Here is a 97560-nt window from a genome sequence, read left to right on the forward strand (position 1 = left end):
GCAAGCGCAGGGTCAGGGCACGTATGCGCAGCATGTCCTGGCTCATGGTGCCGACACTGATCACGCTGGGCAGCCAATTGCTTTCCACCTGCTCGGACTGCTCGCGCATGCTCGACATCTGCACCAGCGAGAACAGCCCAAGGGTCACCACCAACAGCGCCAGCAGGCCGAAGCCCAGTCCGGCCCGGGGCGCTATGTTCAGGCTTCTCAAACTCATCGCACGGTTCCTTCCGAAGATGCTGCATCCGTCATGCAGCGGACACTTCTTTAGAAGGTATCGGACCGTCGACTTTTTGCGTAAGAAGAAATGGTGATATTAAATTGCCCAATCATCGCGACCACCGCATCGCCGGAATGATCAGCGAACGGTGAAACGTTTCTCCGCCAGCAGGCGATCACCCTGGAACACCATGAAGTGCCACTCGCCCGGAATCGCCTCGTGATGCTCGGTGAATTCGTAGGCCATCACGTCCTGCGGCGCAGCCGGGACCAGCTTCTGCACCACCTCGAATTTGTCGTGGCGCTTGCCGTCCGGGGTGACGATGCCCGGGGTGAGGTACAGCAGGGTCAGCGGGGTATCGTCGGCGGTCTTGCCTTCGAGGCGGTAGCGGATGCCGAATTTGCTGCCCAGCCTGGCCGGGACGACATCGGTGGCCTGGATCGCCTGGCTGTTCATGGTAATGACCCGTTCACCGGGCTGCGGGTTCTTGATGTTGGTCTCGAACACGCCGTATTCCACCGGTCCCTGCACCCGCACCTCGGCCTGGGCCAGGCCGGCCATGCACATCAGCCCGACCAGGGCGCTAAAACGGCTAGTCAACATGTTGCGCTTCCTCTGTAGTGGATCGCGGCAGACTATGACCCGGCCATGACAGGCTGATGACAATCGCGCTCAACGCGGCTTGGGCAGCACCGCGAGGAAGTTGTCCCTGGCCACCTTGTGCGCGATGCCCTCCGGCAAGGCGTCCAGGAACGGGGCGAAGCCCTGGAACTGCTCGCCCAGGCTGGAAAAACGCCCGACCACGTCGGAGCCGAGCATGAAGCGCTCGGGAAAGCGCTCGACCAGTGCCAGCCACGCCTTGCGCGGCGTGCCCTTGTCGTCCAGCAGATAAGGTTGCAGCACGCTCCAGGACAGATCGACATACAGGTTGGGGTAATCCTCCAGCAGGCGGGTCAGGGTCGGCAGGAGAAAGTCCATTTTTTCCTGGTGCCGATGAATCTCCATGCTGCTGCCGGCATGGGCCCAGATGAAGCGGGTATGCGGGTGATTGCGCAGCGGCTCCTCGATTTCCGCCAGGTACAGCGGATTGCGCTCGCGCTTGGAGGTGATGTTGGAGTGCAACAGCACCGGCAGGTCGCGCTCGGCAGCCAGATGATAGATGCGGGTCATGGCCTCGTTGTTGGCCCGGGGCGTATCGCCGCTGGTGAGGGCCGTCAGGTCGTCATGGCGGGTGAAGACCTCGCCTATGCCCTGCCAGAGCCCTGGATGCAGCTCCAGCATGCGCTCGATATGGGCCACGGCATTCTTGTCCACCGGATTGATCCCGGACAGGAACGGATGGAACCGCTTGCGCTGCTCGGGCGGCAGCTTCTCGACGGCTGCTGCGACGTAGCTGTCGGTGGCGCTGTACCAGTAGGCATCGGCATCGTCGCCGGCGTAGTAGCGCGGACGCTTGGGCTCGTCCTCATGCCACTTCTTGGCGACCGGGATGCCGCTGATCATCGACTGCTCGATACCGGCCTTGTCCATGGCTTCGAGCAGCGCGGGCATGCCCTCGGTTTCCTGGAAGAAATCCACGTAGTGCAGGTGGGCGTCGCTGTAGCGGTAATCCCGTGCCTGCGCGGCGCCGACCAGCAGCCCGGCGCATAGCAATGCGCCCAGGGTTCTTGCGAGCATTGCTGCCCTCCTTGCTCGTGCTTGGGACAGGGTAGACCGCGCGCCGGCGGCAGCGGTTCGCTATGCTAGGCCGACTTCAACCTGGCTGGAGCCTGCCATGACCTCGCCCTTGGTAATCCGCCCCCGCGCCGAATCGGTCGAGGGCCAGCCCATCCTGCGCCCGCTGCCCTCGGCCAGGTGCCGCAGTGTCGGCCCCTTCGTGTTCTTCGACCATATGCTGCAGACCGACTACCCGCCGGGGCATGGCATGGACATCCGCCAGCACCCGCATATCGGACTGTCGACCCTCACCTACCTGTTCGAGGGGGAACTGCTGCACAAGGACAGCCTGGGCTCGTCGCAGCGGGTCAGGCCCGGCGAGGTGAGCTGGATGACAGCGGGCGCGGCCATCGCCCACGTCGAGCGCACGCCGCAGGATCTGCTGGAAAAAGGCTCGCGACTGCATGGCCTGCAGATCTGGCTGGCGTCGCCGAAAGAGGCAGAACAAGGCGCCGGGCACTATAGCCATCACCCGGCAGGCAGCCTGCCAGTCAGCGAAGCGCTGGGGGTGAAGATACGCATGATCGCGGGCAACGGCTTCTGCCTGGCGTCGCCGGTGCCGGTGCTCTCGCCCACGCTGTACGCCGAAGTATTCATGGAAGCCGCCACGACCTTGTGCGTGCCGGATGAGCACCAGGAACGGGCGGTGTATGTACTGGCCGGCGAAGTGCGGCTGGATGACGAGCTGCTGGAACCGCAGACGCTGGTGGTGCTGAACGAAGGCGAGGAAGCCAGTCTGTATGCCGAGGGCGAGAGCCATCTGGTGATCATCGGCGGCGCCCCGCTGGATGGGCCACGGCGGATGAACTGGAATTTCGTGGCGAGCGATCCGGGGTTGATCGATCGGGCCCGGGAACGATGGGCGGCCGGGGATTGGCCGGTGGTTGCGGGTGAGTCAGGGAGGATCGAGTTGCGCTGAAGTCAGCAATCGCCGGCAACGCCGGCTCCCACACTGTGGGAGCTGGCTTGCCAGCGATGAGGCCCTCAAGCCTTGAACACTTCTTCCAGCAGATTGTGCATCGCCGTGAACGCCCGCTTCGAGGTCCGTGCGTCATACATCATCTTGCCCGGCACATTCGCCCCCGGATCGGTGAACGAGTGCACCGCACCGCCGTAGCTGAGCAACTGCCAGTCCACACCGGCCGCGTCCATCTCGGCCTCGAAGGCTGGCAATTGCTCCTTGGGCACCAGCGGATCGGCCGCGCCATGCAGTACCAGCACCGCGCCCTTGATGTTCTTCGCATCCGCCGGGTCCGGGGTATCCAGGGTGCCATGGAAGGATATCGCCGCCTGCAACGGCGCACCGTCGCGAGCCAGTTCCAGGGCACAGCAGCCACCGAAGCAGAAACCGAACGCCGCCAGCTTGCCCGGGCTCAGCAGCGCCTTCGATTGCCCGAGCAACTGCGCCACGGCCGCCTGCATGCGCTTGCGCAGCTCGGCGCGGTCATTCTTCAGCGGCATCATCGCCGCACCCGCCTGCTCGGCATTCTGCGGCCGCACCGATTGCCCATAGAGGTCGGCGATCAGCACCACATAACCTTTCTGCGCTACCGCCCGGGCAATCCGCTCGGCACCTTCGCCGATGCCCATCCAGTTCGGCGCCATCACCAGCGCCGGCTGTGGCTGCGCGCCATGGGTGTAGACCAGGCGGCTTTCATAGGCTTCACCGCCGACGTGGTAGACCAGCGATTCGATCGTCACATTGCTCATCGATTTCTCCTTGCAAGAATGAAAAAAGCCCGCCGAAGCGGGCTTTCCTGCATCACATCAGACCGACAACTCGACCAGCAGCTTGTTCAGCCGGCGCACGTAGGCGGCCGGGTCCTTCAGGCTGTCGCCGGCGGCCAGCGCCGCCTGGTCGAAGAGGATATGCGAGAAGTCGGCGAAACGGTCTTCGCTCTGCTCGTTGTCCAGCTTCTCGATCAGCGGGTGGGTCGGGTTGAATTCGAAGATCGGCTTGGAATCCGGGACCTTCTGCCCACTGGCTTCGAGGATCTGGCGCATCTGCAGGCCAAGGTCCTGTTCGCCGATGGCGAGGATCGCCGGGGAATCGGTCAGGCGGTGCGACACGCGCACTTCGCTGACACTGTCACCTAGCGCGGCCTTGAGGCGCTCGACCAGGCCTTCCTTCTCCTTGGCGATCTCTTCCTGGGCCTTCTTGTCTTCTTCCGAATCCAGCTTGCCCAGATCGAGGTCGCCACGAGCGACATCGACGAAGCTCTTGCCATCGAACTCGTTGAGATAGCTCATCAGCCACTCGTCGATGCGGTCGGTCAGCAGCAGCACTTCGATGCCTTTCTTGCGGAAGACTTCCAGGTGAGGGCTGTTCTTGACCTGCGCATAGGACTCGCCGGTGAGGTAGTAGATCTTGTCCTGGCCTTCCTTGGCGCGAGCCAGGTAGTCGGCCAGGGAGACGCTCTGCTCGCCGCCTTCCTCGTGGGTGGAGGCGAAGCGCAGCAGGCCGGCGATCTTTTCCTTGTTGGCGAAGTCTTCCGCCGGCCCTTCCTTGAGGACCTGGCCGAAGTTCTTCCAGAACGCCTTGTACTGTTCGGGTTCGTTCTTCGCCAGCTTCTCCAGCATGTCCAGCACGCGCTTGGTCAGCGCCGACTTCATCGAGTCGATGATCGGATCCTTCTGCAGGATCTCGCGCGAGACGTTCAGCGACAGGTCGTTGGAATCGACCACGCCCTTGATGAAGCGCAGGTACAGCGGCAGGAACGACTCCGCCTGGTCCATGATGAACACGCGCTGCACGTACAGCTTCAGGCCGCGAGGCGCTTCACGCTGGTACAGGTCGAACGGCGCACGGGCCGGAACGTAGAGCAGCGAGTTGTATTCCAGCTTGCCTTCGACCTTGTTGTGGCTCCAGGCCAGCGGGTTTTCGAAATCGTGGCCGATGTGCTTGTAGAACTCCTGGTATTCCTCGTCCTTGATCTCGGTACGCGGACGGGTCCACAGGGCGCTGGCGCGGTTGACCGTTTCCCATTCCTGGGTAGGCTTCTCCTCGCCTTCGGCGGCCGGTGCTTCTTTCGGCAGCTCGATCGGCAGGGCGATATGGTCGGAGTACTTCTTGACGATGTTGCGCAGGCGCCAGCCGTCGGCGAACTCTTCCTCGCCCTTTTTCAGGTGCAGGACGATGCGGGTGCCGCGCTCGGCCTTGTCGAGGGTGGCAACTTCGAATTCACCCTCGCCTTTCGACGACCAGTGCACGCCTTCGGCGGCCGGCAGCCCGGCGCGGCGGCTGAACACGTCGACCTTGTCGGCGACGATGAATGCGGAGTAGAAGCCCACGCCGAACTGACCGATCAGGTGCGAGTCCTTCTTCTGGTCGCCGGTGAGGTTCTTCATGAAGTCGGCAGTGCCGGACTTGGCGATGGTGCCGAGGTGGGCGATGACTTCATCGCGGCTCATGCCGATGCCATTGTCTTCGAGGGTGACGGTGTTGGCGTCCTTGTCGAAGCTGACACGGATCTTCAGGTCGGCGCCGCCTTCGAGCAGCTCGGGCTTGGCCAGCGCTTCGAAGCGCAGCTTGTCCACGGCATCGGAGGCGTTGGAGATCAGCTCGCGGAGGAAGATTTCCTTGTTCGAATACAGCGAATGGATCATGAGGTGCAGCAGTTGCTTCACCTCGGTCTGGAAGCCCAGGGTTTCTTTTTGAGTCTCCACACTCATGGTCTTCAAAACTCCGATCTGATGGCATTGATAGCGCTGGCGGGCGGCCTTGCGGACACGCATCCCGCCAGTCGCAACGGGATGAACAGCAGATGGGGCCATGGAGGACTATTTCAAGGGCGCGACCAGTTCTTTGATCTTGAAATGCGCCCGGGCCGTGGCAATGGGCTCGGCGGGGTCCGCCTGCCAGGCAGTGATCGCCACGTTGGTCACCCGGCGGCCCTGGCGCCACAACTGGCAACGGGCGAAGGTATCGCGCAAATGGCCGGCCCGCAGGTAGTCGATGGAGAAGTCGATGATCTTCGGAATGCTCGCACTTTCGCTGAAGACCAGCAGGTACAGCGCCGCCGACAGCTCCATGAAACCGGCGATCACGCCGCCATGGATCGCCGGAAGCAACGGGTTGCCGACGTTGTCCGGGTTGGCCGGCAGACGGAACAGCAGGTCGTCGCCGTCACGGCTGCACTGGATGCCGATCAGCCCGGCATAGGGAATCAGCCCGAGCAGGGCCGAGTAATCGCCGCGGGCATGCGCCTCGCGCAGTTGCCGATGAACCTGGGCCGGGATCATTGCGCTTCTCCCTTGAGCGTGCGGGCGAAGTTGAGGCCACCCTTGATGTCCTTGCCCAGGCGCATGTAGGTACCGACCACCTGGGCGATGGGCTGCCCGGGGTCGGCCTGGTAGCAGGCGCCGCGAATGAAGATCACCTCGCGGCTGACCCGGTAGCAATGGGCATGGCCGAACAGGTCCTGGTGGGCGACTCCGGGGCCCATGTAGTCGACCCGCAGGTCGAGGGTCGGGCAAACCTCGAATTCCGGCAGGGCGCAGAGCGTGGCCATGCCCAGCGCCGTATCCATCAGGGTGGTGATCGCACCGCCATGAACCGCTCCAGTCTGCGGGTTGCCGACGATCGAGGGGGACCAGGGCATGCGCAGGGTGATGCCCTCCCCGTTCGCGCACTCAACCTGCATGTTCAATACCTGGCAATGACGTAACGCAGAAAGGAAACGTTCGGCCCGCCGCAGCAACGACGACTCGCTCTTATCCACAGCTATCTCCAAAAGTGTGCGGACCTGCACAGAGCAGACAAAAAGTCTATATGGATCCGTTACTTATATATGTGTATCGTGCGCGGAACTTAAATCCGAAGGGACAACTCAAAGGATTCAAGTAATGCTATTCCACAAGGAGAAACACCCCATGCGTAAACCTTTTGCTTATGCCGTCATGATCGCCGCCGCCCTGGGCCTCGCCGCTTGCGACAAAGCCAGCGAAAACAAAGCTCAGGATGCTCAACAACATGCCGAGCAAGCCCAGCAGAAGATGGACGAAGCTCAGGATAAAGTGAACGAGGCCGCTAAAGAAAACGCCGAAGCCGCCAAAGACTCCGCTGAAGCTGAACAAAAAGCCGCTGAAGAAGCTGCGAAAGAATCCGCTCCAGCTACTCCGGCGCCGACCGCTCCGGCAGAACCTGCCAAGCAGTAAGGCTTGCTGGAATAAAAAAACCCGACTTCGGTCGGGTTTTTTATTGGTCGGCGAACACTCAGAGCGAACTTTCGCTCTTCGCCATCTCCACGCTGGCTTCGGTCGGCGTATACACCATGACGTCCAATACATCCGAATGGAACTCACGGCGATACAACACCAGCACTACGCCCGCACTCATCGCCATGAATGCCCATGGGCTGATGAACCAGCTGAGCATGGCCATGCCGAAGTAATAGGAACGCAGGCCAAAGTTGAACTGGTTGGCCGCCATGGAAATCACCCTCGCCGCCCGCGCTGCAAAGGCCTTGCGCTCCTGCTCGCTGACCTGGCGCTCGCCGATCATCGGCGCCGACCCCACCAGCACCGCCGCGAAGTTGTATTGGCGCATGCACCAACTGAAGGTAAAGAAGGCGTAGACGAAGACGACCGCCAGGCACAGCAGCTTGATCTCCGACATGCTTTGCGAGGCCTGCTGCACCAGTGGCAGGTCGGCCAGCAATGACAAGGCGCGATCGGAAGCGCCGAGTACGGTAAGGATGCCGGCGAGAATGATCAGGGTGCTGGAGGCAAAGAACGACGCATTGCGTTCCAGGTTGCCGATTACGCTGGCATCGGCGATGCGGTTGTCGCGCAGCAGCATGCGGCGCATCCAGTCTTCGCGGTACAGGTGCATGACGCTGGCCAGGCAGGCGGTGTCGCGTCCCTTCCAGGTGGCATAGCGGGTATAGCCGCCCCAGCAGGTAATGAACCATAGGGCGGCAGCCAGGTTGGTCAGGTTGCTCAGAATGAAGCTCATGAAGGGTTCCGTTGGGCGGTGACGGCAGTTCGACGTCCACACACTCAAAAAGGACACTGCGCGGACCCTGTGGGAGCGGGTTCACCCGCGATTGCGACGGTGAATCCACTACCGTAATCGCGGGTGAACCCGCTCCCACAGGGTCCGTGTACGCTTTGAGAAGGCATGAAAAAGCCCCGCCTCCGGGGTAGGAGGCGGGGCTTCGGGTATCACCGTCGGCAGGCGTTGATGGCTTGTGGCCTCGCCTGCCCTGCGGCGCTACTTAGGCCGTCACTTCGCGCGGCTTGCCGAGCATGCGATCGCACACCACGGCAACCACCAGGGTCGCCACGCACGGCACCAGCCAGGCCAGGCCCTGCTCGCTCAGCGGCAGGTGTTCGGCCCAGGCCGGCAGCCAGTGCTCCAGGCCGGCGCCCTTCAGCGCGTCGATCACGCCGAACACCAGCGATACCGCCATGACCGGGGCCATGATGCGGGTCTGCGAGTGCCACATGCCTTTGCAGAAGCTCAGGCCGACCAGCACGATGCACGGCGGGTAGATGGCGGTCAGTACCGGGACCGAGAACATGATCAGCTTGGTCAGGCCAAGGTTGGAGACCAGCAGCGAGAAGCCAGCCAGCAGCACCACCAGCGCACGGTAGGACAGCGGCAGCAGGCGGCTGAAGTATTCGGCGCAGGCGCAGGTCAGGCCAACCGCGGTAACCAGGCAGGCCAGGGCGATCAGCACCGCCAGGAAACCGCTGCCCAGCGAGCCGAAGGTGTGCTGCACATAGGCATGCAGCACCACCGCACCATTGGTCGCGGTCGCAGCGATATCGTGGCTGCCGGCACCGAGGCGGAACAGGCTGATATACACCAGGGTCAGGCCGACACCGGCGATCAGGCCGGCGATCACCGCATAGCGGGTGATCAGGCGCGGCGAATCGACGCCACGGGAGCGGATCGCATTGACGATGACGATGCCGAACACCAGCGCGCCCAGGGTATCCATGGTCAGGTAACCCTGGATGAAGCCTTGCGAGAACGGCGCCGCCACATAGGCTGGCTGCGCTTCACCAAGGGTGCCCGCTGGCAGGGCGAACGCGGCGATGCCGAGCACGGCCAGGGCGATGATCTTCAATGGCGCAAGGAAGCGGCCGACGGTGTCGAGCAGCTTGCCCGGGTACATGGACACCGCCAGCACCACCAGGAAGTACACCAGGCTGTAGATGAACAGCGCGGTCGGGCTTTCGCCGGTCAACGGCGCCACGCCCACCTCGAAGGACACAGTCGCGGTACGCGGGGTGGCGAACAGCGGGCCCACCGCCAGGTAGGCAGCCGCCGCCAGCAGGCCACCGGCGACCTTGCCGATCGGGCTGCTCAGTTCGTCCATGCCGCCGCCGACCTTGGCCAGGGCGATCACGGTGACCACCGGCAGGCCGACTGCGGTGACCAAAAAGCCCAGCGCCGCCATCCACACGTAAGGACCGGACTGCAAACCCACGATAGGCGGGAAAATGATATTGCCGGCCCCGACGAACAACGCGAACGTCATAAAGCCAAGCGCCAGGATGTCCTGGCCTTTCAAAACTTTCATTTAAGGAAATACCACACTGCGTAAATCGGAATTTAGAGAGGGATTTCCCCTTGGGTTAGGGAAATGTTTTTTCCACCCTGATTGAGGCGGACTTTTATAGCGTGGCGCTTCCTTTTGGGCGGCGGACACGAAATGAACGCGCATGGTACTCAAATTGACGCTCTGGCGCACGGCCTCGGGGCGGATTGTCCGATGAGTGAACCAGAATGTCGCAAACGGTTGCGTCAAATCAAGCGACGCGTACCCTGTGGGAGCGGGTTTACCCGCGATGGCATCGGTGGGATCACTACCGCAATCGCGGGTGAACCCGCTCCCACAGGGTACGCGTCCAACTCACGCAAACGAAAAAGGCCACCCGAAGGTGGCCTTTTTCTGCCTGGTCAGCGAAGAAGTCTTACTTCTTCACTTCCCAACCGGTCAGCTCGGCCAGGGCCTTGCCGATGTCGGCCAGCGAACGCACGGTCTTGACACCTGCGTCCTGCAGAGCAGCGAATTTCTCGTCCGCAGTGCCCTTGCCGCCAGAGATGATGGCGCCAGCATGGCCCATGCGCTTGCCCGCTGGGGCAGTCACACCGGCAATGTAGGAAACCACTGGCTTGGTCACGTTGGCCTTGATGTAGGCAGCCGCTTCTTCTTCAGCCGAACCACCGATCTCGCCGATCATGACGATGGCTTCGGTTTTCGGGTCTTCCTGGAACAGCTTCAGGATGTCGATGAAGTTGGAGCCCGGGATCGGGTCGCCACCGATACCGACGCAGGTGGACTGACCGAAACCGGCATCAGTGGTCTGCTTGACGGCTTCATAGGTCAGGGTGCCGGAACGGGAAACGATACCGACCTTGCCTGGCAGGTGGATGTGACCTGGCATGATGCCGATCTTGCACTCGCCCGGAGTGATGACGCCCGGGCAGTTAGGGCCGATCAGGGTAACGCCCAGCTCGTCGCACTTGACCTTGGCGTCCAGCATGTCGAGGGTAGGAATACCCTCGGTGATGCAGACGATCAGCTTGATGCCGCCGAAGGCCGCTTCCAGGATCGAGTCCTTGCAGAAAGGAGCCGGAACGTAGATGACCGAAGCGTCAGCGCCGGTAGCTTCCACGGCTTCCTTCACGGTGTTGAACACCGGCAGGCCCAGGTGGGTGGTGCCACCCTTGCCTGGGGTTACGCCGCCGACCATCTTGGTGCCGTAGGCGATGGCCTGTTCGGAGTGGAAAGTACCTTGCGAGCCGGTGAAGCCCTGGCAGATGACTTTGGTGTCTTTATTGATCAGGACGCTCATTACTTGCCCTCCGCAGCTTTGACAACTTGTTGAGCAGCGTCGGTCAGGCTGGTGGCCGCAATGATGTTCAAACCGCTTTCTGCCAGTACTTTAGCGCCCAGTTCGGCGTTGTTGCCTTCGAGGCGAACGACGACCGGTACTTTAACGCCGACTTCCTTCACCGCGCCGATGATGCCTTCGGCAATCATGTCGCAGCGAACGATGCCGCCGAAGATGTTGACCAGGACGGCCGCGACATTGCTGTCGGACAGAATGATCTTGAAGGCTTCGGTAACGCGCTCTTTGGTAGCACCACCACCTACGTCGAGGAAGTTGGCTGGCTTGCCGCCGTGCAGGTTGACGATGTCCATGGTACCCATGGCCAGGCCGGCACCGTTGACCATGCAGCCGATGTTACCTTCGAGGGCAACGTAGTTCAGTTCGAACTTGGCAGCGTGGGCCTCACGGGCGTCGTCCTGGGACGGGTCGTGGAAGGTCTTCAGCTTCGGCTGACGGTACATGGCGTTGGCATCGATGTTGATCTTGGCATCGAGGCAGTGCAGGTCGCCGTCGGCCTTGATGACCAGCGGGTTCACTTCCAGCAGGGCCAGGTCGTGGTCCTTGAACAGCTTGGCCAGGCCAACGAAGATCTTGGCGAACTGTTGCACCTGCTTGCCTTCCAGGCCCAGCTGGAATGCCAGCTCACGGCCCTGGAACGGCTGGGCACCGACCAGCGGGTCGATGGTTGCCTTGAGGATCTTCTCGGGAGTGTCGTGAGCGACTTTCTCGATGTCCACGCCACCTTCGGTGGAAGCCATGAACACGATACGGCGGCTCGAACGATCGACCACAGCGCCCAGGTACAGCTCTTTGGCGATGTCGGTGCAGGACTCGACCAGGATCTTGGAGACTGGTTGACCGTTGGCGTCAGTCTGGTAGGTCACCAGATTCTTGCCCAACCATTGTGCAGCGAACGCCTTGGCGTCTTCCTTGCTGCGAACCAGCTTGACGCCGCCCGCTTTGCCGCGACCACCGGCGTGGACCTGGGCTTTTACAACCCACTCGGTGCCGCCGATCTTGTCGCAGGCTTCTGCTGCTGCTTCAGGGGTATCGACTGCGAAACCCTTGGAAACTGGCAGGCCGTATTCAGCGAACAGCTGCTTACCCTGATACTCGTGAAGATTCATGCTTTTTACCGTCTTCGTTAGGTACTGCGCTTCGGCGCTGCGCCCGCGAGGGGTGCCGCGCCACCTGTGACCGCTTGCCCCCGGTATGCTCCGGGAGTTCGAGTCCGGCGGACTTTCCGCGGTGAGTCATGCACGCAAGACTCACGACGGGCCGTCCGCCGTGGTTTTCTTATGATTAACGCTTCTTACGGTTGGCTACGTGGATGGCACCGCCATTCACGGCCAGCGCGGCTTCATGCAGCGCTTCGGACAGGGTCGGATGGGAGAAGACCATCATGCCCAGGTCTTCGGCACTGGTGCCGAATTCCATTGCGATTGCACCCTGCTGCACCAGTTCGGCGGCGCTTGGGCCAATCACGTGTACACCCAGGACGCGGTCGGTCTTGGCATCGGCGATGACCTTGACGAAACCGCCGGTATCGTTGGCTGCCATCGCACGGCCGCTGGCCGCGAACGGGAAGGTGCCCACGTTAACCTCAACACCTTCTGCCTTCAAGGCTTGTTCGGTCTTGCCGACCCACGCGATTTCCGGGTGGGTGTAGATGACCGACGGGATCAGGTCGTAGTTCATCTGGGCCTTGTGGCCCTTGATGCGCTCGACGACCATGATGCCCTCTTCCGAGGCCTTGTGCGCCAGCATCATGCCACGCACCACGTCACCGATGGCGTAAACGCCTGGCACGCTGGTAGCGCAGTGGTCGTCAACGAACACGAAGCCGCGCTCGTCGATGGTCACGCCGCTGTCGGCAGCCAGCAGGTCGGTGGTCACCGGACGACGGCCGACCGCGACGATCAGCTTGTCGAAGGTGATCTTCTGTTCGCCGTTGGCGTCGGTGTAGGTGACTTCGACTTCGTCGCCGTTGACCTTCGAACCGGTCACGCGAGCGCCCAGCTTGATGTCCAGGCCCTGCTTGGTCAGGGTTTTCAGCGCTTCCTTGGAAACCGCGGTGTCGGCGGCCATCAGGAAGGTGTCCAGGGCTTCCAGGACGGTGACTTCGGCACCCAGGCGAGCCCAGACCGAACCCAGCTCCAGGCCGATCACGCCGGCACCGATGACGCCCAGGCGCTTCGGAACCGATTGGAATTCCAGGGCGCCGGTGGAGTCGACGATGACGTTCTGGTCGACCGGAGCCGGCGGAATGTCGATCGGACGGGAACCGGAAGCCAGGATCACGTTCTCGGCTTCGATGATCTCGGTGCTGCCGTCAGGCTTGGTGACTTCGACCTTCTTGCCGGCCAGCAGCTTGCCGTGGCCCTGGATCGAAGTGACGCCGTTGGCCTTGAACAGGGTGGCAACGCCGCCAGTCAGGTTCTTGACGATACCGGCCTTGCGGCCAACCATCGCGGCGACGTCCATCTTGACTTCACCGGTGGAGATACCGTGGACGTTGAAGCTCTCCTTGGCTTCCTTGTACTTCCAGGAGCTGTCCAGCAGCGCCTTGGAGGGAATGCAGCCAACGTTCAGGCAGGTACCGCCCAGGGCCAGTTTGCCTTCGGCATCGGTGTACTTCTCGATGCACGCGGTCGTGAAGCCCAGTTGGGCGGCCTTGATGGCAGCCACGTAGCCGCCAGGACCTGCACCAATTACTACTACGTCGAACTTCTGGCTCATAAAAAGATTCCTTTATAGCTTCAAGCAGCAAGCCACAGGCTGCACGGCGACCGGCTCCAGACCAGGAGCGCGGCGCCTGCAGCCTGCGGCTGCGTATTAGATATCCAGCAGCAAGCGAGCCGGGTCTTCCAGCAGGTTCTTGATGGTTACCAGGAAGGTCACGGCTTCCTTACCGTCGATCAGGCGGTGATCGTAGGACAGCGCCAGGTACATCATCGGACGGATCACGACCTGGCCATTGATGGCCATCGGACGCTGGATGATGTTGTGCATGCCGAGGATCGCAGCCTGCGGCGGGTTGACGATCGGGGTCGACATCATCGAACCGAAGGTGCCGCCGTTGGTGATGGTGAAGGTGCCGCCGGTCATCTCTTCGATGGACAGCTTGCCGTCACGGGCCTTCTTGCCGAAGGTGGCGATGCCGTTCTCGATCTCGGCCAGGCTCATCAGCTCGGCGTTGCGCAGCACAGGAACCACCAGGCCACGGTCGCTGGAAACGGCGACGCCGATGTCCGAGTAGCCGTGGTAGACGATGTCGGAACCGTCGATCGAGGCGTTGACCGCAGGGAAGCGCTTCAGGGCTTCGGTAGCGGCCTTGACGAAGAACGACATGAAGCCCAGGCGCACGCCGTTGTGGGTCTTCTCGAACAGGTCCTTGTACTTCGAACGCAGGGCCATGACTTCGGTCATGTCGACTTCGTTGAAGGTGGTCAGCATGGCCATGTTCGACTGTGCTTCGACCAGGCGCTCGGCAACCTTGGCCCGCAGGCGGGTCATCGGTACGCGCTTCTCGGTGCGGTCGCCAGTGGCGGTGACCACCGGAGCGGCGGCAGCGGCGGCCGGCTTGGCAGCCGGGGCAGCGGCAGGCGCGGACTTCTTGGCGGCAACGGCGGCCACGACGTCTTCCTTGGTAACGCGACCACCCTTGCCGGTGCCGGCAACGGAAGCCAGGTCGATGCCGTTTTCTTCAGCCAGCTTGCGTGCGGCCGGGGCAGCGATCGGGTCGTCTTCGCCAGCGTCGGCGGCAGCAGCTGCCTGGGCAGGCGCGGCAGCCGGGGCAGCAGCAGGAGCGGCGGCGACGCCACCGGCCTCGATCGAACCCAGGACCTCGTCGGACAGGACGGTGTCGCCCTCGCCCTTGACGATCGCGCCCAGTACGCCATCAGCGGTGGCCAGGACTTCCAGAACGACCTTGTCGGTCTCGATGTCGACGATCAGCTCGTCACGCTTGACGGCTTCGCCCGGTTTCTTGTGCCAGGTGGCAACGGTGCCGTCGGCAACCGATTCCGGGAAGGTAGGGGCTTTGATCTCGATAGCCATTATCAGTGGTTCCTTAATTCGGTTTCAGGTGCGCGAGGCATTAAACGGTGAAGGCATCTTGCAGCAGTTTTTCCTGCTGCTCGGCGTGCATCGAAGCGTAACCACAGGCCGGGGCCGCAGACGCATCACGACCGGCGTACTCAAGGACCAGTGCCTTGTTGTGACGACCGAGGATACGGCGCATGTGGTGCTGGCTGCTGTACCAGGCGCCCTGGTTCATCGGTTCTTCCTGACACCACACCACGTCCTTCAGTTCGGTGTATGGCGCGAGGATTTCAACCAGATCGTCTTCAGGGAACGGATACAGTTGCTCGATACGCACGATGGCGATGTCTTCACGACCTTCGGCACGGCGTTTTTCCAGCAGATCGTAGTAGACCTTGCCGCTGCACAGGACCAGACGGGTGACTTTCTTCGGATCGAGGGTGTCGATCTCCGGGATCACGGTCTGGAACGAGCCTTCGGCCAGATCTTCCAGGGTCGAGATGGCCAGCTTGTGGCGCAGCAGCGACTTCGGCGTCAGTACGATCAGCGGTTTGCGCAGCGGACGGATCACCTGGCGGCGCAGCAGATGGTAGATCTGGGCCGGGGTGGTCGGTACGCAGACCTGGACGTTGTGCTCGGCACACAGTTGCAGGTAACGCTCCAGGCGCGCCGAGGAGTGCTCGGGACCCTGGCCTTCGTAACCGTGTGGCAGCAGCATGGTCAGACCGCACAGGCGGCCCCACTTGTGCTCGCCGCTGGTGATGAACTGGTCGACCACCACTTGCGCGCCGTTGGCGAAGTCACCGAACTGGGCTTCCCAGATCACCAGCGCGTTCGGCGTGGTGGTCGAGTAGCCGTATTCGAAGGCCAGTACCGCTTCTTCCGACAGGAAGGAGTCGTACAGGTCGAACTTCGGCTGGCCGTTGAACAGGTTCTGCAGCGGCAGGTAGGTGCTGGCGTCCTTCTGGTTGTGCAGTACCGCGTGACGGTGCGAGAAGGTGCCGCGACCGACGTCCTGGCCGGTGATGCGAACCGGGTGGCCTTCGAACAGCAGGGTCGCGTAGGCCATGGTTTCGGCGTAGCCCCAGTTGATCGGCAAGCCACCGGCCTGCATCTTCTGGCGGTCTTCGTAGATCTTCGAAACCTGGCGCTGGACCAGGAAGCCTTCCGGCAGTTCCAGCAGCTTGGCGGACAGTTCCTGCAGGGTCTTCAGATCGAAGCGGGTGTCGTGACGCGCGGTCCAGGCATGGCCCAGGTACGGACGCCAGTCGACGAACAGCTCCTTGTTCGGCTCCTTGACCAGGCTTTTCACCACGTGCAGGCCGTTGTCCAGCGCATTGCGGTACTCGTCGACCTTGGCCTGGACGCGCTCGGCATCCAGACGACCCGCCTGCACCAGGCTGTCGGCGTAGAGTTCACGGGTAGTGCGCTGCTTGGCGATCTGCTGGTACATCAGCGGCTGGGTGCCGTTCGGCTCGTCGGCCTCGTTGTGGCCGCGGCGACGGTAGCAGACCAGGTCGATGACCACGTCACGCTTGAACTGCATGCGGTAGTCGACGGCCAGCTGGGTCACGAACAGCACCGCTTCCGGATCGTCGCCGTTCACGTGCAGGATCGGCGCCTGGATCATCTTGGCGACGTCGGTGCAGTACTCGGTGGAACGGGAGTCCAGCGGGTTGCTGATGGTGAAACCAACCTGGTTGTTGATCACGATGTGCACGGTACCGCCGGTCTTGAAACCGCGGGTCTGCGACATCTGGAAGGTTTCCATGACCACGCCCTGACCCGCGAAGGCGGCGTCACCGTGGATGGAGATCGGCAGGACCTTGTCGCCAACGGTATCGTTGCGGCGGTCCTGGCGGGCGCGAACCGAACCTTCCACCACTGGCGAGACGATTTCCAGGTGGGAGGGGTTGAAGGCCATGGCCAGGTGCACTTCGCCACCGGCGGTCATCACGTTGGACGAGAAGCCCTGGTGGTACTTCACGTCACCGGAGCCCAGCTCGACCTTCTTCTTGCCTTCGAACTCGTCGAACAGCTCGCGCGGGTTCTTGCCGAAGGTGTTGACCAGCACGTTGAGACGGCCGCGGTGGGCCATGCCGATAACCACTTCCTTGGTGCCGTAGGAGCCGGAGCGCTGGATCATTTCGTCCAGCATCGGGATCAGGCTCTCGCCACCTTCCAGGCCGAAACGCTTGGTGCCCGGGTACTTGGTGCCCAGGTACTTCTCCAGGCCCTCGGCCGCGGTAACGCGCTCGAGCAGGTGGCTCTGGATGTCGGCGGAGAAGGACGGACGGCCACGCACGCTTTCCAGGCGCTGCTGGAACCAGCTGCGCTGCTCGGAATCGACGATGTGGGTGAACTCGGCGCCGATGGTGCGACAATATGTCTGCTGCAACGCCTCGAGGATTTCGCGTAGGCTCGCTTCCTCTTTGCCGATGAACAGGTCGCCGGCACGGAAGGTCGTATCAAGATCGGCATTGGTCAAGCCGTAATGATTGATCGACAGGTCTACTGGCGCAGGGCGCTGCCACAACCCCAGGGGGTCGAGCTTCGCAGCCTGGTGGCCGCGCATACGGTAGGCCTGGATCAGTCGCAGTACTTCAACCTGCTTCTTCTCATGCTCACTGCTCACGCTACCGGCGGACACCGGTTGGGCGCGGCGCTGGTTCTTTGCCAGCAGCACGAAATGGTCGCGGATCGTCGAGTGCGATACATCGGTAGCAGTGCTGCCTTCTGCGGGCAACTTCTGGAAGTAGGTGCGCCACTCTTCTGGCACGGCGTTAGGGTCGTGCAGGTAGAGCTCGTAGAGCTCTTCCACATATGCAGCGTTACCACCTGACAGGTGGGCGCTGTTCCACATGCGCTGCATCACGCTTTCTTGCATGCTTGGTCACCCTCGGTTAGGGGCCTCGATCGGCAGAACCACGTAAGCCTGGAGTCATCTCACCAAAACCAGGCCTGCAAGATCCCGCAGATTTACCGGGTACCAGCCCGGATGCCCCTGCTGGTCTCATATCTTCATAGGTAAAGCTCGGGCTTTTGACCCTCGCTCGGGTTGCACCTCGGTGCGGGCTGGGCGCCCGCACCTTGGCGTACTGCGGTTACAACATCTACATCACACTTGCAGAATCAGGTACCGCTTTGCAGCAGCATGTTGCGTACGTGACCGATCGCCTTGGTCGGGTTCAGACCCTTCGGGCAGACGTTCACGCAGTTCATGATCCCGCGGCAGCGGAATACGCTGAACGGGTCATCCAGGGACGCCAGGCGCTCCTGGGTCTTGGTGTCGCGGCTGTCGGCCAGGAAACGGTAGGCCTGCAGCAAGGCGGCCGGGCCGAGGAACTTGTCGGGGTTCCACCAGAACGACGGGCAGGAGGTCGAGCAACAGGCGCACAGGATGCACTCGTACAGACCGTCCAGCTTGTCACGTTCTTCCGGCGACTGCAGACGCTCGATGGCCGGGGCCGGAGTATCGTTCTGCAGGAACGGCTTCACCTTCTCGTACTGCTTGTAGAAGATGCTCATGTCGACGACCAGGTCACGGATAACCGGCAGACCAGGCAGCGGACGCACCACCAACTTGTTACCTTTTACGACAGAGGACAGCGGCGTGATGCACGCCAGGCCGTTCTTGCCGTTGATGTTCATGCCGTCGGAACCGCAAACGCCTTCACGGCAGGAGCGACGGTAGGAGAAACCCTCGTCCTGTTCCTTGATCAGCGCCAGCACGTCCAGCACCATCAGGTCCTTGCCACCGGTATCGACCTGGAACACCTGGGTTTTAGGCGCCGAATCGGTATCCGGGTTGTAACGATAAACTTCAACTTGCAACATGGCGGCCACCCTTAATAAGTCCGGACTTTTGGTTCGAACGCCGGTACGGTCTTCGGCGCGAAGTTGACTGCACGCTTGGCAACCCGCTTCTCACCCGGGAAGTACAGGGTGTGGCACAGCCAGTTTTCGTCATCACGGTCTTCGTAGTCTTCACGGGCGTGAGCGCCGCGGGACTCTTTACGGACTTCGGCCGCGATGGCGGTAGCTTCGGCGACTTCCAGCAGGTTCTGCAGCTCCAGCGCTTCGATACGCGCAGTGTTGAACGCCTGGGACTTGTCGTTGATCTTGACGTTGGCGATACGCTCGCGCAGGTCGGCCAGTTGGGCGATGCCCTTCTGCATGTATTCGCCGGTACGGAACACACCGAAGTAGTTCTGCATGCAGCTCTGCAGCTCGCGCTTCAGGGTTGCCACGTCTTCACCGGTGGTACGCTCGTTGAGCTTGTTCAGACGGCTCAGGGCGACTTCGACGTCGGTGTCGCTGGCGTCGCGGTATTCGATACCGTCGGTCAGCGCTTTCTCCAGGTGCAGGCCGGCAGCACGGCCGAAGACCACCAGGTCGAGCAGCGAGTTGCCGCCCAGGCGGTTGGCACCGTGGACCGATACGCACGCCACTTCACCTACGGCGAACAGACCCGGGATGATCTGGTCCTGGCCGTTGGCGTCCTGGGTGATGGCCTGGCCATGGATGTTGGTGGCAACGCCGCCCATCATGTAGTGGCAGGTTGGAACGACCGGCACCGGCGCGACCACAGGGTCGACGTGGGCGAAGGTCTTGGACAGTTCGCAGATGCCTGGCAGGCGGCTGTGCAGGACTTCCTCGCCAAGGTGGTCGAGCTTCAGCATCACGTGGTCGCCGTTAGGGCCACAGCCGTTGCCGGCGATGATTTCCTTGACCATGGAACGGGCAACCACGTCGCGACCCGCGAGGTCTTTCGCGTTCGGAGCGTAACGCTCCATGAAACGCTCGCCGTGCTTGTTGATCAGGTAACCGCCTTCACCACGGCAGCCTTCGGTGACCAGTACACCTGCGCCGGCGATGCCGGTCGGGTGGAACTGCCACATCTCGATGTCCTGCACCGGAACGCCGGCACGCAGGGCCATGCCGACGCCGTCACCGGTGTTGATCAGGGCGTTGGTGGTCGAAGCGTAGATGCGACCGGCACCGCCGGTAGCCAGTACGGTGGCCTTCGAACGGATGTACTGGGTTTCGCCGGTTTCGATGCAGATCGCGATCACACCGACGAACGCGCCGTCCTGGTTCTTCACCAGGTCAACCGCGTAGTACTCGTTGAGGAAGGTGGTGCCTGCCTTCAGGTTGCCCTGGTACAGGGTGTGCAGCAGCGCGTGACCGGTACGGTCGGAAGCGGCGCAGGTACGGGCAGCCTGGCCACCCTTGCCGAAGTCCTTGGACTGGCCGCCGAACGGACGCTGGTAGATACGACCGGTTTCGGTACGGGAGAACGGCAGGCCCATGTGGTCCAGTTCGAAGACCGCGGCCGGACCTTCCTGACACATGTATTCGATAGCGTCCTGGTCACCGATGTAGTCGGAACCCTTGACGGTATCGTACATGTGCCAGCGCCAGTCATCGTTCGGGTCGGCCGAAGCGATGGCGCAGGTGATGCCGCCCTGTGCCGACACGGTGTGCGAACGGGTCGGGAAGACCTTGGTGATCACCGCGGTCTTGTGGCCGCCCTGTGCCAGCTGCAGCGCAGCGCGCATACCGGCACCGCCGCCGCCGACAATGATGGCGTCGAAAGAAATCGTTGGAATGATAGCCATGAATCAGATACCCCAGAGAATCTGCACACCCCAGACGAAGTACGCGAACATCGCGACACCACATACCGCCTGGAACAGGAAACGAATCGCAGTCGCCGACTTGCCGAACGCCATAGGGGTCAGGTAGTCGGTCGCAATGGTCCACATGCCGACCCAGGCGTGAGCGCCCAGGGCAACCAGTGCCAGCAGACTGAAGATCCGCATCGCGTTATTGGAGAACAGAGCGTGCCACTGGGCATATTCGATGCCAGGGTGCGCTACCAGGTAGCCGATCAGGAAAATGAAATAAGCCGCGAGAACGACCGCAGAAACGCGCTGCGCCATCCAGTCATAGAGGCCCGAACGCGAGAGGTTCGTGACGTTGGTTACCATATCCAAACTCCTGCCAGCACGATCACCACCACGGAGATGACGATGACGATTTTCGAGCCCAGCTTACCGCCTTCCAGCGTCTCGCCGATGCCCATGTCCATGATCAGATGGCGCACACCGGCCACCAGGTGATACAGCAAGGCGGACAGCAGAGCCCAGAACACGAACTTGGCCAGCGGACTGGTCAGACACGCCTTCACCTCGCCAAAGCCTTCCTCGGAACCCAGGGATTTGCCCAATGCATAAAGCATGATGGCCAGGCCCAGGAACAGGATGACGCCGGAGATGCGGTGAAGAATGGACGTGTAAGCAGTGATCGGGAGTTTGATGGTCCTTAGGTCTAGGTTTACAGGTCGTTGGCTTTTCACGGCTTTTTTCACACTGAAGAGCCCCTAGCAAGCAGGGCAAAGTTGTTGGTAAGTGTACTGGTCAGGTACCCACCACCCAGGGAGCGGCGACCCCCAGTCAGACGGGCGCGGATGCCCCTGGCGGTCGGGTGCCGAGTATAGACAGTTAGGCTACTAATGACAACGTGAAGGGGTAGCCCAAATAGCGCATTGCCTTTATCGAACAAAAGGCGTAAACGGGCGACATTTTCGAGGAAAAACAGGGCCTAAACCCCATTACAACCGTGCTTTAGGCAAATTGACATTCGAATTTATCTCACTATAGTGGTGCGGGCCCTGCGTGGGGGGTCTGTCAGATGATTTCAAGCATTAATAGGAGGCCACATGGCTGACAAAAAAGCGCAGTTGGTCATCGAGGGCGCAGCCCCCGTCGAGCTGCCCATTTTAACCGGCACCGTTGGTCCAGATGTTATCGACGTCAGAGGGTTGGGGGCCACGGGTCACTTCACTTTCGACCCTGGTTTCATGGCGACCGCATCCTGCGAGTCGAAGATCACCTACATTGACGGCGACAAGGGCATCCTGCTGCATCGTGGCTACCCGATCGAACAGCTCGCCGAGCAATCCGACTACCTCGAAACCTGCTACCTGCTGCTCAACGGCGAACTGCCGAACGCCGAGCAGAAGGCCCAGTTCGTCAGCACCGTGAAGAACCACACCATGGTGCACGAGCAGTTGAAGTCCTTCTTCAACGGCTTCCGCCGCGACGCCCACCCGATGGCCGTAATGTGCGGCGTGGTCGGCGCCCTGTCGGCGTTCTACCACGACTCGCTGGACATCAATAACCCGCAGCACCGGGAAATCTCCGCCGTTCGCCTGGTCGCCAAGATGCCGACCCTGGCCGCGATGGTCTACAAGTACTCCATGGGCCAGCCCATGATGTACCCGCGCAACGACCTGTCGTATGCGGAAAACTTCCTGCACATGATGTTCAACACCCCGTGCGAGATCAAACCGATCAGCCCGGTGCTGGCCAAGGCGATGGACCGGATCTTCATCCTCCATGCCGACCACGAACAGAACGCCTCCACCTCCACCGTGCGCCTGGCCGGCTCCTCGGGCGCCAACCCGTTCGCCTGCATCGCCGCCGGTATCGCTGCACTGTGGGGCCCTGCCCACGGCGGTGCGAACGAGGCCGTGCTGACCATGCTGGACGAGATCGGCGATGTGTCCAACATCGACAAGTTCATCGCCAAGGCGAAGGACAAGAACGATCCGTTCAAGCTGATGGGCTTCGGTCACCGCGTCTACAAGAACCGTGACCCGCGCGCCACCGTGATGAAGCAGACCTGCGATGAAGTCCTGCGCGAGCTGGGCATCACCAACGATCCGCAACTGGAACTGGCGATGCGCCTGGAAGAGATCGCCCTGACCGATCCGTACTTCATCGAGCGCTCGCTGTACCCGAACGTCGACTTCTACTCGGGCATCATCCTCAAGGCGATCGGCATTCCGACCAGCATGTTCACCGTGATCTTCGCCCTGGCGCGGACCGTCGGCTGGATCTCGCACTGGAAGGAAATGCTCTCCAGCCCTTACAAGATCGGCCGCCCTCGCCAGCTGTACACCGGCTACGAGTCCCGCGACCTGGTCAAGCTGGAAGACCGCAAGTAAGCCTCGGCCGAACGCAAAAAGGCTGCCATCCGGCAGCCTTTTTTATTGCCCTGTGGGAGCGGGTTCACCCGCGATTGCTATGGGGAACTCACTACCGCAATCGCGGGTAAACCCGCTCCCACAGGGTCGCGGCACTTTCTAGCACCAGACAGTTGCCGGTCAGCGAAGAAAACCCAACAACTGTTACGCCTCACTTCGCCGCTTCGGCTTTCTCCTTCAACGCCTTCAAGGTGTTGAACGGCGCCTCGACGACGAATTTGTTCGACAACCAGGACGGCACGCTACCACCCGGATCGGTGTGCAGCTGGTAGGTCACTTCGGTGGCATCGCCCTTAGGCACCAGCTTCCAGAAACCGTTGGCCGCCGCTACCCGCACAAAGTCCTTGTCCTGCGGCTGGTAGGTCGGCGCCGCCTCGATCGTGCGCGTTAGGCTGCCATCGGCGCCCTGCTCGGTAGTGATATGCAGCACCGAGTCCCGGGGGGTCACTGGCCACGGTGTATTGAACTGCGCATAGGTCCAGCTCTGGTTGCCTTCATGCTTGAGCAGCTTCTGCATCTTGCACTCGTGGATCCAGGCACAGGACCCCGCCACATCCTCCTGCAGCCTGGCAATGGTCGCCACCGGCGCCTTGATCAGGGCGACACCGCGATAAGCCTTGTACTTGGAGCCCGCCACATCACTGAGGGAAACCTGGATGCCCTGCTCGTTCTTCACCTCTTGCCATTGCTCGGCAAAGGCCACGTTCGACAAGGCAGTCAAACCTACGATTACAGCTACATGCTTGAACGATCTCATCCGCTTGTTTTCCTTATTGTCGAAGATCCGGCTTTCAGGCCGCAGTCATTTGCTCCCACCAGCCGATGATCCTGATTGCCTCGTCGCGATCGCTGCCACACACCTCGATATCCGCCTTGAAACCGGAACAGACCGCCGGACGCTCCGGCTGTCCGAACAGATTGCACAGGTTGACCACGGAGAGATGAATGCAGCGCACGCCAGCCGGCTTGCCATCAGGCATGCCGGGAATGAACGAGCTGATCGATGGCGCTATGCAGCACGCGCCGCAGCCTTCTCGGCATTTCATGAATCAGAACCTCGGGGACGCAAATGGTGCGGATGAAAGGATAGTAACGACTAAAACAGGCGTTTGAAATTCCCGACAGAATGAAATATCGCTGACCGGTCGGTTCTCGTTTTCAGAGCCTTACTGCTTGAATTCAAAGTCAATGGCGGCGCCTTCGATTTCCTGCTGGCGCATATCGTTGCGCAGCTGCAACTGCATTTCGTTGCTGAGAAGCCGCCCGTTGAGCTGGAACGGGCTGTCGGCCTGCGATTTCTCCCCGAACATCGCTGGCAGCAGTGGCTTGCGCACCTCCGCCTCGATCTCCTCCACCGGCTTCATGCCCTTCATCAGATCAGGCGGGAGGCTCAGGTCCAGCCTGGCCTTGGGCAAGGGCGCAGCAATGGCGTCGGCTTTCTTGCGTGCGGGAGTCTTGCTGACCTTCACCGGCTTTTTGGTCGCTGTAGCAGGCTTGGCCGGCGATGCTTTCCTGGCAGTGTCATCAGCGGTTTTCTGGACCTGCGGCCTGGCCTCGGAAGCTGCCATTACCGGGTCCACCGAAGACACCGCGAGCAACCCCGCCAACACCAGGCCGACACAACGCAAGAGAGTCATAGGCAACGACAGACTACCAGGGGAAAGTGCCTATGCTCCCCGTTCCAGACCTGCCTGACAAGGTGCAGATTACAGATAGCCAGCACTGGCCGTTTCCTGGCACAGCTGGCTGGCCAGCATGCCCAGGGTCATCAGCGCCCTCTCCGCCTCGCGATTCCAAGGGATCCCGCAGTTGAGGCGAATGCAGTGGTTGAACTGCTCGGTATTGCTGAAGATCAGCCCCGGCGCAATGCTGATGCCCTGCTGCAAGGCCCGCACGTGCAGTTCCTGGGTATTGACCCTGCCCGGCAAACTGACCCAAAGAATGAAGCCACCCGTTGGTCGGGTCATTTGCGTGCCTTCGGGGAAGTACTGCTGCACGGCCAACTGATAAGCGCTGAGATTTTTCCGATATTCCTGGCGGATGAAGCGCAGATGACGGTCGTAACCTCCATTTTCCAGGTAGGCGGCCACCCCCATCTGGGTCACGCTGCATGCCGAGTGGGTGCTGAAGGTCTGCAGCCGCTGGATTTCCTGCTGGTAGTTGCCGGCGATCATCCAGCCGATGCGCACCCCCGGCGACAGGGTCTTGGAGAAACTCGAACAGTAGATGACCCGCCCCAGGCGATCGAAGGCCTTGAGTGACTTGGTCTTGCCTTGCTCGAACATCAGCTCGCCGTAGATATCGTCCTCGATGATCTGGATATTGAAATCCGACGACAGGCGCAACAGTTGTTTCTGCCGCTCTTCCGGAATCGTCCCGCCCAGAGGGTTGCTCAGGCGCGCCGTCAGCACCAGCGCCTTTATCGACCATTGGTTTGCCGCCAGTTGCAGTGCCTCGAGGCTGATCCCGGTGGAGGGGTCGCTGGGAATCTCGATAACCTTCAGGCCCAGCAGATCCGCCAGTTGCAGCAACCCGTAGTAGGTTGGCGATTCAGCGGCGATCAGGTCACCCGGCCGGGTCAGCACCCGCAGCGACATCTGCAAGGCATCGACGCACCCATGGGTAACCACCACCTCGGACGGATCGACCACCACCCCGGCGTCGCGCATGCGAATGGCAATCTGCCGGCGCAGCGGCTCGAAGCCAGGGCTGAACATATAGCTGAACGCCCGCGGGCTCTGGAAACGGGTGACCTTGGCCAGTTGCTGGTGCAACGCCCTCACCGGCAGATAGTCCACATGAGGCACGGCCGCCCCGAGCGGGAATACGCCATCGCGGCGGGCTTCGGTCAATACCTGCTGGATGATGCTGGCCCGAGTGACCAGGCCAGGCCGCTCGACCCGCGCGATATCGGGGGTGGAAGCGGTCAGCGCAGGGGTCTGGTGGACGTAATAACCGGACTGCGGTCGGGCCCGGATCAGACCCTGGTCTTCGAGATTGGCATAGGCCTGGAGCACCGTGGCATGGCTCACATTCAGTTGCGAGCTCATCTTGCGCACGGACGGCACACGCTCGCCCGGCTGGTAAACACCGCGACGAATGTCTTCGGCGAGCTGCTGGGCGATACGCTGGTAAAGCAACAGGTTGGTCATGGATCCTTCTCTCGACACGCAGGCAGTCCGGTTGTTCTTGTGTGATCTGCTGCTGAGAATACCGTAACAGTTGGCAAGTGTACTGGGACAGATTGCAATTCAGCAGACAATACAGCTGTGTCGCGGGGAAGCAAAGCGGCGCTTGGGTATAAAGGAACCCGACAAACATAACCAATGGTCTTGCGCGGACAGTGTGGGAGCGGGTTCACCCGCGATTGCTGTAGTGAATTCACTGACGCAATCGCGGGTGAACCCGCTCCCACAGGGTTCCGTGGTGCTCTTTAACAGGTATTAAAAAACCCGGGACCTGTCGATCACCGGGTTTTCTTTAACAGTGGAAGCCACTCACCGCTCGGCGCCGAGCCTACCCTTCTCGTCGGAGAACACGATCTCCACCCGACGGTTCTGCGCCCTGCCCCGCTCCGAGGCATTGGCCTCGACAGGATACTGATCGCCATAGCCGATCACCTTGATGCGCTTCTCGTCGACGCCCAGGTCCACCAGCATGTCGGCCACCGACTGCGCGCGATCCCGCGACAGCTTGAGGTTGTCATCGGGGTTGCCGGTGCTGTCGGTATAACCCTCGATACGCACCACGCGCCTGGGGTTCAACTGAAGAAACTGCACCAGCTTCAGCACGGTACGGCTGGCCGAACTCTTCAGCTCCGCCTCACCGGTATCGAACAGCACATCCCCCAGGGTCATCACCAGGCCACGATCGGTGTCGTTGGTGGCCAGGCTGACGATCTGCTCCTCCAGCCACTTGCCCTGCTGTTGCACACTGGCCAGCTTGGCTTCGCGCAAGGCCAGTTGCAGGCGCTGGCGCTCCAGCTCCAGCTTGGCCTGGCGCTCCTGGTTGAGCACCAGGTTGCTATGCTCGCGGGCGATCTGGCTGTAGCGCTGGCTCAGGTAGGCGTAGTGGCGCACATCGCTGCCCGTTCCCCAGTAGGTGGCCAGTCGCTCGGCCTTGGCCAGCGACTCGCCTGCCCGGATCACATCCCGTGGCGCGCTGCGCAACACGTTGGAATCGTCCTTCACCGACTGGAAGGCCGTGCTCGCCTGATCCAGTGCCTCTTCGCTGCGCTGGCTGGCGCAACCCTGCAAACCGAGAACGCCGGCAATCGCCAGCACCGCCAAAGGCTTGATCGAACTCACCGCTGCTCCCCCAATTGCTTGCGAAGACGGTCCACCCGGGATTGCAGCAGGGTCAGTTGCTCCTGGCTCTTCAGGGTCAGCACCTTGGCTTCGGCCAGGCGCGCATCCAGCTCGGACTGTTCGGCGCGCATCCGCGCATCGCGGAATGATTCGCTCAGCATGTTGGAACGGGCACGCTCCAGCTTTTCTTCGGCCAGCTTGAGCTCGGCGACGTCGTCGGTGGCACCGACGGCCTTGGCCTGCTCCAGCGCCTGCTCGGACAGGCGCATCTGCTCGTGGGGGGCCGGGTCACTGGCACAACCGACCAGGGCCAGCAGCGCCAGGGCGGCGAATAGCGATTGGATTCTCACAGGGTATTCCTACTGTTTTTGGGCATCGAGCGGCGCCTGCAACTGCGCCTGCCAGCGCTCGACATTACGTTGCACCGCCGCCTGGACTACGCCAGAAGCCGGCAATTCTGTCAGCTTTTTCGCCAACTGTCCGCGTAACCAGGCGTCGTTGCAGGCGGAATTGTGCGACAGCGCCAGGAACAACCCCGGATGATCGAGGGCCTGGCCACGAGCCACGAGGTCATCGGCCATGCCCAGGCTACGCGCCATGGCCATGCCCGAGTAGCGCCCGGCAAGCACGTAGTCCACCTGGCCAAGCAGGAGCTTCTGCATGGCCTGGGTCAGGTTGGGCACCTGCACCAGCTTCAGTTCGGCCTTGCTGAACGCCGCGAATTCCGGGGTCAGCCGGGACTTTTCGGAAATGGCGCCCTGGTGCTTGTGCAGGTCGGCCAGATTGTCATAGACCAGCGTGGAATCATGCCGGGTCCAGACCACGTACTCGTTCTGCAGCACCGGCGGATGAATGTAATCGACCGATGTCAGCTCGCTCACTGCCAGCGGCGCGTCGACCAACAGGTCCATGCGCCCGCTGCGCACCTCGTCCTGGGCCTCGCTGCGCTTGCCGGAATAGAGCACTTCGACCTTGAGGCCCAACTCGCCGGCGACCTGCTTGAGCAGATCGACGCTGGCACCCATCAAATGGCGTGGGTCCTGCGGATCGCGCCACGAATACGGCGGCGCATCCGGGCTGCCCGTCGCTACCAGCCGCTCGCATTTGCCGGCTGCCATCGCCAGCGACGGCAGGCACGCCAATCCGAGCATTGCCAGCATTCCCGTTCGAGCAAACCGCACCATCACACGCCCCTTCTTCGACCGCAAAAAAACAAAAGCCCGGCTGCCCGGAGCGTAGCACCGTGGAAAAACCACCGTGCACGCCCCGCACAACCGGGCCCTTTATAAGTGAAGCGACTGGATTAAACCAGCTTCTCCAGCTCAGGAACGGCTTCGAACAGATCCGCCACCAGGCCGTAGTCGGCCACCTGGAAGATCGGCGCTTCTTCGTCCTTGTTGATCGCGACGATGACTTTCGAGTCCTTCATACCGGCCAGGTGCTGGATCGCGCCGGAGATACCTACGGCGATGTACAGCTGTGGCGCAACGATCTTGCCGGTCTGGCCGACCTGCATGTCGTTCGGTACGAAACCTGCGTCGACTGCAGCGCGGGAAGCGCCGACTGCCGCGCCCAGCTTGTCGGCCAGGGCGTACAGGTGCTTGAAGTTGTCGCCGTTCTGCATGCCGCGGCCGCCGGAAACGACGATCTTGGCAGCGGTCAGCTCAGGACGGTCGGACTTGGCCAGCTCTTCGCCAACGAAGGACGACTTGCCCGCGTCGTGGGCAGTAGCAACGGCTTCCACGGCAGCCGAACCACCCTCGGCGGCAACGGCGTCGAAGCCGGTGGCGCGAACGGTGATGACCTTGACCGCAGCGGTCGATTGCACGGTGGCAATGGCGTTGCCGGCGTAGATCGGACGCTTGAAGGTGTCGGCGGACTCAACCGAGATGATCTCGGAGATCTGGTCGACGTCCAGCAGTGCGGCAACGCGTGGCAGTACGTTCTTGCCGTTGGAGGTGGCAGGTGCCAGCACGTGACTGTAGCCCTTGCCCAGCTCGGCAACCAGCGGAGCGACGTTTTCCGGCAGGAAGTTGGCGTAGGCAGCGTTGTCGGCAACCAGCACCTTGGCCACGCCAGCGATTTTGGCAGCAGCTTCGGCTACGCCACCGACGTTCTGGCCAGCGACCAGGACGTGGATGTCGCCACCGATCTTGGCGGCAGCGGCAACGGTGTTCAGGGTAGCGGGTGCAATGGCACCGTTCTCGTGTTCAGCGATAACCAGGATAGTCATTTAGATTACCTTCGCCTCGTTCTTCAGTTTCTCGACCAGTTCAGCAACCGACTTGACCTTGATGCCCGCGCTGCGTGCAGCAGGCGCTTCGACTTTCAGGGTCTTGTTGGTCGAGGCGGTGGAAACGCCCAGCGCGTCCGGAGTGACGGTCTCCAGCGGCTTCTTCTTGGCCTTCATGATGTTCGGCAGCGACGCGTAGCGCGGCTCGTTCAAACGCAGGTCGGTGGTGACGATCGCCGGCAGGTTCAGGGCGACGGTCTGCAGGCCGCCGTCGATTTCACGGGTGACGTTGACCTTGTCGCCAGCGACTTCGACCTTGGAGGCGAAGGTGCCCTGGGCGAAGCCGGTCAGCGCAGCCAGCATCTGGCCGGTCTGGTTGTTGTCGCTGTCGATGGCCTGCTTGCCGAGGATGACCAGCTGAGGCTGTTCCTTATCGACAACGGCCTTGAGCAGCTTGGCAACGGCCAGGGAAGTCAGTTCTTCGGCGGATTCGACCAGCACGGCGCGGTCGGCACCCAGCGCCAGGGCGGTACGCAGTTGTTCCTGGGCAGTGGCAGGACCGACGGTAACGACGACGATCTCGCTGGCCACGCCTTTTTCTTTCAGGCGTACGGCTTCTTCGACGGCGATCTCGCAGAAGGGGTTCATGGACATTTTGACGTTGGCGAGGTCGACGCCGGAGTTGTCCGCCTTGACGCGAACCTTGACGTTGTAGTCGACCACTCGTTTGACAGCTACAAGAACCTTCATGGATTCCTCGTTACTCTCCGGTGAAAAGAATATCGCCTGGGCCGGACCCGGCGATTGCACGGTACAAGGGCACCTCTAAAAACGCATCCGGAGGGACGAAGCCGGACTGACCGGGCAGTCCCGTTTCGACCCTTCATCGCAAAACCCGTGGGTCATTTCTTGTGGTGACGTGTAGACTTCACTACAAAACCCCGGTTTGGCGTAACTGCCCTGCGTTTAGCCAGGTCTTTAGGGGTGCTCCTGCATCCGACGGTAAGCCTACGGCGAGCGTAAAACCGCCCGTATCTTGACCGTAACGCCCAATCCGGTCAATACGGCAAAACCGCCAGCTTCAAGCCGCGCCACTTTGATTTTACTGGGCTTCGGCAAATTCAAACAAACGTTTGTATTGGACCGCGCAAGTGGTGTAGATATAATGCGCGGCCAAGAGAAAGTGGTGTAGTACGTCATCCCCCGAAGCTACAGAATCGCCCCTTCGATGTGACCGCCTTGCACCCCATTAGAAAAAACCGAGAGCCTTGAGTAGGAGAGAACCTGTGGAACGCGAATACATGGAATTCGACGTGGTCGTCGTCGGCGCAGGCCCGGCGGGCCTGTCCGCCGCCTGCCGACTGAAGCAGAAGGCCGCCGAAGCCGGTAGCGAAATCAGCGTCTGCGTGGTCGAGAAAGGCTCCGAGGTCGGTGCGCATATCCTCTCCGGCGCGGTATTCGAACCGCGCGCATTGAACGAATTGTTCCCGGACTGGAAAGAACTCGGCGCGCCGCTGAACACCGAGGTCAAGCGCGACGATATCTACGTGCTCAAGGACGGCAGCAGCTCGATCAAGGTCCCTGACCTGTTCGTGCCGAAAACCATGCACAACCAGGGCAACTACATCATTTCCCTGGGCAACCTGTGCCGCTGGCTGGCCCAGCAGGCCGAAAACCTGGGCGTCGAAATCTACCCGGGCTTCGCCGCCCAGGAAGTGCTGTTCGACGAGAACGGCGTAGTCCGCGGGATCATCACCGGCGACATGGGCGTCGATCGCGAAGGCAATCCCAAGGACGGCATGTACACCCCGGGCATGGAATTGCGCGGCAAGTACACCCTGTTCGCCGAAGGCTGCCGTGGCCACCTGGGCAAGCAACTGATCAAGCGCTTCAACCTCGACAGCGACGCTGATACCCAGCACTACGGCATCGGCCTCAAGGAAATCTGGGAAATCGATCCGGCCAAGCACGAGCAAGGCCTGGTGGTACACACCGCCGGCTGGCCGCTGGACGTGATGAAAAAGGAAAACACCGGCGGCTCCTTCCTCTATCACCTGGAAAACAACCAGGTGGTGGTCGGCCTGATCGTCGACCTGTCCTACAGCAACCCGTTCCTTTCGCCGTTCGACGAATTCCAGCGTCTCAAGCACCATCCGGTGATCAGCCAGTACCTCGAAGGCGGCAAGCGCATCAGCTACGGCGCCCGCGCCCTGGCCAAGGGCGGCATCAACTCGCTGCCGAAGATGGTGTTCAACGGCGGCGCCCTGATCGGTTGCGACCTGGGCACCATGAACGTGGCCAAGATCAAGGGCAGCCATACGGCGATGAAGTCCGGCATGCTCGCCGCCGAAGCGGTGGCCGACGCCCTGCTCGCCGGCAGCGAAGGCGGCGACCAGCTGAACAGCTATGTCGATGCCTTCAAGGCCAGCTGGCTGCATGAAGAACTGTTCGCCAGCCGCAACTTCGGCCCGGCCATGCACAAGTTCGGCCCGATGCTCGGTGCAGCGTTCAACTACATCGACCAGAACTGGTTCGGCGGCAAGCTGCCGTTCACCCTGCGCGACACCAAGCCGGACTACGCCTGCCTCAAGCTGGCCGCCGACTCGACCCGCATCGATTACCCGAAACCCGACGGCAAGCTGAGCTTCGACAAGCTCAGTTCGGTGTTCCTCTCCAGCACCAACCATGAAGAAGAACAGCCTTGCCACCTGAAGCTGGCTGACGCCGGCATCCCGATCGGCACCAACCTGCCGCTGTACGACGAACCGGCGCAGCGCTACTGCCCGGCCGGCGTGTACGAAGTGATCACCCAGGAAGACGGCAGCAAGCGCTTCCAGATCAACGCGCAGAACTGCGTACACTGCAAGACCTGCGATATCAAGGATCCCTCGCAGAACATCACCTGGGTTACCCCGGAAGGTGCTGGCGGGCCGACCTACCCGAACATGTAAGTCACCGGCCAGTAAAAAGCCCCTCTGCCGCAAGGCACGAGGGGCTTTTTACTAGCGACGCGTACCCTGTGGGAGCGGGTTCACCCGCGATTGCGTCGGTGAATTCACTACCGTAATCGCGGGTAAACCCGCTCCCACAGGGGCCGAGTCGCGTCAGCTATTGGCCAGGGCCAGGTCTTCCTCGGTACTCAGCTGTTCCCGCGCCCCGAAGTACATCGCCGTCAGCACCCCGACCAGGCCCATCGCCGCGCAGAACGCCACGCACACCCACGGGCTCCAGGGCATCAGCGCGATCAGCATCAGCGGCGTGGTACTCGCCCATAGCGCATAGGCGACGTTGTAGGTGAAGGAAATGCCCGACACGCGGATCCGCGCCGGGAACAACCCGACCATCACCGAGGGCACCACGCCGACCACACCACAGGCCAGGCCGGCCAGGGCATAAGCGATGCCGACGCTGTCCCAGCCCGCCACCAGGCTGCCATACAAGGCACCGATCCCCAACGGCAGCAACAGCGAATAGAGGATCAGCGCGCGCCAGGCACCGATGCGATCCACCAGCATCCCGGCCAGCACGCAGCCGATATTGAGGAAGACGATGCCGATGCTGCTCAGGGCGAAGGTATGCCCCGCGCTCATGCCGAAACGTTGCTGCATCACGGTCGGGGTGATCACCACCAGCACCACCACCGCCGAGGTCAGCACGCAGGTCAGCAAGGCGGCGGGCACCAGCGCCCGGCGATGCTCGCGCAGCACCGCGCGCAGGGGAAACTCCACCGGCCTGTCGCTGCGCTGGCGTTCCAGGGCCAGGAAGATCGGCGTCTCGCTCAACCAGCGGCGCAACCACACGCCGATCACGCCGAACACCCCGCCGAGCAGGAACGGATAGCGCCAGGCGAAATCGAGGATCTCCTGCGGGGTGAAGACTTTTGCCAACAGGGTCGCGGTCAGCGCGCCGAGCAGGTAGCCGAAGGTCAGCCCGGCCTGGAGGAAGCCCAGGGCGTAGCCGCGCCGGCCGACCGGCGCATGTTCGGCAACGAAGGTCCAGGCACTCGGCACCTCGCCGCCGACCGCCGCCCCCTGCAGGATGCGCAGCGCCAGCAGGATCAGCGGCGCGGCATAGCCGATGTCCGCATAGGTCGGCATTACCCCGATCAGCAGGCAAGGCAGTGCCATCATCAGGATGCTCAAGCTGAACACCTTCTTGCGTCCCAGGTGGTCGGCAAAATGCGCCATGAGGATGCCGCCCAGCGGACGCGCCAGGTAACCCGTAACGAAGATCCCGAAGCTTTGCAGCAGGCGCAGCCACTCGGGCATTTCCGGCGGGAAGAACAGCTGGCTCAGGGTCAGGGCGAAGAATACGAAAATGATGAAATCGTAGATTTCCAGCGCACCACCCAGGGCCGCCAGGCCGAGGGTCTTGTGATCGCCACGGGATAGCCGCGTGGAGTCGTTGGCAGTCATAGGGATTTCCGCAGCAATGGACAGGGTCGCGCGAACGAGCGGCAGAGCATATCAAAAATGCGCAGGCGTGCTGGCGTCTCAGGAGGATCGGGAAAACACCGTCTGCCCAAGGTTCTGCAAGCGCTTGGCCGGCCCGCGCAGGCCTGGCTTGCCCGGCGGTCGCAACTGGCCGATCACCCGCGGTGTGTCCACCAGCGCCATGAAGGCCTGCAGGGTCTCGTCATCGGGCACCCTGGGCAGGCTGATGTTCAGGGCCTGGCGCTGGCCCGGCGGCACTGCCGGTATCTTCAGGTGCTGGGACTCGTAGAGCAGCGCATGCTGGATCTGCACATTGACCCGGCAGAAGCGTTCCAGGTCCACCCCGGCATGGCTGGCAAGATCGATGTTGCCGATCAGCAGGTTGAAGGGCAGCAGCGCGTTGTGCACCAGATGCTGCAGGTCGTCGAAGGACTGCACCGGGGCGATGCGGAAATAGCCCATGCCATTGAGCATCTTCTCCAGTTGCAGAAGTTGCATCGGATGCGCGTCGGCGAGGAGGATTCGCAAGGACTTGTCGGGCATCGTCGGTGACCAAGGGCAGTGGTTGAGGGTGAACGATCCTTGGTCGATTCGCCGCAGGAAGCGGCTTTCCCTGGCAGCTTTCCTTGATAGTTGACGGGAAACCGTCGGAAATCAAGGAAGCGTCAATATATTGTTTAAACGGGGTCCGCGTTTCGACCGGCGTACTCGCCTGCACGGGGTAAATAAGCGCACAAGTGCTTCGTCTACCTGGGAGCCCCTCCCCGCGCTGTCGCCCCTGTGCGCGGGCCGAACCCTTCGGCTGGAACCCGCCATGAGACGTCCCGCATTCAAATACCGCCTGCTGCTCTGCGCCCTTGGCCTGGCCAGCCTCGGCGCTCTGGCCGCCTGGAAGACCCTGCCCGGCCAGGACACGCTGAACACCGTCACGGTCACCCGCAACACAATCGAAAGCAGCGTTACCGCCCTTGGTACCCTGCAACCGCGCCGCTACGTGGATGTCGGCGCCCAGGCCTCGGGACAAATCCGCAAGCTGCACGTCGAACCCGGGGACCAGGTCGAGGAAGGCCAACTGCTGGTGGAAATCGATCCCTCTACCCAGCAGGCCAAGCTCGACGCCGGGCGTTACTCCATCGACAACCTCAAAGCCCAACTGGCCGAGCAGCAGGCCGAGTACCGGCTCGCCGAACAGCAGCTCAAGCGCCAGCAAAGCCTCGCCACAGGCGGCGCTACCCGCGAGGAAGACGTGCAGACCGCGCAAGCGCGGCTCAAGGTGACCCAGGCACGCATCGACATGTACCGCGCGCAGATCCTCCAGGCCCAGGCCAGCCTGCGCAGCGATGAGGCGGAGCTGGGCTACACGCGGATCTATGCGCCGATGTCCGGCACCGTGGTCGCGGTGGACGCGCGCGAAGGCCAGACCCTCAACGCCCAGCAGCAGACGCCGCTGATCCTGCGTATCGCCAGGTTGTCGCCGATGACCGTCTGGGCCCAGGTATCGGAAGCCGATATAGGCCATGTCAAACCGGGCATGCAGGCCTGGTTCACCACCCTCGCCGGCGGCAAGCGACGCTGGGTCAGCACGGTACGGCAGATCCTGCCAATCCCGCCCAAGCCCCTCGATCCGTCGATGCAGAGCAGCGGCGGCAGCGTTACAGGCAGCAGCGGCAGCAGTGGTGGCAAGGTGGTGCTCTATACCGTGCTGCTCGACGTGGACAACCCGGACAACAGCCTGATGGCGGAAATGACCGCCCAGGTGTTCTTCGTGGCCGGCCAGGCCAGCAATGTTCTGACCGCGCCCCTGGCGGCACTTGAAGAAGACGGCGACCAGCCCGACCAGCGCCTGGCCCAGGTGCTGGGGCGCGACGGCCAGGTGCAGCAGCGCCATGTGCGTACCGGCATCAGCGACCGCCTGCGGGTGCAGATCCTCGACGGCCTGGCCGAAGGCGAGCGCCTGCTGATCGGCGCGCCTGTTGCCAGTGGGGGTTGAATGAGCATCCCGCTGATCGAACTGCGCGACATCCGCAAATCCTACGGCGGCGTCGACACCCCCAAGGTCGAGGTGGTGCGCGGCATCGACCTGGCCATCCACCCGGGTGAATTCGTCGCTATCGTCGGCGCCTCCGGTTCCGGTAAATCGACGCTGATGAACATCCTCGGCTGCCTCGACCGTCCCACCAGCGGCCAGTACCTGTTCGCCGGCCGGGATGTCGCCGGGCTGGACAGCGACGAACTGGCCTGGCTGCGCCGCGAGGCCTTCGGTTTTGTGTTCCAGGGCTACCACCTGATTGCCTCCGGCTCGGCCCGGGAGAACGTCGAAATGCCGGCAATCTATGCCGGCCTTCCGGCCGAGGAGCGCCATGCCCGTGCCACCGCCCTGCTGGAGCGCCTGGGCCTCGGCGAGCGCACCGGCAACCGCCCGCACCAGCTCTCGGGCGGCCAGCAGCAACGGGTGTCCATCGCCCGCGCGCTGATGAACGGCGGCCATATCATCCTCGCCGACGAACCCACCGGCGCCCTCGACAGCCAGAGCGGTGCCGAGGTCATGGCCTTGCTCGACGAACTGGCCAGCCAGGGCCACGTGATCATCCTCATCACCCACGACCGCCAGGTGGCTGCCCGCGCCCAGCGCGTGATCGAGATCCGCGACGGCCTGGTGATCAGCGACTCGATCAACCCGCAAGGCGAGCGCGAACCCGCTAGGGCCGGCGCCCAGGCCGAGGAGCTGCGCCAGCACCTGGACCGCGGCGCGACCCAGACCGGCGCCTGGAAGGGCGAGCTGCTGGAAGCCCTGCAGGCGGCCTGGCGAGTCATGTGGATCAACCGCTTCCGCACCGCCCTGACCCTGCTCGGCATCGTCATCGGCGTTGCCTCGGTGGTGGTCATGCTCGCCGTCGGCGAGGGCAGCAAGCGCCAGGTGGTGGCACAGATGGCCGCCTTCGGCTCGAACATCCTTTACCTCAGCGCCAAGTCCGCCAGCCTTCACGAACCGGCAGGCATCGTCACCCTCGACGATGTCGAGGCGCTGTCCGGGCTGCCGCAGGTAAAGAAGATCATGCCGGTGATCGGCAGCGAGCTGACCGTGCGCTATGGCAATGCCAGCCACAGCTTCTATGTCGGCGGCAACAACACCTATTTCCCGGGGATCTTCAACTGGCCGGTGGTGGAAGGCAGCTTCTTCACCGACGCCGACGAACGCAGCGCTGCCGCCGTGGCGGTGATCGGGCAGAAGGTCCGGGAAAAGCTGTTCGCCGAGCGCAACCCCATCGGCCAGTACATCCTGATCGGCAAGGTGCCGTTCCAGGTGCTCGGCATCCTTGCCGCCAAGGGTGCCAGCTCCGGCGACACCGACAGCGACGGGCGCATCGTGGTGCCCTACTCCGCCGCGTCGATCCGCCTGTTCGGCAGCCGCGATCCGGAATACGTGACCATCGCCGCAGTCGATTCGGCCCGGGTCAAGGAAACCGAAGCGGCCATCGACCACCTGATGCGCAAGCTGCACCACGGCAAGCAGGACTACGAACTGACCAACTTCGCCGCGCTGATCCAGGCCGAAGCGCGTACGCAGAACACCCTGTCGCTGATGCTCGGGGCGATCGCCGCGATCTCCCTGTTGGTCGGTGGCATCGGGGTGATGAACATCATGCTCATGACCGTGCGCGAACGCACCCGTGAAATCGGCATACGCATGGCCACCGGCGCACGGCAACGCGACATCCTGCGCCAGTTCCTCACCGAGGCGGTGCTGCTGTCGATGGTCGGCGGGGTCACCGGCATCGTGCTTGCCGCACTGATCGGCGGTGGCCTGATGCTGGCGGACATCGCCGTGGCCTTCTCCCTCGGCGCCGTGCTCGGCGCCTTTACCTGCGCCGTGATGACCGGCGTGGTGTTCGGCTTCATGCCGGCCCGCAAGGCGGCCCGGCTCGATCCGGTCAAAGCCCTGACAAGCGAATAAACGATGAACGCCAGCCGTCTCAGTCTTCTCACCCTCGGTTTGCTCCTCGCCGCGTGCTCCAGCCCCCGGCCGGACAACGCACTGCCTGTGGTGCCGGCCCACTGGCAAGGCGCGGTGCAGGCCGGCCCGACGATCGCCGACGGCCCTTGGTGGCAGGCCTTCGCCAGCCCGCAGCTGGATGCCCTGATCGAACAGGCACGGGTCAACAGCTTCGATCTTGCCGCCGCCATGGCCCGGGTCCGCCAGGCCCAGGCCAGCGCGGTGATCGCCGGTGCTCCGCTGCTGCCGCAGGTGAAGTACGGTCTCGATGCCAGCCGCCAGCGCCTGCTGCACGGCAAGGGCTACAACGGCATCGACGCCAACGACGGCGATCGCACCTACAGCTCGTATGGCACGGCATTGAGCGCCAGCTATGAAGTGGACTTCTGGGGCGGCAAGGCAGCGGCCCGGGACAGTGCCCGCTACAGTCTCGATGCCAGCCGCTTCGACCGGCAGACCGTGGAGCTGACCCTGTTCAGCGGGGTCGCCGGCAGTTACCTGCAAAGCCTGGCCCTGGTCGAACAACTGCAGATCGCCCGGCTCAACCTGGCCAACGCCAAGGACGTGCTCAAGGTGGTGCAGACCCGTCATGCCGCAGGTTCGGCCACGGCCCTGGAACTGGCCCAGCAGCGCAGCCTGGTGGCGGCCCAGGAACGGCAGGTGCCGTTGCTGGAGCAGCAATTGCAGGAAACCCGCATCACCCTGGCGACCCTGCTTGGCGAGCCGGTGCAACGATTGCCGGCCACTGGCGAACGCTTCGAAGCCATTCGCTGGCCGGACATCGGCGCCGGCGTGCCCAGCGACCTGCTCGGCCGACGGCCCGACATCGCAGCAGCCGAGGCCAGGCTGGCAGCGGCGCAGGCCAACGTGCAGGTGGCCCGGGCGGCGATGCTGCCGAGCCTGACCCTGGGCGCCAATCTCGGCTCGGGGGCGCAGCTGTTCGATCAACTGCTGCGCAGCCCCTATTACAGCCTCACCGCCGGGCTGGCGGCGCCAATCTTCGACAATGGACGACTAGGTGCCGAGCGCGACAGGGCCGTGGCCCAGCGCGAAGAACTGCTGGCGACCTATCGCGGCAGCATCGTTTCGGCCTTCGCCGATGTGGAAAAGGCCCTGAACGGAATTGACGGGGTGGATCGCCAGCGCGAATGGCAGGATGAAGAGGTGCGTCAGGCACGCACGGCGTTCGAGCTGGCGCAGAGTCGCTACCGGGCCGGAGCAGAGACGCTGCTGACCGTGCTGGAGACCCAGCGGACCTTGTACCAGGCGCAGGATCAGCAGGTGCAGTTGCGGTTGGCGCGGGTGCAGGGGAGCGTGGCGCTGTACAAGGCTCTGGGGGGTGGCTGGCAGGTAGCTACCAGATAAAACGCGGACTCTGTGGGAGCGGGTTCACCCGCGATTGCGTCGGTGGATTCACTATCGTCATCGCGGGTGAACCCGCTCCCACAGGGTCCGTGCAAACTTCATAAACTTCAGGCAATCCCTTTCATCGACAGGTGCCGCGCATACCAAGGCCGCTGCGGTACCCGCTTGAACAGCGGCTCCAGCCCATCATCCTTGGCAAACACGATGCGCAGCGCCAGTTTCATGGTCTCGACATCCATCTCCACCGACTTGCCCGGGAACAGGCCAGGGGTGGTGCTGCAGCCGTGGGTGTCCGGCCCCAGCCAAGGGTCTTCCACTTCGTTCCAGCGGCCCTTGGCGAACCACTCCACGCCGTTGACCTGCAAGCGCCGCACCTGCCCGGGATTGTGCCGCTCATGGGCGCGGTACCAGTCTTCGATACGGTCGTCGATCCAGCCGTGGAAGCCCCAGAACACCGGGTTCACATGGGAGGAAAACGGGTCGCCGAGGAAATCGTTTTCCGGCCCGTACCAGCGCGCGGCGAAGTCCGCAGGATCGCGGGCGAACGGCACCGGCGCGCCATTGGAGGGATCACGCGGCACCGATGCCCAGCACATGTGCAGCCAGTCATGCAGGTTCATCTCAAGTTCCGAACCCAGCTCGCCCAGGGTCATTTTCGACAGGTACAGCGGGTCCTGGTATTGCGACTCCCAGACCTGGAAGTTGGAGCAGAAGGTTTCCTGCGCCTTGATCGCCGCGACCCATTGGGTGTAGTCGTTGTCCCCCGGCGCGCGCCAGGTCGGCGGGACGCTGTAGCCGTCATGGTTGTCGAAGTAGCGGGCGAAGCCGTGGCGGTCGTATTCCACGTTCGGCTGCGGCAAGGGGAAATGCGGCCAGGACGGCAATGGCTGGATGGCCCGGGCGGCATCGAGCATGTGCCGGTGCATGAACAGGAAGTCCACGCCCGAGCCGTTGCGGTGCTTTTTCGGCCCCCGGGCATCGCGCTCCTGGCCACGCGGGCCAGGTTGCCAGCCAAGGCCGCGCAGCGCGCCGTGGCGCTCTTCGGAAAGGCGATGCCATTTGTCCCGGGTCGCATGCCAGAGCTGGTGGAACAGCCGGTGTTCGGGGCTGATCAGCCAGGCGCGCAGCTCGGGGGTATAGACGATACGCTCGCGGGCTTCAGGGAACATCCGCTTGACCGCGACGAAATGGCTGTCCTGGACGGGCAGCGCCATGGAGCGGTCGAGGGGCTGCATGCGCCCGGAGAGGGTGCCGCTGCCGGCATTGCCGTACTCGCCCCAGACCTCGTCCAGGGTGGCGATGCACTCGAAGCCGGGACCGCCCTGGTTGCTCAACAGGCGCCAGCGCACCTGGGCGCTGGAGGCACCGACCAGATCGCCAAGCACGCGATACATGGCGGGGCCGGGCTGCTCGAGGTTTTCCCGAGTACCCAGCACACCACGCAGGCCTCGGCCCTTGGCGGCGATGTCGAGGTAGAGCTGGATGCCCTCGCGGGGCAAGCCTGGCAAACCGCCGTCGGCACCGGTGAAACGAATATCCCAGACGCCGCGCAGTTGGTTGGCCAGTTGCTGGCCGGCACTGTCGGCCAGCTCGACGCTAGCTTCGCCGGGGGTGACGATATCGTCCTCGGGGTCGTGGGTCAGCTTCTTGTGGGCGTAATACACCGCCGGCACCGCCGCGCCCGTCACCGCCAGACCTGCCAGGAACCCCCTGCGCGATATCGTCATTCCCCACCCGTGTCAGCCATGGAAACTGCTTATGTCCAAGCTAGAACGTTGGGTCAGGGAGAAAATTTAGGGCATGGGATGGATGTTGTTACGGAGGGCCTCATCGCCGGCAACGCCGGCTCCCACAAGTTGTGCGGCGCACACAATTACCTGTGGGAGCCGGCGTTGCCGGCGATTAGGGCCTTGCGTGCAACTCAAGCAGAGGCCTTCAATGGCATCCTCAGCAACACCCGCAGCCCGTCGCTGCGGCTGTCGAAGTCGAGCGAACAGGCGCAGCGCTGCACGATGGCCTGGACGATCGCCAGCCCCAGCCCGCTGCCCTCGCTGTGCCCGTTGCGCCAGAAACGCTGGGTCAGATGTTGCAGGTCCTGCTCGGGAATGCCCGGCCCGTGATCGCGGACGAGGAAGCCGACGCCCGCTTCTTCCACCCGCACTTCAAGCTCCACCGGCGCTTCGCCGCTGCTATGGCGCAGGGCGTTGTCCAGCAGGTTGCGCAACGCCGCCACCGCCAGTGCACCGGGCATGTCCAGCTGCGCCTTGGCCGCCTGCAACGGAGCATTGAGCACGATCCGACGATCATCACCGGTGTCCTGGATCGCCTGGCGCGCCACCTGGTCGGCACTGCACTGCACGCCATCGTCGAACGACAGGCTACCCTCGACCCGCGCCAGCAGCAGCAATTGCTCCAGGGTCCGGTGCAGGCGGTCGGCGCCTTCCTCGGCGTGGGCCAGGGCTTGCTCGCGCACCAGGCCATCGGTCATCCGCGCCACCTGCAGATGGGTCTTGATCGCCGTCAGCGGGCTGCGCAGTTCGTGGGCGGCGTCGCCGGTCAGGCGGCGCTCGCGCTCGATGGTCTGGCCGATGCGCTGCAACAGCTGGTTCTGGGTATCCAGCAAGGGCTGCAGCTCGCTGGGCACCGCCTTGATCTGCAGCGGCTCGACCGAGTCCGGGCTGCGCCTGCGCAAGGCTTCGCGCATCCAGTTCAGCGGCGCCAGGCCCTTGCCGATACCGATCCACAGCAGCCCGAGACTGCCGAGCAGCGCCACCAGCACCGGCGCCGAGGCCGCCAGCAGGATCGAGCGGTTGAGCGCCTCGCGTTCCAGGTGGCGGTCCGCGGTGGTGATGCGAATATCGCCATGGGCGAAGGTGAAGCTGCGCCAGCGCGCACCGTCGATCATCTGGTCGTGGAAGCCGCCACGACCGTCGTCCAGGTGCTGTTCGGCATTCTGATGGCTGCGCGCAAGGATCTCGCCACGCAGGGAAGTGACCTGGCAGGCCATGCCGTCCGGTACGCTGAGCTGGTCGGCGCTGAGGTGGGTGCCCTCGCCCTTGCTGGTCAGGGGTTGCGGCAACTGGTCGATCAGGCCGGCGACCATGCGGGCCGAAGCCACCAGGCGCTGGTCCAGGGAGAACATCATCTGCTGGCGCAGGTCGCGCAGCATCCAGGCGGCGGCCAGCGCCCAGATCAGGACGAAGGCGGTGCCCAGGATCAGGCTCAGGCGCAGGCGCAGGCTCATTGCCCGGCCTCCTCGGGCAGGCGCGCCGGGCCAAGACGGTAGCCCAGGCCGCGCACGGTCTCGACGATGCCGTTGCCCAGCTTGCGCCGCAGGTGATGGATATGCACGTTGAGCGCGTTGCTCTCCACCTCGTCGCTGAAACCGTAGACGCTGTCCTTGAGCTGTTCGCTGGACAGCACCCGCCCCGGATTGTTGAGCAGTGCCTGCAGCAGCGCCTGTTCGCGACGGGAAAGATCGACCGGCTGCCCGCCAAGGCTGACCTCGCAGTTGCTCGGATCGAAACTCAGCGGCCCGTGCTCGATGATGTTCACGCAACGCCCGGCAGTGCGCCGCACCAGGGTGTGCAGACGTGCGGCCAGTTCCCGCAGGTCGAAGGGCTTGAGCAGGTAATCGTCGGCCCCCGCCTGCAGGCCATCGACCCGGTCGGTCACCGCATCGCGGGCGGTCAGGATCAGCACCGGCAGGCTGTGGCCCTGCTGGCGCAGGCGCTGAAGGAGCTTGAGGCCGTCTTCGTCGGGCAGGCCGAGGTCGAGCACCATCACGTCGAAATGCGCGGCCTGGAGCATGGCCCGCGCCGCGCTGGCGTTGGCCACCCGGTCCACGTTCAGGCCCTGGGCGCTGAGCCCGGCAATGATGCCGCTGGCAATCAGGTCGTCGTCTTCACAGAGCAGTACATGCATGGGTGCGATTCGATCATGGGCGGGGAAAGCCCGCATTGGGCCACGGCAGGATTAACCGGGGATTATGCCCTGCCCCACGGGCCCCGTCGCCTGCCGGCCGACGGCTTAACCTTGCTTTAATCCGCCCGGGTCAGCCTTGGCCGCTCATGACATCCAAGGCTTCGACATGCGTGCATTGATCCTGGCGTTTCTCTGCCTGTTCGGTTCCCTGAGCCAGGCGCAGGACTTCGCCAATCCCTTCGCCCAGGGCGACTTCCTCCCGGTGGAAAAGGCTTTCGTCTTTACCAGCGAGCGCCTGCCTTCGGGAGAAACCCGCCTGCACTGGGCAATCACCGAGGGTTACTACCTTTATCAGAAGCGCCTGAAATTCGATGGCCTGACGCCGGAACAGACGCCGCCGCTGCCTCCTGCTGTCGATCATCACGACGAATTCTTCGGCAACCAGCCGGTCTATCGCGGCGCCCTGGAGCTGATCCTGCCTGCCTCGGCCAGGGGGACGCTGCGCATGGGCTGGCAAGGCTGCGCCGATGCCGGGCTGTGCTACCCGCCGCAAACCTCCGTGGTCGACCTGGGCGGCGCGGCCGCGAGCGCGGCCCAGGCCGACGACCAGGTCCTGGCCGGCACCCTGCAACAGGGCCGACTGGCCTGGGGGCTGCTGGTGTTCTTCGGCCTCGGCCTGCTGCTGGCGTTCACCCCTTGTTCGCTTCCGATGTTGCCGATCCTCGCCGGGCTGGTGATGGGCAGTAACGTCAGCAGTCGCCGTGGCTGGGTTCTGGCCGGCACCTATGTGCTGAGCATGGCGCTGGTGTATGCCGCCCTCGGGGTGATCGCCGCACTGCTCGGTGCCAATCTCCAGGCCTGGCTGCAACAGCCATGGCTGCTCGGCAGCCTGGCGGCGCTGTTCATCTTGCTGGCGCTGCCGATGTTCGGCGCTTTCGAACTGCAATTGCCGATGGCCCTGCGTGATCGCCTGGAACGTGCCGGCAGCAAGACACGCGGCGGCAACCTGGCCGGTGCCGCCGTGCTCGGCGCGCTGTCCGGCCTGTTGATGGGCCCGTGCATGACCGCACCGCTGGCCGGCGCCCTGCTGTACATCGCCCAGAGCGGCAACGCCGTGCATGGCGGCCTGGTGCTGTTCAGCCTCGGCCTGGGCATGGGCCTGCCGCTGCTGTTGCTGGTCACCGTGGGCAATCGCTACCTGCCGCGCCCCGGCGCCTGGATGAACCTGGTCAAGGGCCTGTTCGGCTTCGTCTTCCTCGGCATGGCCCTGTACACCCTGCGCGTGGTCCTGGCGCCGAGCCTGTGGCTGGCGCTGGCCGGCGCCTGGCTGCTGGCCCTGGCGTGGAGCGCCTGGCCAGCCCTGAAGGGCTTGCGTGCGCTGCAGCCGGTGATGCTGGTCGCCGGTTTGTGGGGCGTGCTGGCACTGGTCGGTGCAGCGGGTGGCGGTAGCGATCCGTGGCGCCCGCTCGCGCCGTTCAGCGGCGCCGGCGCCAAGGTCGTGGCCGACGAAGAGGCCTTCACCACGGTGAGCACGCCGCAAGCCTTGCAGGCCGAACTGGACGCCGCGCGCAACCAGGGCCAGTGGGTATTCCTCGACTACTATGCGGATTGGTGCGTGTCCTGCAAGGTCATGGAAAAGCAGGTGTTCGCCCGTCCTGACGTCCTTGCGGCACTGGCCGGGGTCCGCCTGGTGCGCCTGGATGTCACCGCCGACGCCGCCCCCGCCCGCGAGCTGCTCAAGCGCTACCAGGTCCCGGGCCCGCCGAGCATGCTGTGGATCGGCCCCGATGGCGAGGAACGCCGTGCCCGGCGTATCGTCGGTGAAGTGGACGCCACCACCTTCCTGCAACACTGGAACAGCACCCGGAGCGACGGCTGATGTTGACGGTGAATATCGGCCCGGTCGCCCTGGCCCTCGACCACCTGCTGCTGCTTCTGGCCCTGGGCCTGGCGACCCTGGTCGGCTGGCGCGTGGCCAGGCGCGGCGGCGACAACCCCGAGTCGTCGCTGTTCAACCTGTTCATCGCCGGGCTGCTCTGCGCGCGGATCGGTTTCGTCGCTGCCTACTGGCCGCTGTACCGTGACGACCTGCTGCAGATCGTCGATATCCGCGACGGCGGCTTCCGGCCCTGGACCGGCGCCCTCGCTGTGCTGATCGGTGCACTGTGGATCGCCTGGCGCAAGCCGGGCCGGCGCCGTCCGCTGGGCTGGGGCCTTGCCAGCGGAGCGCTGTTCTGGCTGCTGGCCAGCTGGGCCAGCCATCTTTACGAACAAGGCACGCAACTGCCGCACCTGAGCCTGAAGAACGCCCAGGGCCAGGAAGTGGCGCTGGACAGCCTGCGCGGCAAGCCGCTGGTGATCAATATCTGGGCGACCTGGTGCCCGCCGTGCCGGCGTGAAATGCCGGTGCTGCAACAGGCCCAGCACGAGTACCCGCAGGTCACCTTCCTGTTCGTCAACCAGGGCGAGACGCCGCAGATCGTCACCAACTTCCTCGCCACCACCGGGCTCAACCTGTCCCACGTGCTATTCGACGCCGGCGGCCACCTGGCCACCGCCGTCGGCTCGATGGCCCTGCCCACCACCCTGTTCTACGACGCCGACGGGCGCCTGGTGGGCAGCCACCTGGGCGAACTGTCCCGCGCCAGCCTGCATCACGCGCTGCAATCCCTCGATGAAGACTTGCGCCGCGCTCCCGCTCCCGCAACAAGGAATGCACCATGAGAATCCCGCTTTACCTGAGCCTGGCCGCGAGCCTGACGGTCAGCCCCCTGCTGGTGGCCGAAGAGCTGCCGCCGGCCGTGCGCCAGATCGAAGCCAAGGGTGCCGAGGTGGTCGGCCGCTTCGATGCACCCGATGGCCTCAAGGGCTATGCCGCACGCTTCCAGAATAGAGGTGTGGCCCTGTACCTGACCCCGGATGGCAAGCACGTACTGGTGGGCAGCCTGTTCGATGCCCAGGGCCGGGACCTCAGCGAGCCGCAACTGGAAAAGCTGGTGTATGCGCCAATGGCCAAGGAGGTCTGGGCGAAGATGGAGAAAGCCGCCTGGATCGCCGACGGCAAGGCCGATGCTCCGCGCATCGTCTACCTGTTCAGCGACCCGAATTGCCCGTACTGCAACATGTTCTGGGAGCAGGCGCGGCCGTGGGTCGAATCCGGCAAGGTGCAGTTGCGGCATATCATGGTCGGCATCATCCGCGCCGACAGCCCAGGCAAATCGGCGGCCCTGCTCGCCGCCAAGGACCCGCAGAAAGCCCTGCTGGAACATGAACGGGCCGGCAAGGCGAGCACGCTCAAGGCCCTGGAGCAGATTCCCGCAGAGGTCCAGGCCAGGCTCGACGCCAACCAGGCCCTGATGGACGAGCTCGGCCTGTCCGCCACCCCGGCGATCTTCTACCTCGACGAACAGCAGCGCCTGCAACAGCAGCAAGGGGCGCCACGCCCGGAATTGCTGGGAAAGATCCTCGGCAAGCGCTGAGCCCTCCTCCCGTCCGGAGCGAGCCCAGCCCGCGCTCCGGTTCGTTTGACCGCCCCATGCAGGCGGTCTTTTTTTGCCCGTGACGCACTCGAACGCCGGCTAGCCAGGCTCTGCGTCGGGCTTAGATCTAAATCGCAGGATCTATTACCAACTTTCGCATTTGACAATAATTATCATTAATACTAGTTTGTCGCACGTCGCAGTGAACGGCCCCGTAAGGCCGTTCGCTATCCACTTAGAGAAAAGGTGATTTCCATGGCGGAACAACTATCCACAGGTAAGTGCGATTCACCGTTACTCCAAGCGTTCGTCGACAATCGCAACATCCTCGTCAAGATCGCGGCCCGCATCACCGGCTGCCGCTCTCGGGCCGAGGATGTCGTCCAGGACGCTTTCTTCCGTCTCAATTCCGCGCCGCAGATCACCTCGTCGTTCAAGGCGCAACTGAGCTATCTGTTCCAGATCGTGCGCAACCTGGCCATCGACCATTACCGCAAGCAGGCAATGGAAATGAAGTACTCGGGAAGCGAAGAGGAAGGCTTGAACGTGGTGGTCCAGGGCGCCTCGCCCGAGGCCGCGCATATCAACTTCGCCACCCTCGAACATATTGCCGATGCGTTGACCGAACTGCCGCCGCGCACCCGCTACGCCTTCGAGATGTACCGCTTGCACGGCGTTGCGCAAAAGGACATTGCCAAGGAACTCGGCGTGTCCCCGACCCTGGTCAACTTCATGATCCGCGACGCCCTGGTGCACTGCCGCAAGGTGTCCAGCGCGCGCAGTGCCGGCTCGACCCACTGAATCACCGGGCGGGCGTAGCGGTCACCTGGATCTGGTAGGGCTGGAAGATCCTCGTCAGCTCGCCGCTGGCCCGTAACTGCTCGAGCAGCGCGGCGAATTCCTCGCCGCTGATCTTCGCCTGCGGACGCAGCAACGCGTAGTGGTGATAGACCTGGTCGATGCGCTGCGAGGCGAGCAACTCATCGGCGCTGCCCGGGTTGCGCACCATGTAGTCGCTCAGGTACGAGCGGGTGACCAGGGCGATGTCGGCACGGCCGCGCTGCACCATCAGCAGGTTGCTGTCGTGGGAATAGGTGAGCGTGGCGTTGTAGGTGGTGGCCAGGTAGCGCGGATCGGGATTGAAATTGGCGAAAGCGTAGTGATAACCGCTGAACAGGGCCAGGCGCTTGCCCTTGAGGTCGTCGAAGTAACGCTGATCGCGTCCTTCGGTACGGTGGGTGACGAAGACCTCGGCATCCTCCAGGCCCATGTCCACGCTGACGTGGGCGATGTTCTGCCAGCCCCAGTCCGGGTTTTCGAAGATCGCCATGTCCACCCGCCCCTGTTCGAAATCACGAAAGCGCCGCGGAATCGAGGTGGGCACCAGGACAAAATGGAAGCGTTGCTGCGCCTTGTTCAGCGCTTCGGCCAGTTGCGGCAGCAAACCGGTATCCGCGCCCTGCTCGGGGCGCACGGTATAAGGCGGAAAATGCGCCGCGCCGATCTTGATATCGACGCTTTCCCCGGCGAAAACCGCCTCTGCCTGCCAGGTCAGGAAAAGACACGACAACGAAAGCAATACCCGTGGTATTGGCGCTGGGATCAAGGGCAACACTCTCAAGGATTTCCGGCCTGAATCCAACTAAGCTAGGGGTTTTCCCGAGGTAACACAACCCGCTGCTTGCGCCATTTTCGCGCACTGGGGGCAAAATGCCATGGGATACCGGCGACGGCCGGGTTTGGCTACGCTTGAGCCTTATCTTGTCAGGGAAACAGTTATGGGCCATTGGTTGGTGATCGACCTGGAAGCCACCACCGATGACGGCGGTTGGCCGATCACGGAAATGGAAATCATCGAAATCGGCGCGAGCCTGGTCAATCGCGAAGGCCGCGAGGTGGATCACTTCCAGCGCTTCGTCAAACCGCGGCGGCGTCCGCAATTGACGGCGTTCTGCCGCCAGTTGACCCATATCACCCAGGCCAACGTGGATGGCGCGGCGCCCTTCGCCGACGTCTGGGAACAGTTCGAGCGCTGGCTGGGCAACTACCAGCCACGCCTGGAGGGCTGGACCAGCTGGGGCGACTACGATCGCAAGCAACTGCTCCAGGAATGGCAGGCCAATGGCATCGACAGCCTGCTGGCCCGGGTTCCCCACCTCAACCTCAAGCAGCGCTTCGCCAAGGCCCGCCACCTGAGCCGGCCGCCGGGGCTCAACGGCGCGTTGCAACTCGCCGGATTGCAGTTCCAGGGGCAACAGCACCGGGCCCTGGAAGATGCGCGCAATACCGCGCGTTTGCTGCCGCTGACCCTGCCGTTGCAGGGCACCTGAAAGCGGATGACGAGACCAGCCGGCTTGGGCATACTGGCCGGCCTTTTTGGTCCCTTTCTTTTCAGGAGTCGCCCATGTTCAAAGTCAACGAGTACTTCGATGGCACGGTCAAATCCATCGCCTTCACCGGCGCTGAAGGTCCGGCCACTATCGGCGTCATGGCCCCGGGCGAATACGAGTTCGGCACTGCCCAGCGTGAAATCATGCACGTGGTCTCCGGCGCCCTGACCGTCAAGCTGCCAGACAGCGACAACTGGGAAACCTTCTCCGCCGGCAGCCAGTTCAATGTGCCGGCCAACGCCAAGTTCCAGCTGAAGGTCGCGGTGGATACCGCTTACCTCTGCGAGTACCGCGACTGAGCTATTCCTGAGGGTTGATGCTGTTGCTAATGGCCTCATCGCCGGCAACGCCGGCTCCCACAAGTCAGGCGGCGTACACCAACCTGTGGGAGCCGGCGTTGCCGGCGATGAGGCCCTGACAGCCACGAAAGATTCAGCCCAGGAACGCCGCGACCCGCTGCGCCGCCGTCTGCATATGATCGGCATGAGTAAAGCCTGAAGCCTTCAACGGCTTGAGGTCATGATCCCCCGCCTCCAGCCAGCACAGCTCGATCGCCGGCGACAGTTCGTAGTTTTCCACCGCCTCCCGGTTCCCCAGGGCATCCCGCGTCCCCTGGATGATCAAGGTCGGCGTCTTCAGCCCGGCCATATGCGCCACCCGCGGCTTCTCCGGCTTGCCCGGTGCATAGAAGGGATAGCCCAGGCACACCAGAGCGTCCGCCCCCAGCTCGTCCGCCAGCAGACTGGCCATGCGCCCGCCCATGGACTTGCCGCCAACCGCCAGCGGCCCAGCGACCAATGGTCGCACCTCGCGCCACACCTCACGCCAGCTCTCCAGCAAAACCGCCTGGGGATTCGGCGGCCTTTTGCCACCAGTGGCACGGCGCTGCGCCATGTACGGGAACTCGAAGCGCAGCACGCCAACCCCTTGCCCGGCGAGCCTTTGCGCGATGTCGCCCATGAACCCGCTGTCCATCGGCGCACCCGCCCCATGGGCAAGCACCAGGCAGCCGCGAACCCCGCCATCTGCCTGATTTTGCGGGGCATTCCACAGCCACCCGCGCACGTTCGCCCTGTTCGCCAATTGATCCCCGTCAATACCGGCGACCTGCCCATTAATCATGCTTGCCTCGCTTTCTAGCCTGCCTATAACCGTGGATGGGAACCCATACATGAACACAACCAGCAGTACCGCCTACAACTACAAGGTGGTCCGCCAATTCGCCATTATGACGGTGATATGGGGAATCGTCGGGATGGGGCTCGGCGTTTTCATCGCCGCGCAACTCGTCTGGCCCGCCCTCAACTTCGACCTTCCCTGGACCAGCTTCGGGCGCCTGCGCCCGCTGCATACCAACGCGGTGATCTTCGCCTTCGGTGGGTGCGCGCTGTTCGCCAGCTCGTACTACGCGGTCCAGCGAACCTGCCAGACCACCCTGTTCGCGCCCGCGCTCGCCGCGTTCACGTTCTGGGGCTGGCAACTGGTGATCCTGCTCGCCGCCATCACCTTGCCGCTGGGCTACACCAGCTCCAAGGAATACGCCGAGCTGGAATGGCCGATCGACATCCTCATCACCATCGTCTGGGTGGCCTATGCCGTGGTGTTCTTCGGTACGCTGATCAAGCGCAACACCAAGCACATCTACGTCGGCAACTGGTTCTTCGGCGCCTTCATCCTCACCGTGGCGATGCTGCACATCGTCAACAACCTGGAACTGCCGGTCAGCCTGACCAAGTCCTACTCGCTGTACAGCGGCGCCACCGACGCCATGGTCCAGTGGTGGTACGGCCACAACGCCGTGGGCTTCTTCCTGACCGCCGGCTTCCTGGGGATGATGTACTACTTCGTGCCGAAACAGGCCGAACGTCCGGTGTATTCCTATCGCCTGTCCATCGTGCACTTCTGGGCGCTGATCACCCTGTACATCTGGGCAGGTCCGCACCACCTGCACTACACCGCCCTGCCCGACTGGGCCCAGTCCCTCGGCATGATCATGTCCCTGGTGCTGCTGGCGCCAAGCTGGGGCGGCATGATCAACGGCATGATGACCCTCTCGGGTGCCTGGCATAAGCTGCGCTCCGACCCGATCCTGCGCTTCCTGGTGGTGTCCCTGGCGTTCTACGGCATGTCGACCTTCGAAGGCCCGATGATGGCCATCAAGACCGTCAACGCCCTGTCCCACTACACCGACTGGACCATCGGCCACGTACACGCCGGTGCCCTCGGCTGGGTCGCGATGATCTCCATCGGCGCCCTGTACCACATGATCCCGAAAGTCTTCGGCCGTACCCAGATGCACAGCATCGGCCTGATCAACGCGCACTTCTGGCTCGCCACCATCGGCACCGTGCTCTACATCGCCTCGATGTGGGTCAACGGTATCGCCCAGGGCCTGATGTGGCGTGCGGTCAACGCCGACGGCACGCTGACCTACTCGTTCGTGGAAACCCTGGTGGCCAGCCACCCGGGCTTCATCGTGCGCTTCGTCGGCGGTGCGATCTTCCTGACCGGCATGCTGCTGATGGCCTGGAACACCTGGCGCACCGTGCGTGCCCCGGTTGCGGCCACCGCAGACGCTTCCGCGCAGCTGGCCTGAGGAGTACGAGATGAAACACGAAGCCATTGAAAAGAACGTCTTCCTGCTGGTTTTGCTGATGGTGTTCGCCGTGAGCATCGGCGGCCTGACCCAGATCGTTCCGCTGTTCTTCCAGGACGTCACCAACAAGCCGGTCGAAGGCATGAAGCCCTACACCGCGCTGCAACTGGAAGGCCGCGATATCTACATCCGCGAAGGCTGCGTCGGCTGCCACTCGCAGATGATCCGTCCGTTCCGCGCCGAAACCGAGCGCTATGGCCACTACTCGGTGGCCGGTGAAAGCGTCTGGGACCACCCGTTCCTCTGGGGCTCCAAGCGTACCGGCCCTGACCTGGCCCGCGTGGGCGGCCGCTACTCCGACGACTGGCACCGTGCGCACCTGTACAACCCGCGCAACGTCGTGCCCGAGTCGAAGATGCCGGCCTACCCATGGCTGGTCGCCCAGCAGGTGGATACCCGCCACACCGAAGCCAAGATCAAGGCCATGCGCACCCTCGGCGTGCCGTACAGCGACGACGACATCAGCGGTGCCGTCGCCTCGGTCAAGGGCAAGACCGAAATGGACGCCCTGGTCGCCTACCTGCAGGTGCTCGGCACCGCGATCAAGAACAAGAGGTAAGCGCCATGGATTTCAGTCTGGATATCGGCCAGTTGCGCGGCCTCGGCACCCTGGTGGTGGCGATCGCCTTCATCGGCCTGTCGCTCTGGGTCTTCAACCGCCGGCGTGACCGCGAGTTCGCCGAAGCGAGCCTGCTGCCCTTCGCCGACGACCGCCTGCCCAACGCCGAACAAGAAAACGCCACGAGGAGTAATCGGCAATGACCACCTTCTGGAGTACGTATATCAGCGTACTGACCATCGGTAGCCTGATCGGCCTGACCTGGTTGCTGCTGTCCACCCGCAAGGGCGAGACACCCGGCAGCACCGACCAGACCATGGGCCACGCCTTCGATGGCATCGAGGAGTACGACAACCCGCTGCCACGCTGGTGGTTCTGGCTGTTCGTCGGCACCCTGGTGTTCGCCGCCGGCTACCTGGTGCTCTACCCTGGCCTGGGCAACTGGAAAGGCATCCTGCCCGGCTATGAAAATGGCTGGACCGGCGCCAACGAGTGGCAGAAGGAGATGGAGCGCGCCGATGCCAAGTACGGGCCGATCTTCGCCAGGTTCGCCGCCATGCCGGTGGAAGAAGTGGCCAAGGACCCGCAAGCGCTGAAGATGGGCGGCCGCCTGTTCGCCTCCAACTGCGCCGTGTGCCACGGTTCCGACGCCAAGGGTTCCTACGGCTTCCCCAACCTGACCGACAAGGACTGGCGCTGGGGCGGCGAGCCGGAAACCATCAAGACCACCATCATGCTCGGTCGCCACGGTGTGATGCCGGCCTGGTCGGAAGTGATCGGCGAGCAGGGCGTGGCCGACGTGGCCGCCTTCGTGCTGACCAAGCTGGATGGCCGCAGCGTGCCGGAAGGAACCAAGGCCGACCCGGCCAACGGCGAGAAGATCTTCGCGGCCAACTGCGTGGCCTGCCACGGTGCGGAAGGCAAGGGTACGCCAGCGATGGGTGCGCCCAACCTGACTCACCCGCAGGCGTTCATCTACGGTTCGAGCTTCGCCCAGTTGCAGCAGACCATTCGTTATGGCCGCCAGGGCCAGATGCCTGCCCAGCAGGACATCCAGGGCAACGACAAGGTCCACTTGCTGGCCGCGTACGTCTACAGCCTTTCGCAGGAAGGCGACAAGACTTCTGCACAGTAAGACTTCGATCCATCTGAGGATTGACTGAAACCGCCGCACCCGAACCGGGAGCGGCGGTTTTTTTCGCGCCTGCGGCAGAGTGTCGCACCCCTTCCGCGTACCTCCTTGCACCCCCTCCGAACGGGACTAAGCTTGTTGCCACATGGGGCTTCAGGCGATGTCGACCCTACACCCCTGTCGGGTGATCTCACTTCGCCACAGCCGCGCAAACGCCGATGGCCCTTTGCTTTTCCCTAGTTTTCGCAGGGAGAAAGCGCGGATTGTCGACGGGAATCGGTGCCTTGTTGGGCGTGCAATCCACAACAAAAATGGTGCACATAAATAATTGATTATTGTGTACAATTTGCGCGGTAGTTGGGTCGGAAGGGCCGCAGCAAAGGCCCTGGAGAGCGGTGGGACGGTACCCCTTGCGTTGCAATACCCACACTCCCTGTAGATACTTGCGCCGATTTCTCTACCTACAAAAACACCTAAAAACCGTGGAACCTTAGAATGAGCACAGCAATCAGTCCGACTGCTTATAACTATAAGGTCGTCCGCCAGTTCGCCATCATGACGGTGGTCTGGGGGATCCTTGGCATGGGCCTCGGTGTCTTCATCGCCTCGCAACTGGTCTGGCCGCAGCTGAACCTTGACCTGCCATGGACGAGCTTTGGACGCCTGCGCCCCTTGCACACCAACCTGGTGATCTTCGCCTTCGGCGGGTGTGCGCTGTTCGCCACTTCCTACTATGTCGTGCAGCGAACCTGCCAGACCCGACTGATCTCCGACAGCCTCGCGGCCTTCACCTTCTGGGGTTGGCAAGCGGTGATCGTCAGCGCACTGATCACCCTGCCCATGGGCTACACCACCACCAAGGAATACGCCGAGCTGGAATGGCCGATCGCCATTTTGCTGGCCATCGTCTGGGTAACCTACGCGGTGGTGTTCTTCGGCACCATCGTCAAGCGCAAGACCAAGCACATCTATGTCGGCAACTGGTTCTACGGTGCCTTCATCCTGGTCACCGCGATGCTGCACATCGTCAACCACATCTCGCTGCCGGTGAGCTTCTTCAAGTCGTACTCGGCCTACGCCGGCGCCACCGACGCGATGATCCAGTGGTGGTACGGGCACAACGCCGTGGGCTTCTTCCTGACCACCGGCTTCCTCGGCATGATGTACTACTTCGTGCCCAAGCAGGCCGAGCGGCCGATCTACTCGTACCGCCTGTCCATCGTGCACTTCTGGGCGCTGATCACCCTGTACATCTGGGCAGGTCCGCACCACCTGCACTACACCGCCCTGCCCGACTGGGCCCAGTCGCTGGGCATGGTGATGTCGATCATCCTCCTGGCACCCAGCTGGGGCGGCATGATCAACGGCATGATGACCCTCTCGGGCGCCTGGCATAAGCTGCGCACCGACCCGATCCTGCGCTTCCTGGTGGTGTCCCTGGCGTTCTACGGCATGTCGACCTTCGAAGGCCCGATGATGGCGATCAAGACCGTCAACTCGCTGTCCCACTACACCGACTGGACCATCGGCCACGTGCACGCCGGTGCCCTCGGCTGGGTGGCGATGATCTCCATCGGCGCCGTGTACCACATGATTCCGAAACTCTACGGTCGCGCGCAGATGCACAGCATCGGCCTGATCAACGCGCACTTCTGGCTCGCCACCATCGGCACCGTGCTCTACATCGCCTCGATGTGGGTCAACGGCATCACCCAGGGCCTGATGTGGCGTGCGATCAACGATGACGGCACCCTCACCTACTCCTTCGTCGAAGCCCTGCAAGCCAGCCATCCGGGCTACATCGTCCGCGCCCTGGGCGGTGCGTTCTTCGCCTCGGGCATGCTGCTGATGGCCTGGAACGTCCTGCGCACCGTACGCGCGTCGAAACCGGCCGAGGCTGCGGCCGCCGAACAGATCGTCGTCGTGGGAGCGCACTGATGAAGCACGAAGTAGTCGAGAAGAATATCGGCCTGCTGGCCTTCTTCATGGTCATCGCCGTGAGCATCGGCGGCCTGACCCAGATCGTTCCGCTGTTCTTCCAGGACGTCACCAACAAGCCGGTCGAGGGCATGAAGCCGCGCACCGCGCTGGAACTGGAAGGCCGCGACGTGTACATCCGCGAAGGCTGCGTCGGCTGCCACTCGCAGATGATCCGTCCGTTCCGCGCCGAGACCGAGCGCTACGGCCACTACTCGGTGGCCGGCGAAAGCGTCTGGGACCACCCGTTCCTCTGGGGTTCCAAGCGCACCGGGCCGGACCTGGCCCGGGTCGGCGGTCGTTACTCCGATGACTGGCACCGCGCGCACCTGTACAACCCGCGCAACGTCGTGCCCGAGTCGAAGATGCCAGCCTACCCGTGGCTGGTGGAAAACAAGCTCGATGGCAAGGACACCGCGAAGAAGATGGAAGTCCTGCGCACCCTCGGCGTGCCGTACACCGACGCGGATATCGCCGGTGCCCGCGACGCGGTCAAGGGCAAGACCGAAATGGACGCGCTGGTCGCGTACCTCCAGGGCCTCGGCACCATCATCAAAAGCAAACGGTGACTGCGATGGATATCGGGATGATTCGTGGCCTGGGCACCGTCGTGGTGATGGTGGCCTTCGTGGGCCTGGCGTTGTGGGTGTTCAGTTCTCGGCGCAAATCCGAGTTCGACGAAGCGACCATGCTGCCCTTCGCGGATGATCCCGAGGCCAGCAAGCACGTCGAGCAAGCGCAAGAGAAAGCGTCTAGGAGTAACAACGAATGACTACCTTCTGGAGTCTGTACGTCACCGTTCTGAGTCTGGGCACCATCTTCGCCCTGACCTGGCTGCTGCTCTCCACCCGCAAGGGCCAGCGCAGCGAAACCACCGAGGAAACCGTCGGCCATTCCTTCGACGGCATCGAGGAATACGACAACCCGCTGCCGAAATGGTGGTTCATGCTGTTCGTCGGCACCATCATCTTCGCCCTCGGCTACCTGGCGCTGTACCCGGGCCTGGGCAACTGGAAGGGCATCCTGCCGGGCTACCAGTACCTGGATACCGAAAAGCAAGTGCAGTTCGCCAACGGCCAGGCCGGTTGGACCGGCGTGCACGAGTGGGAGAAGGAAATGGCCCGGGCCGATGCGAAGTTCGGGCCGATCTTCGCCAAATTCGCCGCCATGCCAATCGAAGAAGTGGCCAAGGATCCGCAAGCGCTGAAGATGGGCGGCCGTCTGTTCGCCTCGAACTGCTCGGTCTGCCACGGCTCCGACGCCAAGGGTTCCTACGGCTTCCCCAACCTCACCGACAACGACTGGCGCTGGGGCGGCGAACCGGAAACCATCAAGCAGACCATCATGGCCGGTCGCCATGGCGTGATGCCGGCCTGGGCCGAAGTCATCGGCGAGCAGGGCGTGGCAGACGTCGCCGCGTACGTGCTGACCAAGCTCGATGGCCGCACCCTGCCGGAAGGCACCAAGGCCGACCCGGCCAACGGGCAGAAGATCTTCGCCGCCAACTGCGTGGCCTGCCATGGTCCGGAAGGTAAAGGCACCCCGGCGATGGGCGCGCCCAACCTGACCCACCCGCAGGCGTTCATCTACGGTTCGAGCTTCGCCCAGTTGCAGCAGACCATCCGTTATGGCCGCCAGGGCCAGATGCCGGCGCAGCAGGAAATCCAGGGCAACGACAAGGTCCACCTGCTGGCGGCCTACGTCTACAGCCTGTCGCACAAGGATGAAAAGCCGGCCGAGGCGCAGTAAGGCCCGGCGGTAGACAAGGCCCCGTCAGTGCAGGCTGGTGGGGCCTTTTTTCTTGGCAACGGATGCAAGGGTGTACGCGGACCCTGTGGGAGCGGGTTCACCCGCGATTGCGGTAGTGATGCCACCGACGTCATCGCGGGTGAACCCGCTCCCACAGGGCCCGCGTCAACCCGGCGAATTACGTGCGCTAACAGGCCACTTCATGACCTGCATCAATTGACATCGCCATTACACCATTGCCAGCTGCAAACCAACGCGACCTAAGGTCGCACCCGCGCCCCGGGGCCCCTGCACAGGCGTATGATGCGGGCCAGAGCAGCAACACTTCTGACTGCGGTCGGCATGCACTGGCCGCGGCATTTTTCCACTGCCGTGGGACTGTAGACGATGAGCAAGCAGATTCCTGTACAAGACATCACCCCGCCTGCCAAGAACAAGAAAGACACTGGCGTCGACCTCTACGCTGCCCGGGAGAAGATCTACACCCGGGCCTTCACCGGTATCTTCCGCAACCTGCGCATGGCGGGCGGAGCCCTGCTGTTCCTGCTCTACTTCGGCACCGTGTGGCTCGACTGGGGTGGACGCCAGGCCGTCTGGTGGGACCTGCCGGAGCGCAAGTTCTACATCTTCGGCGCGACCATCTGGCCCCAGGACTTCATCCTCCTCTCCGGCATCCTCATCGTCGCCGCCTTCGGCCTGTTCTTCATCACCGTGTTCGCCGGCCGTGTCTGGTGCGGCTACACCTGCCCGCAAAGCGTGTGGACCTGGATCTTCATGTGGTGCGAGAAGATCACCGAAGGCGACCGCAACCAGCGCATGAAACTGGACAAGGCGCCGATGAGCGGCAACAAGTTCCTGCGCAAGTTCGCCAAGCACAGCCTCTGGCTGCTGATCGGCTTCGTTACCGGCATCACCTTCGTCGGTTACTTCGCACCGATCCGCGAGCTGCTGGTGGACTTCTTCACCGGCCAGGCCGATGGCTGGTCCTATTTCTGGGTCGGTTTCTTCACCCTCGCCACCTACGGCAACGCCGGCTGGCTGCGCGAACAGGTGTGCGTATACATGTGCCCCTACGCGCGCTTCCAGAGCGTGATGTTCGACAAGGACACCCTGATCGTCTCCTACGACCCGCGTCGCGGCGAGAACCGTGGCCCGCGTAAAAAGGACGTGGACTACAAGGCCAAGGGCCTCGGCGACTGCATCGACTGCACCATGTGCGTCCAGGTCTGCCCCACCGGCATCGACATCCGCGACGGCCTGCAGATCGAGTGCATCGGCTGTGCCGCCTGCATCGACGCCTGCGACAGCATCATGGACAAGATGAACTACCCGCGCGGGCTGATCAGTTACACCACCGAGCACAACCTGTCCGGGCAGAAGACCCACCTGCTGCGCCCGCGGCTGATCGGCTACTTCGTGGTCCTGCTGGCGATGATCGGCCTGCTGGCCACGGCCTTCCTCATGCGCCCGCTGGTCGGCTTCGACGTCAGCAAGGACCGCGTGCTGTACCGCGAGAACGCCCAGGGCTGGATCGAGAACGTGTACAGCCTGAAGGTCATGAACAAGGACCAGCGCGACCACGTCTACGTCCTCGAAGCCCAGGGCCTGCCGAACCTGCGCCTCGAAGGCGCCAGGGAAATCCGCGTCGCGGCCGGCGACATCGTCAGCCTGCCGGTGCAGCTGTCGGTCTCGCCCGAGCAGTTGCCGTCGACCACCAACGAAGTCACCTTCATTCTCCGGGACGCCGACGACAGCGCTTCGGAAGTCGAAGCCAAGAGCCGCTTCATCGGCCCGCAAATCCGTTAAGAGAGCACGCCAATGCCTGCAACGAACACCGTTCACAGCGTCTGGTACAAGAACCTCTGGCCCTGGATCATCATCGGCATCCTCGCCACCTCGGTGACCCTGAGCCTGACCATGGTCAGCATCGCGGTGAACAACCCGGACAACCTGGTCAACGACAACTACTACGAGGCCGGCAAGGGCATCAACCGCTCGCTGGACCGCGAGCTGCTGGGGCAGACCCTGAAGCTCAAGGCCAATGTGCACCTGGACGAAGTTACCGGTGAAGTGGAACTGCGCCTGACCGGCGACAGCCAGCCGCAGGCCCTGGAACTGAACCTGATTTCGCCCACCCAGCCGGAGAAGGACCGCAAGATTGCCCTGGCCCTGAGCAGCGAGCCGGGACGGTACCTGGGGCAACTGGAAGACAAGGTGGAAGGCCGGCGCTTCGTCGAGCTGCTGGGGACGGAAAAGGGGCAGACTTGGCGGTTGTTCGAGGAAGAGGATGTGGCCCATGGGGCGACCCTGGTGCTGGGTGATGAAGAGCTGAAAGGAGCCGAGCACCTGGATAAATAGACGCCTCGATCCCCTGTGGGAGCGGGTTCACCCGCGATTGCGGTAGTGCATTCACCACCGCCATCGCGGGTGAACCCGCTCCCACAGGGTCCGTGGCGAACCTTCGAAAGACCTGCGATAAGACAGTCATGACCACCCCCACGCCTTGCTATCACTGCGCCCTGCCCGTCCCCGCCGACAGCCATTTCACCGCCGTCGTGCTCGGCGAACCCCGGCCATTCTGCTGCCCCGGCTGCCAGGCGGTGGCCGAGGCCATCGTTGCCGGCAAGCTGGAGAGCTATTACCAGCACCGCAGCGAAGCCAGCGCCAATCCCGATGCCCTGCCCCGCCAGTTGGCCGATGAACTGGCCCTGTACGACCGCGCCGACGTCCAGCAACCCTTCGTCCGCCATGAAGGTGAGCTGGCCGAAGCCACGCTGCTGGTCGAAGGCATCAGCTGCGCCGCCTGTGGCTGGCTGATCGAAAAACGCCTGCGCAGCCTGCCCGGGGTCGCCGAAGCGCGCCTGAACCTGTCCAATCATCGCCTGCTGGTGAGCTGGGCCGACAGTCAGTTACCACTGTCCAGCCTGCTCGCCGAACTGCGCCGGATCGGCTACGCCGCCCACCCCTACCAGCCCGACCGCGCCGCCGAGCAACTGGCCGAGGAAAACCGTACCGCCCTGCGCCAGCTCGGCGTGGCCGGCCTGCTGTGGTTCCAGGCGATGATGGCGACCATGGCCACCTGGCCCGAATTCAACATCGACCTCAGCCCCGAAATGCACACCATCCTGCGCTGGGTAGCGATGTTCCTGACCACGCCCATCGTTTTCTACAGTTGCGCGCCGTTCTTCCGTGGCGCCGCCCGCGACCTGCGCACCCGCCACCTGACCATGGACGTTTCGGTGTCGCTGGCCATCGGCCTGGCCTATGCCGCCGGGATCTGGACGGCCATCACCGGCAGCGGCGAGCTGTATTTCGATGCGGTGGGCATGTTCGCCCTGTTCCTGCTCGCTGGCCGCTACCTGGAGCGCCGCGCCCGCGAGCGCACTGCCGCGGCCACCGCGCAACTGGTCAACCTGCTGCCGGCCTCGTGCCTGCGCCTGGATGCCGCCGGCAACAGCGAGCGCATCCTCCTGCGCGAGCTGCAGATCGGCGACCGCGTGCAGGTCCGGCCCGGCGCGGTGATACCGGCCGACGGGCGCATCGTCGACGGCCAGTCGAGCATCGACGAATCCCTGCTGACCGGCGAATACCTGCCCCGCCCGCGGCAGACCGGCGACAGCGTCACCGCCGGCACCCTCAATGTGGAAAGCGTACTGACCGTCGAGGTCCAGGCCCTGGGCCACGACACTCGGCTTTCCGCCATCGTCCGCCTGCTGGAGCGCGCGCAGTCGGAAAAGCCGCGCCTGGCGGAAATCGCCGACCGCGCCTCGCAATGGTTCCTGCTGTTCAGCCTGCTCGCCGCCCTCGGCATCGGCCTGCTGTGGTGGCAGATCGATGCCGAGCGGGCCTTCTGGATCGTCCTGGCGATGCTGGTGGCGACCTGCCCTTGCGCCCTGTCCCTCGCCACCCCGACTGCCCTCACCGCGGCCACGGGCACCCTGCACCGCCTTGGCCTGCTGCTGACCCGCGGCCATGTGCTGGAAGGCCTGAACCAGATCGACACGGTCATCTTCGACAAGACCGGCACCCTCACCGAAGGTCGCCTGACCCTGCGCGCCATCCGTCCGCTGGCCGGGCTCGATGCCGATCACTGCCTGCGCCTTGCCGCTGCCCTGGAAAACCGCTCCGAACACCCGATCGCCCGCGCTTTCGGCCGCACCGCCGCAGTGGCCGAAGCAGTGCAAAGCACTCCGGGCCTGGGCCTGGAAGGCCAGGTCGAAGGCCGGCTGCTACGTATCGGCCAGGCTGCCTTCAGTTGCGAGCCGAGCGGCGCGCCAGTGCCGCCGATGCCCGACGAACCCGGCCAATGGCTGCTGCTCGGTGACCAGCAAGGCCCGCTGGCCTGGTTCGTCCTCGACGACCGCCTGCGCCACGACGCCGCCGACCTGCTCGACGCCTGTCGCGCCCGTGGCTGGCAAACCCTGCTGCTGTCCGGCGACAGCTCGCCAATGGTCGCCAGCGTCGCTGCCGAACTGAACATCGACCAGGCCATCGGCGGCCTGCGCCCGGACGACAAGCTGCAGCGCCTCAAGGCCCTGCAGGCCGAAGGGCGCAAGGTGCTGATGCTGGGCGACGGGGTCAACGATGTGCCGGTGCTGGCGGCGGCGGATATCAGTATCGCCATGGGTTCGGCCACCGACCTGGCCAAGACCAGCGCCGACGCGGTGCTGCTGTCCAACCGCCTCGACAGCCTGGTGCAGGCCTTCGTCCTGGCCCGCCGCACCCGGCGGATCATCATCGAGAATCTGTGCTGGGCCGCGCTCTACAATGGCCTTATGCTGCCGTTTGCCGCCCTCGGCTGGATTACCCCGGTGTGGGCGGCGGTCGGCATGTCGGTCAGTTCGCTGATCGTGGTGCTCAATGCCCTGCGCCTGACCCGGCTGCGCGGCAGCGTGGCGGCGCAGCCCGCACCCGCCGCGCCCCATGCCGCGCCCGCCTGAGGAACTGCCATGCCCGCACTCTACGTGATGATTCCCGCCGCCCTGGTCCTGGTCGGCATCGCCGTGTACATCTTCTTCTGGGCGGTGGACAGCGGCCAGTACGAAGACCTCGACGGCCCGGCCCACAGCATCCTGTTCGATGACCAGGACCCCAAGCACCAAGCCGCGGTAAAAGGCGAGCAAGCCGCCACGGACGACAAGCCGGAGCCGCCTGCCCGTGGTTGAACTGCTTCCCCTGCTCGGCTCTGCCCTGATCCTCGGCCTGCTCGGCGGCGGCCATTGCCTGGGCATGTGCGGCGGCCTGATGGGCGCCCTGACCCTGGCCATCCCGCCCGAACAGCGCGGCCGCCGCCTGCGCCTGCTGATCGCCTACAACCTGGGCCGCGTGCTCAGCTACGCCAGCGCCGGCCTGCTGCTGGGCCTGGCCGGCTGGGCCCTGGCCGGCAGCCCGCTGGCCACGGCGATGCGCGTGCTCGCCGCGCTGCTGTTGATCGCCATGGGCCTGTACCTGGCCGGCTGGTGGAGCGGCCTGACCCGCGTGGAAGCCCTGGGGCGTGGCCTATGGCGGCATATCCAGCCAGTGGCGACGCGCCTGCTGCCGGTGTCCAGCCTGCCCCGCGCCCTGCTGCTGGGCGCCCTGTGGGGCTGGCTGCCCTGCGGCCTGGTCTACAGCACCCTGCTCTGGGCCGCCAGCCAGGACAGCGCCATCAACAGCGCCCTGCTGATGCTGGCGTTCGGCGTCGGCACCTGGCCGGTCCTGCTCGCCACCGGCCTGGTCGCCGAGCGTAGCAACGCCCTGTTGCGCCAGCGCGGGGTGCGCATCGCCGGTGGCCTGCTGGTGATCCTGTTCGGCCTGTGGACCCTGCCCGGCCCGCACCAGCACTGGCTCATGGGCCACTGAAGCGGGCTTGATGCAAATCAACACCGATGTACGTGGCGCTCCCTAGACTCCGGACACTGCCGTAATTCCTGGGACTGCCACCATGTACGACGCCCTCCAATGGGACTCTGACCTGATCCGCCGCTACGATCTGGCCGGCCCGCGCTACACCTCCTACCCGACCGCAGTGCAACTGCACAGCGAGATCGGCTCCTTCGACCTGCTCCATGCCCTGCGCGACAGCCGTCGCGCGGCGCGTCCGCTGTCCCTGTACGTTCATGTGCCGTTCTGCGCCAACATCTGCTACTACTGCGCCTGCAACAAGGTCATCACCAAGGACCGCGCCCGCGCCCAGCCCTACCTGCAACGCCTGGAGCAGGAAATCCAGCTGATCGCCTGCCACCTCGACCCGGGACAGACCGTGGAGCAGTTGCACTTCGGCGGCGGCACCCCGACCTTCCTCAGCCACGTTGAACTGCGCGAACTGATGGCCCACCTGCGCCAGCACTTCAACCTGCTGGACGATGATTCCGGCGACTACGGCATCGAGATCGACCCGCGCGAGGCCGACTGGTCGACCATGGGCCTGCTCCGCGAACTGGGCTTCAACCGCGTCAGCCTCGGCGTGCAGGACCTCGACCCGGCCGTGCAGCGGGCGATCAACCGCCTGCAGAGCCTGGAGCAGACCCGCACCATCATCGAAGCGGCACGCACCCTGCAATTCCGCTCGATCAACCTCGACCTGATCTACGGCCTGCCCAAGCAGACCCCGGAAGGCTTCGCCCGCACCGTCGAGGAAGTGATCAAGCTGCAGCCCGACCGCCTGTCGGTGTTCAACTATGCCCACCTGCCGGAGCGCTTCATGCCCCAGCGGCGCATCGACAGCAGCGACCTGCCGGCACCGGCGGCCAAGCTGGAAATGCTCCATCGCACCATCGAGCAACTGACCGGCGCCGGCTACCGCTACATCGGCATGGACCATTTCGCCCTGCCCGACGACGAACTGGCCATCGCCCAGGAAGAAGGCACCCTGCAACGCAATTTCCAGGGCTACACCACCCACGGCCACTGCGACCTGATCGGCCTGGGCGTGTCGTCCATCAGCCAGATCGGCGACCTGTACTGCCAGAACAGCAGCGACCTGGCCGACTACCAGAACGCCCTCGACGCCGCGCAACTGGCGACCCGTCGCGGGCTGATCTGCAACCAGGACGACCGCGTGCGCCGGGCCGTGATCCAGGACCTGATCTGCCATTTCGAGCTGGATTTCGAGCGTATCGAACAGGCGTTCACCATCGACTTCCACGGCTACTTCAAGGAGCTATGGCCGGCATTGAAAGTGATGGCCAAGGACGGTCTGATCGAACTGCGCAGCGACGGCATCAGCGTGCTGCCGGCCGGCCGCCTGCTGGTGCGCTCGGTGTGCATGGTGTTCGACGCGTATCTGGACCTGAGCAACCGCCAGCGCTTCTCGCGGGTGATCTAGACCAGCAGCTTCATGGCCTTGCCGACCTGGTCCGGTGTCAGATCGGCCTGGCTCATGGCCCGGACCAGTCCGAAATTGACGGTGTTCAACGACGCGGACAAGGCGCTGACCCGGGCCTGCAAGGCGGCGGTCTTTTTCTGCATTTCAACCGGATCGAGGGAACGATCGCGCATCAACGCCTGGAGCTGGCGGTTGGCCTCGGCCAGTTCCCTTTGCAGTTTGCGGATCATCTTGAGCAACTGACGAACGGACTCGGGCAGCACGCTTTCGTCGATATCGGCGTCGCCCTGCTGTTTGCTGGCGACTTCCAGGCCCTTGAGGGAGAGGTCGACCTTGATCCCCTCGGACGGCGCGGAACCGCTCTGGCGCGCCTCTTCAGCCTGTTTGGCGGAGGTTTGCACCTGATTGGCGAGGATTGCCTGGCGAGTGCTCTTGATATCGACGGTCAGCATGGCGCGGCCTGCCTGGGGAAAAAGATCCATGAAGGGGTATCGGCGGCAAAGCCGCGAACTTGAGCGGAAGGCGCACCAAAACAGAGCAAGCTGGCCTACAGTAGCCCGGCTGGGTTACCCTTGCATTCTATGTGTGCTTTCCCACAAGGATCGATGAAATGTCTGAGCCAGTTAAACTGCGCCCTCACAACCAGGCTCATTGCAAGGATTGCAGCCTGGCGCCCCTGTGCCTGCCGTTGTCGCTGAACCTGGAAGACATGGACGCACTGGATGAAATCGTCAAACGCGGGCGACCCCTGAAGAAAGGCGAGTTTCTGTTCCGGCAGGGTGACAACTTCGGCTCTGTCTACGCGGTGCGCTCCGGCGCCCTGAAAACCTTCAGCCTCAGCGATGGCGGCGAAGAGCAGATCACCGGCTTCCACCTGCCCAGCGAACTGGTCGGGCTGTCCGGCATGGACACCGAAGCCTATCCGGTCTCGGCCCAGGCCCAGGAAACCACCTCGGTGTGCGAGATTCCGTTCGAGCGCCTGGACGAGCTGTCGGTGCAACTGCCGCAACTGCGTCGCCAGTTGATGCGGGTGATGAGCCGGGAGATTCGCGACGACCAGCAGATGATGCTGCTGCTCTCGAAGAAAACCGCCGACGAACGCATCGCCACCTTCCTGGTCAACCTCTCCGCACGCTTCCGCGCCCGGGGTTATTCGGCCAACCAGTTCCGCCTGAGCATGTCGCGCAACGAAATCGGCAATTACCTGGGCCTGGCGGTGGAAACCGTATCCCGCGTGTTCACCCGCTTCCAGCAGAACGGCCTGATCGAGGCCGAAGGCAAGGAAGTGCGCATCCTCGACCCGATCCAGCTCTGCGCGCTGGCCGGTGGCGCACTGGAAGCCTGATTCCTCGCGCGAACGGGTATACTGGCGGGCGTTTTGCCCATCAGGATACCCGTTCCATGCCCAGCGACAGCTTTGACCTCAAATCCCTCATCCGCCCGGTCGTGGACTTCCCCAAGCCCGGCGTGATCTTCCGCGACATCACCCCGCTGTTCCAGTCGCCCCGCGGGCTGCGCCATGTCATGGACCAATTCATCGAGCGGTATGTCGAGGCCGACTTCAGCCATATCGGCGCCATGGACGCCCGTGGCTTCCTGATCGGCTCGATCATCGCCCATGAACTGAACAAGCCGCTGATCCTGTTCCGCAAGCAGGGCAAGCTGCCGGCCGACGTCATCAGCCAGGGCTACCAGACCGAATACGGCGAAGCCTTCCTTGAAGTGCATGCCGACAGCCTGTGCGAAGGCGACAAGGTACTGATCTTCGACGACCTGATCGCCACCGGCGGGACCTTGCTGGCGGCCGCGAGCCTGGTGCGGCGCATGGGCGCTGCGGTGTATGAAGCGGCGGCGATCATCGACCTGCCGGAGCTGGGCGGCTCGCAGAAGCTGCGCGAAGCGCAGGTGGAGACGTTCTGCCTGACCGAGTTTTCGCTCAGCGAATACTGACCGGCTTGAGGGCCCTATCGCCGGCAACGCCGGCTCCCACAGGTATCGAGGTTGACACTGAACCTTGTGGGAGCCGGCATTGCCGGCGATGGGGCCCTCAGCAACAACACAATGCTCAGAGGGAAATCGGTTTGCGCCCGGCAAACGAGTGAGCCAGCGTCCCACCATCCACCAGCTCCAGCTCCCCGCCCAGCGGTACCCCATGGGCGATCCGCGAGGCCACCAGGCCCTTGTCCGCCAGCAGCTGGGCGATGTAATGCGCCGTCGCCTCGCCTTCCACCGTCGGGTTGGTCGCCAGGATCACCTCGGTAAAGGTGCCCTGCTCCTCGATCCGCGCCATCAACTGCGGAATGCCGATCGCCTCCGGCCCCAGGCCATCCAGCGGCGACAGATGCCCCTTGAGCACGAAATAACGCCCGCGATAGCCGGTCTGCTCCACCGCGTAGACGTCCATCGGCCCTTCCACCACGCACAGCAGCGTGTCGTCACGGCGCGGATCAGCGCATTGCGGGCACAACTCCTGCTCGGTCAGGGTGCGGCACTGACGGCAATGGCCGACCCCTTCCATGGCCTTGGTCAACGCCTCGGCCAGGCGCGTACCGCCGCTGCGGTCGCGCTCCAGCAGTTGCAAGGCCATGCGCTGGGCGGTTTTCTGGCCCACGCCCGGCAGGGTGCGCAAGGCGTCGATCAACTGGCGAATCAGGGGACTGAAGCTCATGGTAAAAGGCCCGGCAAATCATCGAATGGGAGAAACGACGGTGGGAGCGACGACCTCAAGGCCGTGCTCCCACCGTGGGTACAGCGGATGCCGTCTTAGAAGGGCATCTTGAAACCAGGAGGCAACTGCATCCCGGCAGTCATGCCGCTCATCTTGTCCTGGCTGTTCTGCTCGACCTTGCGCACGGCGTCGTTCACGGCGGCGGCGATCAGGTCTTCCAGCACTTCCTTGTCTTCCTGCATCAGGCTGTCGTCCAGGCTGATGCGCTTGACGTCATGACGACCGGTCATGACCACGCTGACCAGGCCGGCGCCGGATTGACCGGTCACTTCGGCGTTGGCCAGTTCTTCCTGCATCTTGGCCATCTTTTCCTGCATCTGCTGCGCCTGCTTCATCAGGCCGGCCATGCCACCTTTCATCATGAGAAATCACCTCGGTAGTTGTATGACTCACCGCGCACCGGGCGCGGCGCTGGATAGGGGTTATTCGCCTTGGGTCACCACGGCGTCGACAGGTTCAATAGTATCGTGGCGCACGCTGGCACCGAACTTCTGGATCATCTGCTGGATGAACGGGTCGTTCTCGATCGACTGCTCGGCCTCGCGCTGGCGGTTGGCGCGCTTGCGTGCCGCGGCCTGGGCCGGGGTTTCCTGCTCGGGGCGGATCAGTTCGATGCTCAGGTTCAGGGTGCGGCCCAGGTGCTGGTTCAGCGCCTCGTTCAGGCGGCGCTGCTGGGTGGCGTTGAACAGGGCACTGTGGTTCGGGTCCAGGTGCAGCAGCCAGTTGTCGCCTTCGGCGCTGACCAGGGTGCAGTTGGCCGCGATGCTCCCGGTCATGCCGGAAATCGGCAGGTGCGGGAACAGCTCCAGCCATTGCAAGGCCAGGCCCGTGGCCGGTTGCGCAGCGGGCTCGGGCTCCGGCTCCGGGGCCGGCTCGGCGCTGAGTTCGGCGGCGTGCTCGGTGGCCAGTTCGTCCAGGTAGCTGTAGCCGGCCGGGTCCACTTCGCCCATGTAGTAATCGTCGTCCGGCGGCGGCTCGTCGTCGCGGTCCATGCCGGCGGGGGCGTAGGCCTGGTCGTCGTGGGGCGGTTCTTCGCGCGGGGCGACAGGCAGTGCGGCGGCGACAGGGGCCGGGGCTGGCTCGGGTTCAGGTGCAGCGACAGGCTCGGGAATCGGGTCTTCCCAGGGCAGGTCGGTGACTTCCTCGATTTCCGGCTCGGGCTCGGCTGCGACGACGGGCTCGGGTTGCGGTTCGGGTTGCGGCGCTGGCTCGGGCTCGGGCTCAGGCTCGAGCACCGCCTCGACGACCGGAGCGGGAGCACTGACAGGCTCCGGGGCGGGTGCGGCGATCGCAACCGGGGCCACCGGTGCCGGGGAATCAGTCGTGGCCTGGCTGATCCCCACTGGCTTTAGCGTCGTGCCCGGGGCATCGCCACTGTCGGCCGGACGGAACGCCAGCATGCGCAGCAACACCATCTCGAAGCCGCCACGCGGATCCGGCGCCAGGGGCAGGTCACGCCGGCCGATCAGGCCCATCTGGTAGTAGAACTGCACATCCTCGGCCGGCAGGGCCTGGGCCAGCGCCAGTACCTTGTCGCGGTCGCCCTGGCCGTTGTCCACCGCCTCGGGCAGCGCCTGGGCGATGGCCACGCGGTGCAGCACGTTGAGCATTTCCGACAACACACCGTTCCAGTCCGGCCCCTGCTCGGCCAGATGGCGCACGGCCTCCAGCAGCGCCCGGGCATCGCCTTCCAGCAAGGCCTGGAGCACGCCGTAGACCTGGCCATGGTCGAGGGTCCCGAGCATCGCCCGCACATCGGCGGCCAGGACCTTGCCCTCGCCAAAGGCGATGGCCTGGTCGGTCAGGCTCATGGCGTCGCGCATCGACCCGTCGGCAGCGCGGCCGAGCAACCACAGGGCATCGTCCTCGAAGGGCACGTTCTCCACACCGAGCACATGGCTCAGGTGCTCGACCACCCGTTCGGGGGTCATGTTCTTCAGGGAGAACTGCAGGCAGCGGGACAGGATGGTCGCCGGCAGTTTCTGCGGGTCGGTGGTGGCCAGGATGAACTTGACGTAGGGCGGCGGCTCTTCCAGGGTCTTCAGCAGGGCGTTGAAGGAATGGCTGGAAAGCATGTGCACTTCGTCGATCAGGTAGACCTTAAAGCGCCCGCGGCTCGGCGCGTACTGCACGTTATCCAGCAGTTCGCGGGTGTCCTCGACCTTGGTCCGGCTCGCGGCGTCGATCTCGATCAGGTCGACGAAGCGGCCCTCGTCGATCTCCCGGCACACCGAGCAGGTGCCGCAGGGGGTCGAGGTGATGCCGGTTTCGCAGTTCACGCACTTGGCGATGATCCGCGCGATGGTGGTCTTGCCGACCCCGCGGGTGCCGGTGAACAGATAGGCATGGTGCAGGCGCTGGTTATCGAGTGCGTTGATCAAGGCCTTGAGCACGTGGGTCTGGCCGACCATTTCGCGGAACGAGCGCGGACGCCATTTACGTGCAAGGACCTGATAACTCATGAAAAACGTCGCAACCTGAACGAGCGGGGAGAGACCGCTAATGCTAGCGGAGCGGGGGCAAAATTGCATCCTGCCATTCATTAGCGCCGCGAACCCTGTGGGAGTCCGCCCAGCCTTTCAGGCTGGGCTGTCGCGCAGAGAACAGTTTCCAAAGCACGACGCGTACTCTGTGGGAGCGGGTTCACCCGCGATTGCGATAGTGGGTTCACAATAGCAATCGCGGGTGAACCCGCTCCCACAGGGTTCGCGGTGCTCTTTAGTTAGAGGAGGCCTGCAACCGCCCAAGCGGCCAGGAACAGCCCGCAGCCGAACACCACATGCGTCATCAAACTCCGCCCCCGGTTCCGCCACGGCGTCGGCGTTTTACTGGCAAAGAACCCCGCCCCCATCGCCGGCTGCATCACGCACCACGGCGCCAGCACCGTCGCAATCCCGAAGAGCAAGGCCGGAGCCAGTGTCGGCTGGCGCAACCACCCTTCTCCCACCAGCCCCACCAACCCGGCCGCGAACAGCAGCCCTATCGCATAATGCAGCACCCAGCCCCAGGCCAGTTCGTGGGCCACCGGTTCACTCTTGGCAATCCCCTGATGATGCACGCGCCCCTTCAACAAATGCCCGGCCCAGCGCCCGAGCATGGCGTAATTCAGGGTGGCGACCCCAAGCCGCTTGAGCAACAGCGTCCACAGGTCCATGACCAGCGTGGCACCCACCCCGATCAACACAATGGAAAACATGGCAAATCCCCTCGGCACGTTGACGAAATCGAAACATGCCGCGCAGGATAGAAGTTGAAGTCAACTTCAAGTCAAGGGTTCGCCAATGGACATTGCCGACGTCGCCAAACGCACCGGAGTACCAGCCTCGACGCTGCGCTACTACCAGAAGATCGGCCTGCTCCAGTCCCTCGCCGGCCACGGCCAGCGGCGCCAGTTCGCGGCGGACGTGGAAGACCGCCTGGCCCTGATCGCCCTGGGCCAGGCGGCGGGTTTTTCCCTGGATGAGGTGGGCGCGATGCTGGTGGACCTGCAGGTGGACCGGCACATGCTGGTGGCCAGGGCCGACGAGATCGATGCGCAGGTCAAGCGCTTGCAGGCGATGAGCAAGGGGCTGCGGCATGCGGCGCAGTGTCCGGAGAAGGATCACCTGGCGTGTCCGACGTTTCGGCGGTTGATGAAGGTGTCGTTGCTGAAACGCTAGTGGCTGGCGAGGTCGGTCAAAGCAGTCTTGCCAGAAACATATGGAAATACGTATATTCGATTTTCCATATGTATAGGCGCCCCCATGATTTCCCCGCCCGACGTCTTCAAGTGCCTCTCCGACGAAACCCGCGCTCGCGCGACCCTGTTGATCGCCAGCCTGGGCGAGCTTTGTGTGTGCGAACTGATGTGCGCGCTGGACGATAGCCAACCCAAGATCAGCCGCCACCTCGCCCAGTTGCGCAGCAACGGCCTGTTGCTGGACCGCCGGCAAGGGCAATGGGTGTATTACCGCCTCAACCCGGAGCTTCCGGCCTGGGTGCACGAAATGCTGCAGGTGACCTTGCAGGCCAACACGTCGTGGCTCGCCGATAACGCCCTCCGACTCAAGAACATGGACGGTCGCCCCGTCCGTGATGCCGCCTGCTGCTGATCACCAAGCGAGAAACCTCAATGCTGGTCGCCATTGCCGTCTTCGTTTTTACCCTTGTGCTGGTCATCTGGCAGCCCAAAGGACTCGGTGTGGGCTGGAGCGCCTCGCTGGGGGCGATCATTGCCCTGGCGGCAGGGACGGTTTCCCTGCACGACATCCCGAGTGTATGGGCCATCGTTTGGAACGCCACCGCCACGTTCATTGCGGTTATCGTCATCAGCCTGCTGCTGGACGAGGCCGGCTTCTTCGAATGGGCTGCGCTGCATGTCGCACGATGGGCGAAGGGCAGCGGCTACCGTCTGTTCGCCTTCTGCATACTGCTCGGCGCCGCCGTATCGGCACTGTTCGCCAACGATGGCGCGGCGCTGATACTGACGCCCATTGTCATGTCCATGCTCCTGGCACTGCGCTTCTCGCCTCCAGCCACCCTGGCGTTCGTGATGGCCGCCGGCTTCATTGCCGACACGGCAAGCCTGCCGCTGGTGGTTTCCAACCTGGTGAACATCGTCTCGGCCGACTACTTCAGCCTCGGTTTCGCAGAGTACGCCTCGGTCATGCTGCCGGTGAACCTGGCCAGCGTGGCCACCACCCTGCTGGTGCTGTTCCTGTTCTTCCGCCGCGATATCCCCAGGCATTACCCGGTTGCTGCCTTGAAACAGCCCGGCGAAGCCATCCACGACCACGACACCTTCAACATCGGTTGGTGGGTGCTGCTGGCGCTGCTGGCCGGCCTGTTTGTCCTTGAACCCTTGGGCATCCCCATCAGTGCCGTGGCTGCGCTCTGCGCACTGATCCTTTTCGCCGTCGCAGCACGTGGCCGGCGCATCTCCACCCGCCGGGTGCTGCGCGAAGCACCATGGCAGGTAGTGGTGTTCTCCCTCGGCATGTACCTGGTGGTGTACGGCCTGAAGAATGCCGGTCTCACCGATTTGCTCACCCATCTTCTTGACCGGCTTGCAGAACACGGGCTGTGGAGCGCCACGCTCGGTACCGGCGTGATTTCCGCACTGCTGTCCTCGGTAATGAACAACATGCCCAGCGTGCTGGTCGGCGCCCTGTCGATCCAGGCCAGCGGTGCAGAAGGTGTGGTGCGTGAAGCGATGATCTACGCCAACGTCATCGGCTGCGACCTCGGCCCGAAAATCACCCCCATCGGCAGCCTCGCCACGCTGCTCTGGCTCCACGTGCTGGAGCGCAAGGGCATGCGCATCACCTGGGGTTACTACTTCAGGGTCGGCATTGTGCTGACACTGCCGGTATTGCTGGTCACCCTCTCGGCCCTGGCTCTGCGCCTGAGCCTCTGACGTCCGCCGCCAGGCGAAGGAGCTTCCCATGCGAGTCTTGTTCATGTGCACCGCCAACAGTTGTCGCAGCATCCTCTGCGAAGCGCTGTTCAACCACCTGGCGCCGCCGGGGTTCGAGGCGATCAGTTCGGGCAGCTTCCCCCGCGGGCAGGTATTGCCCCGCACGCTCGGTGCGCTGCGCCAGGCCGGTATTTCCACTGCGGGCCTGAGCAGCAAGGGCAACGACGCGTTCGAAGGCAACCCGCCGGACATCGTGATTACCGTCTGCGACAAGGCCGCCGGCGAAGCCTGCCCGGTGTATTTCGGGCCTGCCGTGAAGTCGCACTGGGGGCTGGAGGATCCTTCGGATATCAACGCGGACGAGGCGCTGATCGATGCCGCTTTCCGCGCCACGCTGGCCCGCATCGATGTTCGCTGCCGGGCCTTCTTCGGGTTGCCGTTCGACCGGCTTGACCGAGAGCAGCTCAAACGGGAGCTGGACCGGATTGGCGAGCTATGAGGAGCGAGAGTGCGCCGCCGGATTCGCCACGCCACTGTTCATCCACATGCCAACAGCCTAAGGACCCCGCATGATCTTCAAGTCCGATGACGAAGCCATCGCCGAACGCTACTTCCGCTCATCCCAGGACGTCGGCTCGCTGTTCGCGATCAGTGCCGGCCTGACCTGCCTGCAATTCCAGGACCCACGACCTTTCGCCATGATCGTCACGGCCTTGTTCTTCCTCTGGGCGTTTCTCTCGGGCGGCGCTTATCGTCGAATCGCCAAGGCGTACCTGAAGCAGTATCCCGGTGTTCTCGGTGGCATTCGGTTTGCGCTTACCAAGCTGCCACTGGTGCTGTGCAGCCTGACGTTTCTCGCCCTGATCATGATGGGCGTGCTGACTGCAGAGCGCATTCTGCAATTCGGCGAGCTTCTACCTGCCTCTCCGTTTTGAAAAGGGAAACGGTCCGGCTTCCCGTGCTGTTCAACTGAAAACCGGCCCCTCGTTTTACTCCGCGCAACGCCAGGCAGGCGCGGAAAGATGCTCATGGAAAAAGTCGGACAGCGCCCTGATCTTCGCTGGCCGCGTCCGTGCAGACGGCGTGACGAAGTACAACCCTCCCCGCGTCATGCTCCACTGCGGAAGGATTCGCTCCAGACGCCCATCGGCCAGGTACTCGCTGGCGATGAACTCGGGCAGTTCCGCGATGGCGAGCCCTTCGAGCAAGACCGGCAACAGCGCATCGGAGTTGGTGACCCGCAGCGGCCCTGTGGGCAACACGTCTTCTTCCCTCCCCGACGCGTCAGTAAAGCGCCACACCTGGCTCCGGGCGCGGTAGGCGTAGCTGAGACAGGGGGCATCAGCCAGATCCCTTGGATGTTGCGGATGACCGTGCCGCTGCAGATAGGCCGGCGCCGCCACCAGCACCTGCGTGACGGCGCAGAGGCGCCTGGCTACCAGGGAGGAATCGGGCAACGCGGCAATCCGCAGTGCCGCGTCGAAACCTTCTGCAACCAGGTCTACCGAGGCATCGGAGAGATGCAGGTCGATGGACAGCCCGGGGTACTGGCGGATCAATTTCGGCAGCAATGGCGCCACCCAACGCAACCCGAACGACATCGGCACCGCCAGCCGCACCTGCCCGCGGGGTTGCACCGACAGCTCCATGGCCTGCCCTTCGACCTCCTCGGCCTGTCGATAGATCTCGCTCGCCTTGCCGACCATGCCATGCCCGAACTCGGTCAACGACAGTTGCCGTGACGTGCGGTTGAACAGCCGCCCGCCCAAGCGCTCTTCGAGGCGGGCAACCGCACGTGACACCGTCGGCACCGAGACGCCCATGACCCGCGCCGCCGCCGCGAACGAGCCTTCTTCAGCCACCTTGGCGAACATGGCCAGGCCTTCAAAATCCGGAAGTTTGCTCATTTCATTTCTGCAACGATGAGTTTCAAACGATTCTATTTTGGTTTTATCTGATCGTCGATACGCTTCTCCCACCGAAACAAACACCCTCTTGGAGAAGCATCATGAACGGCAAGCTTGAAGGCAAAATCGCAATCGTCACCGGTGGCACCAGCGGCATCGGCCTGGCCACCGCAAAGCTCTTCGCCAGCGAAGGCGCAACCGTCTACATCACGGGCCGTCGCCAGGCGGAACTGGACGCCGCCGTGGCGCTGATCGGCAACGCGACCGGCGTGCAGGTCGACTCCTCGAAGGTGGAGCAACTGGACGCGTTCTACCAGCGGGTAAAAGCGCAACACGGTCGCATCGACGTGCTGTTCGCCAATGCCGGTGGCGGCTCGATGCTGCCGCTGGGCGAAATCACCGAGGCGCACTACCACGACACCTTCGACCGCAACGTCAAGGGCACGCTGTTCACCGTGCAGCAGGCGCTGCCGCTGTTGGCACAAAATGCCTCGGTGATTCTCACCGGTTCCACCGCAGGCAGTTCCGGCACCCCGGCGTTCAGCGTGTACGCGGCGTCCAAGGCCGCCGTACGAGCCTTTGCCCGCAACTGGATTCTTGATCTGAAAGACCGGAATGTTCGGGTCAACACCATCAGCCCGGGCGCCACCCGTACCCCGGGCCTGGTGGAACTCGCCGGCCCCGATGCTGCGCAACAGCAAGGCCTGCTGGACTACCTGGCTTCGCAGATCCCGCTGGGTCGCGTCGGCGAACCGGAAGAAATCGCCAAGGCCGCACTGTTCCTGGCGTCCAGCGATGCCAGCTTTGTGAATGGGGCAGAACTGTTCGTTGATGGTGGCCAGGCGCAAATCTGATCTTGAGGGCGCTTCATCTTTACAAGCACGAAAAGGGGCAGATCCATTGCCGCTGCGCAGTCCCGCCGGCAAATGGATCGACCCCTTTGTTATTTCAAGCGAGGACGGCAGCGGTACGTTGCCCGCCAAGCAAAGCGACTTGCACCGACTCACTGACATCAACGATGCTTTTCCGAGTTTCCCCCTCCTCTTGATGCAGGTTCAGCGAATGCCCCTGAGTTTTTACAAGATGCACGCCAACGGCGACGACTTTGTAATCGTCGACGCCAGAACCGCCCAAGTCCCGATCACCGAACACCTCGCCCGCAAAATGGGTGACCGCAACCGGGGTGTCGGCTTCAATCAACTGGCGCTACTGCGTGCCTGTGATGACGCCGATGCGCAGCTGCTGTTCTGGAATGCCGACGGCTCCCCCCTGGACACCTGCGGAAGCGCAACCCGCGGTGCCGCCGATATCCTCATGCGCGAAAGCGACACCTCGTCCGTAGTCTTGCGAACCAACCGTGGCCGCCTCACCTGCACGCGAACCGCCACCGGCGAGATCTCGGTCAGCATGGGGCAACCGATGCTCGACTGGGCCGAAATCCCTTTGGCGCGAGAACTGGACACCGCCTCCCTGCCCATTGCCGGCAATCCCGCCGCCGTGAGCATGGGCAACCCGCACTGCACCTATTTCGTGGATGACCTGGCGGCGGTGGACGTTGCCGCCGTTGGGCCAGCGCTGGAAAAGAACCTGCTGTTTCCCGCCAGGACAAATGTGCACTTCGTCCAGGTCATCAACCGACAGCACATTCGTCTGCGTATCTGGGAGCGAGGCGGAGGTGTGCCTCAGGGTTCAGGTTCCTGCTCGTGTGGCGCTGCGGTGAATGGCATTCGCCGTGGGTTGCTGGATGACGTGGTCCGGGTCGAATGTGATGGCGGGAGTGTCACGGTTCAGTGGGATGGGGTTGGCGCCGTGATGCTGACTGGCCCGGTGGAAATGTTGTTCTCCGGGAAACTGGCGGAGGGCTTTTTGAACCGCTGATATCCCGGGCTGTTTCGCATCGCTAAAGATGTCGCATTTAGCGGCAAAACTTCTTCGATTTCCGACTTTCCTGTAGGCAATTTCCCAAGCATACTCCCCGACCCCGCCTGGTGGTTGCGTCCCGTGGAAACGGTGCCTAGTCTGCGACGGTCGTCGCAAATTCGGCGACCGGATTAGCAGTCCGACATTGGTAACCACCAGCAACCAGTTATGGCGGCTGTGCGTGTGGGCACCTTCGGGTGCGCCGGGTTCCCAATGTCCTGGTCTGCTAACTCACGTACGGTCGCCACCCTTCGTCTAGCAGCGCCGCGTGGCGACTCCGATCCCTACATTGGAGTTTCACCATGAAAAAGCTGGTACCTGATCCACCGGCCGCCCTTTGCGTAGGGCCTGGCCTTTCACACGAAGAAGCCATCAAGCGCGCGGCGGAGCATCTCAATAGAGCGATACTCAGGGCTGCCTACCTGCCCGATCCGCCTGATGCGAGGCATAGGGAAATGCTCAGTGATGCGTTGCTGAATATGAGGATTTCCAAGGCGTTGTTGGCGCTTGCGGTGGCGGAGTCGCCGTTGACGGTAGCGGTATGAAAAAAGGCCGTAGAGTTTGTCTCTGCGGCCTTTTAGTTTCGCAACCTAAACCTGATCCTGGCCGGACCAACATTCTCGTTTTAAAAGCCAATTTCCCACGACACGTGTCACGTATAGCACTGAAACTTCGCCTATTTCCGACTTTCTTGTAGGCAATTTCCCAAGCATACTTTTCTGCCTTATCAGCCGTTGCGCTCCTAGAAATCCACACCTAGTCTGCGTCGGTCGTTGAACACAACGACCGGTTGTGACAGGCCGGGTTTCTTGAGGATCGCTAGTCGTTATGGCGGCTGTGCGTGTGGGCGCCTTCGTGCGCGCCAGGTTGTCCTCAAGTCCTGGTCTGTCAACCCGCGCACAGTTGCCACCCTCCTGTTTGACAGCAGGTTTTCAATCGCTTCACTACTTGAGGAAATACGATGAAAAAGCTTGTTCCCGATCCGCCACCCACTCTTTGCGTAGGTCCTGGGCTCTCTCATGAAGAAGCCATCAAGCGGGCTACAGAACATCTCAACAGAGCGATACTCAGAGCTGCCTATCTGCCCGACCCGCCCGATGCACGGCATCGGGAAATGCTCAGTGATGCGGTGCTGAACATGAGGATTTCCAAGGCGTTGTTGGCGCTTGCGGTGGCCGCGTCGCCACTAACGGTAGCGGTATGAAAAAGGCCGCGGAGCCAAGCTTCGCGGCCTTCTTGCACAACAAAACATTCACTTTACGCCGTCCTCATTTCGGTCAGTCTGCGTCGGTCTTCGCTCATCGACGACACGGATAGCAGTCCGTAATGTGGGCGCAGCAGCACGCCTGCCATGGCGGCTGTACGTGTGGGCACCTTCAAGTGCGCCGGTTTCCATGTTCCGATCTGCTAACCCACGCACAGTCGCCACCCTTCGTTTAGCCGCGATCTGTGGTGCATCCATCCACCAGCATGGAGATTCACCATTGAAAAAGCTCGTACCTAATCCACTGGGTACGCTCTGCGTCGTACCAGGGCTATCCCATGAAGAAACGATCAAGCGCTAAAAAAATCTGCATATAGCGATCCTCCGAAAGCTCATATCTGTCTGCCCCTCCCGACGCGCCACCCAAGGAGATGATCTGCGACGTGGTGGTAAACATGAGGATGCTAAGGACTTTGCTGCATCTTGTTGAGGCGACTTCGCCTTTAGGCTCAGCAGTATGAACAAAGACTGAATCCCACTTCGTAGTCTTCTTATCGATATCTGGCACGCTGGAAGTGCAAACACTCTAGGGAGCGATCATTGATCACACACAAACTGCCAATAGAAAACTTTTATTCTCCACTCAATATCCACCCCATAAAATAATTTCTTATCACCTTGTACGGAAAAATCAATAAATTCGCCTCACCCCCATAAGTAAACTGTTGAAAAACAAGAAAAAAAACATCTTGCCTGCTCACAACAACAGTAACACAGCATGAATTAAACAGCCACCACCCACCTTTACTTCAACGTATAAAGCTTCGATCTGCCGACTTCCCCTTTAAACTGCAGAACATCCCTAAAATAATTAGTCATAGCCTCACACAACTCTATCGGCGCCCTAGGATCAAACATGACAGAATCAATTAAAGAGTGACCATCGACTGTAACTTTAATGGGTTTAACCTTTGCACCTTCCTTACGCTCCGCATCCGGATTGTAGAGAATAGCTCGAACCTCATTTTCGAAATTGAAAGCTCGCCGCTTAACGCACAAGATATCAGCCGCAGTAGAAGGATTACTAAAGTCTTCCGCCTGCATAATGCCTTCTAAGTCAGAAACCTCCTTTCGAAACTTAGAGGGCGATAGATACACAACATCAGCAAGACGCCTCTTGAATCCTGCATTATTTTGCGTGTAAGACCGCATTGCAGAAATCAGCGCTTCCCTCGTCGTCCGTAACCTAACACCTAGCATATTTGGGGAGTAGATCCGCCACATCGCATCTGAAACACTCACCCTTGACCAACATTGAGCGAAAATAGCATGATCGTACTCATGCTTTATATGAGTCTCATAAGGATCCTCCCATGAAGATGGATGTGAAAAATGCAAACTTCCCTTCAAGACCTCCACTGCATGCTCAAACTTTACAATGCGATATAGATAGCCAGGTATTGAACTCATTGAAATTCCAAAAATTAATTTACAATTCAAAATATTCAGAGACGCCGGCTCAGCATTCGCTTCTCTATATTGCTCAGCTTTTCCAACGCTCCTCCGCTTTTAATTCTCCTCCTAATCTCCTCAATGTCTTTCACACCGGCAAGACTCTCAGATAGCGCTGATATGATTGAGCGAGGAACACCTGCATCCGCCAACAAAATATCTTGCGGCTCAGTACTTCCATACTGCAGCCTAGTAATAAACAGAGAAAAACTTGCTCGCTCACCGTACACGAAATTATACAAGTTCTCTAACGCCTTAATGTATTTAGGCAACGCATATTCAAAATAACTGTAAACCAAATCAAGAACATTCCTTATCCTAGTATCCTCCTTAACTGCCGAGTGCTCTTTAATCATCTGCTTAATGGAGGGATTATAATATATATAGTACTTTACGAACCTTGCAATATTTCCCGTCGACCAGCCAGTTTTCTTGTCAGAATCGGAAAACAAAACATCATGAACCAATTCAATTATGAGATCCACCTGGCGCTTATTAGGCGGATTTAAAGCACCTTTCAACTCCAATCGCACACTTGGATTATCTCGAAGATAACGAATGAGCTGCAATTGATTATCAAATGGCACATATTTATTTTTCTTAAGTACCTCTACAGGAACATTCCACGAATTAGCTATTTCATGAATTTTTTCACGCTGCTCTTGGGCCTTAGTATTTAAATCACCAAAATTAATCTGAATGCTGTCTTCAGGACGAAGCCTGTCATAATCAAATACGGGAAATAAGATTTCACCCATATCTTTCTGATCGTTATGTTGCTCTAGGAAAATAGCTCGCCCAACGAAGTGTTGACCAAAGCGCCCTGAACGTCCGACGACATTTTTTACTTCAAAACCCGTCAACCCAATTGATGCCTTGGTGGTATCATAAAAAATTACATTCTTTGCGCTTGTATTCACACCTTCCGTCAGAGTTGGAGTACAAACAATTACATCCAAAATTCCAGAATTGAACAAATCAACGATTTCAGTTTGTATATACTTTGGCACTCCGGCGTGATGAAACGCCACACCAACCTTAAGAAAATCTATCAAATGCCACTCAGAAGATATATTTTTCTTGATGTAGTCAATCAGCTCAGAAACCGAGCTATCAGGCCTTCTGGCCGACTTAAAACTAGCGATGAATTTTGCACGAGTTTCTGCTGAGTCCTTCCTACAAACATAAACGATCGACTGCCCATCGATTTTTACAAGGGTTTGCTTAAGCCTTGCATCCTTACTCTCTCTTGCAGGAAGCGCTTTCCCCTCATAAACAGCACTACCACTGTAATAATTGATAGTATGTTTTTGAACAATATCTGTTTCAAACTTTACAAAGTGACCTCCTGTACGGCTAAGATACTCCTTACTAAATCCATCAAAATAAGGACCAATCAGATAATAATCACACCCGCTCAAATACGCCTTATATAGGCAACTCGAAAACACCGAAGACCTTCCATCTTCGGAATCTACCTTGTAGACCTCATCAAAGACGAAAAAATCGTATAAAATCTTGTATTCATCTGTATATACATCAAACTTCTCAGGAGTAAATATATAGATCGATTTTCCATCACCCGGTTCAATATGAGTGGAGAAAACTAACCGATACTCGGAGAGTCGAGCATCCTCACGGAAGGCCAAGTAGGTTTCACTGAGCAACGCATTTGTTGGGACCACCACAGCAATAGAATTATAGGCACAATGTGAAATTATCTCCCTAACGATTCTAGACTTTCCAAACGATGTAGGAGCGCTCACAACTAAGCGCCGCCTCAACATAAAAAGATCGAATAAATCCTTTTGCTCCTTAGTTAAAAGGACATCTCCATCTACAGAGTAAAATGCCTGCTGGGCCAAGTCCAACAAGCCATTTTCTTCAGTGATACTGAGCCCTCGACGCCTAAGCATCTCTTCATATAGAAATATCCTTGAAGATCTAATACACTGCTGAAGAATACTTTTGGCAAGCCCGTCTTCATCTACAGCATACTCGCACGCAAAGCACAGCTCTCGTACAGCTAGAGAGTAGTACCTCTCTGACTGAAGCAGCTTATATATATCCTCTAGATACCTTATGTATTCAAACCCTACAGACCTTCGTATAGCTTCTACGTCAGACTCAACCAGACGCTTATAGGCCTTATCAGCTAACGACTGATGCAAACTCATACAAACACGGCCTCCATCGCCTCTAGCTTATCCTTAATACTGCCGACATCTGCCAAAGGCAGCAAAATAAAAAAAACTTCGATATTCAGCTTTTTTGTAATCGACCGCCTATCAATCAAGTTAAATTTATCTGTCACTTGCTTTAGCATTCCCGCGCGGAACGCCTCATCTAATCTGCTAAAACCCTTAAAAAGCGCGGTTTCATATGTAATCAATGCAGGTATTACAATACGAACATCATCAAGAGAGACAGTGCCATCCAGCATCTCGATTATCTTTTCAGACACAGGAAGCTCGCCATTCACCTCAATATTTGGACAGAGGATAGAAAACTCATCTTTCAGATATTCCCCCTGCGTATGCCTCTCAATCTCCTCAACAACATCATCCAGCGCCGACGAGAAACTTTTATAAAACTTAACCTCACCAAGCCATAACTCAACCTCATCGCTCTCGTTTACTACAAAGTGCGCGCAGTCGAATCCTTTGATTTGGTCCTTAACAGAACTCCGAAGTTTAACTTTCGTGACCAGCCTGTCTGCCCCATAAAAAGTTTTTAAAATCAAGAACAGCAGGAGCTCTCCGTAATCCCCTTTTTTATCTTTTTTAGCCTTTGATATTCTTGAAAACGCAAGCCTATACATCTCATCAACGTCGTCATCCATTTTAAGTCGCTCATATTCCTCCGGAGTAAGCGCAAAATGGGGAAGAGCACCACGTATGACCTTAATTAGTTCATCCTGCCGATAAGCACCATTTTCATACGTCAAATGATATGGATCTTTTTTCAACCCAACACAGTTTATGTCAGACTGAAATCTAACCGCTAGCTTGGAGAATCTTTTATATAACTTCCTCATACCTCACCATTTCAACTGAACGAATAGGAGATAGCAAAAGCTCAGAAAATGAGGTCTATAGCGGATAATCATCAACACTTTGCGTGTCGAAGAGCGAACAAATCCATTTCCAAGGTTATGCTGAGCCATAGGCCTAGAACCAAGCCATCCTTTTGCCAGTATCCAACATAATGGTAACGACCGAAGAGTACAATGGGCTTCGGTAGATATCAGTCAAAAGGAGAGAGGGAAGAGGCGGAGGGAGAGACGCCGGCGTGAGACGAGGACCGCGGAAAGAGGTACTTGACTTGGGATACAGTCAGACCCCAGAAATGGAGGCGGCCCCACCAGCCACACCCCGGCACACAATGTTCCCGCTATGGCTGCTCCCTTCCGGGCCTGACCAGGTTTACGGGTAATCGTTGCGGGGGGACCGATGGGGCCACCATTACGCAGCTCGCCATCTGGTGACGAGCCGCGCCATTGTACCGGTCTGAGGCAGAGTTACAACCTTTGGGTGAGAAAAAATCATCATTTCTCAAGGACTTGTCCGAAGCGAGGGGCTCGCTGCGTGACGCTGTCGGGGGGCCTGGGCGCCAGTTGTGTGAGGCATACCGGAATGGGGCTGGCTGTGAGGGCGGCGAGCCGCTGCGATCAGGAGGCTGAATTCATTGACGCAATCGCTGGCAAGCCAGCTCTCATAGAACAAAACATAACTCTTTGATTTGCAGGGCCCTTGTGGGAGCGGGTTCATCGGAGCGCCGAACCGCCGCGATTGCTATTGTGAATTCACTACCGCAATCGCGGGTGAACCCGCTCCCACAGGGTATTGAGCTGCGCCCCGGATGTTGGAAACTGTTCTCTGCGCGACAGCGCAGCCTGAAAGGCTGGGCGGACTCCCACAGGGTCCGCGGATCCTAGATGGCGATGCCCTGCCCTGTCAGAAATTCTATGAAGGCGTCTTCGTCCATTACCTTGACCCCCAGTTCGTTGGCCTTGGTGAGCTTGGAGCCGGCACCCGGTCCGGCCACTACGCAGTGGGTTTTGCCGGAGACGGATCCGGCTACCTTGGCGCCGAGGCTTTCCAGTTTGTCCTTGGCGATGTCGCGGTTCATGCGCTCCAGGGTGCCGGTGAGGACCCAGGTCTGGCCTGCCAGCGGCAAGCCTTCCGCCGTTTTCTTTTCGCTGGCCCAGTGCATGCCGAATTCCAGCAACTGCGCTTCGATGGCCCGGGCGAGGTCACGGTTGGCTTCGACGAGGAAGAATTCACGCACGGCATCCGCCTGCTTGGTCGCCAGGGCCTGGCGCAGGTCGATGCCGTCGGCTTCGATGATCTTGTCCAGGCTGCCGAGCTTGGCGACCAGCTTTTCGGCGCCGGTAGGCCCGACCGAGGAGATGTCGAGCTTGGCGATCATGCCGGCCAGGGTGGTGCTGGCCGCGAATTCGGGGCTGAGTTCGCCTTCGTCCTGCAGTTGCATGCCGCAGTCGAGCAGTTGCTGGATGACGTTGCGGTTGTGCTCGTCTTCGAAGAAGTTGTGGATTTCGTACGCCACTTCCAGGCCGATGTCCGGCAGGTAGGTGAGCACTTGCGGCAAGGCCTTCATCACCCGTTGCAGCGAGCCTAGCGAGCGGGCGAGGACCTTGGCGGTTTCTTCGCCGACATCCGGGATGCCGAGGGCGTAGACGAAGCGCGCCAGGCTCGGGCGCTTGCTGGCTTCGATGGCGGCGAGGAGCTTGTTGCTGGAGACTTCGGCGAAGCCTTCGAGCTCGACTACCTGCTCGTAGGTGAGGCGGTAGAGGTCTGCCGGGGAGGCGATCAGGCCTTCGTCCACCAGTTGCTCGACGCTCTTTTCACCCAGGCCGTCGATGTCCATGGCCCGGCGCGAGACGTAGTGGATGATCGCTTGCTTGAGCTGCGCGGCACAGGCCAGGCGGCCGACGCAGCGGTACACGGCACCCTCGCTGACGGTTTCCTTGCCCTTGCTGCGCTTGACCAGTTGGGTGCGTTCGACCTGCGAGCCGCATACCGGGCATTCGGTGGGGATCTGCACCGGGCGCACGATGTTCGGGTCGCGGCGTTCCAGTACCACTTGCATGACCTGCGGGATGACGTCGCCGGCGCGGCGGATGATCACGGTGTCGCCAATCATCACGCCCAGGCGCGCGACTTCGTCCATGTTGTGCAGGGTGGCGTTGGCGACGGTGACGCCGGCGACCTTGACCGGCTTGAGCCGCGCCACCGGGGTAACGGCGCCGGTGCGGCCGACCTGGAATTCGACGTCGAGGACTTCGGTGAGCTCTTCCATGGCCGGGAATTTGTGGGCGATGGCCCAGCGTGGTTCACGGGCGCGGAAGCCGAGTTCGCGCTGCGAGGCGAGGCTGTTGACCTTGAATACCACGCCGTCGATTTCGTACGGCAGGTCGTTACGCCGGGCGCCGATGTCGTGGTAGTAGGCCAGGCATTCTTCGATGCCGGCGGCGTGCTTGAGCTCGCGGCTGATGGGCATGCCCCAGGCCTTGAGCTGTTCGAGGATGCCGATATGGGTGTCGCCCACCGGTGCGGACACCTGGCCGATGCCGTAGCAGCAGAATTCCAGCGGGCGGCTGGCGGTGATCTTCGAGTCGAGCTGGCGCAGGCTGCCGGCGGCGGCGTTGCGCGGGTTGGCGAAGGTCTTGCCGCCGATCTCGGCCTGGGACGCGTTGAGCTTTTCGAAGCCGGCCTTGCTCATGAAGACTTCGCCGCGCACTTCCAGCACCTCCGGCCAGCCCTCGCCGTGCAGCTTGAGCGGGACGTTGCGGATGGTGCGGACGTTGACGCTGATGTCTTCGCCGGTGGTGCCGTCGCCACGGGTGGCGCCCTGGACGAGCTGGCCGTTGCGGTAGAGCAGGCTTACGGCCAGGCCGTCGAGCTTGGGTTCGCAGCTGTAGTCGACCGGGGCGCCGCCACCGAAAAGGTCGCCGGCCGGCAGGTCGAGGCCTTCGACGACGCGGCGGTCGAATTCGCGCAGGTCGGTTTCCTCGAAGGCGTTGCCGAGGCTGAGCATGGGGATTTCATGGCGAACCTGGGTGAAGGCCGAGAGCGCGGCGCCACCGACGCGCCGGGTCGGGGAGTCCTCGGTGACCAGCTCCGGATGCTCGGCTTCCAGGGCCTGGAGCTCGCGGAACAGGCGGTCGTACTCGGCGTCGGGGATGCTGGGTTCGTCGAGCACATAGTAGCGGTAGTTGTGCTGGTCGAGTTCGGCGCGCAGTTCGAGGATTCGGGTTTCGGCATTCATGGTTCTGGGTCTCTTGCTATGAAGAGCAGTCGGGCGATGGTCTGCTGGAAAGGAGAGCCTTGGGGCAGCGCGGACCTTGTGGGAGCGGGTTTACCCGCGATTGCGGTGGTGAATCCAGCATCGCAATCGCGGGTGAACCCGCTCCCACAGGGTTCAGTAGTGGCTTCACTATCGCTATCGCTGGCAAGCCACTCCCACAGGGTTCGCGACGGGCTCTCGATCTCTGTAAGCACAAGGGCCGCTAAGCGGCCCCTGTGGTATCAACTAAGTGTTTCAGCGTTTCTGGGTCAGCGCGCGGCGCTCGAATTCGACGATGCGCTGGCGGTAGTGTTCGATGGTCTGCGCGGTCATGACGCTGCGCTGGTCATCCTTGAGTTCGCCATTGAGTTCGTGGGCCAGCTTGCGTGCGGCAGCCACCATCACGTCGAAGGCCTGCTTCGGATGACGCGGGCCCGGCAGGCCGAGGAAGAAGCTGACGGCGCGGGTGCTGAAGTGGTCGATGTCATCCAGGTCGAAGACGCCCGGCTTGACGGCGTTGGCCATGGAGAACAGGACCTCGCCGTTACCGGCCATGCTTTCGTGACGGTGGAAGATGTCCATTTCGCCGAAGCGCAGGCCGCTTTCGAGGATGTTCTGCAGCAGGGCCGGGCCCTTGAAGCCGCCTTCATCGCGGGAGATGACGCTGATCACCAGCACTTCCTCGACCGGTGGCAGTTCCTTGCCTTCAGCGGCAGTACCGTAGCCGGTGGTCGTGGTGGTGCGGGTGTTTTCCGCCGGGAAGTCGTCTTCGGCATCGGCGAACAGGTCAGGCTCGCGCGGTTCGGCGCTGAGGGCGAGGTCGCCCTGCAGCGGCTCGCCGCGCTTGCCACGCTTGCCGGCCTTGCCCGCCTTGGGCTCGCGCGCCGGGGCGCTCATCGAAGGCAGGTCGTCCTCGTCGAGTTGCGGTTCCTGGTGCGTGTCCAGCACGCGGGACGGGCCGAGCACTTCGGCGTTGCTGTCGTCGTCAGGAAGATTGGAGAAGCTGCGGTCCAGACGGAATTTCAACTTGCCCTTGCCACCGCGCATGCGGCGCCAGCCGTCGAAGAGAATACCGGCGATAACTATGATGCCGATGACGATCAGCCATTCGCGCAGACCGATTTCCATGTAATCCCGTGCCTCTGTAAAAAATGCTGAAAAATAAAAGGGTTAAAACCCTTTAAAACGTGGCGCCAACTCTATGTTCTGACTGACGTTTTACCCACGCACGAAAAATTGACATTAAGCTAGCACGACCAAAGATAACTTTACACCGTCTAGGCCACTTGACCGGCGCATTTGCCCAAAGATCGTGCATAAACTCCCGTTTCAGGCGTCGACCATGGCCATCGCCTCCTCCACATCCACCGCCACCAGCCGCGAACAGCCGGGTTCATGCATGGTCACCCCCATCAGTTGATCGGCCATCTCCATGGCGATCTTGTTGTGGGTGATATAGATGAACTGGACGGTCTGGCTCATCTCCTTGACCAGCCGCGCATAGCGGCCGACGTTGGCATCGTCCAGCGGCGCATCGACTTCATCGAGCATGCAGAACGGTGCCGGGTTCAATTTGAAAATGGCAAATACCAGGGCCAGGGCGGTCAGCGCTTTTTCACCGCCGGAGAGCAAATGAATGGTGCTGTTCTTCTTGCCTGGCGGCCGCGCCATGATCGTTACCCCTGTATCGAGTAAATCTTCGCCCGTCAGTTCCAAGTAAGCGCTGCCGCCACCGAAAACTTTCGGGAAAAGTGCCTGCAATCCGGCATTTATCTGATCGAAGGTATCCTTGAAGCGATTGCGGGTTTCCTTGTCGATCTTGCGGATGACGTTCTCGAGGGTGTCCAGGGCTTCCACCAGGTCGGCGTCCTGGGCATCGAGGTAGCGTTTGCGCTCGGATTGCTGCTGGTATTCCTCGATGGCCGCGAGGTTGATCGCGCCCAGGCGCTGGATGCGCCCGTCGAGGCGCTCCAGTTCGGCTTCGGCCTCCTGTTCGCTGGCCTCCGGGGTCAGGGTGGCGATCACGCCGTCGAGGTCGTAGCCGTCGGCGTGCAGTTGTTCCTGCAGGGTCTTGCGCCGCACGCTGAGGCCCTGCCATTCCAGGCGGTGCTGTTCGAGCTGGCCGCGCAGCAGTTGCGACTGCTGCTCGGCCTGGCTGCGGCGTTTTTCGGCGTCGCGCAGCTGGCGGTCGGCGTCGTCCATGTGCAGGCGCGCCTGACGCATTTCCTCGTCGACGCTCATGCGTTTTTCCAGCAGCTCTTCCAGCTTCAGGCGCAGCTCTTCCAGCGGCGCCTCGCCCTCTTCCAGGTTGAGGCTGAGCTGTTCGCGCTTTTCAGTGAGGCGTTCGGATTGCAGTTCCAGGCGTTCCAGGGCCTGGCGCGTGGAATCGTGCTGGGCGCGCAGGGAGCCGAGGCGCACGGCCAGCTGGTGGGCATGATCCTTGTGCTGACGGGCTTCCTGGCGAACCCGGTCGAGGTGCTCGCGCAGGCCGTCGCGCTGGGCCAGCAGCAGCTCGCGCTGCTCGGTGTCCTGAGCCATGAGCTCCAGGGATTCCTGCAGGATCAGGCGCGACTCACCCAGTTGCTCCTGTTCGATCGCGCGTTGCCCGGCAGCCTCGGCCAGTTCGTCTTCAAGACGCTGGCGACGCAGGTTGAGCTGTTCGGCGCGGGCCTTGCCGGCGGACAACTTCGCTTTCAATTCACCTTGCTGGCGGGCTTCTTCCTGGGCACGACGGCGCAGTTGCTCGCGGCTGTCTTCCAGGTGACGCTGCTGCTCGCGCAGTTCCCCGAGCTGCTCGTCAAGCTGGGCCAGGCGCGCCTCCTGCTCCTCTTGCTCCAGCCCCAGGCGCTCCAGTTCCTGGCCACGGGCAAGCACACCGCCCTGGGCATCGCTGGCCCGGCTGACCCGCAGGAAGTGCCGCCCCACCCAGTAGCCGTCACGGCTGACCAGGCTTTCGCCCTCGCCCAGTTGCCCGCGCTGGGCCAGGGCCTGGTCCAGGGTTTCCACCGGGCGTACCCGGCCCAGCCATGGCGCCAGGTCCACCGCGCCTTCGACCTTGTCCAGCAGGCTGCCGGGCAGGCGGGTCGCGCCGGCCTGGGCGTCGAGCAGGCGCAGTTCGCCCTGGTCGAAGCCGTCGAAGGCCAGAGTGTCGAAACCGTCCACCAGCACCGCTTGCAGATCGGCGCCGAGCACGGTTTCCACCGCCAGCTCCCAACCGTTTTCGACCCGCAGGCCCTCGGCCAGGCGCGGACGCTGCTCCAGCCCCTGCTCACGCAGCCATTCGGCGGCGCCTTTGCCCGGTTCCAGGGCCGCCTGCTGCAAGGCCTCCAGCGAGGCCAGCCGGCCGCCGAGGCGCTGCAATTCGCCCTGGGCCTGCTGCTGGGCCTGGGTCGCCTGTTGCAGTTGCTCGCGCAGCGTGTCGAGACGCTCCGCGGCCTGTTGTTCTTCCAGTTGCAGGTCTTCCAGCGCCAGCTCGCTGCCGGCGACCTGTTCGGCCAGTTCGAGAATGGCCGCGTCTTCCGGGTCGGCGCTGAGCTGATCGCGCTCTTCGCCCAGCTTGCGCTGGCGCTCGGAGAGGCGTTCGATGCTGTGCTCCAGTTGCTGGATCCGCGACTGCTGCACCTCGGCCTGGCGCCGTGGCTCGGCGGAGCGGGCGTTGAAGGCGTCCCACTGTTCCTGCCAGCCGTGCATGGTGGTTTCCGCTTCCTCGAGGGTCGCGGCAGCTTCCTCGGCGGCGGCCAGGGTCATTTCCTGTTCCGGCTCGAGCATTTCCAGCTCTTCGCCGAGGGTCGCCAGCAAGGTGCGGTCGTGGCCGAGGTGGGATTCGGTTTCCTGGCGCGAGCGCTCGGCTTCCTTGAGGTCGTCCTGCAACTGGCGCAGGCGCTGCTGGCCGTGCTGGATGCTTTGCTCGATGCGCGCGATATCGCCGCCTACCGAATAGAAGCGCCCCTGCACCAGATTGAAGCGCTCGGACAATTCATGGTGCCCGTCACGCAGCCTTTCGATGCTGGCGTCGGCATTGCGCTGGTCCGCCACCAGCGCCTCGAAGGACACTTCCTGGTCGCCGATCACGCTTTCGCGCTGGCGTACCTGCTCGTCCAGCGCACGCCAGCGCAGGGCCGCCAGTTGCGCCTTGAGCTGGCGTTCCTCGGCCTTGTATTCGGTGTATTTTTCCGCCGCCTGGGCCTGGCGATGCAGGCGCTCCAACTGGCGCTCCAGCTCTTCGCGCAGGTCGGTCAGGCGCTCGAGGTTTTCCTGGGTGCGGCGGATGCGGTTCTCGGTTTCGCGGCGGCGCTCCTTGTACTTGGAGATGCCCGCGGCTTCCTCGATGAAGTTGCGCAGCTCTTCCGGCTTGGCCTCGATCAGCTTGGAGATCATGCCCTGCTCGATGATCGAGTAGCTGCGCGGCCCCAGGCCGGTGCCGAGGAAGATGTCGGTGATGTCCCGGCGCCGGCATTTGGTGCCATTGAGGTAATAGGTGTTCTGCCCGTCGCGGGTCACCTTGCGGCGGATCGAGATCTCGGCATAGGCGGCGTATTCACCCACCAGGGTGTTGTCGCTGTTGTCGAAGACCAGCTCGATGCTCGCCTGGCTTACCGGCTTGCGGCTGGTGGAGCCATTGAAGATGACGTCGGTCATCGATTCGCCGCGCAGGTTCTTCGCCGAGCTTTCGCCCATCACCCAACGCACCGCGTCGATGATGTTGGACTTGCCGCAGCCGTTGGGCCCGACCACGGCGGCCATGTTGCTGGGGAAGTTGACCGTGGTCGGGTCGACGAACGACTTGAAGCCCGCCAGGCGGATGCACTTGAGGCGCATGGTCAGTCGGCCACCAGGGCCGAGAGCACCAGTTCGCAGCTGCGGCTGCAGTAGGTACTCAACACCTCGCGGACCTTGGCCAGGTCACGGGCGACCACGGCCTGCAGCAACTGGGCAAACAGCACCAGGAAGTCGTTCATCTGCGCCTTGCGCCGGTCCAGCGCCAGGTAATAGGCACGGCTCATGGCCGGCTGCAGGTTCTCGACGGTTTCCTGCAGGTAGGGGTTGTTGGCGAAGGGATAGGCGGCGCGCATCACCGCGAAGCTTTCCTCGACGAAGGTCTGGATGTCCTTGCGCGCGCAGGCCTCGGTGAGCCGTTGCTGGATGCCGAGGAACGGCGCCAGGTCGGCCTGGCTCTGGTGCCCGGTGGCGACCGAGTTGCCCAGCAGGATGTACAGCTCGCCCATCAGCGCGCAGAGGCTGCGCAGGTTGTGCTCGTTGAGTTCGGTCACGTGGGCGCCACGGCGCGGCAGGATGGTCACCAGGTGACGGCGTTCGAGGATCAGCAGCGCTTCGCGCACCGAACCGCGGCTGACATTCAGCGCCTGGGTGACCTTCTGTTCCTGGATGCGTTCGGCAGGCTTGAGTTCGCCCCGGATGATCCGCTCGGCCAGGTAGTGGGCAATTTGCTCGGAGAGGCTGTCCGGCGCCTTGAACGTCATGGTTGTCCTTCGCAATCGTTGAACGGCTAAAAACCCGGAAGTGTACCGCAAATGCCCTTTGCCAGCATGAAAGACGCCGTCAACCTGCACGAGCTTTTCGTGCCTGGCGTACGACTTTTCATGGGTCCGAGGGCATTCCTCAGCGTACGCCCGACTCCCCGCGAAGAATTCAGTCAAGGCTAGTCGAGGATCGGGCATGCTGCTTGCAAACGTTCACTCATCCATCTCAGCGTTTTCCTACGTGATCGGTGCTTAACTGAAGACAGGGAAAAGTGCTGCGGATGACCGTGCGCGGAAAATTTCCTGACCCTTAAGTCAGAAAATCATTGACCGGAAAGTCAAGGCTGAATACATTCCGCCTCAGTCCGCTCAACAACAATAAATTCGCTTGTGAGGCCCTTCCGTGATCCAGTTTCTCTTGAACCAGGAATTGCGCAGTGAGCATGCCCTGGACCCCAACATGACGGTGCTCGACTACCTGCGCGTGCACCTGGGCAAAACCGGTACCAAGGAGGGCTGCGCCAGCGGTGACTGTGGTGCCTGCTCGGTGGTGGTGGCCGAGCTCGATACCGATGCCCAGGGCAAGGAAAGCCTGCGCTACCGCAGCCTGAACTCCTGCCTGACCTTCGTTTCCTCGCTGCACGGCAAGCAGTTGATCAGCGTCGAGGGCCTCAAGCACCAGGGCAAGCTGCACAGCGTGCAACAGGCCCTGGCCGATTGCCATGGTTCGCAATGCGGCTTCTGCACCCCGGGCTTCGTCATGTCGCTGTTCGCCCTGCAGAAGAACAGCGACGCGCCGGACCTGCACAAGGCCCAGGAAGCCCTGGCCGGTAACCTCTGCCGCTGCACCGGCTACCGCCCTATCCTCGCCGCCGCCGAGCAATCCTGCTGCCAGGCCAAGCCTGACCAGTTCGATGCCGCCCAGGCGCAGACCATCGAGCGTCTGAAAGCCATCGCCCCGAGCGAAACCGGCGAGCTGAACAGCGGCGACAAGCGCTGCCTGGTGCCGCTGACCGTGGCCGACCTGGCCGACCTCTATGGCTCGCACCCGGAAGCCCGGCTGCTGGCCGGCGGTACCGACCTGGCGCTGGAAGTGACCCAGTTCCACAAGACCCTGCCGGTGATGATCTATGTGGGTAACGTCGCCGAACTCAAGCGCATCGAGCACTTCGACGACCGCATCGAGATCGGCGCCGCCACCCCGCTGACCGATTGCTACGACGCCCTCAGCGCCGAGTACCCGGACTTCGGCGAACTGCTGCACCGCTTCGCCTCGCTGCAGATCCGCAACCAGGGCACCCTGGGCGGCAATATCGGCAACGCTTCGCCGATCGGCGACTCGCCACCCTTGCTGATCGCCCTCGGCGCGCAGCTGGTGCTGCGCAAGGGCGAGAGCACCCGCACCCTGAAGCTGGAAGACTATTTCATCGACTACCGCATCACCGCGCGTCAGGACAGCGAGTTCATCGAGCGCATCATCGTGCCCAAGGCGCGCAGCCACTGGGCGTTCCGCGCCTACAAGGTGTCCAAGCGCCTGGACGACGATATCTCGGCGGTGTGCGCGGCCTTCAACCTGCGCATCGAGAATGGCGTGATCGAGCAGGCCCGGGTGGCGTTCGGCGGCATGGCGGCGATCCCGAAACGCGCCCGTGCCTGCGAGGCGGCGCTGACCGACAAGCCGTTCAACCAGGCCACCCTGGAGAAGGCCTGCCAGGCCCTGGGCGAAGACTTCACCCCGCTCTCGGACTTCCGCGCCAGCAAGGAATACCGCCTGCTGGGCGCGCAGAACCTGCTGCGCAAGTACTTCATCGAACTGCAAACACCGCACATCGAGACCCGGGTGACCGCTTATGTCTAACCATCATCACGTGGCCAAGAGCCAGGCCGAACTGGCCGAACTGTTCAGCCAGGACCTGACCACCGGGGTCGGTCGCAGCGTCAAGCACGACAGCGCCGACAAGCAGGTGTCCGGTGAAGCGGTGTATATCGATGACCGCCTGGAATTCCCTAACCAGTTGCATGTGTATGCCCGCACCGCGGACCGCGCCCATGCGCGCATTCTGAAGATCGATACCAGCCCGTGCTACGCCTTCGAGGGCGTGCGCATCGCCATCACCCACGAGGACATTCCCGGCCTCAAGGACATCGGCCCGGTGGTGGCCGGCGACCCGCTGCTGGCCATCGACAAGGTGGAGTTCTTCGGCCAGCCGGTGATCGCCGTGGCCGCTCGCGACCTCGACACCGCGCGCCGTGCGGCAATGGCGGCAATCATCGAGTACGAGGACCTGGAGCCGGTGCTCGATGTGGTCGAGGCCCTGCGCAAGAAGCACTTCGTGCTCGATAGCCACACCCACCGGCGCGGCGACTCGGCCAGCGCCCTGGCCAGCGCCCCGCACCGCCTGCAGGGCACGCTGCACATCGGCGGCCAGGAACACTTCTACCTGGAAACCCAGGTGTCCTCGGTGATGCCCACCGAAGATGGCGGGATGATCGTCTACTGCTCCACCCAGAACCCCACCGAAGTGCAGAAGCTGGTGGCCGAGGTGCTGGACGTGCCGATGAACAAGATCGTCCTCGACATGCGCCGCATGGGCGGCGGTTTCGGCGGCAAGGAAACCCAGGCGGCCAGCCCGGCCTGCCTGTGCGCGGTGATCGCTCGCCTCACCGGCCAGCCGACCAAGATGCGCCTGCCGCGGGTCGAGGACATGACCATGACCGGCAAGCGCCACCCGTTCTATGTCGAGTACGACGTGGGCTTCGACGACAACGGCCGCCTGCACGGGATCAACTTCGACCTGGCCGGCAACTGCGGTTACTCGCCCGACCTGTCGGGCTCGATCGTCGACCGCGCGATGTTCCACTCCGACAACGCCTACTACCTGGGCGATGCCACGGTGCACGGCCATCGCTGCAAGACCAACACCGCGTCGAACACCGCCTACCGCGGCTTCGGCGGGCCGCAGGGGATGGTCGCCATCGAGGAAGTGATGGACCGCATCGCCCGGCACCTGGGGCTCGACCCGCTGGCGGTGCGCAAGGCCAACTACTACGGCAAGACCGAGCGCAACGTCACCCACTACTACCAGACCGTCGAGCACAACCTGCTCGAAGAAATGACCGCCGAGCTGGAGGCCAGCGCCGACTACGCCGAGCGCCGCGAATCGATCCGGCGCTTCAACGCCAACAGCCCGATCCTGAAGAAAGGCCTGGCGCTGACCCCGGTGAAGTTCGGCATTTCCTTCACCGCCAGCTTCCTCAACCAGGCCGGTGCGCTGATCCATATCTACACCGACGGCAGCATCCACCTGAACCATGGCGGCACCGAGATGGGCCAGGGTCTGAACACCAAGGTGGCGCAGGTGGTGGCCCAGGTGTTCCAGGTGGACATCGAGCGCATCCAGATCACCGCGACCAACACCGACAAGGTGCCCAACACCTCGCCGACCGCCGCCTCCAGCGGTGCCGACCTGAACGGCAAGGCGGCGCAGAACGCGGCCGAGACCATCAAGAAGCGCCTGGTGGAATTCGCCGCACGGCACTTCAAGGTTACCGAGGAAGACGTCGAGTTCCGCAACAACCATGTACGGGTGCGCGACGAGATCATCACCTTCGAAGCGCTGATCCAGCAGGCGTACTTCGCCCAGGTGTCGCTGTCCAGCACCGGCTTCTACCGTACGCCGAAGATCTTCTACGACCGCAACCAGGCACGTGGCCGGCCGTTCTACTACTTCGCCTTCGGCGCGGCGTGCTGCGAAGTGATCGTCGATACCCTGACCGGCGAGTACAAGATGCTGCGCACCGACATCCTGCATGACGTCGGCGCCTCGCTGAACCCGGCCATCGACATCGGCCAGGTCGAGGGCGGCTTCGTCCAGGGCATGGGCTGGCTGACCACCGAGGAACTGGTGTGGAACGCCAAGGGCAAGCTGATGACCAACGGCCCGGCCAGCTACAAGATCCCGGCGGTGGCGGACATGCCGATCGACCTGCGGGTGAAGCTGGTGGAGAACCGCAAGAACCCGGAGGACACGGTGTTCCACTCCAAGGCCGTGGGCGAGCCGCCGTTCATGCTGGGGATCGCCGCGTGGTGCGCGATCAAGGATGCGGTGGCGAGCCTGGCCGATTATCGCGAACAGCCGAATATCGACGCCCCGGCGACACCGGAGCGGGTGTTGTGGGGTTGCGAGCAGATGAGGAAGAAGATGGCGCAGCGACAGGCTTCGGTCGAGGTCGAGGCGGTCACCGAGTAACGGGCTGGCCTGTTTGTGAAGGCTGCCGGCCTCATCGCCGGCAACGCCGGCTCCCACAGGGTTCGGCGGTGTACGCGATACCTGTGGGAGCTGGCGTTGCCAGCGATGAGGCCGGCACAAGCACCACAAGATTCCTTGAGAGGACATCAATCATGCACCAATGGATCAACGCCCTCGCCGAGTTGCAGGCCCAGGGCGAGCCCTGTGTCCTGGTGACCATCATCGAGGAGCGCGGCTCCACCCCGCGCAACGCCGGTTCGAAAATGGTGGTCAGCGCCTTCCAGCTGTACGACACCATCGGCGGCGGCCATCTGGAGTTCAAGGCCATGCACATCGCCCGCCAGATGCTCGCCGAAGGCCGCGAAGCGCCCCACCTCGAACGCTTCAGCCTGGGCGCCAGCCTCGGCCAATGCTGTGGCGGCGCCACCGTGCTGCTGTTCGAACCCATGGGCGCGGTGCAGGCGCAGATTGCCGTGTTCGGCGCAGGCCATGTCGGCCGCGCTCTGGTACCCTTGCTCGCCGCCCTGCCCTGCCGGGTGCGCTGGATCGACTCGCGCGAGCAGGAATTCCCCGCGACCCTGCCCGCCGGTGTCAGCAAGATCGTCGCCGACGAGCCGGTGGACGAGGTCGATGAACTGCCCCCGGGCAGCTACTGCATCGTCATGACCCACAACCATCAGCTCGACCTGGAACTCACCGCCGCTATCCTCAAGCGCAACGACTTCACCTGGTTCGGCCTGATCGGCTCGAAGACCAAGCGCGCCAAATTCGAACACCGCCTGCGCGACCGCGGCTTCGATGCCCAGCGCCTGCAGCGCATGCGTTGCCCGATGGGCCTGGCCGAGGTCAAGGGCAAGCTGCCGATCGAGATCGCCGTGTCCATCGCCGCCGAGATCATCGCCACCTACAACGCCAGTTTCGGCCAGCACAACCCGGCCGCGAACGCCGAACCCATTGCTCAATTGCTGCCGCCCTCACGGCGCAGCCAAGCCATTTGACGAGACCGTTATGAGTGCAACCCGCAAAGCCTACCGTTCCGCCATCCTGCACAGCATCGCCGACCCTGCGGACGTCGGCATCGACGCCTCCTTCGAGTATTTCGAGGATGGCCTGCTGGTGGTGGAAAACGGCAGGATCAGCCGTGTCGGCCATGCCGGCGACCTGCTGCCGACCCTGCCCGCCGATATCGAAGTGGTGCATTACCAGGATAAGCTGATCACCCCGGGCTTCATCGACACCCACATTCACTTCCCGCAGACCGGCATGATCGGCTCCTACGGCGAACAACTGCTGGACTGGCTGAACACCTACACCTTCCCGTGCGAGAAGCAGTTCGCCGACAAGGCCCATGCCGACAAGGTGGCCAGGATCTTCATCGAGGAACTGCTGCGCAACGGCACCACCACCGCCCTGGTGTTCGGCAGCGTGCACCCGGAGTCGGTGAACGCCTTCTTCGAAGAGGCCGAACGCCTCGACCTGCGCATGATCGCCGGCAAGGTGATGATGGACCGCAATGCCCCGGACTACCTGACCGACACCGCCGAATCCGGCTATGCCGAAAGCAAGGCGCTGATCGAACGCTGGCACGGCAAGGGCCGCCTGCACTACGCGGTCACCCCGCGCTTCGCCCCCACCAGCACCCCGGAACAGCTGCAACTGGCCGGGCAACTGCTGGGCGAATACGACGGCCTGTACATGCACACCCACCTGAGCGAAAACCTCAAGGAAATCGACTGGGTGAAGTCGCTGTTCCCCGAGCGCAGTGGCTACCTGGATGTGTACGACCACTTCAAGCTGCTCGGCGAGCGCTCGGTGTTCGCCCACGGCGTGCACCTGTGCGATGCCGAATGCCAGCGCCTGGCGGAGACCGGTTCGGCCGTGGCGTTCTGCCCGACATCCAACCTGTTCCTCGGCAGCGGCCTGTTCAACCTGCCGCAGGCGGAGCAGTTCAAGGTCAAGGTCGGGCTGGGTACCGACGTGGGAGCCGGCACCAGCTTCTCGCTGCTCAATACGCTGAACGAGGCGTACAAGGTGATGCAGTTGCAGGATGCTCGCTTGCATCCGTTCAAGTCGCTGTACCTGGCGACCCTGGGTGGCGCGCGGGCGCTGAGCCTGGATGACCGGATTGGCAGCCTGAAGGCCGGCAACGATGCCGACTTCGTGGTGCTGGACTACAAGGCCACGCCGCTGCTGGATTACCGCCTGCAGCAGTCAAACAGCATCGAGGAGACGCTGTTCGTGCTGACCACCTTGGGCGATGACCGCACCATCAGCCAGACCTTTGCAGCGGGTGTTTGCGTACATCAGCGCTCGTAAGAGCACCGCAAAACAATGTGGGGGGGGGGGGGGGGGGGGGGGGGGGGGGGGGGGGGGGGGGGGGGGGGGGGGGGGGGGGGGGGGGGGGGGGGGGGGGGGGGGGGGGGGGGGGGGGGGGGGGGGGGGGGGGGGGGGGGGGGGGGGGGGGGGGG

Annotated in this window: 89 protein-coding genes and 1 other RNA gene (1 of these 90 running past the window's edge); 42 read left to right on the forward strand and 48 right to left on the reverse strand. The window is 62.6% G+C overall.

Annotated elements, in window-relative coordinates; translation table 11 throughout:
- The 3 genes from ACKLLE_RS04590 to ACKLLE_RS04600 form a co-directional block, all read right to left on the reverse strand.
- On the reverse strand, window positions 1-217 hold the start of the coding sequence (locus ACKLLE_RS04590; protein ID WP_420057017.1) for a methyl-accepting chemotaxis protein. 1409 nt of this gene lie to the left of the window's left edge; the window shows 217 of its 1626 coding nt (coding positions 1-217); its start codon is at window positions 215-217; its stop codon lies beyond the left edge, outside the window.
- 141 nt (window positions 218-358) lie between these two features.
- Window positions 359-823, reverse strand: a complete 465-nt coding sequence (locus ACKLLE_RS04595; RefSeq protein ID WP_420057018.1) for a DUF3859 domain-containing protein — start codon at window positions 821-823, stop codon at window positions 359-361.
- Between the two features lie 69 nt (window positions 824-892).
- Window positions 893-1897, reverse strand: coding sequence for an amidohydrolase family protein (locus tag ACKLLE_RS04600; protein ID WP_420057019.1), 1005 nt, complete (start codon window positions 1895-1897; stop codon window positions 893-895).
- Window positions 1898-1994: 97 nt separating this feature from the next.
- Here ACKLLE_RS04600 and ACKLLE_RS04605 point away from each other — a divergent pair, with 97 nt between their 5' ends.
- Window positions 1995-2855 (forward strand): pirin family protein, encoded by an 861-nt coding sequence (locus ACKLLE_RS04605; RefSeq protein ID WP_420057020.1) that lies wholly within the window; start codon window positions 1995-1997, stop codon window positions 2853-2855.
- A 65-nt stretch (window positions 2856-2920) separates the two neighbouring features.
- On the opposite strand, the gene ACKLLE_RS04610 is transcribed toward ACKLLE_RS04605, so the two are convergent.
- From ACKLLE_RS04610 to ACKLLE_RS04625, 4 genes are all read right to left on the reverse strand, one after another.
- Window positions 2921-3646, reverse strand: coding sequence for a dienelactone hydrolase family protein (locus ACKLLE_RS04610; protein WP_420057021.1), 726 nt, complete (start codon window positions 3644-3646; stop codon window positions 2921-2923).
- A 57-nt stretch (window positions 3647-3703) separates the two neighbouring features.
- Window positions 3704-5608: a molecular chaperone HtpG gene (gene htpG, locus ACKLLE_RS04615; RefSeq protein WP_420057022.1), complete on the reverse strand. Its 1905-nt coding sequence runs from the start codon at window positions 5606-5608 to the stop codon at window positions 3704-3706.
- Between the two features lie 108 nt (window positions 5609-5716).
- Window positions 5717-6178: a PaaI family thioesterase gene (locus ACKLLE_RS04620; RefSeq protein ID WP_064301821.1), complete on the reverse strand. Its 462-nt coding sequence runs from the start codon at window positions 6176-6178 to the stop codon at window positions 5717-5719.
- Window positions 6175-6579 (reverse strand): PaaI family thioesterase, encoded by a 405-nt coding sequence (locus ACKLLE_RS04625; RefSeq protein ID WP_080604730.1) that lies wholly within the window; start codon window positions 6577-6579, stop codon window positions 6175-6177. Before ACKLLE_RS04625 ends, ACKLLE_RS04620 begins: the two co-directional genes overlap by 4 nt.
- A 229-nt stretch (window positions 6580-6808) precedes the next feature.
- Between ACKLLE_RS04625 and ACKLLE_RS04630 the strand changes: the two genes are divergently transcribed.
- On the forward strand, window positions 6809-7093 hold the full coding sequence (locus tag ACKLLE_RS04630) for a hypothetical protein (protein WP_037059233.1): 285 nt from the start codon (window positions 6809-6811) through the stop codon (window positions 7091-7093).
- Between the two features lie 58 nt (window positions 7094-7151).
- Here ACKLLE_RS04630 and ACKLLE_RS04635 read toward each other — a convergent pair whose 3' ends face one another.
- From ACKLLE_RS04635 to sdhC, 11 genes are all read right to left on the reverse strand, one after another.
- A complete protein-coding gene (locus ACKLLE_RS04635; protein WP_064301823.1) occupies window positions 7152-7892 on the reverse strand; it encodes a DUF599 domain-containing protein in 741 nt (246 codons plus the stop codon).
- Between the two features lie 262 nt (window positions 7893-8154).
- Window positions 8155-9468 (reverse strand): branched-chain amino acid transport system II carrier protein, encoded by a 1314-nt coding sequence (gene brnQ / locus ACKLLE_RS04640; RefSeq protein WP_009396304.1) that lies wholly within the window; start codon window positions 9466-9468, stop codon window positions 8155-8157.
- 394 nt (window positions 9469-9862) lie between these two features.
- Window positions 9863-10747, reverse strand: a complete 885-nt coding sequence (sucD, locus tag ACKLLE_RS04645) for a succinate--CoA ligase subunit alpha (protein WP_004376004.1) — start codon at window positions 10745-10747, stop codon at window positions 9863-9865.
- On the reverse strand, window positions 10747-11913 hold the full coding sequence (gene sucC, locus ACKLLE_RS04650; RefSeq protein ID WP_009396303.1) for an ADP-forming succinate--CoA ligase subunit beta: 1167 nt from the start codon (window positions 11911-11913) through the stop codon (window positions 10747-10749). Before sucC ends, sucD begins: the two co-directional genes overlap by 1 nt.
- 175 nt (window positions 11914-12088) lie before the next feature.
- Window positions 12089-13525 (reverse strand): dihydrolipoyl dehydrogenase, encoded by a 1437-nt coding sequence (gene lpdA / locus ACKLLE_RS04655; RefSeq protein ID WP_064301824.1) that lies wholly within the window; start codon window positions 13523-13525, stop codon window positions 12089-12091.
- A 96-nt stretch (window positions 13526-13621) separates the two neighbouring features.
- Window positions 13622-14845 carry a 2-oxoglutarate dehydrogenase complex dihydrolipoyllysine-residue succinyltransferase gene (gene odhB, locus ACKLLE_RS04660; protein WP_009396301.1) on the reverse strand — a complete coding sequence of 408 codons (1224 nt, stop codon included), beginning with the start codon at window positions 14843-14845 and terminating at the stop codon, window positions 13622-13624.
- A gap of 40 nt (window positions 14846-14885) precedes the next feature.
- Window positions 14886-17717 (reverse strand): 2-oxoglutarate dehydrogenase E1 component, encoded by a 2832-nt coding sequence (locus tag ACKLLE_RS04665; RefSeq protein ID WP_009396300.1) that lies wholly within the window; start codon window positions 17715-17717, stop codon window positions 14886-14888.
- Between the two features lie 245 nt (window positions 17718-17962).
- Window positions 17963-18667: a succinate dehydrogenase iron-sulfur subunit gene (locus tag ACKLLE_RS04670; protein WP_009396299.1), complete on the reverse strand. Its 705-nt coding sequence runs from the start codon at window positions 18665-18667 to the stop codon at window positions 17963-17965.
- 11 nt (window positions 18668-18678) lie between these two features.
- Window positions 18679-20451, reverse strand: a complete 1773-nt coding sequence (gene sdhA, locus ACKLLE_RS04675) for a succinate dehydrogenase flavoprotein subunit (protein ID WP_420057023.1) — start codon at window positions 20449-20451, stop codon at window positions 18679-18681.
- Between the two features lie 3 nt (window positions 20452-20454).
- Window positions 20455-20823, reverse strand: coding sequence for a succinate dehydrogenase, hydrophobic membrane anchor protein (gene sdhD, locus ACKLLE_RS04680; protein ID WP_009396297.1), 369 nt, complete (start codon window positions 20821-20823; stop codon window positions 20455-20457).
- Window positions 20817-21203: a succinate dehydrogenase, cytochrome b556 subunit gene (gene sdhC / locus ACKLLE_RS04685; RefSeq protein WP_170394861.1), complete on the reverse strand. Its 387-nt coding sequence runs from the start codon at window positions 21201-21203 to the stop codon at window positions 20817-20819. Before sdhC ends, sdhD begins: the two co-directional genes overlap by 7 nt.
- Before the next feature lie 351 nt (window positions 21204-21554).
- On the opposite strand from sdhC, the gene gltA reads away from it, so the two are divergent.
- Window positions 21555-22844: a citrate synthase gene (gene gltA, locus ACKLLE_RS04690; protein ID WP_009396293.1), complete on the forward strand. Its 1290-nt coding sequence runs from the start codon at window positions 21555-21557 to the stop codon at window positions 22842-22844.
- A gap of 190 nt (window positions 22845-23034) precedes the next feature.
- Here gltA and ACKLLE_RS04695 read toward each other — a convergent pair whose 3' ends face one another.
- From ACKLLE_RS04695 to ACKLLE_RS04735, 9 genes are all read right to left on the reverse strand, one after another.
- Complete coding sequence (locus ACKLLE_RS04695; RefSeq protein ID WP_064301825.1) at window positions 23035-23640, reverse strand: START domain-containing protein; 606 nt, start codon at window positions 23638-23640, stop codon at window positions 23035-23037.
- A 34-nt stretch (window positions 23641-23674) separates the two neighbouring features.
- Complete coding sequence (locus ACKLLE_RS04700) at window positions 23675-23929, reverse strand: YkgJ family cysteine cluster protein (RefSeq protein ID WP_420057024.1); 255 nt, start codon at window positions 23927-23929, stop codon at window positions 23675-23677.
- Between the two features lie 120 nt (window positions 23930-24049).
- Window positions 24050-24520 carry a translation initiation factor 2 gene (locus ACKLLE_RS04705; RefSeq protein WP_420057065.1) on the reverse strand — a complete coding sequence of 157 codons (471 nt, stop codon included), beginning with the start codon at window positions 24518-24520 and terminating at the stop codon, window positions 24050-24052.
- A gap of 69 nt (window positions 24521-24589) precedes the next feature.
- Complete coding sequence (locus tag ACKLLE_RS04710) at window positions 24590-26035, reverse strand: aminotransferase-like domain-containing protein (protein ID WP_064301828.1); 1446 nt, start codon at window positions 26033-26035, stop codon at window positions 24590-24592.
- Between the two features lie 345 nt (window positions 26036-26380).
- Window positions 26381-27190: an OmpA family protein gene (locus ACKLLE_RS04715; RefSeq protein WP_064301829.1), complete on the reverse strand. Its 810-nt coding sequence runs from the start codon at window positions 27188-27190 to the stop codon at window positions 26381-26383.
- Complete coding sequence (locus ACKLLE_RS04720) at window positions 27187-27540, reverse strand: DUF4398 domain-containing protein (RefSeq protein WP_009396281.1); 354 nt, start codon at window positions 27538-27540, stop codon at window positions 27187-27189. The genes ACKLLE_RS04715 and ACKLLE_RS04720 overlap by 4 nt, the downstream gene beginning before the upstream one ends.
- 9 nt (window positions 27541-27549) lie before the next feature.
- On the reverse strand, window positions 27550-28341 hold the full coding sequence (locus ACKLLE_RS04725; RefSeq protein WP_158467712.1) for a substrate-binding periplasmic protein: 792 nt from the start codon (window positions 28339-28341) through the stop codon (window positions 27550-27552).
- A gap of 152 nt (window positions 28342-28493) precedes the next feature.
- Complete coding sequence (locus tag ACKLLE_RS04730; protein WP_420057025.1) at window positions 28494-29423, reverse strand: electron transfer flavoprotein subunit alpha/FixB family protein; 930 nt, start codon at window positions 29421-29423, stop codon at window positions 28494-28496.
- Complete coding sequence (locus ACKLLE_RS04735) at window positions 29424-30173, reverse strand: electron transfer flavoprotein subunit beta/FixA family protein (RefSeq protein ID WP_009396278.1); 750 nt, start codon at window positions 30171-30173, stop codon at window positions 29424-29426.
- A 536-nt stretch (window positions 30174-30709) separates the two neighbouring features.
- On the opposite strand from ACKLLE_RS04735, the gene ACKLLE_RS04740 reads away from it, so the two are divergent.
- Complete coding sequence (locus ACKLLE_RS04740; RefSeq protein ID WP_420057026.1) at window positions 30710-32374, forward strand: electron transfer flavoprotein-ubiquinone oxidoreductase; 1665 nt, start codon at window positions 30710-30712, stop codon at window positions 32372-32374.
- 153 nt (window positions 32375-32527) lie between these two features.
- On the opposite strand, the gene ACKLLE_RS04745 is transcribed toward ACKLLE_RS04740, so the two are convergent.
- Complete coding sequence (locus ACKLLE_RS04745) at window positions 32528-33838, reverse strand: MFS transporter (RefSeq protein WP_009396274.1); 1311 nt, start codon at window positions 33836-33838, stop codon at window positions 32528-32530.
- 78 nt (window positions 33839-33916) lie between these two features.
- On the reverse strand, window positions 33917-34399 hold the full coding sequence (locus ACKLLE_RS04750; protein ID WP_064301834.1) for a hypothetical protein: 483 nt from the start codon (window positions 34397-34399) through the stop codon (window positions 33917-33919).
- Window positions 34400-34670: 271 nt separating this feature from the next.
- Between ACKLLE_RS04750 and ACKLLE_RS04755 the strand changes: the two genes are divergently transcribed.
- The 3 genes from ACKLLE_RS04755 to ACKLLE_RS04765 are packed head-to-tail and all read left to right on the forward strand — an operon-like array spanning window position 34671 to window position 39215.
- Window positions 34671-35846, forward strand: coding sequence for an efflux RND transporter periplasmic adaptor subunit (locus ACKLLE_RS04755; RefSeq protein ID WP_279900216.1), 1176 nt, complete (start codon window positions 34671-34673; stop codon window positions 35844-35846).
- Window positions 35847-37811: a MacB family efflux pump subunit gene (locus ACKLLE_RS04760; protein ID WP_420057027.1), complete on the forward strand. Its 1965-nt coding sequence runs from the start codon at window positions 35847-35849 to the stop codon at window positions 37809-37811. It begins immediately after the preceding gene.
- Between the two features lie 3 nt (window positions 37812-37814).
- The gene (locus ACKLLE_RS04765) at window positions 37815-39215 is read left to right on the forward strand and encodes an efflux transporter outer membrane subunit (RefSeq protein WP_420057028.1); all 1401 of its coding nucleotides are present in this window, start codon (window positions 37815-37817) and stop codon (window positions 39213-39215) included.
- A 107-nt stretch (window positions 39216-39322) separates the two neighbouring features.
- Here the strand turns inward: ACKLLE_RS04765 and pvdP are convergent, their stop codons facing one another.
- From pvdP to ACKLLE_RS04780, 3 genes are all read right to left on the reverse strand, one after another.
- A complete protein-coding gene (gene pvdP, locus ACKLLE_RS04770) occupies window positions 39323-40942 on the reverse strand; it encodes a pyoverdine maturation tyrosinase PvdP (protein WP_420057029.1) in 1620 nt (539 codons plus the stop codon).
- 194 nt (window positions 40943-41136) lie between these two features.
- Window positions 41137-42459, reverse strand: a complete 1323-nt coding sequence (locus tag ACKLLE_RS04775) for an ATP-binding protein (protein ID WP_420057030.1) — start codon at window positions 42457-42459, stop codon at window positions 41137-41139.
- Window positions 42456-43139, reverse strand: coding sequence for a response regulator (locus ACKLLE_RS04780; RefSeq protein WP_009396254.1), 684 nt, complete (start codon window positions 43137-43139; stop codon window positions 42456-42458). The genes ACKLLE_RS04775 and ACKLLE_RS04780 overlap by 4 nt, the downstream gene beginning before the upstream one ends.
- A gap of 166 nt (window positions 43140-43305) precedes the next feature.
- Between ACKLLE_RS04780 and dsbD the strand changes: the two genes are divergently transcribed.
- From dsbD to ACKLLE_RS04800, 4 genes are all read left to right on the forward strand, one after another.
- The gene (gene dsbD, locus ACKLLE_RS04785; RefSeq protein WP_420057031.1) at window positions 43306-45018 is read left to right on the forward strand and encodes a protein-disulfide reductase DsbD; all 1713 of its coding nucleotides are present in this window, start codon (window positions 43306-43308) and stop codon (window positions 45016-45018) included.
- Complete coding sequence (locus ACKLLE_RS04790) at window positions 45018-45863, forward strand: prolipoprotein diacylglyceryl transferase family protein (RefSeq protein ID WP_420057032.1); 846 nt, start codon at window positions 45018-45020, stop codon at window positions 45861-45863. The genes dsbD and ACKLLE_RS04790 overlap by 1 nt, the downstream gene beginning before the upstream one ends.
- Window positions 45860-46618, forward strand: coding sequence for a thiol:disulfide interchange protein DsbG (gene dsbG, locus ACKLLE_RS04795; RefSeq protein ID WP_420057033.1), 759 nt, complete (start codon window positions 45860-45862; stop codon window positions 46616-46618). Before ACKLLE_RS04790 ends, dsbG begins: the two co-directional genes overlap by 4 nt.
- 255 nt (window positions 46619-46873) lie before the next feature.
- Entirely contained in the window at window positions 46874-47419 is a 546-nt protein-coding gene (locus ACKLLE_RS04800) for an RNA polymerase factor sigma-70 (RefSeq protein WP_009396246.1), read from the forward strand.
- 1 nt (window position 47420) lies between these two features.
- Here the strand turns inward: ACKLLE_RS04800 and ACKLLE_RS04805 are convergent, their stop codons facing one another.
- Window positions 47421-48224, reverse strand: coding sequence for a substrate-binding periplasmic protein (locus ACKLLE_RS04805; RefSeq protein WP_420057034.1), 804 nt, complete (start codon window positions 48222-48224; stop codon window positions 47421-47423).
- Window positions 48225-48396: 172 nt separating this feature from the next.
- On the opposite strand from ACKLLE_RS04805, the gene ACKLLE_RS04810 reads away from it, so the two are divergent.
- Complete coding sequence (locus ACKLLE_RS04810; protein WP_009396234.1) at window positions 48397-48948, forward strand: 3'-5' exonuclease; 552 nt, start codon at window positions 48397-48399, stop codon at window positions 48946-48948.
- Between the two features lie 74 nt (window positions 48949-49022).
- Complete coding sequence (gene ppnP, locus ACKLLE_RS04815) at window positions 49023-49307, forward strand: pyrimidine/purine nucleoside phosphorylase (protein WP_009396232.1); 285 nt, start codon at window positions 49023-49025, stop codon at window positions 49305-49307.
- 133 nt (window positions 49308-49440) lie between these two features.
- On the opposite strand, the gene ACKLLE_RS04820 is transcribed toward ppnP, so the two are convergent.
- Window positions 49441-50130: an alpha/beta family hydrolase gene (locus ACKLLE_RS04820; protein ID WP_420057035.1), complete on the reverse strand. Its 690-nt coding sequence runs from the start codon at window positions 50128-50130 to the stop codon at window positions 49441-49443.
- Window positions 50131-50179: 49 nt separating this feature from the next.
- Here ACKLLE_RS04820 and ccoN (ACKLLE_RS04825) point away from each other — a divergent pair, with 49 nt between their 5' ends.
- The 14 genes from ccoN (ACKLLE_RS04825) (at window position 50180) to hemN (ending at window position 64387) form a co-directional block, all read left to right on the forward strand.
- Window positions 50180-51604 carry a cytochrome-c oxidase, cbb3-type subunit I gene (gene ccoN, locus ACKLLE_RS04825; protein WP_064301843.1) on the forward strand — a complete coding sequence of 475 codons (1425 nt, stop codon included), beginning with the start codon at window positions 50180-50182 and terminating at the stop codon, window positions 51602-51604.
- Window positions 51605-51614: 10 nt separating this feature from the next.
- The gene (gene ccoO, locus ACKLLE_RS04830) at window positions 51615-52223 is read left to right on the forward strand and encodes a cytochrome-c oxidase, cbb3-type subunit II (RefSeq protein ID WP_420057036.1); all 609 of its coding nucleotides are present in this window, start codon (window positions 51615-51617) and stop codon (window positions 52221-52223) included.
- A 5-nt stretch (window positions 52224-52228) separates the two neighbouring features.
- Complete coding sequence (locus ACKLLE_RS04835; protein WP_009396225.1) at window positions 52229-52426, forward strand: cbb3-type cytochrome oxidase subunit 3; 198 nt, start codon at window positions 52229-52231, stop codon at window positions 52424-52426.
- A complete protein-coding gene (ccoP, locus tag ACKLLE_RS04840) occupies window positions 52423-53358 on the forward strand; it encodes a cytochrome-c oxidase, cbb3-type subunit III (RefSeq protein ID WP_009396224.1) in 936 nt (311 codons plus the stop codon). Before ACKLLE_RS04835 ends, ccoP (ACKLLE_RS04840) begins: the two co-directional genes overlap by 4 nt.
- Before the next feature lie 492 nt (window positions 53359-53850).
- Window positions 53851-55293: a cytochrome-c oxidase, cbb3-type subunit I gene (gene ccoN, locus ACKLLE_RS04845; protein WP_009396220.1), complete on the forward strand. Its 1443-nt coding sequence runs from the start codon at window positions 53851-53853 to the stop codon at window positions 55291-55293.
- Window positions 55293-55901, forward strand: coding sequence for a cytochrome-c oxidase, cbb3-type subunit II (gene ccoO, locus ACKLLE_RS04850; protein ID WP_009396219.1), 609 nt, complete (start codon window positions 55293-55295; stop codon window positions 55899-55901). Before ccoN (ACKLLE_RS04845) ends, ccoO (ACKLLE_RS04850) begins: the two co-directional genes overlap by 1 nt.
- Window positions 55902-55906: 5 nt before the next feature.
- Entirely contained in the window at window positions 55907-56104 is a 198-nt protein-coding gene (locus ACKLLE_RS04855; protein WP_009396218.1) for a CcoQ/FixQ family Cbb3-type cytochrome c oxidase assembly chaperone, read from the forward strand.
- A complete protein-coding gene (gene ccoP, locus ACKLLE_RS04860; RefSeq protein ID WP_009396217.1) occupies window positions 56101-57081 on the forward strand; it encodes a cytochrome-c oxidase, cbb3-type subunit III in 981 nt (326 codons plus the stop codon). The genes ACKLLE_RS04855 and ccoP (ACKLLE_RS04860) overlap by 4 nt, the downstream gene beginning before the upstream one ends.
- Before the next feature lie 387 nt (window positions 57082-57468).
- A complete protein-coding gene (gene ccoG / locus ACKLLE_RS04865; protein WP_064301845.1) occupies window positions 57469-58887 on the forward strand; it encodes a cytochrome c oxidase accessory protein CcoG in 1419 nt (472 codons plus the stop codon).
- A 12-nt stretch (window positions 58888-58899) separates the two neighbouring features.
- Window positions 58900-59439, forward strand: coding sequence for a FixH family protein (locus ACKLLE_RS04870; RefSeq protein WP_009396215.1), 540 nt, complete (start codon window positions 58900-58902; stop codon window positions 59437-59439).
- Window positions 59440-59567: 128 nt separating this feature from the next.
- A complete protein-coding gene (locus ACKLLE_RS04875; protein WP_420057037.1) occupies window positions 59568-62021 on the forward strand; it encodes a heavy metal translocating P-type ATPase in 2454 nt (817 codons plus the stop codon).
- A 9-nt stretch (window positions 62022-62030) separates the two neighbouring features.
- Complete coding sequence (gene ccoS, locus ACKLLE_RS04880) at window positions 62031-62246, forward strand: cbb3-type cytochrome oxidase assembly protein CcoS (protein ID WP_064301847.1); 216 nt, start codon at window positions 62031-62033, stop codon at window positions 62244-62246.
- The gene (locus ACKLLE_RS04885; protein WP_420057038.1) at window positions 62239-62922 is read left to right on the forward strand and encodes a sulfite exporter TauE/SafE family protein; all 684 of its coding nucleotides are present in this window, start codon (window positions 62239-62241) and stop codon (window positions 62920-62922) included. The genes ccoS and ACKLLE_RS04885 overlap by 8 nt, the downstream gene beginning before the upstream one ends.
- A gap of 82 nt (window positions 62923-63004) precedes the next feature.
- Entirely contained in the window at window positions 63005-64387 is a 1383-nt protein-coding gene (hemN, locus tag ACKLLE_RS04890) for an oxygen-independent coproporphyrinogen III oxidase (RefSeq protein WP_009396205.1), read from the forward strand.
- Here hemN and ACKLLE_RS04895 read toward each other — a convergent pair.
- The gene (locus tag ACKLLE_RS04895) at window positions 64384-64869 is read right to left on the reverse strand and encodes a hypothetical protein (RefSeq protein WP_420057039.1); all 486 of its coding nucleotides are present in this window, start codon (window positions 64867-64869) and stop codon (window positions 64384-64386) included. The two genes, hemN and ACKLLE_RS04895, sit on opposite strands and share 4 nt — an antisense overlap.
- A 128-nt stretch (window positions 64870-64997) precedes the next feature.
- Here ACKLLE_RS04895 and fnrA point away from each other — a divergent pair, with 128 nt between their 5' ends.
- A complete protein-coding gene (gene fnrA, locus ACKLLE_RS04900) occupies window positions 64998-65732 on the forward strand; it encodes a Crp/Fnr family transcriptional regulator FnrA (protein WP_009396203.1) in 735 nt (244 codons plus the stop codon).
- A gap of 56 nt (window positions 65733-65788) precedes the next feature.
- Window positions 65789-66337 carry an adenine phosphoribosyltransferase gene (locus ACKLLE_RS04905; RefSeq protein ID WP_009396202.1) on the forward strand — a complete coding sequence of 183 codons (549 nt, stop codon included), beginning with the start codon at window positions 65789-65791 and terminating at the stop codon, window positions 66335-66337.
- A 115-nt stretch (window positions 66338-66452) separates the two neighbouring features.
- Here ACKLLE_RS04905 and recR read toward each other — a convergent pair whose 3' ends face one another.
- From recR to ACKLLE_RS04925, 4 genes are all read right to left on the reverse strand, one after another.
- Complete coding sequence (recR, locus tag ACKLLE_RS04910) at window positions 66453-67055, reverse strand: recombination mediator RecR (RefSeq protein WP_009396200.1); 603 nt, start codon at window positions 67053-67055, stop codon at window positions 66453-66455.
- A 95-nt stretch (window positions 67056-67150) separates the two neighbouring features.
- The gene (locus ACKLLE_RS04915) at window positions 67151-67477 is read right to left on the reverse strand and encodes a YbaB/EbfC family nucleoid-associated protein (protein WP_009396198.1); all 327 of its coding nucleotides are present in this window, start codon (window positions 67475-67477) and stop codon (window positions 67151-67153) included.
- A gap of 60 nt (window positions 67478-67537) precedes the next feature.
- Window positions 67538-69577, reverse strand: coding sequence for a DNA polymerase III subunit gamma/tau (dnaX, locus tag ACKLLE_RS04920; protein ID WP_420057040.1), 2040 nt, complete (start codon window positions 69575-69577; stop codon window positions 67538-67540).
- Between the two features lie 260 nt (window positions 69578-69837).
- A complete protein-coding gene (locus tag ACKLLE_RS04925; RefSeq protein WP_420057041.1) occupies window positions 69838-70311 on the reverse strand; it encodes a DUF2938 domain-containing protein in 474 nt (157 codons plus the stop codon).
- 85 nt (window positions 70312-70396) lie between these two features.
- Between ACKLLE_RS04925 and ACKLLE_RS04930 the strand changes: the two genes are divergently transcribed.
- From ACKLLE_RS04930 to ACKLLE_RS04950, 5 genes are all read left to right on the forward strand, one after another.
- Entirely contained in the window at window positions 70397-70774 is a 378-nt protein-coding gene (locus ACKLLE_RS04930) for a helix-turn-helix domain-containing protein (protein WP_064301852.1), read from the forward strand.
- An 84-nt stretch (window positions 70775-70858) separates the two neighbouring features.
- Window positions 70859-71206 (forward strand): metalloregulator ArsR/SmtB family transcription factor, encoded by a 348-nt coding sequence (locus tag ACKLLE_RS04935; protein ID WP_064301853.1) that lies wholly within the window; start codon window positions 70859-70861, stop codon window positions 71204-71206.
- 20 nt (window positions 71207-71226) lie between these two features.
- Window positions 71227-72510 (forward strand): arsenic transporter, encoded by a 1284-nt coding sequence (locus ACKLLE_RS04940; RefSeq protein ID WP_420057042.1) that lies wholly within the window; start codon window positions 71227-71229, stop codon window positions 72508-72510.
- A gap of 28 nt (window positions 72511-72538) precedes the next feature.
- Window positions 72539-73009: an arsenate reductase ArsC gene (locus ACKLLE_RS04945; protein ID WP_420057043.1), complete on the forward strand. Its 471-nt coding sequence runs from the start codon at window positions 72539-72541 to the stop codon at window positions 73007-73009.
- 70 nt (window positions 73010-73079) lie between these two features.
- Window positions 73080-73445 carry a hypothetical protein gene (locus ACKLLE_RS04950; RefSeq protein WP_420057044.1) on the forward strand — a complete coding sequence of 122 codons (366 nt, stop codon included), beginning with the start codon at window positions 73080-73082 and terminating at the stop codon, window positions 73443-73445.
- 54 nt (window positions 73446-73499) lie between these two features.
- Here the strand turns inward: ACKLLE_RS04950 and ACKLLE_RS04955 are convergent, their stop codons facing one another.
- Window positions 73500-74417, reverse strand: a complete 918-nt coding sequence (locus ACKLLE_RS04955; RefSeq protein ID WP_420057045.1) for a LysR family transcriptional regulator — start codon at window positions 74415-74417, stop codon at window positions 73500-73502.
- Window positions 74418-74518: 101 nt separating this feature from the next.
- On the opposite strand from ACKLLE_RS04955, the gene ACKLLE_RS04960 reads away from it, so the two are divergent.
- From ACKLLE_RS04960 to ACKLLE_RS04975, 4 genes are all read left to right on the forward strand, one after another.
- Window positions 74519-75271 carry an SDR family NAD(P)-dependent oxidoreductase gene (locus ACKLLE_RS04960; RefSeq protein WP_420057046.1) on the forward strand — a complete coding sequence of 251 codons (753 nt, stop codon included), beginning with the start codon at window positions 74519-74521 and terminating at the stop codon, window positions 75269-75271.
- A 208-nt stretch (window positions 75272-75479) separates the two neighbouring features.
- Complete coding sequence (dapF, locus tag ACKLLE_RS04965) at window positions 75480-76295, forward strand: diaminopimelate epimerase (protein ID WP_420057066.1); 816 nt, start codon at window positions 75480-75482, stop codon at window positions 76293-76295.
- Window positions 76296-76639: 344 nt separating this feature from the next.
- On the forward strand, window positions 76640-76882 hold the full coding sequence (locus ACKLLE_RS04970) for a hypothetical protein (RefSeq protein ID WP_420057047.1): 243 nt from the start codon (window positions 76640-76642) through the stop codon (window positions 76880-76882).
- Between the two features lie 416 nt (window positions 76883-77298).
- Entirely contained in the window at window positions 77299-77541 is a 243-nt protein-coding gene (locus ACKLLE_RS04975; protein ID WP_420057048.1) for a hypothetical protein, read from the forward strand.
- A gap of 804 nt (window positions 77542-78345) precedes the next feature.
- Here the strand turns inward: ACKLLE_RS04975 and ACKLLE_RS04980 are convergent.
- The 8 genes from ACKLLE_RS04980 to ACKLLE_RS05015 all read right to left on the reverse strand — a co-directional run bounded on the left by ACKLLE_RS04980 (window position 78346) and on the right by ACKLLE_RS05015 (window position 90842).
- Window positions 78346-79011 carry a DUF2971 domain-containing protein gene (locus ACKLLE_RS04980; protein WP_420057049.1) on the reverse strand — a complete coding sequence of 222 codons (666 nt, stop codon included), beginning with the start codon at window positions 79009-79011 and terminating at the stop codon, window positions 78346-78348.
- A gap of 35 nt (window positions 79012-79046) precedes the next feature.
- Entirely contained in the window at window positions 79047-81230 is a 2184-nt protein-coding gene (locus tag ACKLLE_RS04985; RefSeq protein WP_420057050.1) for a helicase-related protein, read from the reverse strand.
- Window positions 81227-82021: a HamA C-terminal domain-containing protein gene (locus ACKLLE_RS04990; RefSeq protein WP_420057051.1), complete on the reverse strand. Its 795-nt coding sequence runs from the start codon at window positions 82019-82021 to the stop codon at window positions 81227-81229. The genes ACKLLE_RS04985 and ACKLLE_RS04990 overlap by 4 nt, the downstream gene beginning before the upstream one ends.
- A gap of 390 nt (window positions 82022-82411) precedes the next feature.
- Window positions 82412-82508: signal recognition particle sRNA small type (gene ffs, locus ACKLLE_RS04995), an RNA gene on the reverse strand.
- 478 nt (window positions 82509-82986) lie between these two features.
- Entirely contained in the window at window positions 82987-85344 is a 2358-nt protein-coding gene (gene ligA, locus ACKLLE_RS05000; protein ID WP_420057052.1) for an NAD-dependent DNA ligase LigA, read from the reverse strand.
- Window positions 85345-85617: 273 nt separating this feature from the next.
- Window positions 85618-86490, reverse strand: a complete 873-nt coding sequence (gene zipA, locus ACKLLE_RS05005; RefSeq protein WP_064302578.1) for a cell division protein ZipA — start codon at window positions 86488-86490, stop codon at window positions 85618-85620.
- A 201-nt stretch (window positions 86491-86691) separates the two neighbouring features.
- Complete coding sequence (gene smc, locus ACKLLE_RS05010; RefSeq protein WP_420057053.1) at window positions 86692-90180, reverse strand: chromosome segregation protein SMC; 3489 nt, start codon at window positions 90178-90180, stop codon at window positions 86692-86694.
- A 2-nt stretch (window positions 90181-90182) separates the two neighbouring features.
- Window positions 90183-90842, reverse strand: a complete 660-nt coding sequence (locus ACKLLE_RS05015) for a GntR family transcriptional regulator (protein ID WP_009396167.1) — start codon at window positions 90840-90842, stop codon at window positions 90183-90185.
- 403 nt (window positions 90843-91245) lie between these two features.
- Between ACKLLE_RS05015 and xdhA the strand changes: the two genes are divergently transcribed.
- The 4 genes from xdhA (at window position 91246) to guaD (ending at window position 97408) form a co-directional block, all read left to right on the forward strand.
- Window positions 91246-92700: a xanthine dehydrogenase small subunit gene (gene xdhA, locus ACKLLE_RS05020; protein WP_064302576.1), complete on the forward strand. Its 1455-nt coding sequence runs from the start codon at window positions 91246-91248 to the stop codon at window positions 92698-92700.
- Window positions 92693-95092 carry a xanthine dehydrogenase molybdopterin binding subunit gene (xdhB, locus tag ACKLLE_RS05025; protein ID WP_420057054.1) on the forward strand — a complete coding sequence of 800 codons (2400 nt, stop codon included), beginning with the start codon at window positions 92693-92695 and terminating at the stop codon, window positions 95090-95092. Before xdhA ends, xdhB begins: the two co-directional genes overlap by 8 nt.
- 152 nt (window positions 95093-95244) lie before the next feature.
- The gene (xdhC, locus tag ACKLLE_RS05030) at window positions 95245-96090 is read left to right on the forward strand and encodes a xanthine dehydrogenase accessory protein XdhC (protein ID WP_009396161.1); all 846 of its coding nucleotides are present in this window, start codon (window positions 95245-95247) and stop codon (window positions 96088-96090) included.
- Between the two features lie 10 nt (window positions 96091-96100).
- On the forward strand, window positions 96101-97408 hold the full coding sequence (gene guaD, locus ACKLLE_RS05035; RefSeq protein ID WP_420057055.1) for a guanine deaminase: 1308 nt from the start codon (window positions 96101-96103) through the stop codon (window positions 97406-97408).
- The last annotated feature ends 152 nt before the right edge of the window (window positions 97409-97560 follow it).

This window comes from Pseudomonas bharatica (genome assembly GCF_048586865.1).
Classification (GTDB): Bacteria; Pseudomonadota; Gammaproteobacteria; order Pseudomonadales; family Pseudomonadaceae; genus Aquipseudomonas; species Aquipseudomonas bharatica.

Bases quoted from the DNA above. Each gene is read 5' to 3' on its own strand.
- ACKLLE_RS04595 (WP_420057018.1), bottom strand. From the start codon at position 823: ATGTTGACTAGCCGTTTTAGCGCCCTGGTCGGGCTGATGTGCATGGCC.
- ACKLLE_RS04600 (WP_420057019.1), bottom strand. From the start codon at position 1,897: ATGCTCGCAAGAACCCTGGGCGCATTGCTATGCGCCGGGCTGCTGGTC.
- ACKLLE_RS04605 (WP_420057020.1), top strand. From the start codon at position 1,995: ATGACCTCGCCCTTGGTAATCCGCCCCCGCGCCGAATCGGTCGAGGGC.
- ACKLLE_RS04610 (WP_420057021.1), bottom strand. From the start codon at position 3,646: ATGAGCAATGTGACGATCGAATCGCTGGTCTACCACGTCGGCGGTGAA.
- htpG (WP_420057022.1), bottom strand. From the start codon at position 5,608: ATGAGTGTGGAGACTCAAAAAGAAACCCTGGGCTTCCAGACCGAGGTG.
- ACKLLE_RS04620 (WP_064301821.1), bottom strand. From the start codon at position 6,178: ATGATCCCGGCCCAGGTTCATCGGCAACTGCGCGAGGCGCATGCCCGC.
- ACKLLE_RS04625 (WP_080604730.1), bottom strand. From the start codon at position 6,579: ATGCAGGTTGAGTGCGCGAACGGGGAGGGCATCACCCTGCGCATGCCC.
- ACKLLE_RS04630 (WP_037059233.1), top strand. From the start codon at position 6,809: ATGCGTAAACCTTTTGCTTATGCCGTCATGATCGCCGCCGCCCTGGGC.
- ACKLLE_RS04635 (WP_064301823.1), bottom strand. From the start codon at position 7,892: ATGAGCTTCATTCTGAGCAACCTGACCAACCTGGCTGCCGCCCTATGG.
- brnQ (WP_009396304.1), bottom strand. From the start codon at position 9,468: ATGAAAGTTTTGAAAGGCCAGGACATCCTGGCGCTTGGCTTTATGACG.
- sucD (WP_004376004.1), bottom strand. From the start codon at position 10,747: ATGAGCGTCCTGATCAATAAAGACACCAAAGTCATCTGCCAGGGCTTC.
- sucC (WP_009396303.1), bottom strand. From the start codon at position 11,913: ATGAATCTTCACGAGTATCAGGGTAAGCAGCTGTTCGCTGAATACGGC.
- lpdA (WP_064301824.1), bottom strand. From the start codon at position 13,525: ATGAGCCAGAAGTTCGACGTAGTAGTAATTGGTGCAGGTCCTGGCGGC.
- odhB (WP_009396301.1), bottom strand. From the start codon at position 14,845: ATGGCTATCGAGATCAAAGCCCCTACCTTCCCGGAATCGGTTGCCGAC.
- ACKLLE_RS04665 (WP_009396300.1), bottom strand. From the start codon at position 17,717: ATGCAAGAAAGCGTGATGCAGCGCATGTGGAACAGCGCCCACCTGTCA.
- ACKLLE_RS04670 (WP_009396299.1), bottom strand. From the start codon at position 18,667: ATGTTGCAAGTTGAAGTTTATCGTTACAACCCGGATACCGATTCGGCG.
- sdhA (WP_420057023.1), bottom strand. From the start codon at position 20,451: ATGGCTATCATTCCAACGATTTCTTTCGACGCCATCATTGTCGGCGGC.
- sdhD (WP_009396297.1), bottom strand. From the start codon at position 20,823: ATGGTAACCAACGTCACGAACCTCTCGCGTTCGGGCCTCTATGACTGG.
- gltA (WP_009396293.1), top strand. From the start codon at position 21,555: ATGGCTGACAAAAAAGCGCAGTTGGTCATCGAGGGCGCAGCCCCCGTC.
- ACKLLE_RS04695 (WP_064301825.1), bottom strand. From the start codon at position 23,640: ATGAGATCGTTCAAGCATGTAGCTGTAATCGTAGGTTTGACTGCCTTG.
- ACKLLE_RS04700 (WP_420057024.1), bottom strand. From the start codon at position 23,929: ATGAAATGCCGAGAAGGCTGCGGCGCGTGCTGCATAGCGCCATCGATC.
- ACKLLE_RS04705 (WP_420057065.1), bottom strand. From the start codon at position 24,520: ATGACTCTCTTGCGTTGTGTCGGCCTGGTGTTGGCGGGGTTGCTCGCG.
- ACKLLE_RS04710 (WP_064301828.1), bottom strand. From the start codon at position 26,035: ATGACCAACCTGTTGCTTTACCAGCGTATCGCCCAGCAGCTCGCCGAA.
- ACKLLE_RS04725 (WP_158467712.1), bottom strand. From the start codon at position 28,341: ATGCTCGGATTGGCGTGCCTGCCGTCGCTGGCGATGGCAGCCGGCAAA.
- ACKLLE_RS04730 (WP_420057025.1), bottom strand. From the start codon at position 29,423: ATGACTATCCTGGTTATCGCTGAACACGAGAACGGTGCCATTGCACCC.
- ACKLLE_RS04735 (WP_009396278.1), bottom strand. From the start codon at position 30,173: ATGAAGGTTCTTGTAGCTGTCAAACGAGTGGTCGACTACAACGTCAAG.
- ACKLLE_RS04745 (WP_009396274.1), bottom strand. From the start codon at position 33,838: ATGACTGCCAACGACTCCACGCGGCTATCCCGTGGCGATCACAAGACC.
- ACKLLE_RS04750 (WP_064301834.1), bottom strand. From the start codon at position 34,399: ATGCCCGACAAGTCCTTGCGAATCCTCCTCGCCGACGCGCATCCGATG.
- ACKLLE_RS04755 (WP_279900216.1), top strand. From the start codon at position 34,671: ATGAGACGTCCCGCATTCAAATACCGCCTGCTGCTCTGCGCCCTTGGC.
- ACKLLE_RS04760 (WP_420057027.1), top strand. From the start codon at position 35,847: ATGAGCATCCCGCTGATCGAACTGCGCGACATCCGCAAATCCTACGGC.
- ACKLLE_RS04765 (WP_420057028.1), top strand. From the start codon at position 37,815: ATGAACGCCAGCCGTCTCAGTCTTCTCACCCTCGGTTTGCTCCTCGCC.
- pvdP (WP_420057029.1), bottom strand. From the start codon at position 40,942: ATGACGATATCGCGCAGGGGGTTCCTGGCAGGTCTGGCGGTGACGGGC.
- ACKLLE_RS04775 (WP_420057030.1), bottom strand. From the start codon at position 42,459: ATGAGCCTGCGCCTGCGCCTGAGCCTGATCCTGGGCACCGCCTTCGTC.
- ACKLLE_RS04780 (WP_009396254.1), bottom strand. From the start codon at position 43,139: ATGCATGTACTGCTCTGTGAAGACGACGACCTGATTGCCAGCGGCATC.
- dsbD (WP_420057031.1), top strand. From the start codon at position 43,306: ATGCGTGCATTGATCCTGGCGTTTCTCTGCCTGTTCGGTTCCCTGAGC.
- ACKLLE_RS04790 (WP_420057032.1), top strand. From the start codon at position 45,018: ATGTTGACGGTGAATATCGGCCCGGTCGCCCTGGCCCTCGACCACCTG.
- dsbG (WP_420057033.1), top strand. From the start codon at position 45,860: ATGAGAATCCCGCTTTACCTGAGCCTGGCCGCGAGCCTGACGGTCAGC.
- ACKLLE_RS04800 (WP_009396246.1), top strand. From the start codon at position 46,874: ATGGCGGAACAACTATCCACAGGTAAGTGCGATTCACCGTTACTCCAA.
- ACKLLE_RS04810 (WP_009396234.1), top strand. From the start codon at position 48,397: ATGGGCCATTGGTTGGTGATCGACCTGGAAGCCACCACCGATGACGGC.
- ppnP (WP_009396232.1), top strand. From the start codon at position 49,023: ATGTTCAAAGTCAACGAGTACTTCGATGGCACGGTCAAATCCATCGCC.
- ACKLLE_RS04820 (WP_420057035.1), bottom strand. From the start codon at position 50,130: ATGATTAATGGGCAGGTCGCCGGTATTGACGGGGATCAATTGGCGAAC.
- ccoN (WP_064301843.1), top strand. From the start codon at position 50,180: ATGAACACAACCAGCAGTACCGCCTACAACTACAAGGTGGTCCGCCAA.
- ccoO (WP_420057036.1), top strand. From the start codon at position 51,615: ATGAAACACGAAGCCATTGAAAAGAACGTCTTCCTGCTGGTTTTGCTG.
- ACKLLE_RS04835 (WP_009396225.1), top strand. From the start codon at position 52,229: ATGGATTTCAGTCTGGATATCGGCCAGTTGCGCGGCCTCGGCACCCTG.
- ccoP (WP_009396224.1), top strand. From the start codon at position 52,423: ATGACCACCTTCTGGAGTACGTATATCAGCGTACTGACCATCGGTAGC.
- ccoN (WP_009396220.1), top strand. From the start codon at position 53,851: ATGAGCACAGCAATCAGTCCGACTGCTTATAACTATAAGGTCGTCCGC.
- ccoO (WP_009396219.1), top strand. From the start codon at position 55,293: ATGAAGCACGAAGTAGTCGAGAAGAATATCGGCCTGCTGGCCTTCTTC.
- ACKLLE_RS04855 (WP_009396218.1), top strand. From the start codon at position 55,907: ATGGATATCGGGATGATTCGTGGCCTGGGCACCGTCGTGGTGATGGTG.
- ccoP (WP_009396217.1), top strand. From the start codon at position 56,101: ATGACTACCTTCTGGAGTCTGTACGTCACCGTTCTGAGTCTGGGCACC.
- ccoG (WP_064301845.1), top strand. From the start codon at position 57,469: ATGAGCAAGCAGATTCCTGTACAAGACATCACCCCGCCTGCCAAGAAC.
- ACKLLE_RS04870 (WP_009396215.1), top strand. From the start codon at position 58,900: ATGCCTGCAACGAACACCGTTCACAGCGTCTGGTACAAGAACCTCTGG.
- ACKLLE_RS04875 (WP_420057037.1), top strand. From the start codon at position 59,568: ATGACCACCCCCACGCCTTGCTATCACTGCGCCCTGCCCGTCCCCGCC.
- ccoS (WP_064301847.1), top strand. From the start codon at position 62,031: ATGCCCGCACTCTACGTGATGATTCCCGCCGCCCTGGTCCTGGTCGGC.
- hemN (WP_009396205.1), top strand. From the start codon at position 63,005: ATGTACGACGCCCTCCAATGGGACTCTGACCTGATCCGCCGCTACGAT.
- ACKLLE_RS04895 (WP_420057039.1), bottom strand. From the start codon at position 64,869: ATGGATCTTTTTCCCCAGGCAGGCCGCGCCATGCTGACCGTCGATATC.
- fnrA (WP_009396203.1), top strand. From the start codon at position 64,998: ATGTCTGAGCCAGTTAAACTGCGCCCTCACAACCAGGCTCATTGCAAG.
- ACKLLE_RS04905 (WP_009396202.1), top strand. From the start codon at position 65,789: ATGCCCAGCGACAGCTTTGACCTCAAATCCCTCATCCGCCCGGTCGTG.
- recR (WP_009396200.1), bottom strand. From the start codon at position 67,055: ATGAGCTTCAGTCCCCTGATTCGCCAGTTGATCGACGCCTTGCGCACC.
- ACKLLE_RS04915 (WP_009396198.1), bottom strand. From the start codon at position 67,477: ATGATGAAAGGTGGCATGGCCGGCCTGATGAAGCAGGCGCAGCAGATG.
- dnaX (WP_420057040.1), bottom strand. From the start codon at position 69,577: ATGAGTTATCAGGTCCTTGCACGTAAATGGCGTCCGCGCTCGTTCCGC.
- ACKLLE_RS04925 (WP_420057041.1), bottom strand. From the start codon at position 70,311: ATGTTTTCCATTGTGTTGATCGGGGTGGGTGCCACGCTGGTCATGGAC.
- ACKLLE_RS04930 (WP_064301852.1), top strand. From the start codon at position 70,397: ATGGACATTGCCGACGTCGCCAAACGCACCGGAGTACCAGCCTCGACG.
- ACKLLE_RS04935 (WP_064301853.1), top strand. From the start codon at position 70,859: ATGATTTCCCCGCCCGACGTCTTCAAGTGCCTCTCCGACGAAACCCGC.
- ACKLLE_RS04940 (WP_420057042.1), top strand. From the start codon at position 71,227: ATGCTGGTCGCCATTGCCGTCTTCGTTTTTACCCTTGTGCTGGTCATC.
- ACKLLE_RS04945 (WP_420057043.1), top strand. From the start codon at position 72,539: ATGCGAGTCTTGTTCATGTGCACCGCCAACAGTTGTCGCAGCATCCTC.
- ACKLLE_RS04950 (WP_420057044.1), top strand. From the start codon at position 73,080: ATGATCTTCAAGTCCGATGACGAAGCCATCGCCGAACGCTACTTCCGC.
- ACKLLE_RS04955 (WP_420057045.1), bottom strand. From the start codon at position 74,417: ATGAGCAAACTTCCGGATTTTGAAGGCCTGGCCATGTTCGCCAAGGTG.
- ACKLLE_RS04960 (WP_420057046.1), top strand. From the start codon at position 74,519: ATGAACGGCAAGCTTGAAGGCAAAATCGCAATCGTCACCGGTGGCACC.
- dapF (WP_420057066.1), top strand. From the start codon at position 75,480: ATGCCCCTGAGTTTTTACAAGATGCACGCCAACGGCGACGACTTTGTA.
- ACKLLE_RS04970 (WP_420057047.1), top strand. From the start codon at position 76,640: ATGAAAAAGCTGGTACCTGATCCACCGGCCGCCCTTTGCGTAGGGCCT.
- ACKLLE_RS04975 (WP_420057048.1), top strand. From the start codon at position 77,299: ATGAAAAAGCTTGTTCCCGATCCGCCACCCACTCTTTGCGTAGGTCCT.
- ACKLLE_RS04980 (WP_420057049.1), bottom strand. From the start codon at position 79,011: ATGAGTTCAATACCTGGCTATCTATATCGCATTGTAAAGTTTGAGCAT.
- ACKLLE_RS04985 (WP_420057050.1), bottom strand. From the start codon at position 81,230: ATGAGTTTGCATCAGTCGTTAGCTGATAAGGCCTATAAGCGTCTGGTT.
- ligA (WP_420057052.1), bottom strand. From the start codon at position 85,344: ATGAATGCCGAAACCCGAATCCTCGAACTGCGCGCCGAACTCGACCAG.
- zipA (WP_064302578.1), bottom strand. From the start codon at position 86,490: ATGGAAATCGGTCTGCGCGAATGGCTGATCGTCATCGGCATCATAGTT.
- smc (WP_420057053.1), bottom strand. From the start codon at position 90,180: ATGCGCCTCAAGTGCATCCGCCTGGCGGGCTTCAAGTCGTTCGTCGAC.
- ACKLLE_RS05015 (WP_009396167.1), bottom strand. From the start codon at position 90,842: ATGACGTTCAAGGCGCCGGACAGCCTCTCCGAGCAAATTGCCCACTAC.
- xdhB (WP_420057054.1), top strand. From the start codon at position 92,693: ATGTCTAACCATCATCACGTGGCCAAGAGCCAGGCCGAACTGGCCGAA.
- xdhC (WP_009396161.1), top strand. From the start codon at position 95,245: ATGCACCAATGGATCAACGCCCTCGCCGAGTTGCAGGCCCAGGGCGAG.
- guaD (WP_420057055.1), top strand. From the start codon at position 96,101: ATGAGTGCAACCCGCAAAGCCTACCGTTCCGCCATCCTGCACAGCATC.